Here is an 86,093-nt window from a genome sequence, read left to right as displayed (position 1 = left end):
ACTTTTTATTTGCAGGCTGAAGTAACGAGAATGCGACGCGCAGTTTTCAAAAACGCTCCCCTAGTATCTATAACGCAAGGGGAGCGTCTATTTTCAATTAGTTCGCTTGTTCTGATAATCGAGTTTTGCTTAAGCTCTCTCCCAGCGGCCTCCCGGGGCTGAAGATATAACACAATAAGCAATATTCAAACTTGAGGTTCCAGCTTTAATATACGAACGACAGGACCGTCCACACTCTAAAGTCGAATATGTAATCATCTGCGTATTATTTGGAGTATAGTGATATGGGGTTCCTCCAGCAGGATTTGAAATTGTTTTTGTAATATCATCATACTGGAATCCCACCTCTGGTGAATATTTGGATGTCTGCATTAAACTACTTGCTTTCATAGAGGTTCCGTAGTTCAGTGTTGTTTCAAACCAATTAATTCGTACCTTTAATGCCTGACGGTCATTTGTCACGGATACTTTCATGGTTGCATAAATGCTGTACTGGCTAAGCTGCCCCGTATTGCTTACAATATCAGTGATTGCTACTCTTTGCTGATGCTCGTCTACAATCAACAAACCCGTTGAAATAATATCCTGCTCGCTGCCATTTTCATCCACTACCTGTGTGATTGACAAATAATCATCCGGCTTTGCATCAATGGCGCGGGTCTTCATCTGTTTTTCCTGATATTGTTCAATTGCAACCTTAATTACGTCACTTTCATTCGTGATGTGATTGTTTAAAACCTCTTCATACACTCTGTTTTTTAATTCTGCATTTGTTTCTGCTTTTACTTTGGATTACAATTTCGCTTCCAAATCCTTCTTCACCTACCCCACCATTTACAACAACATCTCTTCCTACAAATCCTGATGGTGGTCAAAGTTAATCAAATATTTTATTTGTCTTGACATAACTTTCCATTAACTTATAATTTGTTTGCATCTTATATAATCTTAAAAGATCTAAATCCTGTTTAAAATATTTCTTGCACTTTACATCTTTTTGTGCTTCTAAAATACAAGCCTCAACCATTAATGAAGTGTGCAATGATCCTCCTTTTCCGGCAAATAATGTCTGTTGAATTCTTTTTCGACAGACACCTATTGCTTTTTCAAAATATCCCAATTCTTCCAACGCCATCCCATAATTTCCCATACTCATACCCCAATCTAAGATGTGAAATACAGGTTTAATAAAACTTTTTTCATATTGTCCCACTAAAAATTGATATATTTCCAATGCTACTTTATAATTCTGTTCACCCCAATAAATCAATGCCATTTCTGTCAAAATACTAACTTCCTCTGTATTTAAAACATATTCTATTTTTTGTCCTTCTTCAACTTTAAGTGACATAGCAAGTAATTCTTTTAATTGTTTTATAAATTGTTCCGTATATTCTGCATTTTCCTTATATTTTACTTTTACCCTTTCTGTTTCAATATATTGGTAATTTTTCATCATATTACAGTCTAATTTTTCTTCAATTTTTGAAAGTACCTTTTCTGCATTTCCATACTCTTTTCGATGAATAAACTTCGAAAATTCAATCTTCAACTCCAGCGTCTCATACTCTTCCACTTGAATCCCCGTCTCAATTCTATCCCCACTCCTTCCCATCTTCTCCATCATCTGACGTAGATTTCCGCTTCGTGGTTTCTGATTTCCGTTTTCGATTCTTGCCAATGTTTCCTGCGCACAAATGTCTTCACTCAGTCCTTCCTGTGTAAGTTTTGCCGCATTTCTTGTTCGACGTATCAATTCTGCATCAATCTCGAAATTCCGAACCACATGGTCAAACAGACGGTAATTTTTAAAAGAAACTTTATAATCACTTTCCAATTCCAGAAGGCTTGCACGTTCCTGTCGCAGCAACCCAATAAATTCTGCGTTACTATTTTCTTTTTCCAGAATCTGCGCATACTGCTCCAGAATTTCCGGCATATAAAGCAGTTTCCCTTCTTCTCTCAAGTTTTCTAACGCCGTTTCTGTTATCAATTTTAAATAAGTATCCGCTTTTCCATCTCGGGCTGTTTTTTCTATTAACAATGCAGCATATGGAATTACTTTTACTCGTTCTGTCCTCTCAAAGTTTTTCTGAAAGATCTCCTCTACTAACTCCTGAAGTTCTTTCTCTCCTCGTTCACGATCTGTACCAAAACAGACTTCCCATCGAAATAGCAGAAGTTTGTATTCCTCTGCACTTAAAATCCCTGTCTTTCTCTGTATTTCCGCTTCTGGCATTGTCTGTACAATTGCCTTTTCCAAATGTTCACATACTGTCTCTACTGATTTACCACGAAGCCATGCAATCTGCGCATATTCCTGCTCAATGAACTGCTGATGCAGCGGCTCCTTTGCTCTTTTATTCTTCTCATATTCAAGCAGACATTGTTTTGCTTCTTCCCATTTTTTTTGACAAATTTTCTGTTGTATCTCCTGACGCAATTCATAGATATTGTAAATGTCCCTTGGCAATATATAAGTGAGCCTCTCCACCGATTTTCCCAACCGTCCCATAATTCGATCAATCAGAAAAAAATCAATTTCCTGCTGATCTGCTTCCATTCTTGCATATTTTGACACAGAAGAAATACCCAGGCATAATTGTTTTTGTCGTATTCCTTCTTTCTCTCGTAATTTCCATAGTAATTGACCAATTCCTTGCATCTGTTTCCCTTTACTGATTCCTTTTTCTATGTTATTTTTTGTGACTTTTATTATGATTTTAAAATTGTATTTACAGCAAGAGAAATTATCACCATATTTTAATTTGATTTTTATACAAATCCACGTTTTCTATTTTTATAAGTAAAAAAGTGTAATTTTTCCCTTTTTCATACGTATAATATGCTTTGAATTTATTTTCATATTTTTCTTTTAAAATAAAATATGGAATTGCCCTAAATCAAGGCAATTCCATGCATTATAATTTATCTTTAGTATGGAACCCTCCCATTCTTTACCCATAGCAAAGTAAAGCATCGGTGCATGCAGCAGCAGGCTGTCATATCCCATCAACGACATCGTTTCTGTCAATGCTTTGACCTCATCGGATGTTATGAGCGGAAGCCGCAGCGCCATCAGCCCAAAGCAGAGCGAATATCCCAAAAACACAGCCAGAAAGCCGCCGAAAGCCGTCATTAACACATGGGAAAAACTATAAACGCTGCTATGTACCCGCGGTAAAATACAGTTGATATAATTTTTCTGCACATCCTCCCAGTAACTGAGCGCGAACGGCAATACGACAAGAATTGTATTCGTCACCAGAAACGCACTTACACCGCCGCGCGCATTCACCAGATAATAAACCGAGCAGTTTTCTCCTGATCCTGCTGCTTCAGGGTAAATGCTCAGGAAGGTAAGTACGGCAATAAAGGCAATTGCGAGATAAAATTTCCACGATTTTATCATTCTGCTGAAATCGGAATGCAGCATTCGAAAAAAGACCATTTTTTTGTTCACCCCCGTCTCGTATGAATGTTCCATGATACCATTTTTATATTTTCATGATAGCGTAAACGCCTGAAATAGTTTATGACGTTTTCTGAAACTTTGAACAAAAAACTTTTTATTCATTTTATCAAGTTGGAACTTTCTCCACCAGATCTTCTACCGTACATACTAATGCCCGCGCAATCTTCAACAAGGTCTCTGTCTGCGCCTTGTTAATATCCTTTCTTCGCTGTTCATACTGCTGAATGGTCCGAACCGAAACACCTGCCTGCTGTGCCAGTTCACTCTGACTTAGATTTGCAAAAGTACGCAATTCTTTCAAGTTTGTCTCCGGTTTTGCTTCACGATATAATTCATTCATTTTATCTACAAACTGACGAACATCCATTTCATGATATGGCGTGTAGAGCATTCGCACTTCAGTTACAGGAATAGCCTGGTTTATTTCCGCAAAAGACAAACTGGTACTCCACTGATAATAGGCCAACGCCCAGCCTGTCCAATATTCAGGGCTGCGATCGTAAGAATAAGAGGGGGCTTGTTCCGGCTTTGGTTCCCCTGCTTCCTGTAATACTTCATATGCAATTTCAACTCCCGACATTCCCGCTACCACAGAACAGTCACCTCGTTCAAACCGTGACGCTGTATTACTCATACAAAACCACTGCCATACAGTTTCCAACGGCCGTTTTAAATCATTGACCATATAATCCAGCATGCAGGCAAGATTTTTTTGTGCAACAGAAAGATATAATTTATCGTAAGCGTGGATCATCTGGTTTCATCTCCTCATCTAAAATTGTGGTGATATATAAATCACCCCGCTGACGGCGGTTTCGTTCCAGATCAAAATATTGCCGACGCGCCATATGATCACGGGATGCTTTCCTCTTATACCATTCCTGCACACTTGCAATCTCATACCCTGTAAATTCCAAACGTTCAAATGCTCTTCTGCTTTTTAAAACAAACTGCTGGCCCAGTTTTCCCAGACGCATTGCATTACTCAACTGACGGTAAGAAATTGCACCATTAATAAAATCCGCTGCAAAAGAAAAATAGCTGTCGTCAGCACGATATCCAATGATAATATCTGCCTTTTCATAATCAAGATGAAAATTTTGTAGCAAATATTCTTTTGCTTCTGCCGCCAACGGTGTGGATGCATCAAATTCTCGATTTTCCAACAAAATCGTAAGCCAATGGAGCATTGTATAGTCGCGCATATTCAAATTGAGAACTTTCAATCCATCACATTCAATCTCATATCTATTTGCGTAACCATTTTTATCCGCACTGACACCCCATTCTTTGGCCATATTTTGGTTTTCTGTACAGTAAAATCCAACACCATAATCATTATAAATTTTTCCATAACCATATTTCGGCCGTTCAATAATATGATCCGAACCATGATAAACTGTTTTTTTCATTTTACCACCTCTGCTTCAAATTATACTCCTAAAGGCGTATAAAAACAACAAATAGAAAAATTCGGATTCAGAAAATACGTTTGAAAGAACTTTTGACATTTTTACAAAAGCGTGATGCTATGATGTCGAAAAAGAGCTCTGCCGACAGACGGTCAGCCTGTTTACTAATTATGTCAAAAATGGTCGCCTAGTTTGCAGACAGGGGTGGCTATTTTTGCGTCTTACCCTTATTTTTTCTCCACCATACGCTTCCTACAACAACTCCTCCCGCCAGCACAAAAATTATTTGTTTTCTCGAAAGCCTCCATCCGAATAACTCAACTCTTACTTCCTTCGGCTGATACGAATACCCCATCAAAATTCTGTTATCATCCCCCGTCCCCACCGACGCATGGCAGTATGTGGTTCCCATGAATTTCATCGCAGATCTCGGTGTTCCCAGCTGGCTCCCGGAATAGCTGGCGCCATTTAGCTGTTGATTGTTTGCAATAAGATTCCCACTGACTTCCCAGTCGCTCATTGTTCTGTCCTTATACCATAAGGTTCCGCCAAATTCATACGGTCTTATCGCCTCTCCCAACAAAAACGAAAAGCTGTCGTTTCCACAGGGTTTTTTGTTCTCTGCAAATTCATAGGTCGGATAAATATAAATCGTCGAACCAATTTGAAAGGCTGATGCATAGAACTCAATCCATTCGAAATCTTCCTCTCTTCCATTCATCGCCTGTTTTCCTACATCGATTTTCATATACTCAAATTTTCCATCCCCATTTTTTAAATCATCGACGATAAACTGCTTCACATGCTCATCCAGCTTTTGTATCTCATTCTCTGGCATCCCTGTTTCCTGCAAATAAGCATCGTAATCAGAAGGAACCTTTTCCTCTGCCTTCACATAAGATACCCCCGCATACAATGACAGTCCGCAACAACGTAAAACCAGAAATAACGTCCGCATTTTTCTCATACAACGCTCCTCCTTCCTGTTGTCATATTCGATAAACCCGTTCAAATATTCTCTCTTTATCATTATATTATCATAAGATTCAGAATCTTTATATGACGTTTTCCTTAACTTTTTAAAACGCAAAAAATCCCTCCCCACACATCACGCATGGAAAGGGATTTCTCTATTTACTCTATTTTTCTTTTAATCCATCAGCAGATCTCCGCCCCTGCCGGCATTGCTTTTTCCGGGGTCATGAGGCATACGTTGCCTTCGGCGTCTTCTGCGCAGAGGAGCATTCCTTCAGACATCATGCCTGCCAGTTTGGCCGGTTTCAGGTTGGTCAGGACCATAACCTTCATTCCGATGGTATCTTCCGGTTTGTAATATGCTTTGATTCCGGAGACGATCTGTCTTGTCTGGCTTCCGACTTTGACCTGGAAGCAGAGGAGTTTTTTCGATTTCTTCACCGGTTCGCAGGAGATGATCTCACCTACCTGGAACTGCATTTTTCCAAAGTCTTCGAACGTAATCTCTTCTTTTGGCTCTACATCTACAACAGCTTCTTCGGCTTTTTCCTCTTCTTCTTTTGCGGCAGCCATAGCAGCTTTCTGTTTTGCCTGGATCACTTCTACTTTTTCCATCACTTCTTTGACGTCGAGTCTCTGGAACAGGATCTGCGGCTGATCGGTTACCTGATTGCCCGATGTATACAGTCCGAACTGATCCAGCTCTTCGTAGCTGCGTTTCTCTGCATTCAACTGAGCCAGGATCTTCTCGGTGGTCTCCGGCATGAAAGACTCGAGCAGGCATGCGCCGATGGTGATGCTCTCTACCAGGTTGTACAGAACCTCTTCCAGACGATCTTTCTTTGCCTCGTCTTTTGCCAGTGCCCACGGCATCGTCTCGTCAATGTATTTGTTGCAGCGTTTGAACAGACCAAAGATTTCGGTCATCGCATCTGCCACACGCAGCTCTTCCATCTTTGCAGCAACTTTTGCTTTTGTTGCGGTAACGACTGCTTTCAGATCATCATCCACCTCTTCTGCTGCGCCGGTCTTTGTCACAACGCCGCCGAAGTATTTGTTGCTCATGGAGATGGTACGGTTTACCAAGTTTCCAAGAGTATTGGCAAGGTCAGAATTCATACGCTCAACCAGCAGCTCCCAGGTAATGACACCGTCGTTCTCAAACGGCATCTCGTGCAGAACGAAGTAGCGGACAGCGTCTACGCCGAACAGGTCTACCAGATCGTCTGCGTAGATCACGTTTCCTTTGGATTTACTCATCTTGCCGTCGCCCTGCAGCAGCCACGGATGACCAAATACCTGTTTCGGAAGCGGCAGATCGAGTGCCATCAGGAAGATCGGCCAGTAAATGGTATGGAAACGGATGATGTCTTTTCCGATCAGATGCAGGTCTGCCGGCCACAGCTTGTTGAACTGCTCGGAACTGTTTCCGTCACAGTCATAACCGATTCCAGTGATGTAGTTGGTCAGTGCATCCAGCCATACATAGGTAACGTGCTTCGGGTCGAAGGATACCGGGATTCCCCAGGTGAAGGAGGTTCTGGATACACAGAGATCCTGCAGTCCCGGAAGAAGGAAGTTGTTCATCATCTCGTTCTTTCTGGAAACCGGCTGGATGAATTCCGGATGAGTGTTGATATAATCGATCAGTCTCGGTGCATATTTGCTCATCTTGAAGAAATATGCTTCTTCTTTTGCCGGCGTAACCGGGCGTCCGCAGTCCGGGCATTTTCCGTCTACGAGCTGGGACTCGGTGAAGAAGGATTCACACGGTGTACAGTAAAGACCTTCGTAATATCCTTTGTAGATATCTCCCTGATCGTACAGTTTTTTGAAGATTTTCTGTACCTGTGCCTCGTGATCGGCGTCGGTGGTACGGATGAATTTGTCGTAGGACGTATTCATCAGATCCCAGATTCTCTTGATCTCGGTGGATACGTTGTCTACGAATTCTTTTGGCGTGATACCTGCCTCTTCTGCTTTCAGCTCGATCTTCTGGCCATGCTCATCGGTTCCGGTCTGGAAGAATACATCGTAGCCCTGCTGACGTTTGAAGCGGGCGATGCTGTCCGCGAGTACGATCTCGTAGGTGTTTCCGATGTGCGGCTTGCCGGATGTGTAGGCAATCGCCGTGGTGATATAATATTTTGGTCTGATTTTTTCCATTGCTTTCATTTCTCCTTTCAAATAAAAAAACTGCCTTATTCCGCTCTCTTGTAGTCGGAAGAAGACAGGTTTGTTTACCCGTGATACCACTTCTTTTCGTCCCTGCCTCACGGCAGAAACCTCTGCAGGTACATGTGCTATACCTCTCCGCTGTAACAGGCGGAACCTGTCGCAGCCTTACCGTTTCAGATTGTTGTTCTCACGGTTCGGTGCGCCTCTCGGAAGCCATGTTCGATCTGCCGCTCCTTCTCCCCTCTCAGCCTGCAAAACCGGAATAGTTTTCGGGGGTGTTCTCTGTAAATTCGCACATGCAGATGTACTCTCTTCGTCACTGTGTTTTGTTTTTATGCACTGGTTTTATGCTAACACATTTACATCAATTTGTAAACCGCAAAAAAGCCCGCCGTACGGGGATTTTTTCATATTCTCCCCATTCGGCGGACCTTTCATTCATCGTAACAATTATCTGTGGTTTGCTTTGATCACAGACATTGCTGCTTCATCTGCTACAACTGTCAGATCGTTGTGAAGCTGCAGGATGGAAGCCGGAACCTGCGGAGTAACCGGTCCGTACAGAACTTTGTCGAGGATCTCTGCTTTTCCTTCGCCGCTGACGATCAGCAGAACTTTTCTCGCCTGCATGATGTTCTTGATTCCCATGGTGTATGCCTGGGTCGGAACATCCTCTACTTTTTCAAAGAAACGTTTATTTGCCTGAATGGTGCTCTCGGTCAGGTCAACGCAGTGTGTCTCTTTCTCGAATGCTGCGCCCGGCTCGTTGAATCCGATGTGGCCGTTGTTTCCAAGTCCAAGAAGCTGCAGGTCAATGCCGCCGACGCTGCGGATGATTTCGTTGTATGCTGCACATGCTTTTTCGCTGTCCGGCTCCAGTCCGTTCGGAACGAAGGTGCGCTCTTTGTTGATGTTGACATGATTGAACAGGTTGGTGTTCATGAAGTAACGATAGCTCTGATCATTCTCCGGAGAGAGTCCTTTGTACTCGTCCAGGTTTACGCTGGTGACATTTGCGAAATCAAGGTCGCCTTTGTTGTACCACTCAACGAGCTGTTTGTAAGCGCCGACCGGGGTAGATCCGGTTGCAAGGCCGAGCACTGCGTGTGGTTTCATGATCACCTGCGCGGAGATGATGTTTGCTGCTTTTCTGCTCATATCATTGTAATCTTTTGCTTCAATTAATACCATTTGTTTTTCCTCCAAATTTCTTCTATATAATAAATTACATAATAACCTGTTTCAGGTTCAGTTCGTCGTCCACCAGAAGTACATGCGCTTTTTTGCCCGGTGCAATGGATCCTACTTCATCGTAGATACCGATGCTCTGTGCCGGATTTCTTGTTGCCGCAAAAATGGCATCTGCCAGCGGAATATCAAACGAAACTGCTTTTCTCATGCAGTCATACAGGTTCGTTGCAGAGCCCGCGATGGTCTCACCGTCGGTCAGGGTTGCTTTTCCGTCTTTCATCCAGACAGCCTGTCCCCCGAGGGAATACGTTCCGTTCGGCATTCCCGTTGCCATCATGGAATCGCTGATGAGAACCATGCGCTCACTTCCCATCATGGAGAAGGTCGCGCGGACAACCGCACCGTGAATGTGATAGCCGTCACAGATCAGCTCCATGCGGCACTCCGGATCGTCGAATGCGGCGCCGATGACACCAGGGTTACGGTGTGCGAACGGCGGCATGGCGTTGTACAGATGGGTGACATGGTGTGCTCCTGCTTTCATGGCAGCCAGCGCGGTGTCATAATCTGCTGTTGTATGGCCGATGGAAACCATGACTTCATCGGAAACTTCTTTGATAAATTCCAGAGAACCTGGCATGTTCGGGGCCAGTGTCACGAGACGGATTTTTCCGCCGCTCGCCGCATTGCATGCGCGGAAGAACTCAGCGTTCGGAGCCACAATGTTCTCCTCTGCCTGTGCGCCTTTTTTGATCGGATCGATGAACGGTCCTTCCATGTTGACGCCGGCGATCACTTCTGCTTCCGGCTCATCTTTGATTGCTTCGATGGTTCCGAAGATTTTCAGCAGATCGTCTTTTGGCAGTGTCATGGATGTCGGGCAGTAAGAGGTGATGCCGTGCGCTTTCTCGTAGCGCAGGATCTCTTTTAAACCTTCCACGTCTCCGTCTGAAAAATCATGTCCGGCAGCGCCGTGGCTGTGTACGTCAACCAGTCCCGGCAGAACCATCATGCCTTTCGCATCGATCACTTCCTGATCGATCACTTCTTCTTTTGTGGAAACGAAACGTTTTCCTTCTATATAAAGATCTTTTTCCGCAAACGTTCCGTCTTCCTGAAATACACGTCCGTTTTTGATAATCATTGTCTTGCCTTCTTTCTTTGATCTGTTCTGATTATAATTTATGTTGATTTTATTTTCAACTATTTTTATATTTTAGAAATTACTTTCACGTCATTAAAGTTCTTTCCATTTTTCCGCCCGCTTTCCCGTGCAATTCACACACAATTGAAAGTTGATTCACCACTCTGCCTGTGATACAATAAAGCAAGAACTGATCTGAATTTTTTTCAGATATTTACAGATACCAGGAGGACTTACGTTCCATGGAACACTTTGAAAAATCGATTATTCCTGTCATTGAGTCTGTCTATCCCTCGTTCACTCCCCTGGAACGGACGGTAGCAGATTTTTTTATTCATAATACCGACGAGTCGGATCTGTCCGCGCGCCACGTTTCGGAACTGCTCTATGTTTCGGAGGCTTCGCTCTCCCGCTTTGCGAAAAAATGCGGCTACACGGGCTACCGCGAATTTGTCTACCGTTACCAGGAAGGTCTAAACGCCGCACTGCCTGGCACGGACGATCACATCAAACAGGTGCTGAATACGTATCAGGAACTGCTGAATAAAAGCTACTCGCTCGCCGACCGCGCGCAGATTGACCGCATCTGCCATATTCTCACTTCGAAGCGTCGGGTGTATGTCTACGGTCTTGGAAGCTCCGGACTTTCCGCCCAGGAAATGAAGCTGCGTTTTATGCTTGCAGGCGTGGATATTGAAGCAATTACCGACATTCACATCATGAAAATGAATGCCGTTCTGCTCAATGAGAGCTGCGCTGCAATCGGCATTACCGTCAGTGGACAGACACCGGAGGTGCTGCGTGCGCTCGGAGCCGCAAAGGAAAAGGGAGCCTCTACCATTCTCTTTACTTCCCGCAGCTCCAGCGATTACGATGCCTTCTGCGATGAAGTCCTGCTGCTTGCGGTCAAAGAGCATCTGAAAAACGGCGGCGCAATCTCTCCGCAGTTCCCGATTCTCGTTATGATCGACGTTCTGTACTCGCATTTTCTCACGACCGACAGCGAGCGCAAGGAGGCTTTATATGAATACGCCGTCACCAAACTCCATGAAACGTGATCCCGGCCGCGGCAGCGCGTATCTTTCTTTTCTGAAGAAACGCTGCCGCGATTTCTTTTTCTTCTGCCTGCTCCTCGGCGTTTACGTCGCCTTCATCACCCTCACAGGCATCGGCTGTCCGATCCGGTTTTCCACCGGCATTTCCTGCCCGGGCTGCGGAATGAGCCGCGCGGTACTGCTTCTGCTCTCGGGTCATTTTCGGGCGGCATTTCGGATGCATCCGCTCGTCTATGCCGTACTGCCCGCAGGGATATGGCTCTTCTTCGGGCCGGAACAGACGGCGGGACTTCGGCGTTTTAAAAAGGGGATCATTACGGTGCTTGTCGTGCTGCTTCTCGCCGTTTATGCCTGGCGCATTTATTACCACGACCCGCTCCTTTCTATTGACCCTTCTCTCGGGCGCGTGCTACAATGGTTCTATCTTAATTAAAGGGGGTATTTACAAATGAATGTAAAAGACAACCGCAGTTTCTGGTTCTATCTTCTGCTCACATTTCTGACGTGCGGACTCTACTCGATCTACTTCTGGTATGTTTATGTGGAAGACCTGAACACCATCTTTTACGGTGACGGCGAAGACAGCCCGAACTACATTATTGTGCTGCTTCTGTCCTGGGTTACCTGTGGAATTTACGGCGTTTACTGGCGTTACAAGCAGGCGAACCGCATGTACCGCGAATCCTACGACCGCTACGGTGTGATGATTGAGGAAAACGGTTCCGCCATTCTTCTGTGGACGCTGCTTGGCTACCTGACCGGCGGAATCGGCCAGCTCGTTGCCGACTATTTCATGATCCAGAACCTGAATAAGACGGCACTCGTTTATAATTCACGTGCATATTAAGCAGGGGAGGCGTTTTTTATGGCAACATCTATGGTAAAGGGAAATCCGGTAAAGCTGATGCTCTCGTTTGCCTTTCCGCTTCTCATCGGAAATCTGCTGCAGCAGACGTATAACATCATTGATGCGGCGATTGTCGGCCAGGCACTTGGCCCGGAGGCACTCGCCAGCGTCGGTGCAAGCAGCAGTGTACAGTTTCTGGTGCTCGGCTTCTGTATGGGAAGCTGCACGGGATTCAGTGTCCCGGTTGCCAAGTATTTCGGCGCCGGAAAGCTTGATAAAATGCGCGATTATATTTTTAATGGTGCTGCACTTGCTGTCCTGATTGCGGCCATTCTGACCACACTCTGCAGTTTACTCTGTGCACCAATTCTGCACCTGCTGTCGGTTCCGTCCGATATCTTCGCGGATGCCTACGCATATCAGCTTGTGATTTTCCTCGGGATTCCGTTTTCGATTCTGTACAATTATCTTTCCAGCATCCTGCGTGCCGTCGGGGACAGCCGCACGCCGTTTCTGTTTCTGGCATTTTCGGCAATCCTGAATATTTTCCTCGATCTGTTCTGTATTATCATTCTGCATCTGGGATGCGCAGGAGCGGCGATTGCGACGATTTCCGCCCAGGCGATCAGCGGACTCTTATGTCTGTTTTTTATTTCCCGTAGGGTAAAGCTCCTGCTTCCGACAAAAGAAAACCGCACTCTGCGAAAGGATGCCGCGCAGGAACTCCTCGCAATGGGCATTCCGACGGGACTGCAGTTTTCGATCACAGCGATCGGCAGTATGGTAATGCAGTCAGCGAATAATGGACTTGGCAGTGTTTATGTTTCGGCGTTCACAGCTGCTATGAAAATCAAACAGTTTATGATGTGCCCGTTTGATGCGATCAGCACCGCGGCTTCCGTCTTCTGCAGTCAGAATCTCGGAGCCGGCCAGGCAAAGCGAATCCGTCAGGGACTCCGCCAGGGTGTGCTTGTCGGTGTCGGCTATGGTGCGTTTGCAGGTGTCATCATGATTCTGTTCGGACGGCCGCTGACAAAGCTCTTTATTGTCAGCTCTGCTTTTGAAGCAATCAACGCTTCGGCAAAATATCTGCGCTGCCTCGGATTTTTCTACTGGATGCTTGGTATTTTGAATGTCTGCCGTATGGTAACGCAGGGACTTGGCTACTCGGGAAGAGCCGTTTTCTCCGGCGTAATGGAGATGCTGGCACGAACGATTGTCTGCCTGGGATTTGTCGGTGCGTTTGGCTTCACCGCAATCTGCTTTGCGGACCAGGCTGCATGGCTCGCCGCCTGCTGCTATATCGCACCGACATGTCTGTACTGCGTGAAGAAATCCACGAAGATGATTGCGGATCGCGGTGCGAAATAATAACGTTATTTTCTGTCTTACAGCGGCTTCCAGATACTTCTCAGGTTATCGCGGCAATCACCAGAAACTTGTTCCATCACAGATTTTGGTTCATTGCCCGCAAAACAAGAAAAAAGATACTGTTCTGCATGGAATCATCTTCCCCGCAAAACAGTATCTTTTTTCTTGTTTTTTCAGCGTTACCGCTCGATTCCATCTCTTGCCGCAAGACCCTTGTCAAACGGATGCTTGATTTTTTTCAGCTCCGAAACATAGTCCGCCCGCTCAATCAGCGCCTCCGATGGTCCCTGCCCTGTCAGAATCACTTCCAGCTTCTCCGGCTTGTGATCCAGAAAATCCAGAAGGAGCTGCTCATCAAACAGTTTGCTTCCAATCGTATAAACCAGCTCGTCCAGAAACAGTACATCGTATTCTTCCCGAACTGCTTTTTCTGTCACTTTCTGAAACTGCTCTTCATAATACCGTTTCTGCTCTGCCTTCTCCTCCGGTGTCATCAGAAACGAAAACTTTATCTTGTCCTGCCCCGGCACAAACGTCACATTCGGCGACAGTAAGAGCACCTTCCGCTCGCTCGTGCTGTTATCTTTCATAAACTGATAAATCAAAACACGGTATCCATACCCTGCCGCACGCGTGCAGAGTCCCATACCACAAGTCGTCTTTCCTTTTCCATCCCCACAGTAGATGTGGACACAGCCTGTCTGTTTTTCCATGGTGAAAACCTCGCTTTTTCTTTCTATGTTCATTTGTAAACAACAGGTAATTCGAAACAAGTTCGCAATCCCAAGTAAAAATTGTAAACAACGGAAAAAGGAGGGCAGATTTTATTCCGCCCCCCAAAAAGGTTTCCTGATTATTTACCAAAATATCTGGCCAGCAGTCCGGCAAATGCTTTTCCGTGTCTAGCTTCGTCTCTTGCCATCTCATGCACGGTGTCATGGATTGCATCGAGATTCAGGGCTTTGGCACGTTTTGCAAGATCTGTTTTGCCAGCGGTTGCTCCGTTCTCTGCCTCTACACGCATCTGCAGATTTTTCTTGGTGCTGTCGGTTACGACTTCGCCGAGAAGCTCTGCGAATTTTGCTGCGTGCTCTGCTTCTTCGTAAGCTGCTTTTTCATAGTACAGACCTACTTCCGGATATCCCTCGCGGAATGCTACTCTGGACATTGCCAGGTACATACCAACCTCAGAGCACTCGCCCTCGAAATTGGCTCTCAGGTCTTTTTTGATATCTTCCGGAACATCGGATGCTACGCCAACTACATGCTCTGCTGCCCAGGTCAGATCCTCGCCCTGCTCGATAAATTTCTCTTTCGGTGCTTTACAGATCGGACAGACTTCCGGTGCTTCTGCTCCTTCATAAACATATCCACATACGCTGCATACAAATTTTTTCATAGTCTTTCTTTCCTTTCTTTTTGTTGTGTATTTAATTTTATCATTTCCAATTTTGTGGTTTATAACAGTTTTTTATTTTTGATATTAGTAACTGTTACTGATATTACTTTAACATAAGCTTCCCTTTTTGTCAATGCCTATTTTTAATTTTTTCTTTCTTCCTGGGGATGCTATACGTTCCCCGGGTGATTTTTGCAGTTCTCGCAGATGCCGTAAAAATTCACAGAGTAATCTTCGATCGTACCTCTGAAATTTTCCGCTGCTACGTTCTTGATTTCGCTGATGTCACGCATTGTAAGGTCTGTCACGCAGTGACATTTTCTGCAAATGAAATGGTGATGCGTGGAAGTATCTCCATCGAACCGGTCCGGGCCATCTCCTGTTGTAAGACGCTTGATCTCTCCTAATTCAGAAAGAAGAGACAGGTTCCGGTATACTGTGCCAAGACTGATATTGGGAAATTCTTTCCGTACATCGGTATAGAGCATATCTGCGGTCGGGTGATCCTTTCGCCCCTGAAGGCAGACTTTGATGCTTTCTCTTTGTCTGCTATACTTGAGTGTTGACATAGTTTTTTTCCTTTCGTATCTTTCGATAACAGTAATTGTTATTATATTTATACTATAAGGCTGCTTCTCGCAAAAGTCAAGAAAAAGATCACTACCCTGTCTACACAGATTTCCGTCTGTCCCAAGATCAAAAATTCCTCAAAAACGAGGAGTGCCCAGGAACCTCTCGGCGCCTGGGCTATTATTATGAAAAAATCTTAATTGTGTAGTGATTGCATACACGCTGTTCCTTTGGAACTGAGATAACTATACCAATTAATTATGAACAGATTATGAACGTGCAGTGAATCTTCTGTGAATCTGTACATTTTTTAGAATTATTTTATACTTTCTTTGTGTATTTATCACATATTTTATTTCTAATTCTGTCCCTTACTCTCTACTCTGTCTAGAAATCGTTTTTCTCCGTTAATTTTTCTATTCGTATTGCCCATCCCCGATTTTCCCTGTCATTTCTCTCTCATTTATGTTAAGATTGATGTACAGCCAATGCGGCAGAATGGAGGATTTTTTATGAGTACCGGAAATCAGGAATATATACGAGACATGAACCGCGCCCTGGTTCTCGAGGCAATCGCCAACCATCCGCCGCTTTCCCGCGCAGATCTGGCGAAAATGCTGCATCTGACAAAAGCAACCGTATCCACCATCGTCCAGGAACTGCTCGACCGCCAGCTCGTCATAGAACTCGGCAGCGCCGAAAAAACTTCCATGGGTCGAAAACCGATTCTGCTTACTTTTAATAATCGCTGCGGTTCCATCATCGCCGTCGATCTCGGCGTAAAAAAGATCACCATTCTCACCGGAGATCTGAAGGGAAAATCATGTACTGTAAAAGAATACCCGATTGATCCATCCCTCTCCCTGGAGGAATACCTGATTTCCCTCCTCCACAAAACCAAATCCGACCTCCCCAAGACCCCGTGCGGCCTCGTCGGAATCTCCATCGGAATCTACGGCGTCGTCTGCGACGACCTCGTTTTATTCACACCCTACTACGATCTAAAACACTCCAACCTGAAAAACTACCTCGAAGAAGAATTTCAGGTCCCTGTCATCGTAGAAAATGAAGCCAACCTCTCCGTCATCGGCGAAGCCGCCTGCGCAGAGCACTTTAAAAATATGATCTTCCTGAACATCCACGAAGGCGTCGGCATGGGAATCCTCATTGACGGCGAACTCTACACCGGCCAGAACGGCTACGCCGGCGAATTCGGCCACACCATCCTCTTCCCCGATGGCCGGCCCTGCCCCTGCGGCAACCACGGCTGCCTCGAACAGTACATCTCCGAAGCCGCCGTCCTGAACGATTTTGCCGCCGCCGAAGGCTTAGAAAACGTCTCCGTCGAACGCTTCATCCAGTATTACCAGGAAGGCAACCCCAACGCCCGCAAAGTAATGCAGGATTTCACCCACTACATCGGAATCAGCCTGAACACGGTTCTCCACACCTTCAACCCGGACGTCATCGTCATCAACAGCTCCTTCACCAACTACATCCCAGGTCTGATCGACGAAATCACCTCCGGAATCCAGAACCGCCTCCGCTGGTACCTCCACGTCCTCCCGGCTCACCTGCAGGATGTCTCCGTCCTCATGGGCGGAATCAGCCTCTGCTCCCGGAACTTCCTCGGAATTTCCACCTTTAAGCTGCTGGACCTGTAACTCAGAAATAAGTCCCTGTTCAGAGCCCCATCTCGATTCCGCTGCGCTGCATCTTGATGTGGCTTCTCGCCATATGAAATTTCAGAAAAAAGTGCTCATTCATGCAAGCATGATTCGCAATTTGTTCTGAAATTTCGCATGGCTCTGAATAGTCACAATTTGTTCATGATTTTTTTACAACATGAACACGCTTTCAACATAATTTACCCGTATACTAAAAGCATAAATAATGAATGCCAACATTATTTACACAATTTTCTTTTTCATATTGCCGATTAGAAAATCGGCTCTCCTTCCTTTAAAAATAAAAATGAAAGAAAGCACTGTTTCGCCAACGGTGCTTTTTTTCATGCCTTTTTCTCATTTTCTCCCATCTTCCTCACAACAATCTCACGCCGATCCGCCCATCCGGGCGGATCCAGACCTCCCCTCCCGCCCCCACTACCAGCCTCGCCGCCGCCCGTCCGTCCTTGCGTGATGCGGCATGGCAGCATTGGAAAAGCGGGCAGGAAAAACCAGAAAAAATGGAGGCCTTTCGAGAGACTGAAATCTGGTGCTCAACACCAGATTTCAAGGCATTCTGAGCTGGGAAAGCATCAGGCTTTCCTGGCGAATAATGCCGGTGTCTGTCGAAAGACCTCCATTTTTTCTACGTTTTTCCCCCGCTTTTCCACCGCTGCCATGCGCATCACGCAAGGGCGGACGGGCGACGGCGAGGCGTCCCCTCTATTTACACAATTCATCCGTCAACCGCGCAAACTCCTGTAAATTCAATGCCTCCCCACGAATCGTAAGCGGCCAGCCGCAGGCTGTGATTGCAGCCTCAATCTCCTCTTTCGAAAAATGCAGCAGCTCCGAATTTTTCAGTCCGTTCGCCAGCGTCTTCCGTCTCTGATTAAACGACGCCCGAATAATGGAGAACATCAACTTCTCATCCTTCGTCTCCACCGGCATCACCTCATGACGCGTCAGCCGGATCACCGCACTTCCAACCTTCGGCCGCGGCATAAAACAGTTCGGCGGCACATTCGCCACAATATACGGCTCCGCATAATACTGCACCGCCAGCGACAGCGCCCCGTAATCCTTCGATCCCGGCCCCGTCTGCATCCGGTCCGCAACCTCCTTCTGAACCATAACCGTAATCGAATCCACCGGCACATGATTCTCAAATAATCCCATAATAATCGGCGTCGTAATATAATACGGAAGATTCGCCACAACCTTGATCGGCCGTCCGTTGTTCTTCTCCTTCGCCAGCGCCGCCAGATCCACCTTCAAAACATCATTGTTGATAACCTCAACATTATCATAATCCGACAGCGTATCCTCCAGAATCGGGATCAGATTCTTGTCAATTTCCACCGCACACACACTCCGCGCAGCATACGCAAGATACTGCGTCAGCGTACCGATACCAGGTCCGATTTCCACAACAAAATCGTCCGGTCCGATACCTGCAGCGGCTACAATCTTATCCAGCACATGTGGATCGATCAGAAAATTCTGACCATACTTTTTCTGAAATACAAAGCCGTACTTCTGCAGTACGGCTATTGTATTCTGCGGCTCCCCGAGCCACGGTTTTACTTTCTCCATAAATTCTCCATGTATTTAGAACTCAAAGTCTTTCTCGTAAAGAATCACGCGGTCGTCCGCATCGGTATGCTTTCTGGACATGCGTCTTCCGAATTTACGGGTTCCCTTTTCTGCATGGGCGATGGCACGATCCACCATATCTTTGACCTGTGAAATCGTCATCGGCTCGCCCTCCTTCTGATTGTTGCCAATCTGTGTATACAGAGCAAGCACACCCATCTCGTCCATCTTGTATCCATTCTCACGCGCATACGTGCGGGCAAACGTAACCAGCTCGTCGTTCGTGAAAACAGGAATCGAAATGACCGTCTCAAACTTCTTCGCAAAATCAGGGTAATTCCGCAGAAGACCTCTCATGCTGACCTTCTCATCCTCGATGATCAGAACCAGACTGTCGGTACGGAAATCCATTGCCTGCGACAGCTTCTCGATCGTCTCCGGGTACATCAGACCGGCACGCTCGATCAGGAGGAAACCTCCCGCCAGCTTTGAAACAATCTGCGCACAGTCCTTTTTGTTCAGAACAGATGCATCCAGACGGGCCATCTTCGTTGCCGGAAGTTTTAAGTCAGCACAGATTGCACGGACGAGATCCTCCGACAGCTTCGTTTTTCCAGTACCGTATCCGCCCATAATGGCAATGTTTCCATGACGGGAAGTACGGTCGCCTGCGTAATGATAAACACCATGCATTGCATCCAGAATCTGGATATCCATGCCTGGAACTTTCGCAAAGTAAGTAAACAGCGCTTTCTGCTCGTCACTCAGCTTATCCGGCTGGGTGTCGTTCAGGATGCGGAGTCTTGCCTCCTCCGGCGTCTCCTCGCGGAGCACCTCTTCAATCGATTTCGCAACAGTTCCTTCCGGAATGTTGTCGCGGATCAGCTGAACGGTGGCATCCGTTGTTTTTTCGATGCTCATGTTGATCGTCGCATCGGATACGCGCTCACGCTTTGGCTCGGTCGGAACTTCGATTTCGATTTCCTCCGGGGTAATCTCGATCGGCTGGGTTCCTGCCGGCTCAAACGGATCGGCTGGCTCAGTCTCGGCCGGAGTTTCCGGCTCTGTTTCGCTTTCCGGCTCGTCAGCAGGTTCTGCTTCCGCAGTTTCCGGCTCATCCGGCAGTTCGATTTCCGATGCTTTTTCAGCTTCCTGCACTTCTGCGTTCAGCGCTGCCTGAAGCTCACTAAAATCGATGGTCGGCCGTGTCTCCTCTGCCGGTTTCAGATCCGCGATGACAACCGTTGCATCCATGGACGGTGTCTCCGCCGGTTCTACGGTTTCCTCAATTTCGGCTTCCGCCTGAGCCTTCTCGGCTGCTTCTGTTTCAGCTTCCACTGCTGGTTCTGTAACTTCTGCTTCTTCGATTTCAGCCTCGGCTGCCGGTTCTATAATCTCTTCGATCTCAGCTTCATCCATCGGCTCTGTAGCTTCTTCGGTTTCAGCCTCATCCGCCGGTTCTGTGATCTCTTCGGTTTCCGCTTCATCTGCCGGTTCTGCATCTTCTTCCGGCTCAGCTTCCGCCTGCGGCTCCTCTGCCGTTTCCCGTGCCTCTGTCTCGGACTCCGGATCCATCGGCTGCTCTGCGGTTTCGGCTTCTGCTGCCGGTTCCACTGGCTCTTCTGCTTCTTCCTCCGCAACTTCCTCCGACAGGTTTGCTGCGGTCTCCTGGAACAGTGCTTCGAGGTCCGGCTCTTCGTATTTCTTCTCCGGCTTCGGTGCTTTCGGCATTACCGGCTCGGCTTTTTCCTTCGGTTTTGGCTGCGGTCTTGTCTTGATTGTCGTGTTGGCATCCGGGGATACCTCTACGTTTACATCAAGCTGCTCCGGCTCCAGATCTTTTACTTCGTACTGTACCGGCTCTTCGCTTGTCTCTTCCTCGACTGCCGTCTCTTCCTGTTTCTTTCCGCGGAAGGAGAAGACATCGCGGATGCTCTTTGCAAGCTCTGCGTGAAGATCGATCGTATTTCCAAGGTACGTCGGCGTGCTGTCTGCATACGCCTGCTCTTCCGGAATCTCCTCGATCGGCTCCTCTGTCTGCTGCAGTGCTTCGTACTCCTGCACCTGCTCTGCATCTGCCTCGGCCTGCTGTGTTTTCTCATATGCTTCGTACGGCGAACCGGCTTCTTTTTCTTCTTCACCGGCCACATACTGGCTCATCACACCGCCGTTTACCGGTTTTACTTCCCGCGTCTCTGCCGGCTCTTTCGTCGCAGCCATTTCACCGGCTCCGCTCTCTCCGGCTAACCGCACTTTAAGTGCTTCCGGATCCTCGGATGGCTCTTCATTCTTTTTGTAGTCAAAACGATGCTCGTATTTGATCTGCTGGGACGGTGACAGCGGCTCGTACTTCATTTTCAGATCCATTGCCTTTGTCACATATTTGCCCTCGCTGAACCACAGGATCAGCTCATCACAGGCATCGATGCATTTCTGCGTCTCTCCGGCTTTGCTGTAAAGGTTTGCCAGTTCATATGCCCATCTCTCGGTAAATTCCCGCTCTTTGTATTCCTCCAGAAGGGAAATCTGCTCCTCAAGCGGCGCTTTCTGTCCTCTTAAAATCTTGTATTTCAGCAGATACCGGGAATTATCGTGACGTGCGACTGCTTCAAACTCGTTGTAAAAGTCAATCGCCTCATCAAAGTCTTTCATTTTTACGGAGACCTCTACCAGGCGGTACAGAATGCCCTTTCCGATGGAGGAATGGTCATACGCCATCAGCAGAATCTTCTTCGCCTCCGGATATCGTTTGTTCGCCTCATAGACATCCGCTACCATGCCGAGCGTGCGCAGACTCTTGACACGCCGCCAGTCAACGGCTTCTACAACTGCAAGTGCCCCCTCATAGTCCTCTTTTTTTACCAGACTGTTCAGCTCTTCCAGCCGGCTTTGATATTCAGCTTTATCCAATCTTTTCACCTCAATACATTTCAGATTGTTTTAGTTCATAGACACGAACAGTGTACCACACTCCCCGTAGAATGTCAAAAGAATGCCTGTTTTGCAGGCATTTTTCGGGATACAAATCCTTCCAGCGGGCATCAAAAAAAGAACACCCGCCCCTCCGGTTTTTCCCGGAAAAGCAGGTGTCCCCTAACTACTTATATTTGATTCCGATTACTTTCTGACAGTAATCTTGTCCAGATGCCAGATATCATCTACATACTGCTGGATGGTACGGTCGGATGTGAATTTGCCGCTGTGTGCGGTATTCAGGATCGCGCTTCTTGCCCATGCAGAAGTATTTCTGTATTTATCCTCAACACGCTCCTGTGCTGCCGCATAGGACTTGAAGTCTGCCAGGGTAAAGTACATATCCGGGCGCGGAGCATTCTTCGGTGTGAGCAGAGAGTCATACAGATCACGGAACATCATGGTGTCGCCGTTTGAGTATCTTCCGCTGATCAGATCCATCACTACGTTGTGGATGTCCTGATCGTGGATGAAGTAGCTCATCGGATCGTAGGTGTAGTTGTTCTCATATTCGATAACCTGATCTGCGGAAAGTCCGAAGATGAAGGCGTTCTCTTTTCCAACTTCCTCAACGATCTCTACGTTTGCACCGTCCATGGTTCCAAGAGTCAGGGCACCGTTCAGCATGAACTTCATGTTACCGGTACCGGAAGCCTCTTTACTTGCGGTGGAAATCTGCTCGGAAACATCAGCAGCGGCAAAGATCAGCTCTGCGTTGCTGACACGATAATCCTCGATAAATACAACTTTGATCTTTCCTTTGATGGTCGGATCGTTATTTACGACATCCCCAACGGAATTGATCAGTTTGATGATTGCTTTTGCACGCTCATAGCCTGCGGAAGCTTTCGCTCCAAAGATGAAGGTTCTTGGGTAGAACGGCATATCCGGGTTCTTTTTCAGACGGTCATACAGGTACATAATATGAAGAATGTTCATAAACTGGCGTTTGTACTCATGCAGACGCTTTACCTGAACGTCAAAAATAGAGTTCGGATCTACATCAATGCCGTTATGCTCTTTGATGTATTTTGCCAGGCGAACTTTATTTTTATATTTGATTTCCATAAATTCCTTCTGTGCCTGGGTGTCATCTGCCAGCTTAGCGATCTTTTCGATCTTCGGCAGATCGGTGATCCAGCCGTCTCCGGCGTACTCGGTTACCCAGTCAGCCAGGAGCGGGTTTCCGTGAAGCAGGAAACGACGCTGTGTGATACCATTCGTCTTATTGTTGAACTTCTCCGGAGTCATCTCGTAGAAGTCTTTTAAGGTCTGTTTTTTCAGAATCTCGGTATGAAGCTGTGCAACACCGTTGACAGAATAGCCGCCTACGATAGCCAGACGGGCCATATGAACCTGTCCGTCGTAGATCACTGCCATCTGGCGGACTTTCTCTTCATCACCCGGGTACTGCTCTCTTACCTGGATCAGGAAGCGGCGGTTGATCTCCTCTACGATCTGATAGATACGCGGAAGAAGTCTGGAGAACAGGTCAACCGGCCATTTCTCGAGTGCCTCTGCCATGATGGTGTGGTTGGTGTATGCGCAGGTCTTTGTGGTGATCTCCCATGCCTCATCCCAGCCAAGGCCTTCCACGTCCATGAGGATTCGCATCAGCTCCGGAACGGCTACGGTCGGGTGAGTATCGTTCAGCTGGAAGGTAACCTTCTCATACAGCTTTGTGATATCATCGTGATGTTTTTTATATTTTGCAACTGCTCTCTGTACGCTTGCAGAAATAAAGAAATACTGCTGTTTCAGACGCAGCTCTTTTCCTTCGTAATGGTTGTCGTTCGGATACAGAACCTCTACGATGGTTTTTGCAAGGTTTTCCTGCTCAACCGCTTTGTGGTAATCACCTTTGTCGAAGGAATCCAGGGAGAAGTCCTGAATAGCCTCTGCATCCCAGATGGTCAGCGTGTTTACAACATCGTTGTCGTATCCTACGATTGGCATATCGTAAGGAATTGCGTTTACAGACTGGTAATCTTTCTGTACGAAGTTTACGCGTCCGGTAGCCTCATCATACTCCTGTGCTACGTATCCGCCAAATTTTACTTCTTTTGCGTATTCCGGGCGTTTCAGCTCGAATGGATAGCCGTGTTTCAGCCAGTTGTCCGGTACTTCTACCTGATAACCGTCGCGGATCTGCTGTTTGAACATACCGTATTTATAACGGATACCGCAGCCGTATGCCGGATATCCCAGTGTAGCCAGGGAATCCAGGAAGCATGCTGCCAGACGGCCAAGACCGCCGTTTCCAAGCGCAGGATCTCTCTCCTGGTCCTCCAGAAGGTTCAGGTTCAGTCCCATCTCATCAAGAGCTTCCTGTACCTGTTTGTATGCAGTCAGGTTAATCAGGTTATTTCCCAGCGCACGTCCCATCAGGAACTCCATGGACATATAGTACAGAATCTTCGGATCCTGCTCATCCATTGCTTTCTGGGTTTTCAGCCAGTTGTCAATAATAACGTCTTTTACTGCGTAGCAGACTGCCTGGTAAATTTCCTGCTGGGAAGCCTCTTCCAGATTTTTTCTGTACAGCATTTTTACGTTTTCTTTGACACTGTTCTTAAAAGTTTCTTTGTTGAACTCGGCGTTTAACATCTGCGTCCTCCTCAATAGCAGTCTGCGAGCGGAGAGCTTGTCTGCATCCCCGCTCGCAGGCTGATTTTTATATTAACGATCGTCGTGGAAACGCATCCAGAAGTATTCTTAGATACGCTCTACTGCCATGGTAACCTTTTCGGAGTTGATATTCCACTCCTTCTCATAGCCCTTTGTCTCTCCAGTCACGATTTCTTCTGCCAGAACTTCAGATTTAATTTCATCACCATGGTTTTTCATGATGCTTACAATCTTGTCGTTGTCTTTTGCATATACTCTGATCTTGTCCATAACCTCAAAGCCGGCCTCTTTACGCATGGTCTGGATTTTACTTACCAGCTCACGAACAAAACCTTCCTCGATCAGTTCCGGAGTCAGATTGGTATCCAGAACAACGGTGATTGTATGGTCGGATTCGGATACATAGCCTTCCATCTGTGCCATGTCAATTAACAAATCCTCCTCTAATAATACAATTTCCTGTCCATCGATGTCAAGTTTAAGTTCGCCGGTGCTCTTGAGCTCTGCCATAGCCTTGTTTCCATCCAGCTCAGACAGGGTTGTTTTGATCTTGTTCAGGAGTTTTCCGTATTTTGGTCCTACGGTACGCATCTGCGGTTTGAAGCTGTAGCTGATGAAATCTGCGATGTCATCTTTAAATACAACTTCTTTGACATTCAGCTCGTCCTCGATGATCTCTTTGTAGAATTCGGAAAGCTGGAACTCGCTCTTCACGTACATGGTTCCGATCGGCTGACGGTTTTTGATATTGGCGGTGTTTCTTGCGGCACGTCCCATAACGACGATCTCCAGCAGGTCTGCCATATCCTCTTCCATCTTCGGATCGATCCAGTTCTCATGTACCTCCGGGAAGTCGCACAGATGGATACTTTCCGGTGCACTTGCATCGATGCTCTTTACGAGGTTCTGATAAATATCCTCTGTCATGAACGGAATCATCGGAGCTGCTGCTTTTGCAACGGTCACCAGTGCGGTGTACAGAGTCATGTAAGCATTGATCTTATCCTGCTCCATGCCTTTTGCCCAGAAACGCTCACGGGAGCGGCGTACATACCAGTTACTCATATCATCCACGAAGGACTGCAGTGCTTTTGCTGCCTCCGGGATACGGTAATTTGCCAGGTTGTCGTCTACTGCTTTTACAGTGGATTCCAGACGGGACAGCAGCCATTTATCCATAACAGCCAGTTTGTCATACTCCAGACTGTATTTTGTTGCATCGAAGTTGTCGATGTTTGCATACAGGACAAAGAACGCGTAGGTGTTCCACAGGGTTCCCATGAATTTTCTCTGTCCTTCGACTACGGTCTTTCCTGCGAAACGGCTCGGCAGCCACGGAGCACTGCTGGTGTAGAAGTACCAGCGGATCGCATCGGCACCGTAGGTCTGCAGTGCGTCAAACGGATCTACCGCATTTCCTTTGGATTTACTCATCTTCTGTCCGTTCTCATCCTGTACCAGACCAAGAACGATAACGTTCTCGTACGGTGCTTTGTTGAACAGCAGAGTGGAAATTGCAAGCAGGGAGTAGAACCATCCACGTGTCTGGTCTACAGCCTCGGAAATAAACTGTGCCGGGAACTGTTTCTCGAAGGTTTCTTTGTTCTCGAATGGATAGTGATGCTGTGCGAACGGCATGGAGCCGGAATCGAACCAGCAGTCGATAACCTCCGGTACACGATGCATCTCTTTACCGCATTTCGGGCACTTAATGGTCACTGCGTCGATGTATGGGCGGTGAAGCTCGATGTCGTCCGGGCAGTTGTCGGCTTTTTCTTTCAGCTCTTCGATACTGCCGATGCAGTCCTGATGGCCGCATTCACACTGCCATACCGGAAGCGGAGTTCCCCAGTAACGGTTTCTGGAAAGTCCCCAGTCCTGAACGTTCTCCAGCCAGTCGCCGAAACGTCCTTTTCCAATGCTCTCCGGAATCCAGTTGATGGTGTTGTTGTTGCGGATCAGATCCTCTTTTACTGCAGTCATGCGGATGAACCAGGTCTCGCGTGCATAGTAGATCAGCGGAGTATCGCATCGCCAGCAGTGCGGGTAGCTGTGCTCAAACAGCGGCGCATCAAACAGAAGATCTTTGTCTTCAAGTGCCTGCAGAACCGCCATATCTGCTTTCTTGCAGAAAGTGCCTGCCCACGGAGTTTCCTCGGTCATCTCACCTTTTTCGTTTACTAACTGTACGAATGGAAGATCGTATCTGTGACCGACCTTGGAGTCGTCCTCACCAAATGCAGGGGCGATATGAACAACACCGGTACCATCGGTCAGTGTTACGTAGGTATCGCAGACTACATAGTATGCTTTTTTGTTTCCGATTCTCTTCTCAGCGTACGGGAACAGCGGCTCGTACTCTTTGAACTCGAGATCTTTACCCTGATAATGCTCCAGGATTTCAGCGCCCTCACCGAGAACGGTGTCTACCAGAGCAGCTGCCATATAATAGGTATATCCTTTGCTTGTTACTTTTACATAATCCTCATCCGGGTTGACGCAGAGTGCAACGTTGGACGGAAGGGTCCACGGTGTGGTGGTCCATGCCAGGATGTAAGCGTCCTCGCCTTTTACTTTAAAGCGGACAACGGCTGAACGTTCTTTAACATCTTTGTATCCCTGCGCTACTTCGTGGGAAGAAAGCGGGGTACCGCAGCGCGGGCAGTAAGGAACGATTTTGTGTCCTTCGTACAGAAGACCTTTCTTCCAGATCTCTTTTAATGCCCACCACTCGGACTCGATGTAATCGTTATGATACGTAACGTATGGGTTTTTCATATCAGCCCAGAAGCCAACGGTATGGGAGAAGTCTTCCCACATTCCCTCGTATTTCCATACGCTCTCTTTACACTGCTCGATGAATGGCTCTACGCCGTATTTTTCGATCTGATCTTTTCCGTCCAGACCGAGTTTTTTCTCAACTTCCAGCTCTACCGGCAGTCCGTGGGTATCCCAGCCTGCTTTTCTCGGCACCTGATAACCCTTCATGGTACGGTATCTCGGGATCATATCCTTGATAACACGGGTCTCTACGTGGCCGATGTGCGGTTTTCCGTTTGCGGTCGGCGGTCCGTCATAGAACACGTAGGACGGATTTCCTTCACGCACTTTCATACTTTTTTCGAAGATCTGATTGTCTTCCCAGAACTTCTCAACCTGTTTTTCTCTCTCGACAAAGTTCATGTCGGTTGAAACTTTCTTGTACATGCTTGTACCTCCTGAAACTTAAGTTTCTCGTTTGATTTGCTCGCGTAAAATAAGAAAAAGCTCCCGCCCTGTAATAGGACGAAAGCTGTACTTATCGTAACCACCTGTTACATACTATCATATGCATTTCCTGTAACGGGGAACGGCCGGCAACTTCTTACCACTGCTCTCCGGTTTTCTATATTTTATGCGCCGGGTACGCAGATTCAGAACTGCAACTTGGAAGTGATGTTCACCTGCCGCTACTTGTACCGGACTCCCACCATCCCCGGCTCGCTTTCCACAGACCGTTCACGCGCAGACTACTGTCTTCGTCATCGTTTTTCATGCCTTATTATAACTAGGGGCTGTAAGCGTTGTCAAGAGTGGAAAGCATATTTTATCGGTTCTTTTCCGCGATTTTACGGGATTTTCGGGGGTGTGCGTTGCTATTTGGATGGGGGAATGGTAAAATCGGGGTATAATCAAAAAACGGAAGGGAAGTGAAATCATGGGAAGATTTGTGAATCCGGACAACAGTGCATTTCAGGTTGCTCTCAATTCCGAAATCTATGTGGACAAAACAGGACTTTTATCGTATACCAACAAAGTTCTGGACACCATGCAGGGCTATATCTGCAACAGCCGCCCGCGGCGGTTTGGAAAATCATTTGCTGCAAATATGCTGGCGGCCTATTACAGCAAGGGCTGTGATTCCAGAAAGATGTTTTCTGGCCTTGCGATCAGCCAGACGGCAGACTTTGAGAAGCATCTGAACCAGTACGATGTGATTCATCTGGACATCCAGTGGTTTCTTTCGAATGTCAGCGATCCGGAACAGATTGTGGCCTACATTACAGAATGTACACTGGCCGAGCTGCGTACCATCTATGCAGATCAGCTTCCGCCGGAAGTTTCCACCGTTCCCGACGCTCTGTCCCGGATCAAAGAGGCGACCGGACAGAAATTTGTGATTATTATTGATGAATGGGATGTCCTGATTCGTGATGAGGCCTCCAACCAGAAAATTCAGGATGATTACATTAATTTTCTTCGTGGAATGTTCAAAGGGACGGAACCGACGAAATATATCCAGCTTGCGTTTCTCACGGGTATTCTTCCGATCAAAAAATTGAAAACGCAGTCTGCCTTAAATAATTTTCATCAGTATTCCATGCTGAATCCAGGCCCGCTGGCTTCCTATATTGGATTCACAGAAGATGAAGTTTCCGCTCTCTGTCAGAAATACGGACAAAATTTTGAGGAAGTCAGACGATGGTACGACGGCTATCTGCTTGGAAATTACCATGTATACAATCCAAACGCGGTAACAAGTCTGCTTCTGGATGGGACATTCCAAAGCTATTGGTCGGAGACGAGCACATACGACTCGATGGTTCCTTTTATCAATATGGATTTTGACGGATTGAAAACAGCAATTCTGGAGATGCTTTCCGGCGCCGCAGTTCCCGTCATGGTTACCTCTTTTAAAAATGACATGGTCAGCTTTGTAAATAAAGATGATGTTCTGACGCTGCTGATTCATTTGGGCTATCTTGCCTACAATCAGCAGACACAGATGGCATATATTCCCAACGAAGAAATCCGCCGGGAGTTTCTGACTGCGGTGACTTCCAATCATTGGAATGAACTTTTCGCTTTCCAGCAGGAATCTGCGGATCTTTTAGATGCTACGCTCGATATGGATGAAAATGCTGTCGCTGCCGGAATTGAAAAGGTCCATGAGGAATATACTTCCGTGATTCAGTATCATAATGAAAATTCGCTCAGTTGTGTCCTCACGATTGCTTATTTAAGTACGATGCAATATTACTTCAAACCCATTCGTGAACTTCCGACCGGGCGCGGTTTTTCCGATTTTGTCTTTCTGCCAAAGCCGGAATACCGATACGATTTTCCGGCGCTTGTAGTGGAACTGAAATGGAACAAGAATGCGAAAACGGCACTGGATCAGATTAAAAGACAGCATTACCCGGCTTCCATTGCATCTTATACAGGGGATATTCTGCTGGTTGGTGTTAATTATGATAAGAAGACGAAGGTGCATGAGTGTCGGATTGAAAAATATTTGAAATCAGGAGAAAAATGATGAAAGTTGTGATTGCAATTGATTCTTTTAAAGGAAGCCTTTCCTCTCTGCAGGCTGGAACAGCGGCCGCCACCGGGATTTATCGTGTCGATCCGAAGGTGGAGACGGTTGTGCGCCCGCTTGCCGATGGCGGTGAAGGTACCGTTCAGGCACTGACCGAAGGTCTTGGCGGACGGCTTGTCTCCGTTTCGGTGACCGGTCCTGCCGGAAAGCAGGTTATCTGCCCGTATGGCATCATCGACCGAACGCAGACCGCCATTATCGAGATGTCGGGGGCTGCCGGTATTACGCAGGTACACGGCGATGAGAAAAATCCGCTGTACGCCACAACGTACGGTGTCGGTGAGGTTATCTGCGATGCCATCCGCAATGGCTGCCACCGCTTTATCATTGGAATCGGCGGAAGTGCCACAAATGACGGCGGTATTGGTATGCTACAGGCACTCGGTTTCGGACTGCTCGATGCAGAAGGAAAACAGGTTCCTTTTGGTGCTGTCGGACTGGAATCTCTTACCGCGATTACGGCAGATCACGTTCTGCCGGAACTTTTGGAATGCACCTTCCGTATTGCCTGTGATGTGACGAATCCGCTCTGCGGTTCCAACGGTTGCAGCGCAGTTTTCGGGCCGCAGAAGGGCGCGGATGCTGTCATGATCAAACGTATGGACACATCGCTTGCCTCCTACGCCGCACTCTGCCGGAAAACATTCCCGAACGTCGACGCGGAATTTCCCGGAACGGGTGCTGCAGGCGGACTTGGATTTGCTTTTCAGACGTTTCTTTCTGCTTCACTGGAACCCGGCATTCAGATCATACTGGATGAAACCCGACTTCGTGATGATGTGAGAGACGCTGATCTTGTCATCACCGGTGAGGGACAGCTCGATGGGCAAACCGTGATGGGAAAAGCGCCGATCGGAGTTGCAAAACTGTCAAAAGAATACGGCAAACCTGTCCTTGCATTCTCAGGCTGTGTTACAAAAGATGCATCCACATGCAACGCCGCCGGAATTGATGCCTTTTTCCCTATTATGCGGAGCGTCGTTTCACTCGAAGAAGCTATGGACATAGAAAATGCGGCAGAAAATATGACAGATACCGTGGAACAGGCTTTTCGGCTATTTTTGCTTCAGTAAAGCGGATATTCGCAATCCGCTTCGCTACTTGCTTGAGTCGGTTAAAATACAAGACCGTTTTCTCCTGCTTTAATTTTTGCAGGAAGGACAGAAAGCACGCCGCGCTCTCATCGTCTTAATTCCAGCAGATATTCTGTCGTTCCTGCTTCCAGCTGTTTCGTTCCTGCCCACCGAAATCCGTGGCGGTTGTAAAACGCAATGGCACGCGTATTTTTCTCCAATGCCCATAGATGGTCTGCGTCAAACTTTTCAATTACAAAGGTAATCAGCGCGTGGCCGACCCCGTTGTTCTGCAGACATGGATCTACGTATAGTTTACAGATTTCGGTTCCGATAATCGGACTCACTATGTGTTACTACATACAAATCCGACATCTCGACCCATCTTCATACAGAACATTTCGTATTATGCAATCCTGCCCATTTTTCAAAATTATGTTTTCTTTATATTTCATTTTACCGTCCCTCTATCCTCATGTTTTTTGCTATCTGCAGCGCCAGAAACAGCTTGTCCAGATCGTGGTTAGCGGCAGATAATCCATCCGTTTCATAGTTTCCTTCGATCAGCACATCTCCCGCAACAAGAAAATCATACAGTTCAAATCCATAAAAATCACTGATCGCCTGAACGCCTGCGAGTTCCATTTCCACGGCAATGCATCCTTCTTCTTTTCGTTTTCTTACAAGATTTACCGTTTCCCGAAGCATACTGTCTGTCGTCCATACGCGCCCCTGAACGTATGGCAGTTTCCTTTCTTTGAAAAATTCCGCCAGTTTGTCCGTGTTTTTTATTTTTATGTAGTCCTGCGGTTCTGCAAAATAATAGGACAGTCCTTCTCCCCGGTATGCCTCCGTTGGGAGAATAAACTTTCCATCGGTTGCTTCTTTGTCCAGACTGCCGCACGAGCCAAACATGATAAAGACGGATGCTCCTGTTAAATGATTGACTTCGGCAATCGTTCCTGCTGCAAGAGCGGAACCAATTGGTGTCAGGTAGAAAGCAATCGTTTCTTCCTCATATGGCAGAGTCCAAACCGGTATATTTCCATTGCATGCTCTTACTTCTGCAATCTGTCGGCATGGGAATTTTTCAAGCATGTATTCATATATTACTTTTGAAAAAATTACCATACATTTTTTTACCAGATGCTGCTTCTCCCCATAAAAATTCTCCAGCTTTACAATCGGCTCGCTGTTGATATCATAAGAATCAATAATCATTCTGTTTCCTCCATAAATTTTATTTATCTTTACCAAAAAGTCCCATATCCACCACCCTTACTGCGCAGACATGAGACTTCCGTTTTTATTTTTGCATTACTTCAATAACACATTCATGTTTCTTCGTTTTTTTATTATAATTGATACCGGCAAGCATTCGAACCACAGAATCTTTCAGGCCATCCATATCCATTTGAATATAAATTTTTAAGGCCTCATACGTTTCCGTCTGGTTCCAATGGGTTCCGAATTTGTGGCGCAGCATGGCTTCTACCACAGATTTCGGGCTATACATGGAATAAATTTCGTCTCCAGTCTGCCGATGCGCAATCAACTGATAACCATCGTACCACGTTTTTGCTTCTTCAAAGCTCATCTCATATTTTTCACAGAGGGCAGATATCTCCTGCTCTGTGAAGCCAAAATATTCCGCCAGATCACCGGGATCTGTCATGGAATACTCGGTAAATATATTTAGTGCAGAATGAGAACCATTTTTGTTTGTGAACTTTTCTTTTTTCAGACTTTTTAGCAATACCTTTCGATTATATACATGCGTATTCCACAGTATTTCCATGCTTCTGAATTATTTTCATTAAATCATCAGCCTGCATCCAAACGGTTGCTGTATTATCATTTGGATGAACACCAATTTTATTTCCGACAAATTCCACGTCCATGAAGACTTGAACTCTGTGTTCGGCATCGTTTAGAATACCAAGCGGCGTAACGGCACCGGGTATCAGTTTCATAATATCAAATAATTCCTCCGCAGATGCAAAAGAAAGTGCACGCAGACCACGTTGCCTGCGAAACGCTTTCAAATCTACTCGCTTGTTCCCTTTCATCGTTATCAAATAATAATTACGTTTTTTATCGTCGCGAACAAATAAATTTTTAGCGCTCCACTCTGGATATGGCAAATCAACAGCATCTGCTTCTTCCATATTGAAAACTGCCTTATGTTCCGTAATTTCATACGCTATATTTTGCCTTTTTAAATAATGATATATCTCTATCTTATCCATACTCTTTTATCTCTGTAAACTGAAATTGAAATATGCCCTTATTTTTCATACTTTTCAATCCGGCATTCATGTTCTTTTGTTTTTTCATTGTAGTTAATTCCCACCAGCAAAAGCTCCCCTGCATAGCATGCAACAGACTCCGGATATTTTCTGTCTCTGATCTGATCTAATGCTGCTCTGACGCTTTTGTCCCATTTCAGTTCCACAACAAGCGCCGGGTAATAATTCTGAAACTCCGGCTTTGGAATAAACACAAAGTCTGCAAATCCACGACCCGCGGGAAATTCGCGGATTGGTTTGAAATAGTATTGCATGGAACTCAAATAGGCAATGGACAGAACACTGCTGAGTGAGTTTTCATTGTTATACTGAATCACAGAAGTATATTCCCTGTGAATTTTTTCAATTTCTTTTGCTACTGCGTTTCCATTCATCTGAATTGTATCTTTCAGAAGCTGCTCTGATTCTTTTTGAAATACAATCAACTCATTCCATTTTTTCCTTTTCGTTGCCAGAATCAATTCCTGACGGATTTCCTCATTCGGAATAAAAGCAGTTCTAAATGTCCGGTCATAGGCCAGATATCCAAGGTGAATCAGATACGTCAGCACATCGTCTTTATTGGCGAAGCTAACGGTATCGTTCTGAAAAGAGGTAACATCAACCGGAACATGATCTCCTGAAAGCATTTCGATTACGGCACTTTTCAGGCCATCAAAATCCATATTGATCAGCGGAACAATCGCCTCATAGGATGCGGTTCCGGACCAGTAGCTCTGGAATTCGCCTTCGAGCATCAGGTTCACAACGGCATTTGGATTGTATACATGATATTTCCCAATCTGATAACCGTCGTACCATCGTTTGACTTCTTCAAACTTCTGACCATATACTTCACATAGTTTTTGAACTTCTGTTTCTGTAAAACCTACATATGGTGCAATCGGCCCGGCATACAGCATCGAATAATCTTTGAAATTGTTCAGCGCCGACTGTGTCTTTTCTTTTTTTACAGGCAAAATACCTGTCAGATATGCCAGTTGAATATATTTTGTCGGCTCCGTCCCTTTGAACATCGCCCGCAGAAAATTGATATATTCTTCCTGTGTTTTGAGATCCGCCGCCTCGTCACGAATCAGAACATCCCATTCGTCTATAATCACAATAAATTTTGTCCCGGATGCCGCGTTGATCCGTGACAGCGCCTCCGGCAGTGACCGGATTTCTTCTGGAAGTATATGGGGATAATATTCTTTTAACTCCGAAATCGTTTTTTCTGAGATATAAGAAACAATCCGCTCCGGTCCGCCTGCCGGTTCCATACACCATTGGATATCCCAGTGGAGCACATCATACTGATTCAGATGTTTTTCAAAATCCTTTGCCCTGCTGATTTCCAGCCCGGAAAACATTTCTTTCGAACTGCAGCCCTTGCTGTAATACGCGGTGAGCATGTTTGCCGTAATTGATTTTCCAAACCGCCGCGGGCGGCTGTTGCAGATATATCCCTGCAGAGTGTTCATGACTTTATTCGTATAAGTCAGCAGTCCTGTTTTATCAACATAAATCTCAGAATTTAATGCAACCGCAAATGCTTCATTTCCCGGATTCAGATAACTTCCCATGCAAATCCCTCCCGTCAACATTTTATATGACTCATTATACTTGATCCCTCTGACTATCACAAGGACAGGATTTTCCCACGCAGCTTCCGGTTTTTCACTTTCGTCCTCCTGTGAGAATCCCATACAATTCCGGTCTTCTGTTTTTCAGTCCGCATTTTTCCCGCTTTCTGCATTTCCTGCATTTCGTTGATACTAAAATCAGACATGTTATTATCCTTCATCCTCGTAAATAATGATTTGAAAATATTGTAACTATTCAGAGCCATGCGAAATGGAAGAAAAATCGCGAATCATGTTTACATGAATGAGCTATTTTTCTGGAATTTCATATGGCGAGATGGGACTCTGAATAGTTACAAAATATTATACCCTATAAATGCTTCAATGGTAAACTTTCATTTTGCCGCATAAAAAATACGCGCCGCATTTCTCATCCAAATCATGAGTATGCGGTGCGCAGTTTTTATTTTGCTTTTTTCTTCTCTCTTTTCACAAAAAGACAGACACATGCAACAACAAAAACAGCCGTTGCAGCGATCAGTACCGGCCATACCGGCAGTGGACAGACGCCTGCGCTGATCAGTTTCAGTCCCTGGTAAAGTGTGTATACACCGAAAATTGAAAAGATGACAAACGCCAGTGTATTCAGCAGCCCATCCGGTGTCTTGCTCTTTAAGAGGTAGCCGACCAGCATTCCGAGAATATCCGCTGCGAACAGTCCGAGAGAACATCCGATCCATACAACGAATGCGGATCCCATACCTTCATTTGCACCAAAGGTGATTGCGGTAAGCTGTGTTTTGTCTCCGAGCTCTGCTACGAAGAACGTACAGAAAACGGCGAGCGGTGCGAACCGAATTTTGGATTTGCCGCCTTCTTCCTCTTCCTCGTCATCATCACCAGAAATGGTGGATGCTGCGAAGTAAAGAAATGCGAGTGCTGCAATCGTCTTAATCAACCAGTCCGGAATGAATTCGCTGACGAGGCCGCCTGCGAGAACCGCCATTCCATTCAGTACCAGAATCGCGGCTGCGGTTCCCAGGATAATGTCTTTCAGCTTGTACTTCGAAGTAAGCGCAATCAGCATGAGCTGCGTCTTATCGCCCATCTCTGCGATGAACTCGGTAAGAAACACCTTTAGAAATAACACCATTTTCCATTCCCCTTATCTTATAATGATATAAATGGCATATGCGGCATAAAATGCAACCATACAGAAACCTTCGACTCTTCCGATTTTCTTTTTGGTTCCTGCAAAAATCCATACACATACCGTGAATACGATCAATACACACAAATCAATTATATTTTCCGTAATGATGGCCATCGGGCTGATTGCGGATGCAATGCCAAGTACCATAAGAATGTTGAAGATATTAGAACCGATCGCGTTGCCAAGTGCCATATCAACTTCATTCTTTCTCGCAGCAACGATAGAAGTTACGAGTTCCGGAAGGGAAGTTCCGATGGAAACAATGGTCAGTCCGATCAGAGTCTGGCTCATTCCGAGATCGCCCGCGATTCTCGCTGCGGCATCTACGGTCACATCTCCGCCGACTGCAATGGCGACTGCTCCGCCGACGATGAACACGATACTCTTCGGAACAGAAAGCAGCTTGATGTCCTCGTCGGAACCACCTTCAATTTCGACTTTTTTTCCTTCGCGGTTTGCCTTTAAGGCAATCTGAACCATGTAGACAATGTAACCTGCAAAGAATCCAATTAAGATCACGCCGTCCAGGTGACCGAGCATCATACCGGATTTATCGCCGAGTCCGCTGATTCCTAAAACCATTAAAAGTCCGGCGCAGATCAGGGACAGCGGGATGTCTCTTTTGATGGTTTCCTTTGCGACTTCTACGGTGGTCAGTACGGCACAGACACCGATGACAACCATCAGGTTAAAGATATTGGAACCGATGACATTACTGACTGCGAGCTCGTTGTTACCGGTAAGCGAAGCCGATACACTGACCGCGGTCTCCGGAAGTGATGTTCCCATGGCAACAATGGTCAGTCCGATGATGATCGACGGAACGTGCAGTCTCTTTGCTGCGCTTGAGCTTCCTTCTACGAAAAAGTCCGCACCTTTGATCAGCAGGACAAAACCAATGACGAGACAGACAAGCACAAGAGCAAACGGGGCGTTGTTGATGAAATTTTCCATGTTTTCCTCCTTTGTTTTCCATAATCGTATCATTAGCAGAAGCGGGGGTTCCTACTCATTACCCGCGTAAAAAAAGACCCATGTATATCAATAAACGGCCAGCTTTTTTGCAGGCTGTTCATTGATATACATGAGTCTCATTATTTAAGATTTGCCAGATTATACTCTTTTTTTATAATCAGAATGTTGACAAATCACACATTCGTGCTAACTACTCCCTCATGGAATATTACATTACTTGATAAATACTATCAAATGTCTTCAGGGTTGTCAACAAAATTTGACTTTTTTATCCGAAAGATTTCAGCCCCGCTTACGAATGCATACCAGTCATGGGTGCAGAATACTTTACAAAATATAACAAACCGAATATCCTAAAATGAGAAAAACTTCATTTTCATGATAGTCCATTTTTAAACTGATCTATCTTTTCTATGGTACTCACCTCTCTATTCGTCCTGTGTTTCCATCTCTTCGAGTTCCAGTTCCGTTTCCATCATGCGCTCCAGCAGGGATTCCTGTGTCTGATTTTCTTCATCTATTTTCGTCTGAAGCTCCATCAGCCGTTCGTAATTTGTGGAAAGTTCCGGGTCTATCATTTCCAGTTGGAGTTCTGACATTCTGCTCTCACTCTCCGCAAGCTGCTCCTCGTATTTTTCGAGCTGCCGTTTTAAGCGGGACAGAATTTTTCCCGGGTTATAATATTTCTTTTTGTCAAACACATCATCCAGTGTCGGAACGTCGGCTGATTTCCGTACAATTCCTCCCGCATTTCCCGTTTCTCTGCCCAGTGTCTGCCGTTTGATTTCTTCGAGATACTGTGCATAATTCATTCCGTAAAATTGTACGTCGCTCTCGCCGAACTCCAGAATGCCGGTTGCCACCTGGTTGATGAAATAACGGTCGTGCGATACGAACAGAACGGTTCCCTCGTAGCTGGTCAGCATTTTTTCCAGCGCTTCTTTTCCCGCCAGATCCATGTGATTCGTCGGCTCGTCCAGGATCAGGAAATTCGGTTTCGTATAGAAAATCCGGCAGAGCTCCAGCCGCACTTTTTCACCGCCGGAGAGCTGCCCCATTTTCTTTTCGACATCCTCACTGGAAAACAGAAAGGCTCCCAGTGCGCTTCGGACATCGTTGCGAAGCAGGTTCGGATAAAGACTCCAGAAATAGTCGAGCACCGTCTGCTCCGGGTCGAATTTCTGGTTGACTGCTTTGTGCTGATCGAAGTAGGCAAACTCCACGCGGTTTCCAAATTGATAACTTCCACCCAGTGGATTGATTTCGCCCACAACGGTTTTCAGAAGCGTCGATTTTCCTTTTCCGTTTTCTCCGATGATCGCAATCCGTTCTGCTTTTTTGATGACGGCCGAAACCTCGCTCAGGACGGTATCGTATCCGATTTTCAGTTTCTTCATCGTGAGCACATCCGTATAGCTTTCGCGTACCGGATGGAATAAGGCGTGGAATGTCCTCGTGTCAAACCGCCGCGGTTTCTCAATTTTTACCATGTGCTCGATCGCCATTCGTTTCGAACGGGTGGCCGCAACTTTTGTCGGTGTGTTTTTCCATTTTTCAATCCACGCCGTCAGACGCTCAATTTCTTTCTGCTGCGCTTCATAGTCTTTTTCCTGTTTGATCTGCGCTTCTTCTTTTAACTTCACAAACGCCGAATAATTTCCCGGATACCGTTTGATGTCACCGTATTCGATTTCATACGTCACATCAATCACGCGGTCCAGAAACATGCGGTCATGTGATACAATGACAACGGCATTTTCGTAGCTTTTCAGATAATTTTCCAGCCACTCCACTGCAGCGATGTCGAGGTGGTTGGTCGGCTCGTCCAGAAGCAGGATGTCCGGACGCTGTAAAAGAAGCTGAATCAGCGCAATTTTTGTCTGCTGTCCGCCCGAAAATTCACCGATCGGTTTTTCCAGATCTTCGAGCGCAAAACCAAATTTCTGGAACATCGTTTCCATATCTTTTTTCCAGCTGTACCCGTGCAGGCTCTCGATTCTCCGCTCCAGGTAATCATACTCCGCCAGCAGTTTTTTATGATCTTCGGTCTCGGCGAGCAGCTTTTCGATTTCCTTTTTTCGCGCTTCACACGCAAAGACTTCCGCGAAAGCCTTCTCCAACTCCACTCTTACCGGCACATCTCCATCGGTAAAATTAATCTGGCGCAAAAAACCGATGTTCTGTTTTCCGCTCATCGTAATTCCGCAGGTCTCGTCGCTGTCCAGATTACTCATCTCAATATCCCCGGCAATCAGCCGCAGCAGCGTCGTTTTTCCACAGCCGTTTCTACCGACAATTGCAATTTTTTCTGTATCGTGAATTTCGAAATTCACACTGTTTAAAATCGTATCCGCGCCAAACTGTACTTTTGCATTTCTGATCTGATATCTCATGTTTTATACCTTTTCTGTTGTGTGAACCTCACAGTCGGTATTTTCACGGAGTCTGACATGTCGAAAATAGTTCGACTGTGACTTACCTCATGTCAGTGGAGGATACCGATTTCTCTCCGCCCGCCACTGCTGTTATGTTTCTTTTAACAATTCATCCCACCGCTTTAGAAGCGGGGGACTTCTTGTCTACTGATGTTAAAATTCTGCTTCCATTATACCGTCTCCGCCCTTCGTTCTCAATGCCAAAAATTTTTCGAATCAAATTTGGTACGCCTGCGGCATAAAAATATCTCTGTTTTACTGATTTGCTCCAGTAAAACAGAGATATTTAACTTCCTATATATTCCGAAAGTCCCTTACGCAAAAATACTACTCATGAGTAGTATATAATATTCTTCTCTTTTTTTCAATGCTGTCTCTTAACAGATTTTCCCAACCAGCACTACAATCCCAGCTGTCACAAGTGCAATGATCAGATACAGAATCGTCGCCAGGCCTCGTTTTGTCAGCACGGTTTTCCATGGTTTTATGTACGGAATCCCTTCCATTCCTTTGATCTCCCATATTTTACTGTGTCCAACCCACACCCGGTCAAGCATAATTCCGTCGAACCAGTTCATCACCACAAGGAAGAGGTAGGATTGGAGATATGCCGTCTTGAAATCGGTGACTTTATTCCAGACAAAAATGATCGCGATCAGCACCACGAACAAAATGATGCAAAATGGAATCATAACCTGCTTTCCTTTTTTCATGACCGCATCTTTGTCGATCAGTCCACGTTTATCGGCTTCTTCTATATATTCCTTTGGGTAAAAATAAACACAGTTCATTCCATCATTTCTTACCAGACACTTTACCATCAGAATAAACAGAAGACAGTATAATATGTTTTGCAACAACAGCATCTCACATTCCTCCTCAGACTACCGTTTATGTTTCTTATAGCTTCATGTTAGTTCAGGCTAATCACATTGTCAAGAGGACTTGCTGTTTTTACATTAACACTGCCGCAATGGATAAATCATAATCGTTTATAAAGCAAAAAAAGAAACGAGCAAGTCCTGTCAGGCATAAACCTTACCCAGTGAAAACCCATTTCTTTTTTAGACAATGTCAAAGATACCATACTTCTTTCTCCCATCGAACTTTCTTTACACTCGTCCCTCATTTATTTTACAATTTCTATTTCAGATTGCAAAACTCATCCGCCGTCAGCTCATAGTCGACAGAAGATTCCATTTCCCCCAGCTGATTTTTCCAGGAATTGTAATGGACTGCGGTTTTACGGAAGCCGAGTTTTTCGTAGACATGCTGTGCTCTTGTGTTTTTGAGGTTGGTATCAAGAAAAATAACGTTGGCTCCCATGCGGAACAATTCTTCTATGAGCATGCTCAGTACAACTCTTCCAATGCCTTTTTCCTGGTAATCGGATTCGCAGATTTTGATTCCGATTTCATATCGATGATTTTCGAATACATAGAAACTCATTTCGCCGATTCGCACATCGTTGTATTCTATGATGAGTCTTCGTCTTGTTTCATCGCTGTCGTCGGCAATCTGTTTTTCAATTTCCGCTGCGCTTGTCCCAAGCCCGTTTGGAAATCCGGCGTGGGCCATGACGGTTCCATCGTTCCACCAGACGGCTAATTGTTCACAATCTTTCTTTTCGGCATTTCTAATGCACAGCTGATTGTATTTTATGTTCATTTCTTCTCTCTTTCTCTGCAATCACTTACAGCTTAGACTCATACCATTCCTCCGCCGTTTTCTCAAATCCGACCGACTGGAACATGCGCTGGCTTTGTCCATTAAAAGAATAAATATTGGCTTTTACCCGCTCCATTCCCTTTTCTCTTGCAAGCTTCAGCATCTCCAGAACGCACCGTCTTCCAATATGCTGATTCTGGTATTCTTTACAGACAACGACAGCGATTTCACTATTCTCTCTCAGCGAAACATCTCCCACCAGCACGCCCTTATATTCTATATAATAGCAGTCACCGTGCGCGGTAAGATAATCATACATCCGATGCAACAGCTCCACATCATACGGCTTCTCCCGGTTGTCCACCTGCCTACACACGTCCAGATCCTGATACCACGGAAGAGAGGCCTCGTCATTCCTGTAATATGGGATCAGCCGGAGTTCATTGTCTATGATTCGTTCGGTCATTTTGGTTTGGCTCCTTGTTTTTTGATCTTAAAGTGCTGCAATTTCCTCTGTAATTTCACAGACACTCTTATTACTCGTATCAATTTTTACCGTATCAAGTACCTGATACATCTGAATTCGTGCAATGCTTTTGTCCATAATCTCTTCCGTACGAATCTTATTTGCGATGTCGGATAATAACCGCTTCCGCAAATTTGCTTCATCCACGATCAGCGAAATTTTAATCACTCTGCATTCTTCCGTGTCCAGCTTACTGACGATTTCATCAACAATACTCTGCTCATGCATCACCCAGCAGAAAATAACGTTTTCATAAGCGCTGCAATGCAGAAAGTTATTCAGCAGATAACAGATGTTGTCCATCACCATCTCTTTCGTCTCATCCGTCACCTGAAACGGATCGGCGTCCCAGCACCAGTCGCCGTCAAGAAAAACGCTGTTCGCCAGATCTTTTTTCAGCTGCTGACTTACCGTCGTCTTGCCAACGCCCATCGTTCCGCCGATCAAATATAATGTTTTCATTTTTCTCTCCCCATAACACGAATATCCGAAAAAATATCGTTTTCAAAAAGGATTTCAAATCCATCTGCCGGCTGAAATCTGCCATTCAGGATTTCTTTTCCATGGAAGGATATTTTTCTTACTTTGTTTTCCGCATCTTTCACTTCAATTTCACAGTAAGAAAGCAAATATGCACAGATCGCCGTCGCATGAGAAACCACGAGTGCTGTTTCTCCTTCTTCCATCTGTCCGACGATAGAATCGATCGCGGTTTTCATCCGCACCTTCACTTGATTTAACGATTCCCCGCCCGGATTGCGAAAATCGTGATCTTCATACTGTTTCAGCCAGAAATCCTCCCTGGCATCCCCGATCGTTCTTTCATGCAGCTCCTTCACAATGACCGGGTGATCTGCGATGAATTCAGCCGTTTCCATTGCTCTCCGATAAGGTGAAGAAAAGCATCTGTCCACATTTGAAAATATATTTCTTTTTGATACAGCAAGCGCTTTTCCCTCTTCCGATAGAGGAATCTGCTCATTCGGCATATCCCCTTTTTCCGGGATGGAATGCCTCATTAAAAATATTTTTTTCATTTCACTCTCCCCTGCTGTTATTCCTAAAGTTTTTTAATCAAAAACATCTCCATCGGCTTTTTTCCATATCCTTTTTCTGATGTTCCCCAGCGATAAAAAGCATGGTGCAAAACGGAGTATTATCCCAGAAAAGATTATATTGCAGCAATCAAATGTTTCCAGCGGACCTGCTCTTGTGGATATTCTTGATAAACTGATACGAATGGATGTTGTTGCAAAAGAAGCTCCTATTAACGATGAAAATGATGTGTCGCACGGACGGAAGCTTCCCACAGTTCCACCAGCGTTTCCATCCGCGGCATTCTCTCCTGTACTTCATATATTGTTATCTTACTCATCTTCCTTCCACAGCTTTCCTTCTTTATAATGTTTCCTGCAAAGCGCCACATAACTCTCGTTCGATCCAAGGAAAATCTGCGCGCCTTCCCGAACGATTTTTCCGTCTGCGTATCTCGTATTGCACTGCGCCCGTCTTCCGCACCAGCAGACCGTTGGGACTTCCTCGATGATGTCAGCGATTTCCATCAATCTTCTCGAACCCGGAAACAGATGTGTCTGGAAGTCCGCACGCAGACCGTAGCAGAGAGCCGGAATCCCATAAAAATCCACGATGTCCGAAAGCGTATCAACTTCCTCCGGAGAAAGAAACTGCGCCTCGTCGATAAGAACCGCATCCACTTTCTTTCCGTGATACCGGTATTCCCCGCTGTCTGCACTCCAGGTCTCTGAAATTTCTTTTAAAAATTCATCTACATATTCCGCCGGTGCCTCCAGCCCGATGCGGGACTTGATTTCATGTTCTCCGTCGCGGTTGTCCGTCCGCGGCTTCAACAGGACAGCATACTGCCCGCGCTCCTCATAATTATAGCGAACCATCAAAATATTAGCAGATTTCGAACTGCCCATCGCGCCGTAGCGGAAATATAATTTTGCCATTGTTTTTCGTCCTTTTGTCTTTTCTTATTCTTTCAGTTCTTTCCGTAAAAACGACTCCTCATCAAGCCAAGTCTCTTAAAAATCATCGCCTTCTATTCCTTCCTCATTTTTCTTTGAATCACCCACCGAACCGCCAGCGTCACCGCAATCAGAACCGCCGCAATTACGCCATCCCGCAGAATCCCTGTATACCACGGTGCAGACCACGTCTCATACAAACCGGGGTGTGCTGTGTAGTCATAATACGTATAAACGCTCTTTCCAAGAAACACGCCAACGACACACCACAGAAAAATTCCGGAAATTTTATGGATTGTTTTCATTGCTCTGCCCCCATTTCTTCTCTATAACAGAAAACTACCGACAAACCTGCTTTTATCGATAGTTCTCTTACCTCTCAAGCACTCAATTTAAGCTTTCCACTCTACACCTGTGCTTTTTCTCCGTCTTTTCATACCCAATTCCCACAGCCAGTATTTTTCCTGTATACTTTTTCTGTTCTGCAAGCCGCGGCACAAATTTTAATGCATACTTCCTGTCTTTGATCTGCTGAATTGCTTCTTCCGGAGTGTGGTCTACTTTTAGTTCAAGAATAATTCCATCTGCGGTCAGATCATATGGATAGAAAATAAAATCCACATACCCAACTCCCGCCTTATCCTCACGCTCTACCCGGTAACTGTCACGCGCAGCCAGGTATACCAGATTGACAATGGCTGACAATTCTGTCTCATGGTTGTACGACAGCAACGGAACTTCCGTATCGTGCACCAGTTCCAGAATTTTTTCCATCGTATGCGTATCTCCCGCCAGAGTCGCTTTCAGCATTTTCTCGGACTCTTTCGCCAGACGATATACATATCCCAGAGATTCATTCTTCATCAGCAGCTCATCAAACTTCTCCATCAATTCCCTGTTCGGAATAGACACTTTTCCATTCAAATAGCTTAAAAATCCATACACCACCATCGCAGAGTAAATTTCATCTCTCGTAGACAGGTTCATGGAAGTGGCCGCATATTCCTGTATTTTTGCCGAAACTGACTCTCCTGCTGCCATCAGTGCAAGGTCATCCCTGACGTCGGATACATTATTTCGAATGTAATAATAAATTTCATCATATGGACCTGAGCTGGTCCAGTAATTTGCCAGATTGTTAAACTGTAGTGCAAAAACAACGGAGCGTGGATTGTATACCCGCTCTCCCGATTTTGTATAATAACCGTTATACCAGTCTCGCAGACCTTTTCGCGTCACATTTTTTATTTTTCTCTGTTTTTCGCATTCTCTACAGTACCTTTCATACAAATCATCCACTTCGTCATCTGTAAATCCAAAGTATGTTCCGAACATTGGTGAATTTACCATCGTGAACTCCGCAAACATATTCAGTTCCGATCCGCTGGAATATTTCGCAATCGGCAAAATTCCCGTCATATACGATAAAATCACATAGGGACGGTCCTTCAGCAGATTACTTAAAAATGCCACATACTTTGCTTTATCCGCTTCTGTTATAAATTCCCTGTGAAAAATAAAATCCCATTCGTCCAGAACAAAAATAAATTTTTCGCCATGATACTGTTGAAAGATCTCTTCCAGAATATCTCCAATCGCATCTGTTTCACTGGTTTTTGCATCCGGATACGCTTCCCGCAGATCACTGATCAGAAGTTCTTCCACACGCTCGATATACTGTCGGTAAGATTCACAGTTTCTCGGCATTTTACTGAAATCAATCCGAATGACGTTATACTTGTTTTTGTATTTCTGGCAGTCATCCGCTTCTGAAATTTTAAGCCGGTCAAAAAGTTCACCTGAATCAATACCCTTCTGAAAAAACGAGCTGATCATATTGGCCGCAATTGTTTTTCCAAATCTGCGCGGCCTTGTGACGCAAAGATGGCGATTCCCTGCAGCCACATAGGGAAACAGTTCCTGCAGCAGCATTGTTTTATCCACAAAATACGGGCTGCGGCTCTCACTCTGATACAGGGTATACGGTGTCTGACTGTTTAAATAAGCTCCCATTCTGCGCCTCCTCTTTTCATACGTTCCATTATTTTTTATTATAACCGATCCCGCTCTGTTTTCCAATTAAAAAGGCAGAAGAAATGAAACCTTTTATCCCGTTTCCATTTCCTCTGCCTTTCTTACATTTCTTTCCTCTTCTGATTCCTCTTCTTCCGCAGGTTCTCTTTCTTCTGCCGGATTTCCCCCGCCTCCTGTTCGCTGCTGATGCGGATGGTTTTCACGACGAAGAGTTTTCCTTCGTCCGAATGTTTCATGCGGGCTTTGCCTTTCAAATATCCATGCTCCGGGCACCAGGCTACGCAGTAGTAGTTTTTCCCGCCGGCCGAAAACCAGCGTAAGCGTTTTCTTGCCGTTTTCCCGCAGATGCAGCAGTGCGTGCTGCAGACCTCGCGGTCGTGCATGGCTTCTTCTTTTGTGTCGAATTCGCGGGAGATGAATTTCGTGTAGCCATTATAGACGGCGTGGATCTCCTCTTTTTTCGATTTCGGGTTCTGATATACGTCGATCGAGTCGTACGCCAGCACAACATCCATATCGATGCGTGCAAAAATGTCGGCCGTATATTTTGCATCCGAAAGCGCCTGATGAAAATGCTCGTCCTTCGGGAGATGGAGGAAGTCGGCGGCGTACTCGAGCGCCCGGCGGCTCTTCATCGTTTCGTACTGGATCGCGAACAGTTTCTGTACATCGTAAAAATGAATCGGCCCGCGGATCAGCGACAGGAGGTTATAAAATTTCATGTTCCGCTGGAGCTCCGTCAGGTCTCCCGGTCCCCAGGTGCCGAACATGCACGCACCGCCGGAGAATGCAAAAAATTCCTGCACGGCCTGCGCAAATGGGATTCCGTTCTGCAGATCCTCTTCTGTCAGTCCGACGACCTCGCGCGTCCGGTGATGGAGATGCTGGTAGACCACCGGTTTTACAATCCGGTGAAACGTTCCCACCACATTCCGCTCACCATCCATCTTCACCGCGCCGATCTCAATAATCTCAAACGGCAGCTTCGGGTTCTCTTTTCCTTTTCCATAGGGACACTGGTTCCATTCCAGGTCAAAAATCACATAGTCCATTGTATTGTCAATCCTTCATTCTGTGTCGTCTGTCCCTATTATAAATGATTTTGATATAATGAGCAACTATCTGGCAATTCCATTCTCCGCCCATTCTGGCAATTTTCTTCCTATGCATTACATTTCCCATTCATTTCATCCCGTTCTCTTTCAAACTTAACGCTTCTTTTATTGAAATCCCAGGGTAAATCCGATATAATATTTTTAACTCCGGCCTTCGTTTTTACTCAAAAAAATCACCTGAAAAAGCCGGAAATATTACGAATTTAGATGAGCATCCGATATGAAAACAAAATTAACGCAAAAACAGATTCGATTTCAGGCGCTTCTGCTGTTTTTTATTACATTTTTTCTTGTCGAGCTCTGCGCCGTTTTTCTGTATCAGAATCAGTTAAAGGAAGCAAAGCTGAAAGCTGACTATACCGCACAGACGACCATCGGCCGCGTGAAATCGCAGTTAAACCATTATCTTGCCGAATCCAATCTGATGAAACACATGATTGAAGCCGGTTATACCGTCGATGACGAAGAGTTTTCCGTCCTCTCCTCGCTGATGCAGGACGACCAGAATGTCATCAAAGCACATGAGCTTGCAAAGGACGGTATTGTCACACTGATTTATCCGATGAGCGGAAACGAAGCCGCACTCGGACTTAACATGCTCGAGCATCCTGCCCGGAAACAGGAGGCACGCCTTGCCAAAGAGAGCGGCGAATACACGATTGCAGGACCGTTTGAGCTGCAGCAGGGCGACATCGGAGCACTGCTCTTTGACCCGATTTATACCACCGATGCCAACGGTGACCAGACCTTCTGGGGCTTTTCGATTCTCGTTCTCGACTGGGAATCGTTTCTGAACGAAATTGAACTGAATACACTGGAAGAAGCCGGCTACACCTACGAACTCTGGAAAATTTCTCCGGCCACCGGCGAACACGTTTCCATCGCACACTCCGGCAATTCCCGGCGTTCCGATGCCATCGAAGTTCTCTGCACCGTGCCGAACGACACCTGGCATTTTGAAATTGTACCGAAAAACGGCTGGCTCAGTCCGCTGCAGGTTTTTGTTTCCTTTGCACTCGGGCTCATCCTTTCCCTGCTTACCTCTATTGGTTTTCTGCAGTTCCAGATGCGCCGCTATAAAGACGAGATTCACGCAGCAGAACTGGAAAAAGCCGTACAGGAAGCGCAGTCTGCCAACGAAGCAAAAACACGTTTTCTGTTCAACATGAGCCACGACATCCGAACCCCGATGAATGCCATCATCGGTTTCTCGGATCTGCTGGAAAAACACATCGACGAGAAGGACCGCGCGGTCGACTACATTGCAAAAATCAAGTCCTCCAGCAGTTTTCTGCTCTCACTGATCAACTACGTGCTTGAGATGGCGCGCATTGAGAGCGGTAAGGCCTCGCTGAAAATCGAGCTCGGCAGCTACAGCGAGCTGATCAATTCCCTGAATGCAGTGTTTGAGCCTTCGTTAAAAAGCAAAAATCTTTCCTATCTCTGTTACAACACGGTGGAACACGATGCCATCCTCTGCGACCGGACAAAAATACGGGAGATTCTGCTGAATATCATCAGCAACTCCATCAAGTATACGCCGGAGGGCGGAAAAATTTCCGTAAAAATCGAAGAGACACCGGCACCAAGGAAGGGCTTTGCCTCCTACCGCATCACCGTGAAGGACAACGGCATCGGCATGAGCAAAGAGTATCTGCCGCATATTTTTGAAGAATTTACAAGAGAACATTCCTCCACCGAAAGCCACATCACCGGAACCGGCCTCGGCCTTCCGATCGTCAAATCCCTCGTGAATCTGATGGGCGGAACGATCGATGTGGAAAGCGAACTCGGTGCCGGAACAATAACTACGGTCTGCCTCACGTTTGGACTTCCGACCGAAGAACAGCTTGCGGCTCACCAGCATAAAGACGAGATTCTCGAGCAGTCCCTGCAGACGCTTTCCGAAAAACGCGTGCTGCTTGCCGAGGATAATGACCTGAATGCAGAAATTGTACTCACCGTTCTGGAAGAAAACGGCATTCACGCCGAGCACGTAAAAGACGGCGCCCTCTGCTTAAAAGCAGTCCAGAACGCACCAGAAGATTATTACAATGTTATTCTGATGGATATTCAGATGCCGAACATGAACGGCTATCAGGCCGCAGAAGCGATCCGTGCACTCCCGGGAAAACGCGGGGAAATCCCGATTGTCGCCATGACGGCAAACGCGTTTGAAGAGGACCGCCGAAAAGCACTGGAATCCGGCATGAACGCCCATATCGCGAAACCCGTTGACGTTTCGGTTCTTCTCGAAACACTTTCCAGGTTTTCATGACCTTTACAGATCCCGATGCGCCGCAGCGGACGCTTTTATTTCTCGTTTTTCAGCAGCTCCAGGTTTTTGGAGATCAGCTCGCATCTCTGTTTTACGCAGTCCGGGGATCTGTGCGGATCCTGCGGTGTGTTGAACAGATAGTCCTCGAGTTTGTCGATTGTGGTGGTTGCTACATGCATTCTTGTATCGCAGGATGCATAGTAGATGTAAACCTCTCCGTTCTCACGCGCAATCGCGCCGTTTGTAAATACAACGTTGGAAACGTCTCCGACTCTCTCTTTTCCAAGCGGAACCAGGAATACACCGGACGGCTCTGCAATGACTTTGGACGGATCGTTCAGATCGGTACCGAAGACATACAGAACGTAGCGAAGGCCTGCTGCTGTATTTCTTACACCGTGTGCAATGTTGATCCAGCATTTCTTACCGCGGATCGGCACTGCTCCGGCACCGTTTTTGGACTCGGTCAGGGTATGATAAATACGTTTGCTGATGATCTTCTCCTCATCGATGACAGCGTGTGTGATATCATCGCAGAGTCCGAAGCCGATTCCTCCGCCGCTTCCGGTCTCAATGAAACCATCCATCGGACGGGTGTAGAAGGCATATTTTCCGTCTACGAACTCCGGATGCAGAACAACGTTTCTCTGCTGCGGAGAACGTAAGGTTTTCAGGTTGTCCAGACGCTCCCAGGTCTTCAGGTCTTTCGTTCTTACGATACCAGCCTCAGCAACAGCCGCGGACAGATCCGGATCGTTTTTGTCCTTGCTCTCAGAGCAGAACACTCCGTAAATCCAGCCGTCCTCGTGCTGGGTCAGACGCATGTCATAAACGTTGGTTTCCTCTGCGCAGGTATCCGGCAGCACAACCGGGTAATCCCAGAAATGGAAGCCGTCGATACCAGTATCACTCTCTGCAACAGCAAAGAAAGATTTTCTGTCATTGCCCTCCACGCGGACAACGAGATAATACTTTCCATTCAGATAAATCGCGCCGGAGTTCATCACAGCGTTGATGCCGAGACGCTCCATAAAGTACGGATTCGTCTCCTCATCCAGATCATATCTCCAGTGAACCGGAGCGAACTCTCTTGTCAGCACCGGATACTCATAGCGGTCATAAATACCGTTGTAAAAATCTGCTTTTGTGTTCTTTCTTGCCACAAGGCGGTCTACCTTGGCTTTTTCCACATAATACTGTTTATTCAGCATCTTTTAACCTCCCAATTACTTCCATACACATACGTCCATTGTGATACGGGCATTTCCACGGTTCTACAATCGGCTCATGAATCGGGCTTCCGTCTGCATTCACGCACCAGAACCACTCAGACCCCTCTCGTTTGTCGATCACATATTCCTTGATGTAGCCCCAGATGTCTTTTGCCGCATCGAGATACTTTGTTTCCTCCGGTTTTTTCTGCCATGCATTTAAAAATCCAACGACTGCTTCTGCCTGTACCCACCAGACTCTTGTGGTATCATCCACACCGCGCTCGCACTCATTCATCAGCGAATGATTTTTGTATGCCGTGTTGTAGATATTTTCCGCAATCTCTCCGGTGATCGGCAGCAGTTTTTCCCGGTAAGCCGGATCGCCGAGCACTTCTGTACCCCGGTCGATCAACCAGGAAGTCTCGATATCATGGCCATAAGAATACAGATCAATCAGCGTATTCCATGTCCGGTCGAAAAATACTTCCTGACGGCCTTTTTCTTTGTTGTATACTTTATCCGCGAAGAGATCCATCATAAAGCGGAGACGGTCACCGGTAAACGGATCCTTTGTCACGCGGTACAGCTCGGTATATGCTTCGAAAACATGCAGCAGCGTATTCATGGTCTTCTCTGCCATGACGCCGTTCTCCGAGAGCTTTTCATTGCTCTCCGGCTTGAAATCGCGGGTAAATGCCTCGAGATAACCGTGCTCGTCGGTGCAGTGTGTCTCGATGATCTGCTGCAGCGATTTTGCCAGCTCCAGCGCCTCGGTGTCGCCCGTCGCATCAAAATACGTAGACAGCGCATAAATTGCAAATGCCTGATTGTACGTATGCTTTGTCGTATCGAGCGGTTTTCCGTCGTAGGTGACAGACCAGAACACGCCACCGTACTCGCGGTCCACACACGCCTGTTTCATAAAGCGGTACGCATGCTCCGCATCGGCGCGCAGCTTCTCGTCCTTTAAGGTCAGGTACGCATTCGAGAAAAACCAGAGAATTCTGCTGTTTAAGATGCAGCCCTTCTCATACGTTTTCTGCACGTTCAGATCAAAGTCCTGATAGCCGTAAAATCCGCCGTATTCCTCATCTCTTAAGCCCTCCCAGAACGGAACGATCCGTCCAGTAAGCTCCTGCTTTACTTCCTTTGCCAAAGACTGCATCTTTTCTTTCCTTCTTTCTTATCTTCTTCCAATTTCGGTGTCAGACTCGCGTACGACACTGTTTTTCTTGATATAATCTACAATCAGATCTACGGTTGTGAATGCCAGTCCTACATACGTATCGGCTGCGCCGTAGTAGATCGCGATCTTTCCGGTCTCTGCATCGTGAATGGTTGCGCACGGGAAGGTTACGTTCGGAACGAAGCCTCTCTCCTCATACCACTCTTCCGGTGTCAGAAGGAAGTTCTGGCAGCGGTATTTTACGATGGACGGATTCTCTTTGTCGAGGATTGCGCCGCCGATGCTGTATACATAGCCATTGCAGGTGCCGCTTACACCGTGGTAGAACAGCAGCCATCCTTCGTTGGTCTCAATCGGAGCTGCGCCGCCGCCGATCTTTAAGGACTCCCACCACTCCGGGCTCTTGCTCATGACGTGGCGGTGTTTGCCCCAGTACAGCATATCCGGGCTCTCGGACAGGAAGATGTCACCGAACGGTGTGTGGCCGCTGTCGCTTGGACGGGACAGCATCACGAAGTTGCCGTTGATTTTTCTCGGGAAGAGAACGGCATTTCTGTTGAATGGAAGGAATGGATTCTCCACACGTACGAAGGTTTCAAAATCTTTTGTTTTTGCCATTCCGATGGCTGCACCGTAGAAGTCCTGGCACCAGATGATGTAGTAGGTATCTTCTACTTTTACAAGACGCGGGTCATATGCGTAAACCGGCATGAACGGTTTGCCTTCTTCGTCAACGAACTGGATTTTGTTCTCATCGAAATTCCAGTGGATCGCATCTTTGCTTCTTCCAAGGTAGATGTACGGGATTCCGTTTGTCTGCTCACCACGGAATACTCCGATGAACTCGTCGCCGTACGGCATAACGGCGCTGTTGAAGATTCTTGCTACTTCCTTCACCGGATTTCTTCCGATAATCGGATTCTCGCTGTATCTCCATACCGGTGCACCGGAAAACTCAGCCGGGCCTTCCTGCCATGGCATATTTTTGACAGCATCTCCAATAATTTTAACTTCGCTCATTTTTTGAAACCTCCATGAAAAATATTGTTTGTTTATGAGTTGTACTTTGTTTTTTTAAGTTTCTGTTAGTGGACAGAATCTTGTTTTTTAATTCTTTTTTCTCCGAACCGCCGTGTTTTATCACCCTCACGCCCAGTCCTTTAGCTTAATTTTAACATAGATGATTAATTTTTCAACTGGAAATCACTTAAAAAAAATAAGTTCCGTTAGATACTGTCAATTTTTAAGTGACTTTGTTGTGTAATATGTACAAAAACGGGGCATTTCAAAATGCCCCGTTTCTTAATTTATAATTCAGTTATAAAAATCAAAGCTTTACGCTCTCTTTCGGCACCAGCTGTCCGGAGACAATTTCCATATTTTTGCCGGATGCCGCGCCGCGGATCTGCTTCAGCGCTTTTTCGAGCGCTACTTTTACCATCGCCTTCGTATTGATCTCATACGAAGTGATCTTGAGATCCGGGAAACCCGGATACAGGTAATTGTCGAAGCCGACAACGGAAACGTCCTCCGGCACGGAGATGCCGCGTTTTTCCAGCTCGAGCATCAGAAGGCCGGCGGTCAGGTCGCAGTTGCAGACGAACGCTTCCGGCATCTGTTCCGGGAGATGAATTTCGATCTGGCCCCGCTCATCACGGTCCTCCAGAATCCATTCCGCCGGTGTCACATCGCGGTGTTCCAGAACAGCCTTGGAAAAACCGCAGTACCGATCCATGATACTGCTGGAAAAATGAATCGAACCGACAAAAGCCAGCTTGGTCAGGCCATGCTCATACAGGTATTCCGTCATCAGATACATTCCGTGAAAGTTATCTGCGATCACGGCATCTTTTGCCAGCTCATTGTCATAGAAATCCAGGAATACGATCGGAAGATCCACGCTTTTCTTCAGATGACGGATGTAATCGCGGTTCGTGTCTCCCATCAGAATCAGGGCATCGACCGTCTGCTCCCTGGCGATGCACGGCACGATTTTCTCGTCCTCCATCTCCTGTTTCAGGATTTCCACCGTCACCATACAGCTCTTTTCCGTCGCCGCAAGTGCCATCTCCTGATACATTTTCCAGTAAAATGTCGTATACTCTGCCAGATACCGCTCCGGAATCAGCACACCGATGCAGCGCAGGCTCTTTCCCTGTGCATTTTTTGGACCGCTTCCCGGCTGGCGGTATCCCATTTCCTTTGCAATTTCCAGAATCCGGGCGCGCATCTCATCGCTGACCCCTTTCTGTCCTGTAATCGCGTTATGCACGGTGACGGCGCTGACGCCCGCCACCTTTGCAATATCTGCCAATCTTACTTTTGCCATATCCGCTGCTCCTTAGTCTACTGCAACAAAGTGATACAGTCTGCTGACGAAATCACCCCAGAAATCTTTCATCCGGAAACCGGCATTCATCAGCATCTCGCCGCTGTAAACCTCATCGGTTCCCTCCAGACAATATTTTTTCGCCGGATCAAAGCCGCGCAGGCGAACCTTGCGGGACGGCATATTTGCCTGTGCCAGCACCTGTACGTAGGTCACAAGCACTTCGCTTTTATCCTCCGATGCTACTGCCCAGCAGTCGGATCTGTGGTTTTCACGACTGGAAAGAATACGGTAATACTCTCCCTCGCGGATCAGTTCATGATATTTGTGATACATTGCGGTCTGCTCCGGAATCAGCTTTCTCTCTTCTTCCGGCAGTTTTGTGATATCAAGCTCATAGCCGAACGTTCCGGCCAGTGCCACATGGCCTCTCGTTGCAAACGGAGTTACACGGCCAACCGTGTGGTTCGGGCATACGCTGACGTGTGCACCCATTGAGCAGAGCGGGTAAATGAGGGCTGTTCCCTCCTGGATTTCCAGACGCTCAATCGCATCGGTGTCATCGGAGCACCAGATCTGCGGGCTGTAGTAAAGCATTCCAGGATCGAAACGTGCACCGCCGCCGGAGCAGTTCTCCAGAAGCAGATCCGGGAACTCCTGTACCAGACGCTCCTGCATCGCATACATACCGAGCACGTAGCGGTGGAACAGCTCCTGCTGGGAATCTTTGTCCAGGTAGGTGCTTCCCAGGTCGCTTAACTGACGGTTCATATCCCATTTCACGTATTTGATGTTTGCACTGCGCAGGATTTTTGCCACACATTCATACGCATAATCCTGCACTTCCGGGCGGGAGAGATCCAGCACGTACTGGCAGCGGATCTCAGTCGCTTCTCTTCCCGGAATCTGAATCGCCCATTCCGGGTGCTCTCTGTAGAGATCAGAGTCCGGGGAGATCATCTCCGGCTCGAACCAGATACCGAATTCAAGACCGATTTCATTCACTTTGTCAACCAGATTTTTCAGGCCGCCTTTGATCTTCTCTTCGTTGACAACCCAGTCACCGAGGGAAGAATCGTCTTTATTTCGTTTTCCGAACCAGCCGTCATCCATAACAAGCATCTCGATGCCGTCTTTTTTTGCCTCTCTTGCGATATCGAGGAGTTTATCGGTATCAAAATCAAAGTAAGTTGCTTCCCAGTTGTTAATCAGAATCGGGCGTTTTTTGTGGTTGTACGGGCTGCGGATCATATGTCTGCGATAAAATGCATGGTAGGAACGCGTCATTTTGCCAAGTCCCTCGGCAGAGTAGACCATAACAACCTCCGGCGCCTGGAATTCATCGCCGGCTTTTAAATTCCAGCAGAACTCCTCCTGGTTGATACCCATGACCATACGAACGGTATCAAACTGGCATCTTTCCACCTGTCCGATAAAGTTGCCGGAATATACGAAGTGCATTGCGTAAACCTCGCCGCGCTCCTGATCCGTTCCCGGTGTCACCAGGGCCACAAACGGGTGCTCCTGATGGCTGGACTCTCCTTTTCCGGAGGAAACGAGCTGTTTTCCGTAACGGAGCGCACCCTGCTGGATGTGGCGTTCTCTTCCCCAGGATCCATGAAGAGAAAGCATCTCAAAGTCTTCGTTGTCCATATCGAGGCAGGCACTGTAGATTTTCTCTACCTTCAGCGCTTCACTGCCTTCATTTTTCACGCGGACACTTCGGGTGATAACGTTTTCTTTTGTAAAAACAGAGTAGGAAAGGACAACAACAAGATCAAGAACAGGATCTTTGCAGGTGATTTCCAGAGTTTCTACTTCGTCCTCGGTTCCAAAAGAAGCCGGAAGACCGGTCAGCGGGCGTTTTCCTTTGAAAATTTCATAGGAATCAAAGAAAATCTCACATCCCATACAGCCCTGTGCATTTCTTATATTCAGACAGCTCTCACGGTAATCGCCGACTCCTCCGGTCGGGTATTCCATTGGAAAACGGTCGAGGAACGAAGATTTCTCTCTCTTATTGACGGACGGGGTGAACGGCGGCTCATCCATGCGGAGCGGATACAGATCCGGCTCTCCGTGCAGAAGGGGTCCGTAGTAAACATGTCCGACGTAGCCTTCCGGGCTCAGGCCGATCACATACGTCGTATTCTCTGTATTTAACTGAAAAAGCTTTTTCTCATCATAATATAAAATCGCCATTTTCTTCTCCTTATTTCAGGTAAGCTTGATCCGCCGGGCCGATTTTTGTACAAAAAGACCTCACCCGCCGGGCTGAGGCCTTTTTTTGTTTCTATATCACACAGCGTTTAAGCAGTTACCATTGCATTTTTTAATTTTTCCAGTTTCTCGGCTGCATCTTCAAGGGATGTGCCTTTTACGCCGAAATAGAATTTGATCTTCGGCTCAGTACCGGATGGGCGCACACAGCACCATGCGTTGTTTTCCAGCTCATAGTAAAGAACGTTGGAGGACGGAAGTCCGGTCGCGCTCTTCTCTCCGCTTACGAGATCCACTCGTACGTCTGCTTTGTAATCGCGTACGGCAAGAACCTGGAAACCGCCCAGCTCTTTTGGCGGGTTCTCACGGAAGTTGGTCATCATGGTCTGGATCTCTTTTGCACCGTCGATACCTTTTAAGGTCATCGTTGCAAGACCCTCTTTGTAGTAGCCGTACTCCTCGTACATATCCACCATGGCATCCCACAGTGTTTTGCCCTGCTGTTTGTAGTATGCAGCAACCTCGCAGAGCATCATAACTGCCACGCAGGCATCTTTATCTCTTGCATATGTTCCGGCCAGGCAGCCATAGCTCTCTTCCAGACCAAATACATAATTGTGTGCACCGCTCTGCTCAAAAAATTTGATCTGCTCGCCGATGTATTTGAATCCGGTCAGAACCTCGATCAGTGCCACGTTATAAGCTTTTGCGATTGCTTTTGCCATATCGGTCGTAACAATCGTCTCAACGAGTGCCGGGTTCTCCGGCATGGTTCCGTTCTTGGTGCGCTCACGCAGAATATACTCTGCGATCAGCATACCGGACATGTTTCCGGTGAAGCTTACGTACTCGCCGGTCTTGCTGTCTTTTGCATAAACGCCGAGACGATCTGCGTCAGGGTCGGTTGCAAGGATGATGTCAGCGTCTACTTCTTTTGCCAGTTTCAGCGCCAGTGTCCATGCTTTCTCGTCTTCCGGGTTCGGGTAAGCCACCGTCGGGAAGTTTCCGTCCGGCACTTTCTGCTCTTTTACAACGTAAACCTGATTAAAGCCAAGCTCGCGCAGAACGCGGCGTACCGGCACATTTCCGGTTCCGTGAAGCGGTGTGTAGACGATCTTTATATCTTTTGCCGCATCTTTGATGATTTCCGGATGAATGCTCTGCTCTTTTAATTTTCCGACGTAACGGTCATCAAAATCGGTTCCGATGACCTGGAACAGGCCTTCTGCTCTTGCATCATCTTCTTCCATCGTTTTAACGGCAGAAAACTCGGTTACTTTTGCTACCTCTGCGAGAATGTTTTTGTCGTGCGGCGGTGTAATCTGTGCGCCGTCCTCCCAGTATACTTTGTATCCGTTGTACTCTCTCGGGTTGTGGCTTGCGGTAATGACGATACCGGAAATGCAGCCGAATTCACGGACAGCAAAAGAAAGCTCCGGTGTCGGACGCAGGGACTCGAACAGATACGTTTTGATTCCGTTTGCATTCAGGCAGAGTGCTGCTTCGCGTGCGAATTCCGGAGACATTCTTCTGGAATCGTGTGCGATGGCTACGCCTTTTTCCTGTCCGTTCTGGGAAATGATGTAGTTGGCAAGGCCCTGGGTTGCCTGGCGTACGGTGTAGATGTTCATGCGGTTGGTACCCGCTCCGATGACACCGCGGAGTCCGCCGGTACCGAACTCAAGCTGACGGTAGAAACGGTCTTCGATTTCTGCCTCATTTCCTTCGAGTGCTTTCAGCTCTTCTCTGGATGCCTCATCAAAATATGGATCATTGCACCATTTTTCATATACTTCTCTGTAACTCATGTTTGTTATCCTCCCTGTCTGTTGTACTTTATTTAACTTAAGACAGCAGACTTTTTCTGGATTTAAGCTCGTTTCATCACAGCTTAAAGTTACTATTTGTTTAGTCTGCTGTCAACTTAAAAATTAATTTATTTTTTCTAATTCTCTTGGTTCCTGATAAAGCTCTTTTAGATCACTGAGAACCTGTACTTTTCCTTTGCGGTCTGCGGTGCTCCAGGCTTTTCGTCAGTTCCATGACAGCCTTCATATAGCAGGCATGATCCTCTCTTAACCGGCCATACCTTCCGCAGCGTTCCGCGCAGACGGTACATCATATTTTTCAGTGCTCCGTACGGATTTTCACTCTTCTCATCCGTCCAGAGTGCTTCGGTTAACTGTTCCAGTGTTACGATATGGTTTTTGTTGCAGATCATATAAACCAGCAGCTTTGTGATCATCGGGGAATGAATCGCTTCCTCGTTGAGGCAGCGTGTTTCATCGTACATGCGGAATCTTCCAGGCAGCTGTACGCGAATCATAAAACATCGTCTCCTTCTAAGAACTCAAGCTCTTTTTCGGTCTGAATTGCCGGCAGTGCACTGTATTTCAGATTCTTTGCCCAGCCTTTTTTCTCCTCGGAGAAGCGCTCGCTGATTCTCTTGTAGACGAGTTCGCATCCTCTCTGGCTGCCGCCCTGCAGCAGAATCACATACTGGGACGGGCTGTATTTTGCAAAGAAATCGGAATGACGCAGGCTGCGTTTCATTACCTCAAGCAGCTTTTCGGACATACGGTCAAGGCGCGGACCGCCTTTTGCCGGGTAACCTTTTCCGTCTGTAATGGTGCACAGCATCAGCCACGGCATCTGTCCGTTCAGCTCGGACATACGGTAAACAAGTCGGTAGCAGTCACGGAATCCGGCGAGGGAACAGAAGAATGCTCCGCCCTTTTCTCCCGGGCTCTCCTGAAGATCTGCCTGTACCTCTTCGATCACGCGGTGTCTGCTGCCCATGCGGCTTCCCAGATAGCGGTACTGCTCCACCAGTTTCTCGCTCGGTGTAACGCCAAGCTCTTCAAAGTAATGTTTCGAGGTCTGCTCGTACAGTTTCATGGCCTCTTTGTATCTCTCCAGGCCGATCAGCGCCTGCATCTGGACTGCCTGCCACTCGTCGAACGGATACAGTTCGGAAGCAACAGAAGTCAGTTTCTGCAGCTCATCGAACTCCTCGTTTTTCAGAAGATACTCACTTACTTCTTTCAGTGCATCGGAATATACTTTTTTCAGCTGCGCGCGCTCCGCCTGTACCCACTCTTCCTCGCCGAAATCTGCAAGGAACTCTCCGGTGTACAGCTCCAGTGCTTCGATCATCTGATCCATGCGCGCTTTCTCGTCCGTCTCTTTTCCTGCTTCCAGGATCTTATTTTTGATATCAATCGCATCTACCTCGACCGGCATCGGGCTGGTCCAGTGGTAAACGCCTTTCTGTGTATAAATGTACTCAAACTGCGGAAGTCCTGCCTCGACAAGGCTTCTTTTCAGGCGATGTACGCCGACACGCAGGCTGTTTGCCGCGTCCGCCACATCTTCTCTTCCGTATGTGCTCTCCAACAGTCTTCCTCTGGAAATTCCATTGTCCTTGTTATAGAGGAAAATCTGCAGAAGTCTCATCGATTTTGTTGCCATTGTTTTCCGGAAGGAAATCGGCTGGTCGCCGTACTCCAGGAAAAAACTTCCCATCATGTGTACTTTTAAAAGCGGTAACTGTTCTGTTTGGTTTTTCATTTCTTCGTTCATACTAACTCCTGTATTGCCTGTTGTGCTCTAATCTCTGTTGTCGGTTGCGCTGCGCTCCGCAATCGGCTGCGGTAACGGGCCGGCGGTTCCCTGTTCGTTCATTTCAAAAACAATTACGGACGCCGGATTTCTGTTTTCTATTTTACATCATTTTAATCAAAAATCCTACTATAAAATGTATAAAATATTAACTTTAACACCGAAAAATTCCTGCTTTTTCTTCTTTTGTCTTGTTATCTTTTTGTCAATCCCATCTCATCCGTAAATTGCCCGCATGATTTTAGCCATCAGCCGCCCTGCAGGCGCCGAGAGCACCAGTACTACAGCAAGAGATACCATGCCGCACCCGAGCAGTGCGCGGTTCACAAGTCCCCGTGCTGAGCAGAATCCGAGGCAGAATCCCTTCTTCCAGGGCCAGAACAGCTTTTCCGGTTTCCGGTTGAAAAAATCGAGCACCAGATGGGACAGAAAGCCCACGGCAAAATAAGCGGACGCATCCGGGTAGATGATGTCCACGCACGCCGTCAGCAATGCCAGCGCCGCAAATGAATGCATGAAGGAGCGGTGCGGCTGCTGTTTCCCATAGGCGCAGATCAGCAAAAATGCTGCCGTTCCGGTGAGGAGACGCAGCACGCTGCTGTCGCTTGTGAGGCGGCGGTAAATTCCAAGATTCAGTTTATACTCCGCAAGAATTGTGAGCACCGCAACTGCAACTGTTGCCGTAATAATCTTATCGGCATCGCGGTGCGCCTGTGAAGTGCCGACATCAATGTCACTGATCAAACCGCCGATCGCGGCAGCCCCGGCACCGGCCACAAGCGCGGGAACCGTCTGCGGCTGTAAAACAGCAAGTGCCGCTGCTGTTCCAATAAAAAAATGTGTTCTTCCAAGCATTTGTCTGTTTTTTCCTTTCGTAAAATTTCCTTTATCATAGCACATTCCCGCCCTTTTATGCAACCATTTGTTCGATTCTTTTACGACCGTATGGTCCTATCAGGATCAAAAAAGAACCTCCTGCGACCGTTTATCGCCGCAGGAGGTTCTCCTCTGTTTCTGCCTTTATTCCATACTATTTCCAGGTTATCTTATTTCACGTTTTTCCCTTCATTGTATGAATTTTCATTTGACATTTATCGCTCATTTGAGTTATATCTTTATGCTTCATATACCAGTTCACCAGCAAGATACGTCCGGCACACCGGAATGTCTTTGATCGTGCTCTCATCCACCTCAAACGGATTCTGACCCAGTACGACGAAGTCTGCCATCATGCCTTCTGCGATCTGGCCTTTCACGTTCTCCTCGAAACTTGCCTCGGCACTGCGGATCGTGTAACTGTCGAGTGCTTCCTGTACGGTGAATTTCTGATCCGGCAGGTACGGGCCGACATGGTCGCGCAGCGTTGTTCTTGTGACAGCGCACTGCATGCAGGCGAGGGCATCCGGCAGCTCTACCGGGCAGTCAGTTCCGTTGCTGACGGAGACGCCGTTATTCATCAGCGTCTTCCAGCTGTAGCTTGTGCTCGCAAGCTCTTTGCCGACGCGCTCCTCTACGATATGGTTATCGTAATCGAGGAAGATGCTCTGTGCGTAAACGTGAAGATGCATTTTCGCGATTTTTTCAAGCTGATCGGCTCTTGTGATCTGGCAGTGCACGATGCCGTGGCGGTGATCTTCTCTCGGGTTTTCAGCAAGGGCTTTTTCATAGGCACTTAACACGCGGTCGAGGCACGCATCACCGATCGTGTGAACTGCAGCCTGCATGCCGTGTGCATTGGCGTAGCCGATCATCTCATCCATGGTTTCCTGGGTGAATACCGGGATTCCGCAGGTGGACGGGTCGTCTGCGTATGGGCGACTGAGGAATGCTGTTCTCGCACCGAGTGCGCCGTCGCCGAGCATTTTCAGCGGTCCGATTTTAAAGCGGTCTGTGCCGATGCCGGTCACATTTCCAGCCTCAACGAAACCTTTTAAGGATTCCAGATCGGTAAAGTTGCTCTGCTCGTAAACGCGGACGGTCAGCTCGCCGGAATCCTCGAGTTCTTTGTATGCTTCGTTGACGGTCTGCCACGGAACGGCGCGGTAAACGCAGTAATCATCACTCTGGCTGCTGGTGACGCCGTAGCTGTTCAGGGCTTTGCAGGCGCTGCGGATCATATCTTTGATTTCCTCTTTGCTCGGCACCGGAATGCTGTCGTAAACCGGTTCCATTGCATTGTCGAAGAATCTTCCGTCCGGCTCACCGTTTTCCATACCGATCTCTCCGCCCTCCGGCTGCGGGGTATCTGCGGTGATGCCGAGGAGTTCCAGCGCTTTGCTGTTGACTACGAGGCAGTGGCCGCACGCTCTCGTCGCGCAGATCGGAACTTCGGTTGATACGCGGTCAAGATCGTAGCGGTTCGGCATGCGGTCCACGTCCGTGAAGTAATCCTGATTCCAGCCGCGGCCCATCAGCCATGCGCCGTCTTTTCGCGGATGCTCTTTCTGGAAGGTGTCGAGGCAGGCGAGCATATCTTCCAGGCTTTCGGTATGTGCGGCAAGCTGCGCTTTCAGCAGGGAGCTTCCGTAATTTAAAAGGTGCATATGGCTGTCGTTAAAACCGCTGCAGACGAATTTTCCGCCGAGGTCTACAACTTTGTCGCCGGCTGCTGCAAGGGCATCTGCCTCTGCGCTGCTTCCGGCGAAAACAAATTTGCCGTCTTCTACTGCAAACGCTTCGACAAGCGGCAGTTTTCCAGTGTAGACAGCTCCGTTTTTGTAAATTGTTTTCATATCATTATCCTCCTACTGTCATCTAAATTTGATTCTATTCTTTTCTGCCCATTTGCGCAATATACAAATTCAGACACGCCATTCTCATGCGTGTCTGGATTCGCTTTTGAATATTTTTTATTTCGTTTTCTCTTCGTAGAACAGGCAGGCGTTCTTGTCTACCGTGCCCTGGCCGAAGTTTCTTGCTTTGTAGTCTTTCAGCAGTTTGAAATACTGGTTCGAGAGAATCAGGATCACTGCTACGTTGACGAAGGTCGGGATCGCAGATGTGATATCAACGACAGTCCAGATAAAGCCCTGGTTGTTGGTCTTTACCAGATAGATCGTCCACAGTACGCCCGGCAGAGCGCGGACTGCGTAGAAGATTTTCATGACGATATCTTTCATCTTGCCTTCTTTTTTATACAGATGCTCCAGAATTGCCAGATAGTAGGTGAACCATCCGCCGGAAGTCGTTACAGTGAAAATGACCATGATGACTGCCAGAAGGATGCTTCCAAATTTGCCGAATCCGCTTGCAAATGCACTTAAAGCAAGTGTTCCGCCGTTCGTTCCGTCGGTCCAGTTTCCGCTTAAGATAACGGAAAGTGCGGTGATCGTACAGATAACCATGGTATCAAAGAATACCTCGAAAGATCCCCACAGACCCTGCTCTACCGGATGCGGTGTTTTTGCGGAAGCATGGATCATTGGAGAAGTACCCCATCCAGCCTCATTGGAGTATACGGAACGCGCCATACCCACACGGATAATCTCGCTGACTGCGCAGCCGGCAAAACCGCCGATCGCTGCTGTTCCGGTAAATGCGTTTGTTACGATGGCTGCAAATACGCCAGGAACGCGGTTGATGTTGATGATGATCATGCCAATTCCCATCAAGATATAAAGAACGCTCATAAATGGAACGAGCTTGCTGAACAGACTTGCGATTTTCTTCGTACCGCCGCTTGTAACGACATAGGTCAGAATGCAGAGCAGAACGCCCATCACGATAACGCCTTCTACTTTGAAGCTTCCAAGATTGATATTCTCAATACCGAACGCACCGGCTACGACCTGAGATGCGGTCAGGTTGGAAGAGGTTACGAAGAAGGTGGAGAAAATACCGATGCCGAAGATGAGCGCCGGGATCAGCCACAGCTTGCCCCAGTGGCGCTCCTCGCCAAGTCCGCACTCCATGTAGTAAGTCGGACCGCCGTAGTACTCACCTTTTTCGTTGGTGTGACGGTAGTAGCAGCCGAGGGTAACCTCAACCTGTTTTAATATCATACCAAGCAGAGACGAAAGCCACATCCACATAATGGCTCCCGGGCCGCCTGCTGCAACTGCAGTTGCAACACCGGCGATATTACCGAATCCTACGGTACCGCCGATAGCGGTCGAAATCGCCTCAAACGAGGAAAGCATACCCTTTCCTTCACTTGCTTTGTCTTCTTTCTGGAACAGTTTTCCGCCGGTTCTCTTCATAATCCAGCCAAAGTGACGGAACTGGAAAAATCCAGAACGAACGGTAAAGTACAGACCGGTCAGAATCATCAGCGCGATCAGCGGCACGCCCCAAAGGACACCGTCCAGCCAGTTAAGAAATGCTATCATGTCAAAATCCTCCCTTTTTTCTTTTCCGGCAACAGTTTTCTTCAGACGTATCCTGTAACACCCGTTTCGTCTTTCGTTCTCCAACCAAACAGATTTCCACCCCTGGAACCTTTTGTCACGGTTCCAACTGCAGTACAATAAAAAGAGCAGCGGTCTTCACCACTGCTCCATTAAATCTACGTTCATGAAGCAATAGCTCCTCCACCAGTACGGTGAGAGTGCACAGCCTGTTCGACTGTACCCCAACACAGACAGTTTTTCGGGAACTGCCCCGTTTCGGCGAATGCTCCTTTCCCTGCCCGTCCCAGACCCCGTTGTCTCAGGACAGCTACTCTTAGCCTTCGCGCCTCTATTGCCGAATATGTATATTGACAGGTATTATCATATGTTTCTTTTCGCCACTTGTCAATCGTTTTTTCGACATTATTTTACAAAAATTTTATATTTTCGAAATTTGTCCTGATTTATTTGACTTTCTTGTCTCCCTCTGACGGCTTCAGCTGGTTGAACTTCCACAGACGCTCCATATAGCCGGACTGCTCTTTGGCCAGCTCTTCCACATTCGGGTTGTAAATGATTCCTTTTACCATTCATTCTCTGTCTGTCATACTGTCCTCCTGTCTGCTGTAGGATCTAAATAAGTATCCCTTCCAGATGATCCATCTCATGCTGGCAGATCTGGGCTGGCCAGCCGGTGAATTTCTGGCGTTGTTTTTTCCAGTTCCAGTCGTAGTATTCGATTTCGATGTTCTGGTACCGCTTTGTTTTCCGCACGCCTGGCAGGGAGAGGCAACCTTCTTCTGTTTCGTAGGGGCCGCTTTTGCGGACTATCACCGGGTTGAACATGATGATGTCGCGGAATCCGGCGTTTACGATGATGATGCGTTTTTTCACGCCGATCATATTTGCCGCCATGCCGACGCATGCCTCGCGGTTTGCTGCCAGTGTGTCCTGCAGATCTCTTCCCACCTGCAGATCTTCCTCTGTCGCCGGGATGGATTTCTGTCCGAGGAAGAGAACGTCTCTCATAATTGGTTTTACCATTTGTGTTTCCTTTCTCTTTCGGCCTTAAAGGCCGAAATCGTTTAATTTTCTATTTGAATCCGCATATCGCACGATGTGCATCCGATCACGGTTTTTCCGCCTTCCTGCTCCAGTCGTTCTACTTTTCCGCCGCAGAACGGGCAGATCCAGTCGATCTGTTTTCCGGCTTTGACAACCTGCATCATGTTGACGAATTTTGTCGTATCTACATTTTTCGAATTGCAATTCTGCGTCCAATCACCGGAGAGTACTTTTCGCAATTCGCCGTTTTCATTCAGAATAACGGTGTCGCCCTCCTCGATGTTCCAATCATACAGCATCTGATCCTCCTGGCGGATGCGCGATTCTGTTCCGTTTTCATCTTTCAAAACAACAACTGCCATGACAGGCTCGTCGGCACCGCGCTCCTCACAGCCGAAATCAAGGTCTTCCTCAATTCGCATTACCTGATATTTCATAAAAACGCCCTTTCGTCAAATATAATTCATGCTTTTTTGTATTCCACACGGTTTTTGCTGTTACAAAACTTTTTATTCCTGAATCGTAAAAATCACAACCCGCTCCCGGCTGTCCCCGCCCGGAAACAGATCCATACAGTCGATCTCATCGAGAAATTCCAGTTCCGGCACCGTCATCAGATACGAGATATAAGCATCCGACGGGTAATAGAAAAACAGCTGGATCTCCCGCGGATTTTCGTAGTACGATTCCAGCAGTCTTGCCATCGCTTTTCTTAAGATTTCAAGCGAAAACGGGTTAAAAAAATACACCCGGTCCACTTCCACAGGAACGGGAAAATTTTCGGCGCTCTCCAGCACAAACTCCGTCCGCGCACCAGAGGCCGCCGCCTTTTTGTTTTCCATTGCCTTCGCATAAATCCGGTCATCATACTCCACACCGATGGACCGGCACCGGGTCTGCGCCGATAAGAAGAAATCCACGCGGCCCTTTCCGCATCCGTAATCGAGCAGCGTATTTCCCTTTCGGATCATCCCTGTGTTTGCCATCCGCTCCAGCGCGCAGTATGGGGTCGGCTCATACGGATACCGGTACAGATCCGACCGGCTGTCGTCCCGCCCCATTGTGTGGATCTGAAGCAATCTGTCCCAGCGGTTCTCGTTTTTATCTTCTCTCATCGCCCGTCTCCCGATACTGATACTGTTCAAATAATTCCAGATATTCTTTCTCCACTGCAGCAAACGGCCGCACCGTGTAGTCCAGCGTGATGTGAAGTTTCGGCGCATCCCCCGCCTGCGGTTCCTCCAGCAGATTTGTCAGATCGTACCACAGCAGATCATTGTCGATCTGTTTCATCATCCGCTGCTCCTCCGCCGTCAGATCACTGCCAAGATATTTCTCATAAATCACCGAAAGCAGATGGTCCTCGATCTCGCGGTACCGCGGCATTTCCTGTTTTAATGGCCGCGGCACGTCCGACATGTAACACTCGCTCGCGTCATGCAGAAGGCACGCCAGCACCAGCCGCCGGGAATAGCCGCGCGCGGCCGCCTCTTTCGCACAGCAGATGCAGTGCTCTCCCACTGACCAGAACGTCGTCACATGGCCGTTTCCGCGGCAGATCATCGGCAGCGCATGCGCAAAATCCTCCACACAGAGCAGTTCCGGAGCGGGATGCACAGGGTCAAAATGTTTTCTTGTATACGTTGTTATTGTGCTCATTCTTTTATCTCACTATATGATTTTACTGCCGGCTGTCCCGCGTGCGGCTCGCCGATGATTTTTTCCATCCAGACCATATCGTACCAGCGGTCGAATTTGTAGCCGCAGTTGTGGAAGGTTCCCACGAGTTCGAATCCGAGATGCGCATGGAACTCGGCGCTGTTTTTCGTCAGATATTCATCCTCGACCTGCGGATAGCCGATGCAGGCGTAGAGGTTCAGAATGCCCATTTTTTTCAGGCGGTCCGCCAGCTCTTCATACAGTCTCCGGCCAAGGCCTCCTTTTCTTGCATTGTGATCGAGATAAATGGTCAGCTCGCTCGACCAGTCGTATGCGGCGCGGCCGACAAAGGCATGTGCGTATGCATAACCTTCGATTTTTCCATCCTGCTCGATGACGAGGTATGGATATTTTTTCATGATATCACGCATGCGGTTCTCAAATTCTTCCAGAGACGGCACGTCCCACTCGAAAGAAATGACGGTGTATTCTACATAATAAGCATAAATCTCCAGAATGCGTGCGGCATCCTCTATTTTTGCATCTCTGACAGTAATTGTACTCATAATAAATTCCTCCTCTGACCGTACTGCTTGCGTTTTCTGAACTTTATCTTATCACTCCGCTGAAAAATGGACAACATGATTTCCAGATTTCCTTTTTTTCTAAATTTTTCTGTGCTCTTTGCTTTCTTTCCTGTATAATAAAAGAAACAAGACGGATCACTATTTTTCTTCTTAATGAAAGAAAGGAACGTGCCTATGAAAATTTTAAATCTCGAAAACGAAAACCGGAAATTCACCAAGTCCATCGAAAATTTCCACGTCATGGAATATCTCCAGGATTCCAGCGTCTCGCCGATGACTGCCATGGAGGAGTATTACATGAGCAAAATGAATGTGCGCCGCCGCCAGGTTGTCATTGAACTGGACAAGGAGCACTCCGCGATTATCCAGTCCGGTGCGATGCAGTGGATGGGCGGCCATGTACAGGCGACCGCCGGAATCAAAGGGATCGGCGACCTGTTCGGAAAGGCCATCAAAGGCGCCATGACAAAGGAATCTGCCGTAAAACCGGAGTACGTCGGCGACGGATATCTCGTGCTGGAACCGACCTACAAATACATCATTCTTGTGGATGTCGAGAAATGGGGCTCCTCCGGAATGACGATTGAGGACGGCATGTTCCTCGCCTGCGACGGCAGAGTCAAAACCAAACTGACCGCCCGCAAGAGCATTTCCTCCGCTGTCCTCGGCGGCGAAGGCTTCTTCAATCTGAGCCTCGTCGGCAGAGGCGCCGTTGCCCTCGAAAGCAACGTACCTGAGGACGAGCTGATCGAAGTCGAACTCGAAAACGACGAACTGAAAATCGATGGAAACCTCGCCGTCTGCTGGTCCTCCAACCTTGATTTCACCGTAGAGCGCTCCACCAAAACCCTCGTCGGCTCCGCCGTCAGCGGTGAAGGCCTCGTCAACGTCTACCGCGGAACCGGCCGCGTCCTCATGAGCCCGGTCGCCCCGACAGATTCCCTGCCGACTGCAACCAACACGACCCAGGCGAACCCCGCTGTGAAGAACAACCTTCCGCCGGAAAATTAAATTCGAATCCTCTCCGCCCCTATGCCTAATACGCATAGAAAAAAGTCAAATTAAACCTCGTTTTTGATTGACACTTTCTTCAAAACATGTTAGCGTAAAATACGCATTTATCTTTACATTCTTAAGAAAAACCATACGATAAAATACATGTTCTGGAGAAAATGATGAATAGAATAAACTGGACTGAACTGAAACCGCAGATTCAGCAGGTCGGGCGATTAAGTCTGCCTGCGATTCTTACACAGATTACTACGATTGCGATGCAATACATTGATTCCGCGATGGTCGGCGCGCTTGGGGCGAATGCTTCGGCGGCGATCGGACTGGTTTCGTCGACGACGTGGCTCCTCAGCGGTACGATTTATGCGGTTTCAGCCGGTTTTTCTGTTCAGGTAGCGCATCAGATCGGGGGAAATCATGACAAGAAGGCAAGGGATGTTGTGCGGCATGGCATCGCGTCCGCGCTTGTTGTGTCGGCTGTTTTGTGCCTGATCGGGCTTCTGATCAGTCATCCGCTGCCGGGGTGGCTCGGCGGTGCGCAGGAGATCCGGCGGAATGCCACGCTCTATTTTATGATGTTTGCCATCATGCTTCCGTTTTCCCAGCTCAACTCGCTGATGTCGTCCTTCCTGCAGTGCAGCGGTGATATGGTGACGCCCAGTATTTTAAATGCCGTCATGTGCGTGCTCGATATCATTTTCAATGCTCTTTTGATTCCGGTTTTCGGTGTCATGGGTGCCGGTATGGGAACGATGCTGGCCTGCGCCGTCATCAGCCTCACGGGTGCCTGGTTCTGTTGTGTCCGCAATCCGCGGCTGCGTCTCCGCCGGAAGGAAAAAACGGTTTTTGATACGAAAATTCTGAAAACTGCATTCAAAATTGGTGTGCCGGTTGCCGTACAGGAAATCGCGATGAACAGCGCCATGGTTGCTGCCACCATGCTGATTGCCCCGCTCGGCTCCATTGCGATTGCGGCCAATTCGTTCGCCGTCACCGCCGAAGGCCTCTGCTACATGCCAGGCTACGGCATCGGTTCCGCCGCGACAACGCTCGTCGGCAGAAGCTACGGCGCCGGAAATTACAAGCTGGCGAAACGCTACGGAAATATCTGCATTGCCATGGGCGCAGTCCTGATGGCCATCACTGGAGGTCTGATGATGATCTTCTGTCCGTTCGTCTTTAGCATTCTGACTCCTGACCCGCAGGTGCGCTCGTTTGCCGCCGAGGTACTCCGCATCGAACTGCTCGCCGAGCCGTTTTTCGGCGCTTCCATCGTTGCCGCCGGAGCCCTCCGCGGAACAGGCGATACGTTTGTGCCAAGCCTTCTGAACCTTGGCAGCATCTGGGTCATCCGCCTCGGTCTCGCGGTGCTTCTCATCACCCCGCTCGGCCTGCGCGGCATGTGGATCGCCATGGCTATCGAGCTCTGCATCCGCGGATTGCTGCTGCTCTACCGCCAGCATACATCGAAATATTATAAACTGCCCGCAGCCTGACTTGGCGGCAGCGTATAGAAAAAGCGCTTATTTGAGATTTCATTCCCGCCTCAAATAAGCGCTTTCTATTTTACCTTATCCCTTGTTTCAATTCACAGTCGGTATTTTCACGGAGTCTGACATGTCGAAAATAGTTCGACTGTGACTTACCTCATGTCAGTGGAGGATACCGATTTCTCTCCGCCCGCCACTGCCGTTATGTTTCTTTTAACAATTCATCCCACCACTTTAGAAGCGGGGGACTTCTTGTCTACTGGCATTAAAACTGAATCACTTCCGGCTCGTCCGTAAAGGAGCTGATCATTGCCGTTGCGTTCTGGAAATTTTAAACGTCTCAACCTCCACAACCCGCTCTTTCCCTCTCGTTCCCCAGATCATCAGATGGACCTTATATTCCACCGAATCCCGTGCATAAAAGAATGGCTCCTCGCGCAGCAATGATGCGCGTTTTCCTTCGGCTTCCAGTATCTTTTTCCGTTTCATTGCCTGCTCCTGGATTTTTCGGATCTGGGTTCCTTCTTCGCCGGTGAAGCGTCGTTTCGGATAATTCTGTGCTTCGCGGGCCAGTTTTTTTTCCAGTAAATCCACGACTTTCGCGTGGCGGCTCGTATGCAGCAGTTTTGCGATCTGTTTTGCGAGGAGTTTTCCCTGCCATTTTTCATAAAGTGCAAGATACCACAGCAGCACTTTATCGCCTGCCTCCGATGCCAGTTTTTTCATCTCCGTAATTGCCTCTTCCGTCGCTTCCCACCACGGGCATGACGGTACGAGATACTGATCCGGCACGGCCGGGTAGCAGCAGAAATTGAGCGGCGGGAAATTGGCCAGCGATGCCAGACGCATTTCTTCCTCGGTGCAGAACGCCTCGCCGAGGTATTCCAGCTTGTCCCGCAGGATCGCAATACGGAACTCAATCTGCCGCAGATACTCGTATCCGTCCACCCAGAAATGACCCGTTTTTCCGTAATCAAACAGATGCACTTCCAGTGAAAGGCGGCTGAAAAACAGCGTGCACACCGTCTCTTTCTGCCGCACGATCAGAACGTACTGCTCCCCGTCTTTTTCCAGTGCGGCATCTATTTCTCCCTCGTATTCCTTCTGATACGTTCCCGTCAGCTCCGCGTCATGAAAAACGAGAAAGCTCTCTGCCGCATCGTTCATCAGATAGACAAGCCAGATCTCCTTTTCTCCTCCCCCGTACCGCTCACCCGGAAGCAGCAGCTCGAACTGCCCCTGCGAAAGAAGCACATCCAGCCTTTCCAGTTCCTCGGTCCATGTGATATTTTCTGCAATTTCCATTCCGTGATTCTCCCCTGTTTTCTTTTACTTCCTATGATACACCATAAAAAGGCTCCACTGCAATCCAAAGCAGTAGAGCCCCTTCTCCAAATTTTTCTGTTATTAATCCGTCCCGTTATCCGGCACATGCCGTCCGCACTTTCTCGTCCAGCGTCGTCTGAATCTCTTTTAAATTCACCGGTTTCGGAATATGCCCGCGTCCGCGCACCGCTTGCGGTCCGTTGCAAAAGTATTTGCTGTCATCGCAAAAATCGGAACATCATTGTCCTCACGCACACTGTTTCGAATTTTTTTCGTCGCCTCGATGCCATCCATCACCGGCATCTGCATATCCATGAAGATCGCAAAATAGCTTCCCGGATCCGACGCTTCAAACTGATCCACGGCCTTGGAACCATTCTCCGCCCAGTCCACGACAAGGCCGAGGCTTCCGAGCAGCTCCGTCGCAACCTCTGCATTCAGTGCATTATCCTCCGCAAGCAGAACAGCAGCACACCTGCAATCAGTGCCACCAGATACAGCGGGTGGTCAAACAGATACGCCACGATGGTCGGTGTCTCCACGTTCATGCTCGTAAATGCGGTGATCGCCGGATGGCGGGAAAATGCAAACTCCTCCTCTCGTATTTTCTTTTCGCAGGCAATAAAAAAGCACCATAGATTCTCCTACCGTGCATTTCAGTCATTTCTCCCTATTTATTTTATAAGAAATGTTCCATATTTACGCAGCTGGCTGCCATTTTACAGGCCTTGTAGCTTTGCGTCACAGCCTTTCGACTGCTTTGCCGAGATTCTTTTTTTATTTTAATTCATTGCTGTAAGACTCTCTTCTCCTTTCCCATCGGAATATGATATAATGACCTCTGGATTTTGGCAGATTACTGTTTTTAACATTGGAGGTGTACGATGAAATACAGACTCATGACAGAAAACGATTTAGAATATGTTGTCGAAAAAAATAATGAATACTACAACAATGTCGAAGGCTGCTGGACCTATGAAAAAGCCTATAAGAGAATTTATCAGGTACTCACAATGGAAAATTCCTGAAGTAAACTGCAGAATCGCAAGTATGTGTTTCGTCTTGAAAAAGCAGCAAAAATATAGTATAATATTTTTGTTGCTGACCTGGCTGAAACATTTATAATTTTTGTTTCTGTAGCTCAGTAGGATAGAGTGTCCGCCTCCTAAGAGAAAGCCGAGGCATTCCCCAAAGGGAAAAAATGAAAAACAACTTTCAGTTCGAATCTATTCTGAAAAATGCCAAAGGTGACAACAAAGCATTCCCCAAATTGGGGAGCATTCTAATGTTACCAAATCGAAAAAATCTGTAGATTGACAACTCGAAATAGAGTTGATAATCTTATATATGGCCGAAGGGAAAAATCCCAGAAACCCAGTAAAATCAAGGGTTTGCGGCATGTGTCGTCATAGCTCAGCTGGATAGAGCACTCGCCTCCTAAGCGGCAGATTGTTCGATTCCTTCGAGCAGTGAAAATTGAATAAAACCAATAAATGTCTCAGTAGCTCAGTTGGATAGAGCACACGCCTCCTAAGCGTGGGGTCGGAGGTTCAAATCCTCTCTGGGACGCCAGAAAGCACCGCTGCAAGCCTTTTTTCAGGGTTTGCAGCGTTTTTTTGTTTCTCCTTCTCCCGGTAATTTCACTTCCGTTACCGAGAGATTTTTATACGCCGCATGATGTATATTTGCTAATTGGACTCGAACGCTTTTCAGAAATTTGCTAAGAAAATTCTGCGTTTTGCTAATTCGATTTTTCGGATCACTTTGCCGGGGCTTGCGCCGCTATCAGGGCTGCGAGCGCACTCGCCAGCTCCGGCGACTTCTGAAGCTGCTCCACAAGGCTTTCAAGGTCCAGGGTCGCAGGCTCCGATTTTGTCGGTTCCTCCGGCGGACGGACGTTGCGAAGATCAGGCTTGGCATAGAAGGCAGTCTCGAATTTCTGAGCATTGACCTTTCTATCCTCGTCCAGAATGTGAGCATAGATACTGGTTATCATGTCGATCTCGGCATGACCCGTATCGCCCTGGGTGGCTTTCAGATCGCCGTGGTTCAGTTTCAGTTTGTAGGTGGTACTGGAATGACGGAGAGAATGAAAGACCACCTTCGGCAGCCCTGCGTCCTCACGGAGCTTTGCAAACTCTTTGAGGATGATCCGATCCTCGCAGGGCCGTCCATTGGGAAGTGCCACCACCAGATCGAAATCCTGATACTCGTCGCCCAGGAAGCCTTTCAACTCGTCTTGGGACTTCTTCCATTCCCGCAGAATGTAGGCAAGCGTTTTCGGCAACCACACCTTACGGATACTGGAATCGGTTTTCGGCTTTTTCAGGATAATTCTTGTGCTGGTGTTCGGCATGAGCGGAGTGAAGATGTAATAGATGTCCTTCTCGCCCAGCGTTTCAATCGCCCGTTTGGATGCCCGTGTCAGCTCCTTGTCGATGTAGACATCCGGGGTAAAGCCGTATTGCTCCATAGCGGCAACGGTAGCCGCCATCTGTTTGAGATTGTGGACAGCCGCCCAACGGTCATAGCCGATACCTTTTCCCTCGGCTCGCTTCGCCGCACGGTCAACCATTCTCTGAATGCTGCCTGTCGGGGCGATTTTCTGCGTTTTTCCTCGCTCTGTGCGGTTTGTTTCAGCGGTATGGTATTGGGGTATGGGTGCGGTCTTTTCGGCGGCTCTGTGGGCGTTCTGCTCCAAAAGGGCAAGAACGGCGGCACGGTTAAAATCATCTCCCAGTTTTCGGGCAGTAATGGGTTTCGTCCTGTCCGGGGTAAGGTAGGACAACCGCCCTCGGCTCTCTTTGACGATCACACCCTGCCGCAGAAGTAAAGCGGAGAACTCGTCAAAAGTAGTAGCTTCGCTCATGGCGTTCCGTATGGTCTGCCGCAGCTTCGCCTTGTCGGTTTCAAACTTGGTCTGCTTTGCAGGCTGCCCCTCGGCTGCAAGGGTGGCATTTTCCTTGTCAAGTTTGGCTTGTCCTTTCTTCTGCGCCCAATACTCACGCTCGGTAATGCGGTTTTTACTGCCATGGAGCAGGTCGATTTGATAGAGATTTTCCCGGTAGCACATCTCCATGACCTCGGCTTTGAAGTATTCCATAGCAGCGTCCGTGCAGCGATGTTTGCACCCGGCACGGGTATCTGCCGGTCTGTCCATGTAGGGCAGCAAGGGTACTTCCTCAATACGCAGAGAATTGATAACGATATGAACATGGATATTGCCGCTGTGGTTGTGTCCGTCCGGGTGGGTGCAGACAATGGCTTGGTGTCCGGGGAAATGCTCGGCACAAAATTCCTCTCCCAATGCTTGCGCCCGGTCTACGGTCAAGCCGTTGTCCGCTGCGTCCCGTGGGTCAAAGGAAATGATATAGTGGTGGCTTTTCACATCTTCCCGTTTTTGGTTTTTACCGTATCGGAGATTTGCCCGCATACAGGCAACGGCAAAATCTTCCTTGCCGCAGTTCAGCGTGGCTATCCGATAATCCTCCCGGAGTATGAGCCGCCCGGTTTCGTCAAGGGTGGGCTTCATGGTAAACTCGTCATGCTCAAAGGTTAGATACTGCTCGGCTGCACCGTAGTCCGCATTTTTAGAGCTGATATGCTTGAATGTTGCCAACAGCGTCACCTACCTTTCGCAAGACTTCAAACTTCAAGGCGGCAAGGTCGGAAACCGCCGCCCGTACCTCCCCGGCAAGCTGCGGGTAGGGGCTGTGCCACTCGTTCAGCGTCCGGGCTATCTGGTTTAAGTTGCCGCCGATCCTGCCGTATTCGGCGGTTAGCTTCCCGACGGCGGCAAGCAGCTCGTCGTTGACGGGGGAAACGGTTATGGTGGGGCGTATGGCTGCCCCGGTTATGGCTTGCCGGATAAACTCGGCTTGGCTCATGTGGTAAGCAGAAAGCCTTTCCGCAAACTCGGCGTATTCTTCCTCGGTCATGCGGGTTTTGACCACATGGCAGCGGTGGGGTGTGTTGTATTTTTTCTTCAAGCGTTGACCTCCTTTCTCGCCCGACAGGGCGCATGAGCAGGGTTTGGGGAAGGCACTCCCCAACAAGATTTACCAAAGGGGCAAAACCGCAGATATGCGGATTTTGGCACCGTGGTAGAATCTTGCTCTAAAAAACTACCGCTTTCCTCGGCGGCTCTGGTTTGCGGATATACTGGCTTGCTCCACCAATATAGCGATTGCGGCGGCGTGTTCTGCCCGCTGTTCACCACTACAACGGTGAAAAGGGGGCGTTTTGGCAAACGCACGGAAATTTTTTTGTTTTCCCTGTCTGCTCCCTACAACAATCCGGCGGTGTGGTTTGCCAAAGATTTTTGAAAATGGGCGCAAAAAAAGCAGTAAACCTTTTCAAGATTTACTGCTTATCTGCCGCTGTGATGGGCGGCGGTATTAAATTGTCAGCCGTTTTTCAAATGGAATTTATCTGCAATCGCTTTCTGTCCGCTTTCCAATTCCTTTTCTGTAATCTTCCATAATCCTAACGCAATGATCTGCTATCTTTTGCATTCCGAGTTCTTCAAAAAAGGCAATTTGTATTTTCATCAGTTCTTCACAAACAGTCAACTTCTGCTCATCCATATTGCTAATAGCAAGCCATGGGAACGCTTTATATTTCTTAGTGTCCCCAATGAGAAAATTGTACCCTATCAACTCATTTTCACGGAAAACGAAATAGAATTGTGGGCCTGAACCTGGAACTGACTTTTCCATAATTTGCTGCATTGTTTTCACGCCGCCGTATGCCGGAAAAAAACCTATTCGCTCAAGAGCATTTAATATGTCAATCCTTTTATCTGTGGGTATGTCTCTATAATTGATAATCTGTTCCATTTGCTCTACCCTCATTGAAGTTTAATTTGTCAGGCTCTAATTATACAACTTTTCTGTTTAGCGGTCAAAGCGGAACTTCAACAGGCTTTCTATCAGTTGCCTGACGATATGCTCCTGCATATCCGTGTTAATCTGTCCGTCCATTTTCGCACAAGAGCGGATATATCCGGCATAATGAGATAGAACGGCGGCAACAGCTTCCGGGTCCCCCTCGCTTGCCTTAACGATTGTTTCATAGGGAAGTAGCTGGTTCATAGGACAAGCCCTCCAACTCTGCCCGTAGCCGCCGTAAAATCATCTGAATACGCCGCCCGGTTGTGTTGCCAGCCCGTCCATATCTCCTTCCAATCTCCCTATGCGTCAATCGTTGGAAGTAGTACAGGAAAATGATTTCCTGTTCCATCTGTGATAGTGCGGGCAGCGCTGCGGCAAGCTCTGGACTTTCCAAAAGCACCATCTGACCACAGACGAAAAGCGGATAGCTGTTCATGGCAGCTTGCTCCGCAAAGTATTTATCTGTGGTGCTGAATGGATAGTGTTTTTCTTCTATCAGATATTCAAGCGAGATTTCCCGCTTGCGGCGGCTGCGTATGCTCCGGGCTGCGTCTATGGCAGCGTGGCGAATAACGGTCTTGCAAAAGGCATCGTGTGTATGCCGGATATGTTCTTGATACTTTTCGTGTTCGGTCATGGAAAATCCCCCTTTCTGAATAATGGCAGAGGGCGGCAGCACTCCGTGCTGTCGCCCCTTGATTGCCTATCTGCAAAGGCAGACGGGGCTGTCAACGGCGGCGCAAAGCAACGTTCATTTTACTGTTGACTGGCTCAGCTGGCTTTGTACTATTGCCTTGTAGTAAACACAAATAGAAATGATTGCAGTAATCGCTTCCGTGATCCAAAACGCATTCCAGACGCCAACCGCTCCGAAAAACCTGCTGAGTAAAAACGCAGCCGGGATGATGACCACTACATACCGGCAAAGGGAAATCAGTAAGGAGGGAGTTCCTTTCCCAAGTCCCTCCAATGCGCCGGAAGATGTAACAGAAACCGCCGAGACGATAAACCCGGCCCCGATGATGCGTAAGGCGGTTTCCCCGGCCTGAATCGTCGCTTCTGTGTGGGTAAACAGCCCCATCAACTGTCCGGGGATCAGCAGACATATTACTGTCCCAAACACCATAATGATACCACTCATGCACAAAACAATCTTAAAGATCTGGCTGACCCGTTGGTGTTCCCCCGCGCCGTAGTTATAGCCGATCAGGGGGCGCATCCCCTGCACAATGCCATTCGCTGGAAGATAGACAAATGTCTGCAATTTGTAATAGATTCCCAAAACCAGAATATACACTTCGGAATATGCCGCCAAAATCACATTGAGCGCCGAAATCAAAAGAGACGGAAGCGCGAGATTCAGGGTTGCGGGAATGCCAATGGAGTACAGCTTTATTACCATCTTTTTGCTGGGGAGAATGTACTGCCTGCGGATATGCACGCGAATTGGCCGCGCAAGATAGACTACAAGGTAAATCGTCAGCGTCAGAACCTGTCCGATGCCGGTCGCCAGCGCAGCGCCTTTGATTCCCATTTCCGGGAATGGGCCATAGCCAAAAATCAGAACGGGATCTAAGACAATGTTTATGATGCACCCGCACATCAAGCTTATCATGGTCGTTTTCATGTTTCCTACTGTCTGGAACAATTTCTCAAACGCCATGCTGACGGTAACAATGAGTGTAAAGGCGAACGCAACGACAGAATAGCGAACGCCAAGTTCAATGACCGCTTCGGATGAAGTGAACATCCGCAGGAAAACTGGCATGATTGTAATACAGCAGACTGTCATAACAACGCCATGAATCACGGCAAGCACAAGTCCCTGCGTGGCTGCCTGATCCGCTTTTCTGTGATCCCCCGCGCCCAGATAGAAGGCGATCGCTGCATTGATGCCAACGCCAAATCCAATTCCGGCAGCATTGATAAAATTTTGAACCGGGTAAACCAACGATAATGCCGTCATAGCCTCCTCGCTGATCTGCGCGACGAAAAAACTGTCCACAATGTTGTAGAGGGAATTGACCAGCATAGATAAAACCATAGGCAAGGACATGGATAAAATCAGCGGTAATACCGGTTTCTCTTTCATGAAAGTGTCGTTCATCATTTTTCCTCCCTGGAACACGTTATGAGATATTTTTGCGGCGATGCCATGCCATCATCACAAGAGCAACGAGCAAAGTGGCAGTTTCGGCAACCGGAAATGCAAGCCAGATTCCGTTCAGATGGAACAATTTGTCCAGGCACCATAAGGCGGGAACAAGGAAAAGCATCTGCCTGCATAATTGGATTGCCATGCTGGAACCTACTTTTTCCGTAGCCTGAAAATAGGTGGAAATCATAGTAGAGAGACCGCAAAACAGATAGCTTGCCGCCATAATCCGCATAGCGGATATCCCAAAGGAGCGCATGGTTTCCGACGCCGTAAACAATCCCAAAATCTGTGCTGGAAAAAGGATGACGGCCAATGTCCCCAGTATCATCATACCAGTGACCAAAGCGGTTCCGTATCGGAAAGCGGAATGTAGCCGTTCGCTGTTGCCTGCGCCGTAGTTAAACCGCATGACAGGCAAACAGCCTTGAATCAAGCCGTTTACCGTCATAACAATCAGCTGCTGCACCTTAAAATATGCGCCGAAGAAAGCGATCGCCGTATCGGAATACGCCACCAAAAACAGATTGACAAAGGTCACCATAAACGAACTGAGGGCGTTCATAATAAAAGATGGCAGGCCAAAGGCAAAAATACGGCGGATCATCTGCTTTTGCAAATGAAAGCCTTTGATTTTTACCTGCACTTTCTGCTTTTTGCCCAGCAGCAAAGCAAATGCCAAAATCATGGACAGCAGATAGCCTGCAACGGTAGCTACCGCAGCGCCGCGGATTCCCATAGCTGGGAAAATACCAATCCCAAAAATCAGAATGGGGTCGAACACGAAGTTGACGACCACGCCCGCGATCTGGAACCACATGGGAGCGACCATGTTCCCGGTGGCCTGTATCATCTTCTGGATGGCGATATGCACCATATTGGGAATTTGCATGAAGGAGCACACACTCATATAGGCGATGCTCAGCTGATAAATTTCTTCATTATTGGTGAATGCCCGAAAATAGGGTTTCATAATCAGTAATGCCAGAAGATTGAGCAAAGCACCAATTCCAAAGGCCAGTAACAATCCATGTGTGACGGTTGTATTTGCATCATCCTGCTTTTTCTGTCCAAGATATCCTGCTATCAGCACATTCACGCCGACACCGATCCAGATAGACGCTGCATTCATCAATGTTGTAATCGGGAATGCCAGAGAAACAGCGATCAGTGCATTCTCACTCAACCGTGCCACAAACGCGCTGTCTATCAGGTTATAGGAATATTGCAGGAACATGGAAATCAGCGGCGGTATCGACATTTGCCAGATGAGTTTTCCAACAGGAGCGACCGCCATTTTATTATTGGTCTGCATACTTTCCCTCCTCTCCACAAAGTGTCCGGCGCAAAAAATTGCGCCGGACAGCGGGACATTAAATCCGAACGATATAGTTTTGTTTGCGTGCTGCGGGTTGACCGGCTTCCTTGGCCGGATAGCCCAATGCAATCGCCCCGACGCCACGCAAGGTTTCCGGTAGCTTCCACTCCCGCAGGAGAGCCTTGCCACTTTCACTGTCAAAAATCTCACGTTCCCGATGTACCCATACAGTTCCCAGCCCAAGGGCATGGGCGGCGAGCATCATGTTTTCGAGGACGCAGCTTCCGTCCTCCACAAAGGTACTTGCGGAGCCATCTGCCAAAACTAGGATCACGACAGGTGCGCCATAATAAGGGTCTGTGTTGCTCCCCATCACTTCTGCGTTTAGTTTTGCAATCTCCCGCCTATATTTGGGGTCTGTAATTGCAATGATGGTTGGAGATTGATGTCCTCCGCCGGTAGGAGCGTAAGTCCCTGCTTCCAGTACAGCGTCCAAAGCCTTGGAAGGGACAGGTTCCGATTTATAAGCCCGTACACTACGGCGCGTCTTGATAAGAGACAAAAAATTTTTTTCCATACAGATATAGTCCTCCATTCTGCTAATACTTCCGAGATGCAGGCAACAAAAAAGCCACACAACTATCACAAGATAGCTGTGTGGCAAAAAGATGACCGAATCCGGAAAAAGTCCACTCAAATTTTACGCGTATTATTATAGCATTCTTTCAGGAGACTGTCAAGCATCAATCATTACGGAATTGTGGCGGCTGTCTGTTGTTTTTTGTGTTACTTTATGGCACATGAGAAATTCTGTCTGGTTTTGTACTCGTAGTGAGTGGGCATGTTCTCCCATTGGGAGGCCACCCACCAGTCCAATTCATTCAGTACGATATTGGATAGGATATTCAAGGCTCGGAATGCTTCTCGATATGGTAAAATATCCGGATCTTCCTTGACTTTTCTTCCCTCAAAACGCTGCATTGCAGCTTGGATACTTTCATCTAAAAATTGTTCAATCTCTGGGTATGCGTTATTATTATCAATGCCTCTTGCCATAACAACACCAAAACAGGCACTCGGCAGTTCTTCAAAAATTTCTTTTTTAACAACGAATCTCATTTTATGCCCTTCTTATCTGCACTTGACCGGAATACATATTTCAGTCACAAATTTTTCACTGTCATTAGTAATGCCATAGTCTATGAGCGTGATTTCTCGCGAAAAACCAGCAATCTGTATCTGTTCTTTTGTGATGTAGTCAAGGAGCTTTTCATAGTGCGCTGGAGCTTCTATATGACTGCCTCGAAAACGCAGCCGTACACAAAGTGTTTTGGGAAGAGTAATGGTTTCACCTGTATAAATGTCCTCTTGATCCAGTATTAGAAAAATGCTGTCATAACGATTTACTTTTGATTGCTGCAAATGTTCCGCGGAAATGCCAAGTCCGACCTTTCCAAGAAATACAACGGCTTCGGCATCAGATTGATCCAGCTTTCTAATCGGCACTTCCATATCATGAGAGCCATGTACTTTCAGTGGAGCGTCTACCCAAACAATGCGACAGGACGGAAGCTCTATTAAGGAAACGGTATCCAAAGGCACACTTTGTGCGTCTCGCAGCCAATTTAAGCGGTGGTTAATCTTTTGTTCTATACGTTGTAATTCTTGTTGCTTTTTCAGGACTGCATGCTTTTGCTGTAACAACTTTTCCTCAATACGGCTGATATCCTTATTTTTGAGAAAGTCCTCAATCTCGGACAAAGGCATATCCAATGCCCGCAAATACCTGATTGTGTTGAGTACTTCAAATTGTTCGGTGCCATAGTAACGATAGCCAGAATCTGAGGAAATGTATTCTGGTGTAAGCAAACCGATATGTTCATAGTGCCGCAAACTACTAACACTGATATGAAACAATTTTGACACTTCACCTATTGGGAAGAGATTTTTCCGATCCATATCTTACTCCTCCACCAGAACAAGCGTTGATTTGCGCCGTATGACTCCAAAGGCGATTAGGCAGATCACGACCGATAGCAGTGAGCCTGCCGCGGTAGCCAGTCCCATCGGGAGAAGCGTTGCCGGGAATAATTTTGAGGTCACATAAACGCCAGGCACACGCATCAATACAATGGCGAGAATATTGTGTAAAAACGACAGGCCGGATTTCCTGCATGCGCAAAAAAAGCCGCTAAAACTAAAATGAATGCCAGCAAAAATACAGTCAAAAATGTAACCACGCAGATACTGGCCGCCGAAACGGACCACCGCCGCTCCGTCCGCAGTGCTGGGATCAGTGAACAGCGAAACGATGCCTTCCGCTGTAAACTGGATCGCGATAGAAGCAAGCACACCAAAGCCTGCGGCGAGCATCACCGCATAGCGCAGCGTTTGAATGGCCCGCTCCGGTTTGCCCGCACCGATATTTTGCGCTCCCAAGGCAGAAACGGTAGACAGCATAGAGGAGGGGACCAAAAAGAGAAAACTGATCACTTTCTCCACAATCCCGACTGCCGCTGCGTCATTCAGTCCACGCTGATTGGCAATAATCGTGATAATAATAAAAGCAACTTGAATCAGGCCGTCCTGAAACGCAATCGGGATGCCGATCCCCAAAATTTTCCCCATGACCGCACGGCAAGGCTTGAAGTCGCTTTTTTTCAGAACGATGCTCCTGCGTTTCAAAATAACGGTAAGGGAAACAACTACACTGATTGCCTGAGAGAGAGTTGTACCAAGGGCTGCGCCCGCAGGCCCAAGGTGCAGCACACCCATAAAAAGATAGTCTAAAGCGATGTTGGCAGCACAGGCTGTGGCAATAAAGCACATCGGGCTTTTGCTGTCGCCCAACCCTCGAAAAATAGAACTGATAATGTTGTAGGATGTAATAAACGGAATCCCGATAAAGCAGATGGTCAAATAGGTGATCGTACCACTCACCGCATCCGTTGGCGTAGACATGGCAACGACAATGGGATGAACAAGGGATAACAGGATGGCCGTAAGTGCAATGGAAACCACCAGAAACAATATTACCGTATTCCCGATGTTATGCGCTGCCTGTTTTCGATCTCCTGCCCCCACCGCCTGGCCGACGCTGACGGTTGTTCCCATCGATAACCCTACAATCATAACCGTAATCATGTGCATCACTTGTGAGCCGATAGAAACAGCGGTAGTACTGGCTACACCCTCGAACTGTCCGATGATAAATAGGTCAGCCATGCCATAGAGCGTTTGAAGAAAATACGAGAGCAGATACGGCAATGAGAATAATACAACATTTTTGAACACACTGCCGATAGTAAGGTTCTTTTCCATATTGCCTAATCCTTCTTTTTTGTTAAACTACCAATATTATAATATCTACAACAGATGTAGAGTCAAGCGCTTTTTCTCATTTTGTAGTACCGTTCAAATGACTTTTTATAAGTTTATTTTTTTCACGCAAATTCTTGAGAATATCTCGTGTTTCCATGTCTGTCCCTCCTAAGGAATATGTTATTATTTATTATAAAACTGCAAACCTTATTTTAACAAGCAACTCGCTGTTGCTATGGAATAGTGGATGCTGTCAATCAAATTCTTGCGTGTTTCTTTATGGCACATGAGCATTGGAAGCAGGGTTGTCCTGGCCGTAACCTTCCAGAAGGTTGATAACGCCCCAGATACCAAGACCTGCGCCCAGGGCCACCACGAGAGTCTGCAAAACACCAACTGCGCTGTTGAAAAATTCCATAAAATAATCCTCCTAAAAAATGTTTTTGATTTTGGGTTAAGTTGTTGCGTCAATCTCGTACACATCGAAGGTGTCCGTGGGTTTTACCACGGCACGCTGCTTCTTCATGTACCGTTCCATGTCAAAGACATTTTTAGGGTCGGCGTCGGCCGTGTATCTGTAATTCGGGTGCCGGGTGAGGTCGTACTTGTCCGAAAGGAACGGGCGCACGCCCCGCAGCATGAAAATACACTTGCCGCCGTCCATTACTGCCAATTCGTCCTAGGTCATCAACTCCTTTCCTAATTTCTGATAACTGAGGCCGTGGGAAACCTGGCTGCCCCGGTTTTCGGACTGGTTATAGAGATCAATGGTCTCTTTCCCCAGCAGTTCCGAAATTTCCTTGAGCATGGATTTCTCCTTACCTCCCAAAAACAAAGTGCTGTCACAGTTACCGACGATGGTATCTGCCGCGTCCTTGTAGATGGTCTTTAACTGGCTCTGCGACTGCAAAATAATAGAAGCCGATATCTCACGGCTTCGGATAGTGGCGATCAGCTTATCAAAGTTCGGTATCTGGCCGATGTTGGCAAACTCGTCCAGGATCAGACGGACATGGACAGGCAGCCGCCCGCCGTAGAAGTCATCCGCCTTGTCGCAGAGCAGATTGAAAAGCTGACTATACATGAGGGCAGCCACAAAATTGAAAGTGCTGTCTGTATCCGACAGGATCACAAACAGCGCTGTCTTTTGGTCGCCCAGGGTGTCCAGTTCCAGTTCGTCATATTCCATCAGGTCCCGCAGCTCCTTGATATCGAAGGGAGCAAGCCGGGCACCGCAGGAAATCAATATACTTTTGAGTGTCTTGCCAGAGACGAAAAGTCAAGGACTTTTTCATCAAATTCAAAAAGAAGTCACATTTTGCGGACTTCCTCACGGAGCATACGCTTGATTTTGTCCTCCATCGTCTCCTTGGCGGTCTCGCTGAAATGGACACGGACGATATAGGTGGTCTTGCCAATCTGCTTTCTGACAGTCGGGCAAGTGGCGGTGTTGGTTGCGGTATTGTTCATTCAAAATCCTCCTGTAAATGAAAAATGCCCGGTGACTGTTCATCATCTGGCGGTGTCGGTATGAGGGAACAAGGCAAGGCGGCAACATTAAGGTATCTATAAAAACCTTGCCGTCTTTGCCACGCTTGCCGTGTTCCTGTTGTCAGTCTCGGAGATAGCAGACCCATGCTGTGCCGTCTTTCTCGGTCACAAGTCTGTCCCCGATACGGCTCTTTGCCGTTCTCATGGTGCGTGAGGAAATCCCACGCTCATTGACCGTCTTTTCCAGCTCTGCGCTCGGCATACGCTTTCCGTCTGCAAGCAGTTCCAGAATGAGCATTTGCGCCTGTGCGGTCTTGCTTTCGGTCTTGGCGGTGTCTGTCCCGGCAAGAAGTTCGTCAGCGGTAATGTCATAAGCCCCTATCCACTCAAAGCCTTTCTCGTCTCCCAGAGAAAAGGCAAGGGACTGTCCGGGCGGCGCAAGGGAACTTTTCTCATGGATAAGCACCCTCGTTGTGGGGCTGTCCTTCAGCTTGCCGATAAAAAGCAGACTGCGGACTGCCGCCGTAATGTCGATAGACCCCAATCCCCGGTAGGTGCTTTGCGTTCCTGCGGCTTTGTTCAGGTGTCCGATCAGCACGATAGCGCACCCGGTAGCCTGTGCAATGTCTCCCAGACTGCGGAATATCGGGCGCACCTCGTTTGCCCTGTTCATGTCCACATCTACGCCCAGAAACGCCTGTACCGGGTCAATGATAACAAGCCTTGCGTTGTTCTCCCGGATTGCCCTTGCTATGCGCTCATCGGCAAGGGTCAGCGGTGTGTCCCTATCGTCAATGACAAGCACTCTTTCAAGGTCTGCTTCCGCTTCCATCAGTCGGGGCTTGACGGTATCGCCCAGACCGTCCTCTGCGGTCTGGTAGATGATGTTGAAAGACTCAAGGGTCTCCATACCGGGTAAAGGCTTTCGGTTGGTGCAAGCCGCCGCAAGACGCATGGCAAAGTAGGTCTTGCCCTCGCCGGGGTTGCCCTGTATGATGGTCAGCTTTCCAAAGGGAATATACGGAAACCATAACCAATCCACGCTCGTCAGCTCCACATCTGCCATACGGAGCATGGGGACAGGCTGGGCAGTGGGCAGCTCTCGCAGCGTGATTGTTTCCGCTATAAATTTGCGGCTCGGAATGTCCCCTTGCTGACGGAGAACATCGTTCCAGTCTTTCCTTGCCGGGACAAGGCGAATGACGGCGATCTCGCTGGGAATGGACTGTGCCAGTCGGGTACAGGCTTCGCTTCCTGCGGTGTCGCTGTCAAGGCAGAGGAATACTTTTTGGGTGTCCTTGCGTTCAGAAAGAAAACGGTCAAGGGCTTTGCCAGAAACGCCGCCCAGGGCAAGATAGCTCCTTGTCTGCCAATCCTGCGGATAAAGGCAGATAAACGATAACAGGTCAATCGGCGCTTCAAAGACAAAGAGCTGATTGCCATTACCCTCGTGTCGGAACGGATAGGATTTGTCAGACCCGGCAATGTCCTGTCTGAATGGGTCTGCCGTTCCTCGCACATGGGCGTATCTCGGTGTACCGCTTCGGTCTCTGCCGACAAACACAACATTGTGCCGCTTTGCGTCCTCGTAAATATCCCCGGAAAGAAGAAAAGCCTCAACAAGCGTTTTGTTGAGACCTCGGCTTTCTGTGAGATATTGGATTGCTCTGTCGGCTGTCCTGTTGTGCAAGGGCAAGTGAAACGCTGTGGGCGGTGCTGTGGTGGCTTCGGTCTGTCCCTCGCCGTTTTCGCCTGTCAACATCTGAACAGCTTCGGGAAAGGACTTGCCGTAAAACTCCATGACGAAATCAATGGGATAGCCGCCCTTGCTCTGGCTGTGGCGAAACCACTTGTTTCC

76 protein-coding genes, 1 tRNA gene, 2 pseudogenes and 2 riboswitches are annotated in these 86,093 nt (G+C 47.6%); of the genes and pseudogenes, 12 read left to right on the top strand and 67 right to left on the bottom strand.

Annotated elements, in window-relative coordinates; all coding sequences use genetic code 11:
• Positions 1 to 129: 129 nt before the first annotated feature.
• From DW642_RS13890 to nagA, 9 genes are all read right to left on the bottom strand, one after another.
• Positions 130 to 750 (bottom strand): hypothetical protein, encoded by a 621-nt coding sequence (locus tag DW642_RS13890; RefSeq protein ID WP_055268443.1) that lies wholly within the window; start codon positions 748 to 750, stop codon positions 130 to 132.
• 127 nt (positions 751 to 877) lie between these two features.
• Positions 878 to 2,665 carry a helix-turn-helix domain-containing protein gene (locus DW642_RS13885; protein ID WP_117510583.1) on the bottom strand — a complete coding sequence of 596 codons (1,788 nt, stop codon included), beginning with the start codon at positions 2,663 to 2,665 and terminating at the stop codon, positions 878 to 880.
• A 210-nt stretch (positions 2,666 to 2,875) separates the two neighbouring features.
• The gene (locus tag DW642_RS13880) at positions 2,876 to 3,412 is read right to left on the bottom strand and encodes a hypothetical protein (RefSeq protein WP_147326125.1); all 537 of its coding nucleotides are present in this window, start codon (positions 3,410 to 3,412) and stop codon (positions 2,876 to 2,878) included.
• A gap of 169 nt (positions 3,413 to 3,581) precedes the next feature.
• Positions 3,582 to 4,229 (bottom strand): helix-turn-helix domain-containing protein, encoded by a 648-nt coding sequence (locus tag DW642_RS13875; protein WP_055220951.1) that lies wholly within the window; start codon positions 4,227 to 4,229, stop codon positions 3,582 to 3,584.
• Positions 4,210 to 4,887: a DUF3990 domain-containing protein gene (locus tag DW642_RS13870; protein ID WP_082426280.1), complete on the bottom strand. Its 678-nt coding sequence runs from the start codon at positions 4,885 to 4,887 to the stop codon at positions 4,210 to 4,212. The genes DW642_RS13875 and DW642_RS13870 overlap by 20 nt, the downstream gene beginning before the upstream one ends.
• 208 nt (positions 4,888 to 5,095) lie before the next feature.
• Positions 5,096 to 5,977, bottom strand: coding sequence for a hypothetical protein (locus tag DW642_RS13865; RefSeq protein ID WP_147326124.1), 882 nt, complete (start codon positions 5,975 to 5,977; stop codon positions 5,096 to 5,098).
• Positions 5,978 to 6,045: 68 nt separating this feature from the next.
• Positions 6,046 to 8,028, bottom strand: coding sequence for a methionine--tRNA ligase (metG, locus tag DW642_RS13860; RefSeq protein WP_117510577.1), 1,983 nt, complete (start codon positions 8,026 to 8,028; stop codon positions 6,046 to 6,048).
• 462 nt (positions 8,029 to 8,490) lie between these two features.
• A complete protein-coding gene (nagB, locus tag DW642_RS13855) occupies positions 8,491 to 9,231 on the bottom strand; it encodes a glucosamine-6-phosphate deaminase (RefSeq protein ID WP_022462921.1) in 741 nt (246 codons plus the stop codon).
• A 34-nt stretch (positions 9,232 to 9,265) separates the two neighbouring features.
• Positions 9,266 to 10,375 carry an N-acetylglucosamine-6-phosphate deacetylase gene (gene nagA / locus DW642_RS13850; protein WP_055220960.1) on the bottom strand — a complete coding sequence of 370 codons (1,110 nt, stop codon included), beginning with the start codon at positions 10,373 to 10,375 and terminating at the stop codon, positions 9,266 to 9,268.
• Positions 10,376 to 10,617: 242 nt separating this feature from the next.
• Between nagA and DW642_RS13845 the strand changes: the two genes are divergently transcribed.
• From DW642_RS13845 to DW642_RS13830, 4 genes are read left to right on the top strand one after another with little or no spacing between them, the layout of a single operon-like run.
• On the top strand, positions 10,618 to 11,433 hold the full coding sequence (locus DW642_RS13845) for a MurR/RpiR family transcriptional regulator (protein WP_022462919.1): 816 nt from the start codon (positions 10,618 to 10,620) through the stop codon (positions 11,431 to 11,433).
• Entirely contained in the window at positions 11,399 to 11,863 is a 465-nt protein-coding gene (locus tag DW642_RS13840) for a DUF2752 domain-containing protein (protein ID WP_117510575.1), read from the top strand. Before DW642_RS13845 ends, DW642_RS13840 begins: the two co-directional genes overlap by 35 nt.
• Before the next feature lie 15 nt (positions 11,864 to 11,878).
• Positions 11,879 to 12,277 (top strand): DUF4234 domain-containing protein, encoded by a 399-nt coding sequence (locus tag DW642_RS13835; protein ID WP_022462917.1) that lies wholly within the window; start codon positions 11,879 to 11,881, stop codon positions 12,275 to 12,277.
• An 18-nt stretch (positions 12,278 to 12,295) separates the two neighbouring features.
• Positions 12,296 to 13,648 (top strand): MATE family efflux transporter, encoded by a 1,353-nt coding sequence (locus DW642_RS13830; RefSeq protein ID WP_117510573.1) that lies wholly within the window; start codon positions 12,296 to 12,298, stop codon positions 13,646 to 13,648.
• A 179-nt stretch (positions 13,649 to 13,827) separates the two neighbouring features.
• On the opposite strand, the gene DW642_RS13825 is transcribed toward DW642_RS13830, so the two are convergent.
• From DW642_RS13825 to DW642_RS13815, 3 genes are all read right to left on the bottom strand, one after another.
• The gene (locus DW642_RS13825) at positions 13,828 to 14,361 is read right to left on the bottom strand and encodes a cob(I)yrinic acid a,c-diamide adenosyltransferase (RefSeq protein ID WP_117510571.1); all 534 of its coding nucleotides are present in this window, start codon (positions 14,359 to 14,361) and stop codon (positions 13,828 to 13,830) included.
• A gap of 140 nt (positions 14,362 to 14,501) precedes the next feature.
• A complete protein-coding gene (locus DW642_RS13820; protein WP_022462914.1) occupies positions 14,502 to 15,047 on the bottom strand; it encodes an NADH peroxidase in 546 nt (181 codons plus the stop codon).
• A 170-nt stretch (positions 15,048 to 15,217) separates the two neighbouring features.
• Positions 15,218 to 15,616, bottom strand: a complete 399-nt coding sequence (locus DW642_RS13815; protein WP_022462913.1) for a Fur family transcriptional regulator — start codon at positions 15,614 to 15,616, stop codon at positions 15,218 to 15,220.
• A 513-nt stretch (positions 15,617 to 16,129) separates the two neighbouring features.
• On the opposite strand from DW642_RS13815, the gene DW642_RS13810 reads away from it, so the two are divergent.
• Entirely contained in the window at positions 16,130 to 17,281 is a 1,152-nt protein-coding gene (locus DW642_RS13810) for an ROK family transcriptional regulator (RefSeq protein WP_022462912.1), read from the top strand.
• A 726-nt stretch (positions 17,282 to 18,007) separates the two neighbouring features.
• On the opposite strand, the gene rsmA is transcribed toward DW642_RS13810, so the two are convergent.
• From rsmA to ileS, 4 genes are all read right to left on the bottom strand, one after another.
• Positions 18,008 to 18,880, bottom strand: a complete 873-nt coding sequence (gene rsmA / locus DW642_RS13805) for a 16S rRNA (adenine(1518)-N(6)/adenine(1519)-N(6))-dimethyltransferase RsmA (protein ID WP_022461748.1) — start codon at positions 18,878 to 18,880, stop codon at positions 18,008 to 18,010.
• Between the two features lie 15 nt (positions 18,881 to 18,895).
• A complete protein-coding gene (locus DW642_RS13800) occupies positions 18,896 to 21,790 on the bottom strand; it encodes a hypothetical protein (protein WP_117510570.1) in 2,895 nt (964 codons plus the stop codon).
• A 207-nt stretch (positions 21,791 to 21,997) separates the two neighbouring features.
• Positions 21,998 to 24,460 carry a glycogen/starch/alpha-glucan phosphorylase gene (locus DW642_RS13795; protein ID WP_055222024.1) on the bottom strand — a complete coding sequence of 821 codons (2,463 nt, stop codon included), beginning with the start codon at positions 24,458 to 24,460 and terminating at the stop codon, positions 21,998 to 22,000.
• 108 nt (positions 24,461 to 24,568) lie between these two features.
• On the bottom strand, positions 24,569 to 27,688 hold the full coding sequence (gene ileS, locus DW642_RS13790) for an isoleucine--tRNA ligase (protein WP_055222021.1): 3,120 nt from the start codon (positions 27,686 to 27,688) through the stop codon (positions 24,569 to 24,571).
• 490 nt (positions 27,689 to 28,178) lie between these two features.
• On the opposite strand from ileS, the gene DW642_RS13785 reads away from it, so the two are divergent.
• Both DW642_RS13785 and DW642_RS13780 read left to right on the top strand, forming a co-directional pair.
• Positions 28,179 to 29,777, top strand: coding sequence for an AAA family ATPase (locus DW642_RS13785; protein ID WP_117510568.1), 1,599 nt, complete (start codon positions 28,179 to 28,181; stop codon positions 29,775 to 29,777).
• Entirely contained in the window at positions 29,777 to 30,913 is a 1,137-nt protein-coding gene (locus tag DW642_RS13780; RefSeq protein WP_117510567.1) for a glycerate kinase family protein, read from the top strand. Before DW642_RS13785 ends, DW642_RS13780 begins: the two co-directional genes overlap by 1 nt.
• A gap of 107 nt (positions 30,914 to 31,020) precedes the next feature.
• Here the strand turns inward: DW642_RS13780 and DW642_RS13775 are convergent, their stop codons facing one another.
• The 17 genes from DW642_RS13775 to DW642_RS13690 form a co-directional block, all read right to left on the bottom strand.
• Positions 31,021 to 31,260 (bottom strand): GNAT family N-acetyltransferase, encoded by a 240-nt coding sequence (locus DW642_RS13775; RefSeq protein ID WP_242991196.1) that lies wholly within the window; start codon positions 31,258 to 31,260, stop codon positions 31,021 to 31,023.
• 109 nt (positions 31,261 to 31,369) lie between these two features.
• A complete protein-coding gene (locus DW642_RS13770; RefSeq protein WP_117510563.1) occupies positions 31,370 to 32,134 on the bottom strand; it encodes a nucleoside phosphorylase in 765 nt (254 codons plus the stop codon).
• 85 nt (positions 32,135 to 32,219) lie between these two features.
• Positions 32,220 to 32,588: a hypothetical protein gene (locus tag DW642_RS13765; RefSeq protein ID WP_330410153.1), complete on the bottom strand. Its 369-nt coding sequence runs from the start codon at positions 32,586 to 32,588 to the stop codon at positions 32,220 to 32,222.
• A 91-nt stretch (positions 32,589 to 32,679) separates the two neighbouring features.
• Positions 32,680 to 33,162: a prolyl-tRNA synthetase associated domain-containing protein gene (locus DW642_RS13760; protein ID WP_117510561.1), complete on the bottom strand. Its 483-nt coding sequence runs from the start codon at positions 33,160 to 33,162 to the stop codon at positions 32,680 to 32,682.
• Positions 33,163 to 33,200: 38 nt separating this feature from the next.
• On the bottom strand, positions 33,201 to 34,787 hold the full coding sequence (locus DW642_RS13755; protein WP_055225808.1) for an AAA family ATPase: 1,587 nt from the start codon (positions 34,785 to 34,787) through the stop codon (positions 33,201 to 33,203).
• Positions 34,788 to 35,250: 463 nt separating this feature from the next.
• Positions 35,251 to 35,940, bottom strand: coding sequence for a TMEM165/GDT1 family protein (locus DW642_RS13750; protein ID WP_117510559.1), 690 nt, complete (start codon positions 35,938 to 35,940; stop codon positions 35,251 to 35,253).
• A 12-nt stretch (positions 35,941 to 35,952) separates the two neighbouring features.
• Entirely contained in the window at positions 35,953 to 36,954 is a 1,002-nt protein-coding gene (locus DW642_RS13745; protein ID WP_117510557.1) for a calcium/sodium antiporter, read from the bottom strand.
• A gap of 449 nt (positions 36,955 to 37,403) precedes the next feature.
• Positions 37,404 to 39,368: a ribosomal protection-like ABC-F family protein gene (gene abc-f, locus DW642_RS13740; protein WP_117510555.1), complete on the bottom strand. Its 1,965-nt coding sequence runs from the start codon at positions 39,366 to 39,368 to the stop codon at positions 37,404 to 37,406.
• 419 nt (positions 39,369 to 39,787) lie between these two features.
• The gene (locus DW642_RS13735; RefSeq protein WP_117510553.1) at positions 39,788 to 40,276 is read right to left on the bottom strand and encodes a hypothetical protein; all 489 of its coding nucleotides are present in this window, start codon (positions 40,274 to 40,276) and stop codon (positions 39,788 to 39,790) included.
• Between the two features lie 277 nt (positions 40,277 to 40,553).
• Entirely contained in the window at positions 40,554 to 41,078 is a 525-nt protein-coding gene (locus tag DW642_RS13730; protein ID WP_055225836.1) for a GNAT family N-acetyltransferase, read from the bottom strand.
• Between the two features lie 25 nt (positions 41,079 to 41,103).
• A complete protein-coding gene (locus DW642_RS13725; RefSeq protein WP_117510551.1) occupies positions 41,104 to 41,544 on the bottom strand; it encodes a GNAT family N-acetyltransferase in 441 nt (146 codons plus the stop codon).
• Positions 41,545 to 41,571: 27 nt separating this feature from the next.
• Positions 41,572 to 42,066: an AAA family ATPase gene (locus DW642_RS13720; protein ID WP_117510549.1), complete on the bottom strand. Its 495-nt coding sequence runs from the start codon at positions 42,064 to 42,066 to the stop codon at positions 41,572 to 41,574.
• Positions 42,063 to 42,641, bottom strand: a complete 579-nt coding sequence (locus DW642_RS13715; RefSeq protein ID WP_117510547.1) for a histidine phosphatase family protein — start codon at positions 42,639 to 42,641, stop codon at positions 42,063 to 42,065. The genes DW642_RS13720 and DW642_RS13715 overlap by 4 nt, the downstream gene beginning before the upstream one ends.
• 330 nt (positions 42,642 to 42,971) lie before the next feature.
• Positions 42,972 to 43,577 (bottom strand): thymidine kinase, encoded by a 606-nt coding sequence (locus tag DW642_RS13705; protein ID WP_117510545.1) that lies wholly within the window; start codon positions 43,575 to 43,577, stop codon positions 42,972 to 42,974.
• A gap of 92 nt (positions 43,578 to 43,669) precedes the next feature.
• A complete protein-coding gene (locus DW642_RS13700; protein WP_117510543.1) occupies positions 43,670 to 43,900 on the bottom strand; it encodes a hypothetical protein in 231 nt (76 codons plus the stop codon).
• 82 nt (positions 43,901 to 43,982) lie between these two features.
• On the bottom strand, positions 43,983 to 45,608 hold the full coding sequence (locus DW642_RS13695) for an AAA family ATPase (RefSeq protein WP_117510541.1): 1,626 nt from the start codon (positions 45,606 to 45,608) through the stop codon (positions 43,983 to 43,985).
• Positions 45,609 to 45,730: 122 nt separating this feature from the next.
• The gene (locus DW642_RS13690) at positions 45,731 to 46,681 is read right to left on the bottom strand and encodes a 3'-5' exonuclease (protein WP_055225843.1); all 951 of its coding nucleotides are present in this window, start codon (positions 46,679 to 46,681) and stop codon (positions 45,731 to 45,733) included.
• Between the two features lie 283 nt (positions 46,682 to 46,964).
• Here DW642_RS13690 and DW642_RS13685 point away from each other — a divergent pair, with 283 nt between their 5' ends.
• Positions 46,965 to 49,022, top strand: a complete 2,058-nt coding sequence (locus tag DW642_RS13685) for an ATP-binding protein (RefSeq protein WP_117510539.1) — start codon at positions 46,965 to 46,967, stop codon at positions 49,020 to 49,022.
• A 35-nt stretch (positions 49,023 to 49,057) separates the two neighbouring features.
• Here the strand turns inward: DW642_RS13685 and DW642_RS13680 are convergent, their stop codons facing one another.
• The 17 genes from DW642_RS13680 to DW642_RS13600 form a co-directional block, all read right to left on the bottom strand.
• The gene (locus DW642_RS13680) at positions 49,058 to 50,233 is read right to left on the bottom strand and encodes a glycoside hydrolase family 130 protein (RefSeq protein ID WP_022461807.1); all 1,176 of its coding nucleotides are present in this window, start codon (positions 50,231 to 50,233) and stop codon (positions 49,058 to 49,060) included.
• Entirely contained in the window at positions 50,223 to 51,401 is a 1,179-nt protein-coding gene (locus DW642_RS13675) for an AGE family epimerase/isomerase (RefSeq protein WP_117510537.1), read from the bottom strand. The genes DW642_RS13680 and DW642_RS13675 overlap by 11 nt, the downstream gene beginning before the upstream one ends.
• An 18-nt stretch (positions 51,402 to 51,419) precedes the next feature.
• A complete protein-coding gene (locus DW642_RS13670) occupies positions 51,420 to 52,442 on the bottom strand; it encodes a glycoside hydrolase family 130 protein (RefSeq protein ID WP_117510535.1) in 1,023 nt (340 codons plus the stop codon).
• Between the two features lie 307 nt (positions 52,443 to 52,749).
• Positions 52,750 to 53,751, bottom strand: a complete 1,002-nt coding sequence (locus DW642_RS13665; protein ID WP_117510533.1) for a LacI family DNA-binding transcriptional regulator — start codon at positions 53,749 to 53,751, stop codon at positions 52,750 to 52,752.
• A gap of 12 nt (positions 53,752 to 53,763) precedes the next feature.
• Positions 53,764 to 55,953 carry an alpha-galactosidase gene (locus tag DW642_RS13660; protein WP_117510531.1) on the bottom strand — a complete coding sequence of 730 codons (2,190 nt, stop codon included), beginning with the start codon at positions 55,951 to 55,953 and terminating at the stop codon, positions 53,764 to 53,766.
• Positions 55,954 to 56,060: 107 nt separating this feature from the next.
• Complete coding sequence (locus DW642_RS13655; protein WP_117510529.1) at positions 56,061 to 57,779, bottom strand: phospho-sugar mutase; 1,719 nt, start codon at positions 57,777 to 57,779, stop codon at positions 56,061 to 56,063.
• Positions 57,780 to 57,946: 167 nt separating this feature from the next.
• Positions 57,947 to 58,297 (bottom strand): helix-turn-helix domain-containing protein, encoded by a 351-nt coding sequence (locus tag DW642_RS13650; protein ID WP_055266839.1) that lies wholly within the window; start codon positions 58,295 to 58,297, stop codon positions 57,947 to 57,949.
• A complete protein-coding gene (locus tag DW642_RS13645) occupies positions 58,294 to 59,553 on the bottom strand; it encodes an AfsR/SARP family transcriptional regulator (protein ID WP_055266837.1) in 1,260 nt (419 codons plus the stop codon). Before DW642_RS13645 ends, DW642_RS13650 begins: the two co-directional genes overlap by 4 nt.
• A 255-nt stretch (positions 59,554 to 59,808) precedes the next feature.
• Entirely contained in the window at positions 59,809 to 60,447 is a 639-nt protein-coding gene (locus tag DW642_RS13640) for a metal-dependent hydrolase (protein ID WP_070103710.1), read from the bottom strand.
• A 260-nt stretch (positions 60,448 to 60,707) separates the two neighbouring features.
• On the bottom strand, positions 60,708 to 62,324 hold the full coding sequence (locus tag DW642_RS13635) for an amidohydrolase (protein ID WP_117510527.1): 1,617 nt from the start codon (positions 62,322 to 62,324) through the stop codon (positions 60,708 to 60,710).
• A gap of 117 nt (positions 62,325 to 62,441) precedes the next feature.
• Positions 62,442 to 63,920, bottom strand: a complete 1,479-nt coding sequence (locus tag DW642_RS13630) for an alanine/glycine:cation symporter family protein (RefSeq protein ID WP_117510525.1) — start codon at positions 63,918 to 63,920, stop codon at positions 62,442 to 62,444.
• A 185-nt stretch (positions 63,921 to 64,105) separates the two neighbouring features.
• Positions 64,106 to 64,280: riboswitch (Lysine riboswitch) on the bottom strand.
• A 104-nt stretch (positions 64,281 to 64,384) separates the two neighbouring features.
• The gene (locus DW642_RS13625; protein WP_117510523.1) at positions 64,385 to 64,510 is read right to left on the bottom strand and encodes a maltose acetyltransferase domain-containing protein; all 126 of its coding nucleotides are present in this window, start codon (positions 64,508 to 64,510) and stop codon (positions 64,385 to 64,387) included.
• 43 nt (positions 64,511 to 64,553) lie between these two features.
• A complete protein-coding gene (locus tag DW642_RS13620; RefSeq protein WP_022461821.1) occupies positions 64,554 to 64,964 on the bottom strand; it encodes a peptide deformylase in 411 nt (136 codons plus the stop codon).
• Positions 64,965 to 65,005: 41 nt separating this feature from the next.
• Entirely contained in the window at positions 65,006 to 65,422 is a 417-nt protein-coding gene (locus DW642_RS16030) for a hypothetical protein (RefSeq protein WP_173815935.1), read from the bottom strand.
• A gap of 72 nt (positions 65,423 to 65,494) precedes the next feature.
• Positions 65,495 to 66,100, bottom strand: a complete 606-nt coding sequence (locus tag DW642_RS13610; protein WP_117510521.1) for a class I SAM-dependent methyltransferase — start codon at positions 66,098 to 66,100, stop codon at positions 65,495 to 65,497.
• On the bottom strand, positions 66,087 to 66,644 hold the full coding sequence (locus DW642_RS13605; RefSeq protein ID WP_117510519.1) for a hypothetical protein: 558 nt from the start codon (positions 66,642 to 66,644) through the stop codon (positions 66,087 to 66,089). The genes DW642_RS13610 and DW642_RS13605 overlap by 14 nt, the downstream gene beginning before the upstream one ends.
• Positions 66,641 to 67,210: a GNAT family N-acetyltransferase gene (locus tag DW642_RS13600; RefSeq protein WP_117510517.1), complete on the bottom strand. Its 570-nt coding sequence runs from the start codon at positions 67,208 to 67,210 to the stop codon at positions 66,641 to 66,643. Before DW642_RS13600 ends, DW642_RS13605 begins: the two co-directional genes overlap by 4 nt.
• Positions 67,211 to 67,405: 195 nt before the next feature.
• Between DW642_RS13600 and DW642_RS13595 the strand changes: the two genes are divergently transcribed.
• Positions 67,406 to 68,242: an AIM24 family protein gene (locus DW642_RS13595; RefSeq protein ID WP_117510515.1), complete on the top strand. Its 837-nt coding sequence runs from the start codon at positions 67,406 to 67,408 to the stop codon at positions 68,240 to 68,242.
• Between the two features lie 164 nt (positions 68,243 to 68,406).
• Entirely contained in the window at positions 68,407 to 69,738 is a 1,332-nt protein-coding gene (locus DW642_RS13590) for an MATE family efflux transporter (protein WP_242991195.1), read from the top strand.
• A 300-nt stretch (positions 69,739 to 70,038) separates the two neighbouring features.
• On the opposite strand, the gene DW642_RS13585 is transcribed toward DW642_RS13590, so the two are convergent.
• Entirely contained in the window at positions 70,039 to 71,037 is a 999-nt protein-coding gene (locus DW642_RS13585; protein ID WP_117510510.1) for a DUF3878 family protein, read from the bottom strand.
• A gap of 174 nt (positions 71,038 to 71,211) precedes the next feature.
• Positions 71,212 to 71,475 (bottom strand): response regulator, encoded by a 264-nt coding sequence (locus tag DW642_RS13580; protein WP_242856659.1) that lies wholly within the window; start codon positions 71,473 to 71,475, stop codon positions 71,212 to 71,214.
• A 282-nt stretch (positions 71,476 to 71,757) separates the two neighbouring features.
• Positions 71,758 to 71,833, bottom strand: a riboswitch (cyclic di-GMP riboswitch).
• 109 nt (positions 71,834 to 71,942) lie between these two features.
• On the opposite strand from DW642_RS13580, the gene DW642_RS15900 reads away from it, so the two are divergent.
• Positions 71,943 to 72,086, top strand: coding sequence for a hypothetical protein (locus DW642_RS15900; RefSeq protein WP_022461225.1), 144 nt, complete (start codon positions 71,943 to 71,945; stop codon positions 72,084 to 72,086).
• Between the two features lie 467 nt (positions 72,087 to 72,553).
• Positions 72,554 to 72,630: transfer RNA gene (locus DW642_RS13575), tRNA-Arg, on the top strand.
• 879 nt (positions 72,631 to 73,509) lie between these two features.
• Here the strand turns inward: DW642_RS13575 and DW642_RS16565 are convergent.
• The 15 genes and pseudogenes from DW642_RS16565 to DW642_RS13495 all read right to left on the bottom strand — a co-directional run.
• A pseudogene (locus DW642_RS16565) lies at positions 73,510 to 74,677 on the bottom strand (relaxase/mobilization nuclease domain-containing protein); the annotation flags it as partial.
• Positions 74,649 to 75,047 (bottom strand): plasmid mobilization protein, encoded by a 399-nt coding sequence (locus DW642_RS13565; protein ID WP_117510506.1) that lies wholly within the window; start codon positions 75,045 to 75,047, stop codon positions 74,649 to 74,651. The gene DW642_RS13565 and the pseudogene DW642_RS16565, both read right to left, overlap by 29 nt.
• A gap of 438 nt (positions 75,048 to 75,485) precedes the next feature.
• Entirely contained in the window at positions 75,486 to 75,896 is a 411-nt protein-coding gene (locus tag DW642_RS13555; protein WP_330410152.1) for a hypothetical protein, read from the bottom strand.
• 57 nt (positions 75,897 to 75,953) lie between these two features.
• The gene (locus DW642_RS13550; RefSeq protein ID WP_008818017.1) at positions 75,954 to 76,151 is read right to left on the bottom strand and encodes a helix-turn-helix domain-containing protein; all 198 of its coding nucleotides are present in this window, start codon (positions 76,149 to 76,151) and stop codon (positions 75,954 to 75,956) included.
• The gene (locus DW642_RS13545) at positions 76,129 to 76,587 is read right to left on the bottom strand and encodes an RNA polymerase sigma factor (protein ID WP_242991194.1); all 459 of its coding nucleotides are present in this window, start codon (positions 76,585 to 76,587) and stop codon (positions 76,129 to 76,131) included. Before DW642_RS13545 ends, DW642_RS13550 begins: the two co-directional genes overlap by 23 nt.
• Before the next feature lie 114 nt (positions 76,588 to 76,701).
• Positions 76,702 to 78,057, bottom strand: a complete 1,356-nt coding sequence (locus tag DW642_RS13540) for an MATE family efflux transporter (protein WP_117510501.1) — start codon at positions 78,055 to 78,057, stop codon at positions 76,702 to 76,704.
• A 22-nt stretch (positions 78,058 to 78,079) separates the two neighbouring features.
• Positions 78,080 to 79,420: an MATE family efflux transporter gene (locus tag DW642_RS13535; RefSeq protein WP_117510499.1), complete on the bottom strand. Its 1,341-nt coding sequence runs from the start codon at positions 79,418 to 79,420 to the stop codon at positions 78,080 to 78,082.
• 58 nt (positions 79,421 to 79,478) lie between these two features.
• Positions 79,479 to 80,018 (bottom strand): nitroreductase, encoded by a 540-nt coding sequence (locus DW642_RS13530; protein WP_242991193.1) that lies wholly within the window; start codon positions 80,016 to 80,018, stop codon positions 79,479 to 79,481.
• A 191-nt stretch (positions 80,019 to 80,209) separates the two neighbouring features.
• On the bottom strand, positions 80,210 to 80,542 hold the full coding sequence (locus tag DW642_RS13525) for a hypothetical protein (protein WP_117510495.1): 333 nt from the start codon (positions 80,540 to 80,542) through the stop codon (positions 80,210 to 80,212).
• 12 nt (positions 80,543 to 80,554) lie between these two features.
• The gene (locus tag DW642_RS13520; RefSeq protein WP_117510493.1) at positions 80,555 to 81,382 is read right to left on the bottom strand and encodes a MerR family transcriptional regulator; all 828 of its coding nucleotides are present in this window, start codon (positions 81,380 to 81,382) and stop codon (positions 80,555 to 80,557) included.
• Between the two features lie 3 nt (positions 81,383 to 81,385).
• Positions 81,386 to 82,744 carry an MATE family efflux transporter gene (locus tag DW642_RS13515; protein WP_117510491.1) on the bottom strand — a complete coding sequence of 453 codons (1,359 nt, stop codon included), beginning with the start codon at positions 82,742 to 82,744 and terminating at the stop codon, positions 81,386 to 81,388.
• A gap of 277 nt (positions 82,745 to 83,021) precedes the next feature.
• Positions 83,022 to 83,162 (bottom strand): Maff2 family mobile element protein, encoded by a 141-nt coding sequence (locus tag DW642_RS13510; protein WP_117510489.1) that lies wholly within the window; start codon positions 83,160 to 83,162, stop codon positions 83,022 to 83,024.
• Positions 83,163 to 83,198: 36 nt separating this feature from the next.
• Positions 83,199 to 84,014, bottom strand: a pseudogene (locus DW642_RS13505) (VirD4-like conjugal transfer protein, CD1115 family); the annotation flags it as partial.
• A gap of 41 nt (positions 84,015 to 84,055) precedes the next feature.
• The gene (locus DW642_RS13500) at positions 84,056 to 84,214 is read right to left on the bottom strand and encodes a transposon-encoded TnpW family protein (RefSeq protein WP_002596227.1); all 159 of its coding nucleotides are present in this window, start codon (positions 84,212 to 84,214) and stop codon (positions 84,056 to 84,058) included.
• A gap of 142 nt (positions 84,215 to 84,356) precedes the next feature.
• Positions 84,357 to 86,093 (bottom strand): AAA family ATPase (locus DW642_RS13495; protein WP_117510487.1); only part of this gene is annotated, 1,737 nt, incomplete at its 5' end.

This window comes from Blautia sp. AM23-13AC, assembly GCF_003435675.1.
GTDB classification, from domain to species: Bacteria; Bacillota; Clostridia; order Lachnospirales; family Lachnospiraceae; genus Fusicatenibacter; species Fusicatenibacter saccharivorans.
Note: the sequence above shows the minus strand (reverse complement) of the source record. Positions and strands in the feature narration are given on the sequence as shown.

Excerpts from the sequence above, each read along its gene's own strand:
- DW642_RS13510 (WP_117510489.1), bottom strand. The coding sequence starts at position 83,162 with ATGGAATTTTTCAACAGCGCAGTTGGTGTTTTGCAGACTCTCGTGGTG.
- DW642_RS13535 (WP_117510499.1), bottom strand. The coding sequence starts at position 79,420 with ATGCAGACCAATAATAAAATGGCGGTCGCTCCTGTTGGAAAACTCATC.
- DW642_RS13620 (WP_022461821.1), bottom strand. The coding sequence starts at position 64,964 with ATGGTAAAACCAATTATGAGAGACGTTCTCTTCCTCGGACAGAAATCC.
- DW642_RS13720 (WP_117510549.1), bottom strand. The coding sequence starts at position 42,066 with ATGAAAACATTATATTTGATCGGCGGAACGATGGGCGTTGGCAAGACG.
- DW642_RS13730 (WP_055225836.1), bottom strand. The coding sequence starts at position 41,078 with ATGAACATAAAATACAATCAGCTGTGCATTAGAAATGCCGAAAAGAAA.
- DW642_RS13610 (WP_117510521.1), bottom strand. The coding sequence starts at position 66,100 with ATGAGAGAAGATAAAAACGAGAACCGCTGGGACAGATTGCTTCAGATC.
- nagB (WP_022462921.1), bottom strand. The coding sequence starts at position 9,231 with ATGGTATTAATTGAAGCAAAAGATTACAATGATATGAGCAGAAAAGCA.
- DW642_RS13780 (WP_117510567.1), top strand. The coding sequence starts at position 29,777 with ATGAAAGTTGTGATTGCAATTGATTCTTTTAAAGGAAGCCTTTCCTCT.
- DW642_RS13645 (WP_055266837.1), bottom strand. The coding sequence starts at position 59,553 with ATGAACGAAGAAATGAAAAACCAAACAGAACAGTTACCGCTTTTAAAA.
- DW642_RS13595 (WP_117510515.1), top strand. The coding sequence starts at position 67,406 with ATGAAAATTTTAAATCTCGAAAACGAAAACCGGAAATTCACCAAGTCC.
- DW642_RS13540 (WP_117510501.1), bottom strand. The coding sequence starts at position 78,057 with ATGAACGACACTTTCATGAAAGAGAAACCGGTATTACCGCTGATTTTA.
- DW642_RS13770 (WP_117510563.1), bottom strand. The coding sequence starts at position 32,134 with ATGATTATTGATTCTTATGATATCAACAGCGAGCCGATTGTAAAGCTG.
- DW642_RS13670 (WP_117510535.1), bottom strand. The coding sequence starts at position 52,442 with ATGAGCGAAGTTAAAATTATTGGAGATGCTGTCAAAAATATGCCATGG.
- DW642_RS13685 (WP_117510539.1), top strand. The coding sequence starts at position 46,965 with ATGAAAACAAAATTAACGCAAAAACAGATTCGATTTCAGGCGCTTCTG.
- DW642_RS13675 (WP_117510537.1), bottom strand. The coding sequence starts at position 51,401 with ATGCAGTCTTTGGCAAAGGAAGTAAAGCAGGAGCTTACTGGACGGATC.
- DW642_RS13660 (WP_117510531.1), bottom strand. The coding sequence starts at position 55,953 with ATGGCGATTTTATATTATGATGAGAAAAAGCTTTTTCAGTTAAATACA.
- DW642_RS13665 (WP_117510533.1), bottom strand. The coding sequence starts at position 53,751 with ATGGCAAAAGTAAGATTGGCAGATATTGCAAAGGTGGCGGGCGTCAGC.
- DW642_RS13590 (WP_242991195.1), top strand. The coding sequence starts at position 68,407 with ATGAATAGAATAAACTGGACTGAACTGAAACCGCAGATTCAGCAGGTC.
- DW642_RS13650 (WP_055266839.1), bottom strand. The coding sequence starts at position 58,297 with ATGATTCGCGTACAGCTGCCTGGAAGATTCCGCATGTACGATGAAACA.
- DW642_RS13815 (WP_022462913.1), bottom strand. The coding sequence starts at position 15,616 with ATGTCAACACTCAAGTATAGCAGACAAAGAGAAAGCATCAAAGTCTGC.
- DW642_RS15900 (WP_022461225.1), top strand. The coding sequence starts at position 71,943 with ATGAAATACAGACTCATGACAGAAAACGATTTAGAATATGTTGTCGAA.
- DW642_RS13705 (WP_117510545.1), bottom strand. The coding sequence starts at position 43,577 with ATGGCAAAATTATATTTCCGCTACGGCGCGATGGGCAGTTCGAAATCT.
- DW642_RS13715 (WP_117510547.1), bottom strand. The coding sequence starts at position 42,641 with ATGAAAAAAATATTTTTAATGAGGCATTCCATCCCGGAAAAAGGGGAT.
- DW642_RS13840 (WP_117510575.1), top strand. The coding sequence starts at position 11,399 with ATGAATACGCCGTCACCAAACTCCATGAAACGTGATCCCGGCCGCGGC.
- DW642_RS13625 (WP_117510523.1), bottom strand. The coding sequence starts at position 64,510 with ATGGTAAAAGGAATCATTTACAACCCGAATGTGGAAGAGCTGGCCAAA.
- DW642_RS13820 (WP_022462914.1), bottom strand. The coding sequence starts at position 15,047 with ATGAAAAAATTTGTATGCAGCGTATGTGGATATGTTTATGAAGGAGCA.
- abc-f (WP_117510555.1), bottom strand. The coding sequence starts at position 39,368 with ATGAGATATCAGATCAGAAATGCAAAAGTACAGTTTGGCGCGGATACG.
- DW642_RS13830 (WP_117510573.1), top strand. The coding sequence starts at position 12,296 with ATGGCAACATCTATGGTAAAGGGAAATCCGGTAAAGCTGATGCTCTCG.
- DW642_RS13630 (WP_117510525.1), bottom strand. The coding sequence starts at position 63,920 with ATGATAGCATTTCTTAACTGGCTGGACGGTGTCCTTTGGGGCGTGCCG.
- DW642_RS13690 (WP_055225843.1), bottom strand. The coding sequence starts at position 46,681 with ATGGACTATGTGATTTTTGACCTGGAATGGAACCAGTGTCCCTATGGA.
- DW642_RS13885 (WP_117510583.1), bottom strand. The coding sequence starts at position 2,665 with ATGCAAGGAATTGGTCAATTACTATGGAAATTACGAGAGAAAGAAGGA.
- DW642_RS13695 (WP_117510541.1), bottom strand. The coding sequence starts at position 45,608 with ATGGGAGCTTATTTAAACAGTCAGACACCGTATACCCTGTATCAGAGT.
- nagA (WP_055220960.1), bottom strand. The coding sequence starts at position 10,375 with ATGATTATCAAAAACGGACGTGTATTTCAGGAAGACGGAACGTTTGCG.
- DW642_RS13750 (WP_117510559.1), bottom strand. The coding sequence starts at position 35,940 with ATGGTGTTATTTCTAAAGGTGTTTCTTACCGAGTTCATCGCAGAGATG.
- DW642_RS13795 (WP_055222024.1), bottom strand. The coding sequence starts at position 24,460 with ATGTTAAACGCCGAGTTCAACAAAGAAACTTTTAAGAACAGTGTCAAA.
- DW642_RS13640 (WP_070103710.1), bottom strand. The coding sequence starts at position 60,447 with ATGCTTGGAAGAACACATTTTTTTATTGGAACAGCAGCGGCACTTGCT.
- DW642_RS13735 (WP_117510553.1), bottom strand. The coding sequence starts at position 40,276 with ATGCTGTTGTTGCAAAACATATTATACTGTCTTCTGTTTATTCTGATG.
- ileS (WP_055222021.1), bottom strand. The coding sequence starts at position 27,688 with ATGTACAAGAAAGTTTCAACCGACATGAACTTTGTCGAGAGAGAAAAA.
- DW642_RS13655 (WP_117510529.1), bottom strand. The coding sequence starts at position 57,779 with ATGAGTTACAGAGAAGTATATGAAAAATGGTGCAATGATCCATATTTT.
- DW642_RS13550 (WP_008818017.1), bottom strand. The coding sequence starts at position 76,151 with ATGAACCAGCTACTTCCCTATGAAACAATCGTTAAGGCAAGCGAGGGG.
- DW642_RS13520 (WP_117510493.1), bottom strand. The coding sequence starts at position 81,382 with ATGGATCGGAAAAATCTCTTCCCAATAGGTGAAGTGTCAAAATTGTTT.
- DW642_RS13635 (WP_117510527.1), bottom strand. The coding sequence starts at position 62,324 with ATGAAAACAATTTACAAAAACGGAGCTGTCTACACTGGAAAACTGCCG.
- DW642_RS13700 (WP_117510543.1), bottom strand. The coding sequence starts at position 43,900 with ATGAAAACAATCCATAAAATTTCCGGAATTTTTCTGTGGTGTGTCGTT.
- DW642_RS13525 (WP_117510495.1), bottom strand. The coding sequence starts at position 80,542 with ATGAGATTCGTTGTTAAAAAAGAAATTTTTGAAGAACTGCCGAGTGCC.
- DW642_RS13845 (WP_022462919.1), top strand. The coding sequence starts at position 10,618 with ATGGAACACTTTGAAAAATCGATTATTCCTGTCATTGAGTCTGTCTAT.
- DW642_RS13760 (WP_117510561.1), bottom strand. The coding sequence starts at position 33,162 with ATGGATAAGATAGAGATATATCATTATTTAAAAAGGCAAAATATAGCG.
- DW642_RS13680 (WP_022461807.1), bottom strand. The coding sequence starts at position 50,233 with ATGCTGAATAAACAGTATTATGTGGAAAAAGCCAAGGTAGACCGCCTT.
- DW642_RS13785 (WP_117510568.1), top strand. The coding sequence starts at position 28,179 with ATGGGAAGATTTGTGAATCCGGACAACAGTGCATTTCAGGTTGCTCTC.
- DW642_RS13880 (WP_147326125.1), bottom strand. The coding sequence starts at position 3,412 with ATGATAAAATCGTGGAAATTTTATCTCGCAATTGCCTTTATTGCCGTA.
- metG (WP_117510577.1), bottom strand. The coding sequence starts at position 8,028 with ATGGAAAAAATCAGACCAAAATATTATATCACCACGGCGATTGCCTAC.
- DW642_RS16030 (WP_173815935.1), bottom strand. The coding sequence starts at position 65,422 with ATGAAATATCAGGTAATGCGAATTGAGGAAGACCTTGATTTCGGCTGT.
- DW642_RS13545 (WP_242991194.1), bottom strand. The coding sequence starts at position 76,587 with ATGACCGAACACGAAAAGTATCAAGAACATATCCGGCATACACACGAT.
- DW642_RS13835 (WP_022462917.1), top strand. The coding sequence starts at position 11,879 with ATGAATGTAAAAGACAACCGCAGTTTCTGGTTCTATCTTCTGCTCACA.
- DW642_RS13870 (WP_082426280.1), bottom strand. The coding sequence starts at position 4,887 with ATGAAAAAAACAGTTTATCATGGTTCGGATCATATTATTGAACGGCCG.
- DW642_RS13585 (WP_117510510.1), bottom strand. The coding sequence starts at position 71,037 with ATGGAAATTGCAGAAAATATCACATGGACCGAGGAACTGGAAAGGCTG.
- DW642_RS13875 (WP_055220951.1), bottom strand. The coding sequence starts at position 4,229 with ATGATCCACGCTTACGATAAATTATATCTTTCTGTTGCACAAAAAAAT.
- DW642_RS13530 (WP_242991193.1), bottom strand. The coding sequence starts at position 80,018 with ATGGAGGACTATATCTGTATGGAAAAAAATTTTTTGTCTCTTATCAAG.
- DW642_RS13810 (WP_022462912.1), top strand. The coding sequence starts at position 16,130 with ATGAGTACCGGAAATCAGGAATATATACGAGACATGAACCGCGCCCTG.
- rsmA (WP_022461748.1), bottom strand. The coding sequence starts at position 18,880 with ATGGAGAAAGTAAAACCGTGGCTCGGGGAGCCGCAGAATACAATAGCC.
- DW642_RS13745 (WP_117510557.1), bottom strand. The coding sequence starts at position 36,954 with ATGGAAAATTTCATCAACAACGCCCCGTTTGCTCTTGTGCTTGTCTGT.
- DW642_RS13555 (WP_330410152.1), bottom strand. The coding sequence starts at position 75,896 with ATGGAACAGATTATCAATTATAGAGACATACCCACAGATAAAAGGATT.
- DW642_RS13500 (WP_002596227.1), bottom strand. The coding sequence starts at position 84,214 with ATGAACAATACCGCAACCAACACCGCCACTTGCCCGACTGTCAGAAAG.
- DW642_RS13755 (WP_055225808.1), bottom strand. The coding sequence starts at position 34,787 with ATGGGAAGTTATCTGAATCCGGGAAATGAAGCATTTGCGGTTGCATTA.
- DW642_RS13515 (WP_117510491.1), bottom strand. The coding sequence starts at position 82,744 with ATGGAAAAGAACCTTACTATCGGCAGTGTGTTCAAAAATGTTGTATTA.
- DW642_RS13600 (WP_117510517.1), bottom strand. The coding sequence starts at position 67,210 with ATGAGTACAATTACTGTCAGAGATGCAAAAATAGAGGATGCCGCACGC.
- DW642_RS13825 (WP_117510571.1), bottom strand. The coding sequence starts at position 14,361 with ATGGAAAAACAGACAGGCTGTGTCCACATCTACTGTGGGGATGGAAAA.
- DW642_RS13765 (WP_330410153.1), bottom strand. The coding sequence starts at position 32,588 with ATGACAGATCCCGGTGATCTGGCGGAATATTTTGGCTTCACAGAGCAG.
- DW642_RS13605 (WP_117510519.1), bottom strand. The coding sequence starts at position 66,644 with ATGAGCACAATAACAACGTATACAAGAAAACATTTTGACCCTGTGCAT.
- DW642_RS13725 (WP_117510551.1), bottom strand. The coding sequence starts at position 41,544 with ATGACCGAACGAATCATAGACAATGAACTCCGGCTGATCCCATATTAC.